Source organism: Streptomyces sp. NPDC090106, from assembly GCF_044747265.1.
Taxonomy (GTDB): Bacteria; Actinomycetota; Actinomycetes; order Streptomycetales; family Streptomycetaceae; genus Streptomyces.
Window position 1 is genome coordinate 851,611 of record NZ_JBIVDS010000002.1, and the last position, 114,849, is coordinate 966,459.

Sequence of the window (114,849 nt, forward strand, 5' to 3'; positions counted from 1 at the left end):
GATGCTGTATGCGATGGAGGCCCGCGCGTACGCCAACATGGGCCAGCCCGGCAAGTGCAAGCGGGCCGTGCGGATGGCCGAGGACACCTTCTCCGACTCCGACGAGTGGGACGAGCCGGACCCCGACTGGATCCGCTTCTTCTCCGAGGCCGAACTGCACGGAGAGAACTCCCACTCCTTCCGTGACCTCGCCTACGTCGCCGGCCGCAGCCCGGCCTACGCCTCCCTGGCCCAGCCCGTGATGGAACGGGCGGTGGAGCTCTTCGCCGAGGACGACGAGCACCAGCGGTCGTACGCGCTGAACCTGATCGGCATGGCCACCGTGCATCTGCTGCGGCGGGAGCCCGAGCAGAGCGCCGGTTTCGTCGAAGAGGCCATGGCCGTCGCCAAGAAGGTCCGGTCCGAGCGTGTGAACACTCGTATCCGAAAGACGGTCGACACGGCCGTACGCGATTTCGGTGATCTCGCCGAGGTCGTCGATCTCACCGAGAAACTCGCCGTCGAACTCCCGGAGACGGCCGAAGCCGTCTGAATACCGGTGCCTCACCGGCGCCGATCCCGTAACCCCGGCCGTGGCCGGCCCTCCCGAACTGCCCGACTCGGCTCCCCCATTGCCAGGTCGTCGGAGGCCGGTCGCGGCCGGATCTTTTCCCCCGGGGAAGGTTGCGCCACGATAACGATCCACTCGGCGCACATCCGGCAGTTCATCGACGCGTAACACGCATGGCGCCTTCGTCACGGCGGCGAAACAACGAGGGGCTTCCACCGAAACCGCGCTGCGCCAATCTCATGGCGCATAACCGGCCCACCCCTCATTTCCGCTCTCAGGCTTCGCCCGCACGGGGCCGTACTACGACGAGGAGACGCCGATGGCCCCAGCCATCACGCTCGCCGCGGACAAGCTGTCCGTGGCCAACACAGGCTTCATGCTCATCTGTTCCGCTCTGGTGCTGATCATGACCCCGGGCCTCGCCTTCTTCTACGGAGGCATGGTCCGCGTCAAGAGCACCCTCAACATGCTGATGATGAGCTTCATCAGCATGGGCATCGTCACCATCCTGTGGGTGCTGTACGGCTTCTCCATGGCGTTCGGCACGGACCACGGCTCGCTGGTCGGCTGGGAGAACGACTTCTTCGGCTGGACCGGCATCGACAAGGGCGACATCTGGTCCGGGTACACGATCCCGGTCTTCGCCTTCGCGGTCTTCCAGATGATGTTCGCCATCATCACGCCCGCCCTCATAAGCGGCGCCCTCGCCGACCGCGTGAAGTTCTCCGCCTGGGCCCTGTTCGTGGTCCTGTGGGCCACGGTCGTGTACTTCCCCGTCGCCCACTGGGTCTGGGGCACCGGCGGCTGGGCCTTCGAGCTCGGCGTGATCGACTTCGCCGGTGGTACCGCGGTCCACATCAACGCCGGTGCCGCGGCGCTCGGCGTCATCCTGGTCATCGGCAAGCGCGTCGGCTTCAAGAAGGACCCGATGCGCCCGCACAGCCTCCCGCTGGTCATGCTCGGCGCGGGCCTCCTGTGGTTCGGCTGGTTCGGCTTCAACGCCGGTTCCTGGCTCGGCAACGACGACGGCGTCGGCTCGCTGATGTTCGTCAACACGCAGATCGCCACCGCCGCCGCCATGCTCGGCTGGCTGATCTACGAGAAGATCCGCCACGGCGCGTTCACCACGCTGGGCGCCGCCTCCGGCGCGGTCGCCGGTCTGGTCGCCATCACCCCCTCGGGTGGTGCGGTCACCCCGATCGGCGCGATCTGCGTCGGCGTCATCGCCGGTGTCCTGTGCGCCATGGCCGTCGGCCTGAAGTACAAGTTCGGCTACGACGACTCGCTCGACGTCGTCGGTGTCCACCTCGTCGGCGGTGTGATCGGCTCCCTGCTCATCGGCTTCTTCGCCAGCGGCAAGGGCCAGTCCGACGTCGAGGGCCTCTTCTACGGCGGCGGCCTGGACCAGTTCTGGAAGCAGTGCGCCGGTGTCTTCGGTGTCCTCGCCTACTCCCTGGTCGCGTCCGCGATCCTCGCCTTCCTCCTCGACAAGACCATCGGTATGCGGGTCGACGAGGACGAGGAGATCTCGGGCATCGACCAGGCCGAGCACGCCGAGACCGCATACGACTTCAGCGGCGCAGGCGGCGGTTCCGCCAAGGCCGCCGTCGCCGCCCCGGCCGCCGCGACCAAGAAGGTGGACGCATGAAGCTCATCACCGCAGTCGTCAAGCCGCACCGGCTCGACGAGATCAAGGAAGCCCTCCAGGCCTTCGGCGTCCACGGTCTGACGGTCACCGAGGCCAGCGGTTACGGTCGTCAGCGGGGCCACACCGAGGTCTACCGCGGTGCCGAGTACACCGTGGACCTGGTCCCGAAGATCCGTATCGAGGTCCTGGCCGAGGACGACGACGCCGAGCAGCTCATCGACGTCATCGTCAAGGCCGCCCGAACCGGCAAGATCGGTGACGGCAAGGTCTGGTCCCTGCCGGTCGAGACGGCCGTACGGGTCCGCACCGGCGAGCGCGGCCCGGACGCGCTCTGATCGACTGAAGCGAAGACGGGAGTCGCTGGGTGACGAGTACGGACGTGCGAGACGAAGCAGAGGACTCGGGACCCAGCGGCTACGCGGCGGCCCGGCTGCGCCTCCTCACCGAGGGGGCGCGGTCCGGGCCGCCGCGCCGTACCGCCCTCGCCGAACTGACGGACGACTGGCTGTCCGGGCTGTTCGACGCGGGCGCCCCAGGACTGCGCGGTGTCTCCCTCGTCGCCGTCGGCGGCTACGGCCGCGGCGAGCTCTCCCCGCGCAGCGACCTCGACCTGCTTCTCCTGCACGACGGCAGCGACTCCGACGCGGTCGCCTCCCTCGCCGACCGGATCTGGTACCCGGTGTGGGACCTGGGCCTCGCCCTCGACCACTCCGTGCGCACCCCGGCCGAGGCCCGCAAGACCGCGGGCGAGGACCTGAAGGTCCAGCTCGGTCTCCTCGACGCCCGGCACATCGCCGGCGACCTGGGCCTGACGGCCGGACTGCGCACCGCGGTCCTCGCCGACTGGCGCAACCAGGCCCCCAAACGCCTCCCCGAGCTCCAGGAGCTCTGCCTCGAACGCGCGGAGCGCCAGGGGGAGCTCCAGTACCTCCTGGAACCCGACCTGAAGGAGGCCCGCGGCGGTCTGCGCGACGCCACCGCCCTGCGCGCCGTCGCCGCCTCCTGGCTCGCCGACGCCCCGCGCGAGGGCCTCGACGACGCCCGGCGCCGCCTCCTCGACGTACGCGACGCGCTCCACCTCACGACCGGGCGCGCCACCGACCGGCTCGCGCTCCAGGAGCAGGACCAGGTCGCCGCCGAACTGGGCCTGCTCGACGCGGACACCCTGCTGCGGCAGGTCTACGAGGCCGCGCGGGTCATTTCCTACGCCAGTGACGTCACCTGGCGCGAGGTGGGGCGCGTCCTGCGCTCGCGCGCCGTGCGGCCCCGGCTGCGCGCCATGCTGGGCGGCGGCAAGCCCGTCACCGAGCGGTCGCCGCTGGCGGAGGGCGTGGTGGAACAGGACGGCGAGGTGGTGCTGGCCCGCGCCGCGCGCCCCGAACGCGACCCCGTGCTCCCCCTGCGCGCCGCGGCAGCCGCCGCCCAGGCCGGACTGCCCCTGTCCCTGCACGCGGTACGGCGGCTCGCGGCCACCACGCGCGCGTTGCCGACGCCCTGGCCCGCCGAGGCCCGGGAACAGCTCGTCACCCTGCTCGGCTCGGGCGCGCCCACCATCGACGTGTGGGAGGCGCTGGAGGCGGAGGGCCTGATCACCCGGCTGCTGCCGGACTGGGAGCGGGTGCGCTGCCGCCCGCAGCGCAACGCCGTCCACATCTGGACCGTCGACCGCCATCTGATCGAGACGGCCGTCCGCGCCTCGGAGTTCACCCGCCGCGTCCACCGCCCCGACCTCCTGCTCGTCGCCGCCCTGCTGCACGACATCGGCAAGGGCTGGCCCGGCGACCACTCCGTGGCCGGCGAGATCATCGCCCGCGACGTCGCCGCACGCATCGGCTTCGACCGCGAGGACGTCACCGTCCTGTCCGCCCTCGTACGCCATCACCTCCTCCTCGTCGACACGGCCACCCGGCGCGACCTGGAGGACCCCGAGACGGTCCGCACGGTCGCCGAGGCGGTCGGCACCCAGTCCACACTGGAGCTGCTGCACGCGCTGACCGAGGCGGACGCGCTGGCCACCGGGCCGGCCGCCTGGTCGTCCTGGCGCGGCTCCCTGGTGGCCGACCTGGTCAAGCGGGTCGCCGCGGTCCTCGCCGGGGACGAGCCGGACGAGCCGCTGACCGCCGCGCCCACCGCCGAGCAGGAGCGGCTCGCCATCGAGGCGGTCGCCACCGGCAGCCCCGTGCTGTCGCTGCGGGCCCAGACGGAGCCCGTCCCGGACGAGACGGAGACGCCCGGCGAGCCCGAACCGCTCGGCGTCGAGCTGCTGATCGCCGTACCGGACCAGCCGGGCGTGCTGCCCGCGGTGGCCGGTGTCCTCGCCATGCACCGGCTGACGGTCCGCCAGGCCGAGCTGAGCGCCCTGGACCTGCCCGACGGCGTCGAGGGCGCCGTGCTGCTGCTGAACTGGCGGGTCGCCGCCGAGTACGGCTCCCTGCCGCAGGCGGCCCGGCTCCGGGCGGACCTGGTGCGCGCCCTGGACGGCTCCCTGGACATCGCGGGCCGCCTCGCCGAACGCGACGCGGCCTACCCGCGCCGCCGGGGCGTTCTCGCCCCGCCCCCGCGCGTGACGGTCGCCTCGGCCGCCTCCCGGCTGGCCACGGTCATCGAGGTCCGCGCCCAGGACGCCCCCGGGCTGCTCTTCCGGATCGGCCGGGCCCTGGAGGACGCGAGCGTCCGCGTGCGGTCCGCGCACGTCTCGACGCTCGGCGCGAACGCCGTCGACGCGTTCTACGTGACCGGGCCCGAGGGGGCGCCGCTGCCGGGCGAGGAGGCGACCTCGGTGGCGCGGAAGCTGGAGGAGACATTGAGGAGCTGACGCGGGATCCCGGTGTCGTGCCACACCGGGATACCCTGGAGGGCGATTCGTCAGCAGCCACCGACCCCGAGGACCGCGAGCGCCGTGTTCGATACTCTCTCCGATCGCCTCTCAGCGACTTTCAAGAACCTGCGCGGCAAAGGACGGCTCTCCGAGGCGGACATCGACGCCACCGCGCGCGAGATCCGCATCGCACTCCTCGAAGCGGACGTGGCTCTGCCGGTCGTCCGGACGTTCATCAAGAACGTCAAGGAGCGCGCGCTCGGCGCCGATGTCTCCCGCGCGCTGAACCCCGCCCAGCAGGTCCTGAAGATCGTCAACGACGAGCTCGTGACGATCCTCGGCGGCGAGACCCGCCGCCTGCGCTTCGCCAAGCAGCCGCCGACCGTCATCATGCTGGCCGGTCTCCAGGGTGCCGGTAAGACGACCCTGGCGGGCAAGCTCGGTCACTGGCTCAAGGGCCAGGGCCACTCGCCGCTGCTGGTCGCCGCCGACCTCCAGCGCCCGAACGCCGTGAACCAGCTCAGCGTCGTCGCCGAGCGCGCCGGCGTCGCGGTCTACGCGCCCGAGCCGGGCAACGGCGTCGGTGACCCGGTCAAGGTCGCCCAGGACTCCATCGAGTTCGCGAAGTCGAAGGTCCACGACATCGTGATCGTCGACACCGCCGGCCGCCTGGGCATCGACCAGGAGATGATGCAGCAGGCCGCGGACATCCGCGACGCCGTCTCTCCCGACGAGATCCTCTTCGTCGTCGACGCGATGATCGGCCAGGACGCGGTCAACACCGCCGAGGCCTTCCGCGACGGCGTCGGCTTCGACGGTGTCGTGCTCTCCAAGCTCGACGGTGACGCCCGCGGTGGTGCCGCGCTGTCGATCCGGCAGATCACCGGCAAGCCGATCATGTTCGCCTCCAACGGCGAGAAGCTGGACGACTTCGACGCCTTCCACCCGGACCGGATGGCCTCCCGCATCCTCGACATGGGTGACCTGCTCACCCTGATCGAGCAGGCGGAGAAGACCTTCGACCAGGCCGAAGCCCAGAAGATGGCCGAGAAGCTGGCCTCCAAGAAGGGCCAGGACTTCACCCTCGACGACTTCCTGGCCCAGATGGAGCAGGTCAGGAAGATGGGCTCCATCTCCAAGCTGCTCGGGATGCTGCCGGGCATGGGGCAGATCAAGGACCAGATCAACAACCTCGACGAGCGGGACGTCGACCGCACGGCCGCGATCATCAAGTCGATGACCCCGGCCGAGCGCCAGGAGCCGACGATCATCAACGGCTCGCGCCGTGCCCGTATCGCCAAGGGCTCCGGTGTCGAGGTCAGCGCGGTCAAGAACCTCGTCGAGCGGTTCTTCGAGGCCCGCAAGATGATGTCCCGCATGGCCCAGGGCGGCGGGATGCCGGGCATGCCGGGGATGCCGGGCATGGGCGGAGGCCCCGGCCGCACCAAGAAGCAGCCCAAGCAGGCCAAGGGCAAGCAGCGCTCGGGCAACCCGATGAAGCGCAAGCAGCAGGAGCAGGAGGAGGCCGCCCGCCGGGCCGCCGCCGCCCAGGGCGGTGCCTTCGGCCTCCCGGGCCAGCAGCCCGCGCAGGACTTCGAGCTGCCGGACGAGTTCAAGAAGTTCATGGGCTGACCCCGCACCTCTGCCGCGCCACCTCGCTCACGACGCCGGGGGCACCCCTTCCACCAGGGGTGCCCCCGGCGTCGTAAGCGGGCATGCCCATGCGGCTTTCCTGTCGTAACGTCCGGATATGAGCAATCCCACGCCGCCCCGTAAGTCCCCGGACAGGCTCTGGCGCACCGAGGGCACCCCGGAGGAGCCGCAGAAGTCCTCGCCGGGCGGGCGGCGCCGCGGCGGCTGGTGGAGCCTGATCGTCACCGCGCTGGTCGTGTACCTGATCGCCAACCTGGTGCTGTCGTTCTTCAACGAGGGCGACGAGCCGACGATCTCGTACACGGAGTTCAGCAAGCAGGTCGACGCCGGCAACGTCAGCAAGATCTACGCCAAGGGCGACGCGATCCAGGGGCAGCTCAAGAAGGCGCAGGACAACCCCGACGGCGACGGCACGTACACCAAGTTCAACACCGAGCGGCCGACCTTCGCGGACGACCAGCTCTGGGACGACCTGACCAAGCACAACGTCACGGTCACCGCCGAACCGGTCGTCCAGCACCGCAGCTTCCTGGCCAACCTGCTCATCTCGCTCGCCCCGATGCTGCTCCTCATCGTCCTGTGGATCTTCATCGCGCGGCGGATGAGCGCGGGCATGGGCGGCGCGGGCGGGATGCTCGGCCGCAAGACCCCGCCCAAGCCGATCGAGGCGGGGGAGAAGCGGACGACGTTCGAGGACGTGGCCGGCATCGACGAGGTCGAGGGCGAGCTGAACGACGTCGTCGACTTCCTCAAGCACCCCGACGCGTACCGGAAGATGGGCGCCAAGATGCCGCGCGGCGTGCTGCTCGCGGGTCCCCCCGGCACCGGCAAGACGCTCCTCGCGCGGGCCGTCGCCGGGGAGGCGGACGTGCCGTTCTTCTCGGCCTCGGCGTCGGAGTTCATCGAGATGATCGTGGGCGTCGGCGCCTCACGCGTGCGCGAACTGTTCACGGAGGCCCGCAAGGTGGCGCCGTCGATCATCTTCATCGACGAGATCGACACCATCGGGCGGGCCCGCGGCGGCGGCGCGGGGGTCGGCGGGCACGACGAGCGCGAACAGACCCTCAACCAGATCCTCACCGAGATGGACGGCTTCTCCGGCTCGGAGGGCGTCATCGTCATCGCCGCCACCAACCGCGCCGACGTCCTCGACCCGGCGCTCACCCGCCCGGGCCGCTTCGACCGGGTCGTCAACGTCTCCCCGCCGGACCGCGGCGGCCGGGAGGCCATCCTGGAGATCCACACCCGGGAGATCCCGCTGGCCGACGGCGTCGACCTCACCCAGGTCGCCCGTACCACCCCGGGCATGACCGGCGCCGAACTCGCCAACCTCGCCAACGAGGCCGCGCTGCTCGCCGTGAAGCGGGGGCAGGAGCGGGTGACGCAGAGCGACCTGTCGGAGGCGCTGGAGAAGGTCCAGCTGGGTGCCGAACGCCCTCTGGTGATGCCGGAGGAGGAGCGCCGGCGCACCGCGTACCACGAGAGCGGCCACGCGCTGCTGGGCATGCTCCAGCCCGGCGCCGACCCCGTCCGTAAGATCACCATCGTCCCGCGCGGACGCGCGCTCGGCGTGACGCTGTCGACGCCGGACGCGGACAAGTACGCGTACACCGAGGAGTACCTGCGCGGCCGGATCATCGGCGCCCTCGGCGGCATGGCGGCGGAACAGGTCGTCTACGGCGTCATCACGACCGGTGCGGAGAGCGACCTGGAGCAGGTCACGAGCCTCGCGCGCGGGATGGTCGCCCGCTGGGGCATGAGCGAGCGCGTGGGCCGCCTGTCGGCGCTGCCGGGCGACGCGCAGCAGGCGTACGGCCTGGCCGCCGCCCCGCAGACCCTCGACGCCATCGACGGCGAGATGCGCCGCATCGTCGACGAGTGCTACGACGAGGCGTGCCGCAAGCTCCGCGACCACCGCGGGCAGTTGGACGCCCTCGCCGAAGCCCTCCTGGAGAACGAGACGCTGGAGGAGCAGCAGGCGTACCGCATCGCCGGGGTCACCCGGCTGACGAAGGACGACTGACGCCGGCCCTCCCTTTGCCGGAGCCGGTTCAGGCCATGGTCACGGCACGCGCGCGATGAGGTACCGGAACACGTTCGGCATCCACACCGTCCCGTCCCGGCGGCGGTAGGGGTGCAGGGCCTCGCCGACCTCCTTGTCGACCTGGGACCGGTCCGTCGCGGCGATCGCCGCGTCGAAGAGGCCCGTCGACAGCAGCCCCCGCACGGCGCTGTCCATGTCGGCGTAGCCGAACGGGCAGGCCACCCGCCCGGACCCGTCGGGGACGAGACCGGCGCGGCCCGCGACCTCCTCCAGGTCGTCGCGAAGGGCGGGGCGCCAACCGCCCGTGCCGCGCAGCGGATCGGCCAGCTCGGTGGCCACCCGCAGCACGGACGACGTGGCGCAGCGCTCCGGCGGACCCCAGCCGGCGAGCACCACGGGCGCCCCGTGCCCGGCGAGCGGCGTCGCCGCCCGCAGCAGCCCGCCGAGCCCCTCCGAGTCGCCCGCGAGACACCCGATGGGCTCGAAAGCGGTCACCAGGGTGTACGCGGGCGTCTCCGCGTCGGCCGCGTCCTGGGGGTGACCGTCGACGAGCCGTGTGTCCCCGCGCCGGGCGCGTGTGTCCCAGGACTCGGGCAGGAGCCGTTCACGGGCGAGGGCGAGGAGTTCGGGCCGGCCGGAGTCGACCCCGGTGACCGAGGCCCCTCTCGCCGCGGCCATCAGCAGGGCCAGCCCGCTGCCGCAGCCGAGGCCCAGCAGCCGGGTGCCCGCGCCCACTTCGAGTCGCTCGTAGACGGCCTCGTAGAGCGGGACCAGCATCCGCTCCTGGATCTCGGACCAGTCACGCGCGCGTGCGCCGACATCCACCGCGGGTGGGTCGTCCGGGTGGGTCCGGTGCTGCCGCACGAGCGTAGGTGTCATCTAAAGCGCCCCAATCCGCCGAGAGTTGCCGCTGTGCCGGTTGTCGCCGTGCCGGTGTTCCAGGCCCCCGTGATGTGCGCTCGTACTTCCCCGCACTGCCAGGTAACTCCGCACTCGACCCCGCGTCCAGGGGTCGTGGGGCCCCGCTTGTGGGTTCGCTGTGGGAGTGGCGAGATTTCACATTCCGGTAATCGGGACCCGTACGATCCCGCAACGTCCCGGCCGCGCGAGATCGCCGCGACCGTACGGCGTCTGGTCACCGGGGACGGCCCGGTGCCGGACCGGGACGGGGAACCCGGTAACGTCGCGGGCGTCGCGCGCGCATACTGAAGCGGCACCCTGATGCGGGAGAGCGGCCGAAAGGCCTCTTGCGCATCCGCGGACCACAGCCGCACCGGCGTGCGGACGGCGTCTACAGGTCGGTGCGTATATCGGACTACGTAACGCCTTGGTAGGAGCTGTGAGGCTTCTCCGCAGATCAGCGCACCCGCCCTCGTCAGGACGCATCAGCGGCAACTGACTGGTACGTGCAAATTATTTGGGATGGCCCGGAATCGGAACACAGGGGCACTCCGGCTCGTTGTCATTACGTGAGCACGACACAGACACCACCTGTTCTCGCCGCCGAGCTGGCGCAGGCGTGGGCCGACATTCAGCGGTACCACCCCGAGCTGCCGGACCTCGCCGCGCCAGAATCCCTGATCGGAGAGTCGTCGTCCGCGTGCGGACACGAACTCTCCTTCGAGCGACTGCTTCATGAGGCAGTCCATGGGATCGCCGCCGCCCGCGGCGTCCGCGACACCTCCCGCGCCGGTCGGTACCACAACCGCAGATTCCTCGCGATCGCCGAGGAACTGGGCCTGGACCACCCCGACGAGCCGCACCCGAGCAGCGGCTTCTCGCTGGTCACCCTCAACCCCGAGGCCAAGCGCCGCTACCGCCCGACCATCGAGCGGCTCCAGCGCGCCCTGAAGGCCCACACCGCGGCCACCTCCGCCGACACCTCCCGTACCTTCCGCGGCCCGGCCGCGCGGCACGGGTCGTCCGGCGGCGGTGTCCGCGTCAAGGCCGTCTGCGACTGCGGTCGCAACGTGCGCGTCGTCCCCTCGGTCCTCGCCCAGGCGCCGATCGTGTGCGGCGGGTGCGGCAAGCCGTTCCGGATCCCCGAGGTGGCGGGCGCGGCGTAGAAGGCGCCGGGTACCGGCATCTCGTGGCTGTCGGTGCGGTGAGGCGTCTGGGGAGCGGCACCCCGCGGTGCGCCGGGTGCCGCTCCGGCCTGCCTCACCACACCCTTCGGTCCGACGGGGTCCGAGGGGTGTGGCACAATGGCTAGCTGTACTCGACAGCCGCACAGGACCCCTCTCTCCTCCGGCTGACGCGTCCATCGGGCACTCGGGTACCGCAACCCCACGCGGCTCACTCGCCGTGCCCAACCACGTCAAAATCAGGAGAGTCCACTCCCGTGGCAGTCAAGATCAAGCTGAAGCGTCTGGGCAAGATCCGTTCGCCTCACTACCGCATCGTCGTCGCCGACTCCCGCACCCGCCGTGACGGCCGTGCGATCGAGGAGATCGGCAAGTACCACCCGACCTACAACCCGTCGGTCATCGAGGTGGACGGCGACCGCGTCGCGTACTGGCTGGGTGTCGGCGCGCAGCCGACCGAGCCCGTCCTCGCCATCCTGAAGAAGACCGGCGACTGGCAGAAGTTCAAGGGCGAGCCCGCCCCGGCTCCGCTGCTCGTGGCCGCGCCCAAGAAGGCGCGCCCCTCGTTCGAGGCCCTGGGCGGCGACGACGAGGGCAAGGGTGAGGCGATCACCCAGAAGAAGAAGGCCGACAAGAAGGACGAGGCTGCCGCCGAGTCCGAGTCGACCGAGGCCTGAGCATGCTCGAGGAGGCTCTCGAGCACCTCGTGAAGGGCATCGTCGACAACCCTGACGATGTGCAGGTCGCGTCCCGCAACCTGCGCCGTGGGCGCGTGCTGGAGGTCCGGGTGCACCCCGACGACCTCGGCAAGGTGATCGGCCGCAACGGCCGCACCGCGCGCGCTCTGCGCACCGTCGTGGGCGCCATCGGCGGCCGCGGTGTCCGCGTCGACCTCGTCGACGTGGACCACGTCCGCTGACGCCGAACGCAGCACCGGCTCGGGCCGGGGAGGGCCACTGGGCCGTCCCCGGCCCGTAGTCGTATCCACAGGAGATCAAGGACAGTGCAGCTCGTAGTCGCCCGTATCGGCCGCGCCCATGGCATCAAGGGCGAGGTCAGCGTCGAGGTCCGTACCGACGAGCCGGAGCTGAGGCTCGCGCCCGGCGCCGTGCTCGCCACCGACCCCGCCGCCACCGGCCCCCTCACCATCGAGACCGGCCGCGTCCACAGCGGGCGCCTGATCCTGCGCTTCGAGGGCGTCAAGGACCGCAACGGCGCCGAGGCCCTCCGCAACACCCTCCTGATCGCCGAGGTCGATCCGGAGGAGCTGCCGGAGGAGGAGGACGAGTACTACGACCACCAGCTCATGGACCTCGACGTGGTCACCGTCGACGGCGTGGAGGTCGGCCGGATCACCGAGATCTCGCACCTGCCCTCGCAGGACCTCTTCATCGTGGAGCGCCCCGACGGCAGCGAGGTGATGATCCCGTTCGTCGAGGCGATCGTCACCGAGATCGACCTGGAGGAGCAGCGGGCGGTCATCGCGCCCCCGCCCGGCCTCATCGACGACCAGGCGGAGATCGACTCCACGCGCGACGCCGGGGACGCATGATGCGCCTCGACGTCGTCACGATCTTCCCCGAGTACCTCGAACCCCTGAACGTCTCCCTCGTCGGCAAGGCACGCGCGCGCGGACAGCTCGACGTCCATGTGCACGACCTGCGCGAGTGGACCTACGACCGGCACAACACCGTCGACGACACCCCCTACGGCGGCGGACCCGGCATGGTCATGAAGACCGGTCCGTGGGGCGACGCCCTGGACACCGTCCTCGCCGACGGCTTCGAGACGGGCTCCCGGGAGCCCGCCCTCATCGTCCCCACGCCCAGCGGCCGGCCCTTCACCCAGGAACTCGCCGTGGAACTGTCCGAGCGGCCCTGGCTGGTCTTCACGCCCGCCCGCTACGAGGGCATCGACCGCCGCGTCATCGACGAGTACGCGACCCGGATGCCCGTGTACGAGGTGTCCATCGGCGACTACGTCCTCGCCGGCGGCGAGGCGGCCGTCCTCGTCGTCACCGAGGCCGTCGCGCGGCTGCTGCCCGGCGTCCTCGGCAACGCCGAGTCGCACCGGGACGACTCCTTCGCGCCCGGCGCGATGGCGAACCTCCTGGAGGGCCCCGTCTACACCAAGCCGCCCGCTTGGCGCGGCCGGGAGATCCCGGACACCCTGATCAGCGGCCACCACGGCAGGATCGCCCGCTGGCGGCGCGACGAGGCACTGCGGCGCACCACCGCCAACCGGCCCGACCTGATCGAGCGGTGCGCACCGGCGGCCTTCGACAAGAAGGACCGCGAGATGCTCTCGATCCTGGGCTGGGCGCCCGACCCCGCGGGGGAGCCCTACGGCCGATTTTGGCGTCGGGTCGAGAGCGTGGAAGAATAGACCGCTGTTGTGCGTCTCCGGCGCGCGCCCCTGCCACAGGGGGACACGACGCCCGCCCCGACACGGACAGCAAACCTCCGGAAAATCTAGTTGCCGCCTATGACCTGTGGCATGGGCGAAGAAAGCAGACCACATGTCTCACCTGCTCGACTCCGTCGACGCCGCGTCGCTGCGCAGCGACGTCCCGGCCTTCCGCCCGGGTGACACCGTCAACGTCCACGTCCGCGTCATCGAGGGCAACCGCTCCCGTGTGCAGCAGTTCAAGGGCGTAGTCATCCGCCGCCAGGGCTCTGGCGTCCGCGAGACCTTCACGGTCCGCAAGGTCTCCTTCTCCGTGGGCGTCGAGCGCACCTTCCCGGTGCACACCCCGATCGTCGAGAAGATCGAGCTCGTCACCCGCGGTGACGTGCGTCGCGCCAAGCTGTACTACCTGCGCGAGCTGCGCGGTAAGGCCGCGAAGATCAAGGAGAAGCGCGACAACTGAGCGCTTCACGGGTGCACAGAGGGGCCGGATAGCATCGGGCCCTGATGAACACCGAAGCACAGCAGCGCGACCGCTCCTCCCGCCCCGAACCGGTGGCCGTGGAGGAACGGTCGCGTTTCGCGTTGGTGGTGTGGATCACCCGGTGGCTGCCCGGTGGCCGGATCACTCTGGCTCTGCTGCTCTGCCTGCTGTTTTTGCTGTTCCTCAACGTTTTCATGGTCCAACCGTTCCAGATTCCCAGCGGATCCATGGAGAACGGATTGAGGATCGGGGACCGCGTTCTCGTAAATAAGTTGGCGTACCGTTTCGGTGCCGAGCCGCGGCGCGGGGATGTGGTGGTGTTCGACGGAAGTGGGTATTTCGGGGACGCGGACTACGTCAAGCGCGTTGTGGGTGTGGGGGGAGACCATGTGGTCTGCTGCGACCAGAAGGGGAGGATCGAGGTGAACGGCCGGTCGGTGGACGAGTCGACGTTCCTTTACCCCGGTGACAGCCCGTCGTCCGTGCCCTTCGACGTGGTCGTGCCGGAGGGGACGCTCTTCGTCCTCGGGGACCACCGCAGCCGCTCCAGCGACTCGCGGGACCATCTGGGCTCGCCCGGCGGCGGCATGATCCCGGTCGGCCAGGTCATCGGCCGGGCCGACTGGATCGTCTGGCCGACCGACCACCGGACCCGGCTCGAGCGGCCCGACGCCTACGCGCGCGTGCCCGGACCGGACGGTGCGCATGGGTAACCGCGGCAAGCCGCGCGGAGTGCCGAGCAGCGCCGCGGACAACCTTCTGCCCACCGGCGCCCGGCGCGCGTCCGGCTCCTCGGGCGGACGCTCGCGGGCCGAGCGGCGCAACCTCCAGCGCAAGGTGAAGCGACGACGCAGGCGTTCCGCCGTCAAGGAGATACCGCTCCTCGTCGGGGTCGCCGTGCTCATAGCCCTGGTGCTGAAAACCTTCCTCCTCCAGGCCTTCGTGATCCCCTCGGGTTCCATGGAGCAGACCATCCGCATCGGCGACCGCGTCCTGGTCGACAAGTTCACCCCGTGGTTCGGCTCCAAGCCGCAGCGCGGTGACGTCGTCGTCTTCAAGGACCCCGGCGGCTGGCTCCAGGACGAGCAGACGACGGCCAAGAAGGATGACCCGGTCGTCGTCAAGCAGGTCAAGGAAGGGCTCACCTTCATCGGTCTGCTGCCGTCCGACAACGAGAAGGACCTCATCAAGCGGGTCGTCGGCGTGGGCGGCGACCGCGTCAAGTGCTGTGACACCCAGGGACGGGTCACCGTCAACGGCGTCCCGCTGACCGAGGGGGAGTACCTCTACCCCGGCAACGCCCCGTCGACCTCGCAGTTCGACATCACCGTCCCCCAGGGGCGGTTGTGGGTGATGGGCGATCACCGGGCCAACTCCGCGGACTCCCGCGCGCACCAGGACACCGACTACGGCGGCACGGTCTCCGAGGACTCCGTGGTGGGCCGCGCGATGGTCATCGCCTGGCCGCTCGGCCACTGGAACACCCTCGACGAACCTAAAACCTTCGCAACCGTCACCGACGCGGCGACGGGGACGACCGCGGCCGAGCGGCTGTCGCATAGGGTTGCCTCCGACGATCCGAATGGACCTGTCCAACTCCCGACCCCTGCGGAACTCCCGCTCGTTATGGGAGTGGTGGGCCTGCACCGTGCATGGGGCAGGCGGCGGCACGGAGTAAGGAGTTGGCGTGGGGGATGTGGCGGTTGGCGCACGGTCCGGTCACGACGGCGAGGAGCACGGCGGACGCCCCGCGCAGGGTCCGGTCCCGGCCGCGGACGACGCCGTGACCTCGCAGAACGGTTCCGATGGCGCCGGGGACGCGGCGAGCGCGGACCAGGACCAGGGCGACGCGAAGCCCGCGCCGAAGAAACAGCAGCGTTCCTTCTGGAAGGAACTGCCCATCCTGATCGGTATCGCGCTGGTGCTGGCGCTGCTGATCAAGACGTTCCTGGTGCAGGCGTTCTCGATCCCGTCGGACTCGATGCAGAACACCCTCCAGCAGGGTGACCGGGTCCTGGTCGACAAGCTGACCCCCTGGTTCGGCTCCGAGCCCGAGCGTGGCGAGGTGGTGGTCTTCCACGACCCCGCCGAGTGGCTGGCGGGCGAGCCGACGGCCGACCCGAACGCCTTCCAGACCTTCCTGAGCTGGATCGGCCTGATGCCGTCCGCGGAGGAGAAGGACCTCATCAAGCGGGTCATCGGCGTCGGCGGCGACACCGTCTCCTGTGAGGGCACGGGCCCGCTGAAGGTCAACGGCAAGGCGCTCAACGAGCCGTACGTGTACCCGGGCAACACCCCGTGCACCGACGACGACCAGGGCGGCCAGTTCTCGGTGAAGGTCCCCAAGGGCTTCATCTGGGTCATGGGCGACCACCGGCAGAACTCCCGTGACTCCCGCTACAACCAGAGCGACAAGAACCACGGCATGGTCCCGGTCGACGAGGTCGTCGGACGCGCCATCGTCAAGGCCTGGCCGATCAACCGCTGGGGCACCCTGCCGGTGCCGGACACCTTCGACCAGGACGGGCTGAACACCCAGTCGTCCGCGTCCGCCGCGCTGACGGTGGCCCCGCACGGGCTGGCGCTGGTCGGCGTGGCGCCGGTCGTGTGGTGGCGCCGCCGCCGGATCGCGCCGGCCGAGACCCGCTGACCCGCGGATCGACGTGACGGATCGACGGACCCGCGGATGTGCGCATCCGCGGATGTGCGGATCTGGGGAAACCTTTACGGAGGCGGTGCCTGAGGCGGTCCGACGGGGGCTGACCGGGCCAGGTACCGCCGGGTAGGGTGCGGACCCATGGGTGGCGAGAGCACGACACGTACGGCCCCGCAGCGCGGTGGCACCTACACGGGCCCGGTGGGCAGCCGGACCGGACAGCGACTGTCCGGCCTGGCCGTCGCACTGGGCCTCGTGCTGTTCCTGGGCGGATTCGCCTGGGGCGCGGTGGTGTACCGCCCGTACACCGTGCCCACCAGTTCGATGGCGCCCACCATCGACGCCGGTGACCGGGTGCTGGCGCAGCGCATCGACAGCGGCGACATCCACCGCGGCGACGTCGTCGTCTTCACCGACAAGACCTGGGTGACCAACGCGCCCGTCGTCAAGCGCGTGGTCGCGGTCGGCGGGGACACCGTGTCCTGCTGCACCGAGGGCAAGCTGAAGGTCAACGGCAAGCAGATCGACGAGCCGTATCTGCCCGCGGACAGCCTCGCCGAGTGGAAGAACATCCCCGAGGTGACCGTCCCCAAGGGGCGTCTGTTCCTCCTCGGCGACGAGCGCCAGGGCTCCCTGGACTCCTCCGCGCACCTCACCGACGCCGCGAGCGGCACGGTGGCGGCGAGCGCCGTGACGGCCCGCGTGGACGCCGTCGTCTGGCCGATGGACGGCATGCTGAAGCAGCCGACCGGCTTCGAGACCCTGGGCGCGCTGTCGTCGCCGGGCCCGCTCAGGCTGATCACCGCCCTGATCGTGGCCGGCGCGGTGCTGGTCCTCGGCGGCGGTGCCTACGGGCCGGTGGCCAAGCGGCTGGGCGGCCGTCGGACCCGGACGGGCGAGGGGTCCGCGGGTGTCCGCTGACGCCGAGCCCGCGGACCACCCGCGCAAGGTGGCCCGGGTCGTCCTGCTCGACCCCGACGACCGCATCCTGCTGCTGTACGGCCATGAGCCCGACGACCCCGACGACAACTGGTGGTTCACGCCGGGCGGGGGCCTGGAGGGCGAGGAGACCCGGGAGGAGGCGGCCCTGCGGGAGCTGGTCGAGGAGACCGGGATCACCGACGTGGAACTCGGTCCCGTGCTGTGGCGGCGCAGGTGCTCCTTCCCCTTCGCGGGACGGCGCTGGGACCAGGACGAGTGGTACTACCTGGCCCGTACGCGCTCGACGGCCGTGGCCCCCCGGGCGCTGACGGAGCTGGAGCGGCGCAGCGTCGCCGGAGCGCGCTGGTGGACCTGTGCGGAACTGACCCGGGCTCATGAGACGGTGTATCCGACCAGACTCGCCGAGCTGCTCCGCAGGCTGCTCGACGAAGGTCCCCCGGCCGGGCCCGTGACCCTTGACACCGAAATCGTCTAGGGGCGGACGGGACTGGCGCACAATGGTGGGATCGCACGGCTGAAGGGGAACATGCCATGAGCGCCGAGGACCTCGAGAAGTACGAGACCGAGATGGAGCTCAAGCTCTATCGCGAGTACCGCGATGTCGTCGGTCTGTTCAAGTACGTGATCGAGACCGAGCGGCGTTTCTACCTGACCAACGACTACGAGATGCAGGTGCACTCGGTCCAGGGTGAGGTGTTCTTCGAGGTCTCGATGGCCGACGCATGGGTCTGGGACATGTACCGGCCGGCCCGGTTCGTCAAGCAGGTGCGGGTACTCACGTTCAAGGACGTGAACATCGAGGAGCTGAACAAGAGCGACCTGGAGCTCCCGGGCGGCTGATGCCCGGAGGGCTGATACCCGGGGGCGCTCACCCCCGAGGGTGACGGGGTTGTCCACAACCGCCGAGCAGTCCACCAAGATCCACTAGGCGGGCGGATCCGCGTGATCGTCGGTGCCGGAGGTGGTGCCGACATGAACACGAACCTGGCACGCAACGCACTCGGCAAGTACGGCGAGACCCTGGCCGCCCGGCGGCTGGAGCAGACCGGGATGACGGTCCTGGAGCGCAACTGGCGCTGCGGCAGGACCGGAGAGATCGACATCGTGGCGCGGGACGGGGACGTCCTGGTCGTCTGCGAGGTCAAGACCCGGCGGACGGGTGCCTTCGAGCACCCCATGGCCGCCGTGACCCCCGAGAAGGCCGAGCGGCTGCGGAGCCTGGCCGCGTCCTGGATCCACGCCCACGGGGGAGCACCACCCGGAGGCGTCCGCATCGACCTCGTCGGGGTGCTGCTGCCCGAGCGCGGCGCCCCCCTCGTCGAGCACGCGCGAGGGGTGGCCTGACATGGGATTCGCCCGTACGTGCTCGGTCGCGCTGGTCGGCGTCGAAGGCGTGGTCGTCGAGGTCCAGGCCGACCTGGAGCCCGGGGTCGCGGCCTTCACGCTGGTGGGGCTGCCCGACAAGAGCCTGACCGAGAGCAAGGACCGGGTCCGCGCCGCCGTCGTCAACTCCGGTGCGGCCTGGCCCGCGAAGAAACTGACCGTGGGGCTGAGCCCCGCCTCCGTGCCGAAGAGCGGAAGCGGCTTCGACCTCGCCGTCGCGGCGGCCGTGCTCGGCGCCTGCGAACGCGTCGACCCCCGCGTCCTCACCGACATCGTGATGATCGGCGAGCTGGGCCTCGACGGCCGGGTGCGCCCGGTGCGCGGCATCCTGCCGGGCGTGCTGGCCGCCGCCGACGCGGGCTTCGAGCAGGTCGTCGTACCCGAGTGCGCCGCCGCCGAGGCGTCCCTGGTGCCCGGGGTGTCGGTCCTCGGCGTGCGCAGCCTGCGGCAGCTCATCGCGATCCTGGCCGACGAACCCGTACCCGACGAGGAACCCGACGACGACGGCCGCCCCGACCCGCTGCTCGCCGGACTGAGGATGCCCGGGACGGGCGCGGCCACCGGCATGCACAGCGCGGGCGCCGCCGGGCACGACGTCGGCCACGACCTGGCCGACGTCGTGGGCCAGCACTCGGCGCGCACCGCGGTCGAGGTCGCGGCGGCCGGCGGTCATCACCTGTTCCTGGAAGGACCGCCCGGCGCGGGCAAGACCATGCTCGCCGAGCGGCTGCCCGCCGTCCTGCCCCGGCTGACCCGCGAGGAGTCGCTCCAGGTCACCGCCGTGCACTCGATCGCGGGCCTGCTCCCGCCCGGCAAGCCGCTGATCGACACCGCCCCCTACTGCGCCCCGCACCACTCGGCCACCATGCAGTCCCTGGTCGGCGGCGGCCCCGGGATCGCCCGCCCCGGCGCGGTCTCCCTGTCCCACCGGGGCGTCCTGTTCCTGGACGAGACCCCGGAGTTCGGCAGCCACGCCCTCGACGCGCTCCGCCAGCCCCTGGAGGCCGGCCACGTCGTGATCGCCCGCAGCGCGGGGGTGGTCCGGTTCCCGGCCAAGTTCCTGATGGTGCTCGCCGCCAACCCCTGCCCCTGCGGACGCTTCTCCCTCACCGACGACTTCTGCGAATGCGCCCCGGCCGCGATCCGCCGCTACCAGGCCCGGCTCTCCGGCCCCCTGCTCGACCGCGTCGACCTGCGCGTCGAGGTCGACCGCGTCACCCGCGCCCAGCTCACCGACCGGGACGCCCGGGGCGAGTCGACCGAGGTGGTGGCCGGGCGCGTCCGGGCGGCCAGGGAACGCACGGCGGCCCGTCTCGCCGGCACCCCCTGGCACACCAACAGCGAGGTGCCGGGACGCGAGCTGCGCAGCCGCTGGCACGCGCGCCCCGGGGCGATGGACGAGGCCGAACGCTGCCTCGAACGCGGCGTCCTGACGGCCCGTGGCCTGGACCGGGTGCTCCGGGTCGCGTGGACCGTCGCCGACCTGCTCGGCCACGACCGGCCCGACGCCACCGACGTCGCCCTCGCCCTGCAACTGCGCACCGGGGTCCCCAGGGGCGTCCCGATGGCCATCGGAGCGCTCACATGAACGCCCCGGACACCGATCCGGGCCGTGAGCTGCTCGCGCGGGTCTTCCTCACCCGTGTCCTGGAACCCGGGGACGAGACCGCCGGGCGCTGGCTGCGCGAGCACGGCGCGTGCGAGGTGGCGCGCCGACTGCGGGGCGGGCGCGAACCCCTCCCCGGGGTGAGCGGGAAGCGCTGGGCCGGGCTCGTGGCCCGCGCCGGGAAGGCCGAGCCGCTCGGCGATCTCCGGGTCGCGCGGGAGGCCGGGGTGCGGTTCGTGGCGCCCGGCGACACCGAGTGGCCCGGACAGCTCGACGACCTCGGCGACGCCCGGCCGGTCGGGCTGTGGGTGCGGGGGCGGGCCGACCTGCGGATGTGGGCCCTGCGGTCCGTGGCCGTGGTCGGTGCCCGCGCCTGCACCGAGTACGGGGCGCACATGGCGGCCACCCTGTCCGGCGGGCTCGCCGAACGGGGCTGGGTCGTCGTCTCCGGGGGCGCCTACGGCGTCGACGGCGCCGCCCACCGCGGGGCGCTCGCGGCCGGCGGGGCGACCGTCGCGGTGCTGGCCTGCGGGGTCGACCGGCCCTATCCGCCCGGCCACAGCCAGTTGATCGACCGGATCGCCGAACAGGGTCTCGTGGTGGGGGAGTTGCCGCCGGGCGACCATCCCACGCCCAGCCGGTTCGTGCTGCGCAACCGGGTGATCGCCGCGCTGACCCGGGGCACCGTCGTCGTCGAGGCCGCCTACCGCAGCGGCTCGCTGGTCACCGCGCGGGCGGCCCAGCGGCTCGGCCGGCACACCATGGGCGTGCCCGGCCCCGTGACCAGCGGACTCTCCGCCGGGGTGCACGAACTGCTGCGCGGCGAGGCGGCGCTGGTGACCGACGCCGCGGAAGTCGTCGAACTCGTCGGCGACATGGGGGAGCTGGCCCCCGAGCGGCGCGGCCCCGTGCTGCCGCTCGACCTGCTCGCGCCCGGCGCCCGCACCGTCCTCGCCGCGCTGCCGTCACGCGGCGCCGCCACGGCGGCCGAGGTCGGACGGGGTGCCCAGACGACCGAGGACGAGGCGATCGCGAGGCTGTACGAGCTTCGGTCACTTGGTTACGTCGAACGACACGGCGACGGCTGGAAGTTGACACGCCATGCAGTGATCTCGGTCCGGGCCGGTCGGAGTCGCTGCTGACCGAGCGTGTTCGGCCGTCCGGGGGAACGCCGAAAGCCTTGGGAATTCCCGCAGTTGACGTCTCGCCGTGATCACGGAGCGTGGTTGCCGTGACACGGTGGGGCGGTAAAAGGAACGTATCTGCGCACGCCTCCGGGCCCGTCCTTCGCGCACCGCGACACTCCAGTCACGCTACGCTCACGTGGATTCCGGACAGACCGGCACCTCGACACCAGACCTACCGCATGGCCGACAGCTCACCCATGCAGTCCCACTTCACGGCAGAACGACACAAGGCGACGAATGCCCCAGCACACCTCCGGGTCCGACCGGGCGGCCTTCCCCCCACCCGCCCGCGACGGTGGCAGCGTGCGGCCGCCCGCTCCCTCGACGCTCGACGAGCTGTGGCGCTCGTACAAGGCGACGGCCGACGAGCGGCTGCGGGAGCAGCTCATCCTGCACTACTCGCCACTGGTGAAGTACGTGGCGGGACGCGTGAGCGTGGGACTGCCGCCCAACGTGGAGCAGGCCGACTTCGTCTCCTCCGGGGTGTTCGGGCTGATCGACGCGATCGAGAAGTTCGACATCGAGCGCGAGATCAAGTTCGAGACCTACGCCATCACCCGGATCCGCGGCGCGATGATCGACGAGCTGCGCGCCCTCGACTGGATCCCCCGGTCGGTGCGGCAGAAGGCGCGCAACGTGGAGCGGGCCTACGCGACCCTCGAGGCCCGCCTGCGGCGCACGCCCTCGGAGACCGAGGTGGCCGGCGAGATGGGTATCGCCGTCGACGAACTCCACGCCGTCTTCAGCCAGTTGTCGCTGGCCAACGTGGTGGCGCTGGAGGAGCTGCTGCACGTCGGGGCCGAGGGCAGCGACGGCCTGAGCTTCATGGACACCCTGGAGGACACCGCCGCGGACAACCCCGTGGAGGTGGCCGAGGACCGGGAGCTGCGCCGGTTCCTGGCGCGGGCGATCAACACCCTGCCCGACCGGGAGAAGACCGTCGTCACGCTCTATTACTACGAGGGCCTCACCCTGGCCGAGATCGGCAACGTCCTGGGCGTCACCGAGAGCCGGGTCAGCCAGATCCACACCAAGTCGGTCCTGCAATTGCGGGCGAAACTGGCCAGCTTCGGTCGTTGACCTGGCCGAATGCGGAGACCTCGGGGCGGGTGACTCCCGTCCGGGGTGACGCGTCCGTAGAGTGGTTGACGTGCCAAGGATTCGAGCGGCCTCCGTGGCCGAGCACCGGTCGATGCAGCGAGCCGCCCTGCTGGACGCGGCTCGGTCGTTGCTGTCCGAGGGCGGGACGGAGGCGCTGACCTTCCCGGCCCTCGCCGAGCGGACGGGCCTTGCGCGGTCCTCCGTGTACGAGTACTTCCGGTCCCGGGCCGCGGTGGTCGAGGAACTGTGCGAGGTCGACTTCCCCGTCTGGGCCGCCGAGGTCTCGGCCGCGATGGGCCTGGCCGAGGGGCCGGAGGCCAAGGTCGAGGCGTATGTGCGCCGGCAGCTGGCCCTGGTGGGGGACCGGCGGCACCGGGCCGTCGTCGCCATCTCCGCGAGCGAGCTGGACGCCGGGGCCCGGGAGAAGATCCGGGCCGCGCACGGCGGGCTGGTCGCGATGATCGTCGAGGCGCTGGCCGAGATGGGGCACGAACAGCCGCGGATGGCGGCGATGCTGCTCCAGGGCGTCGTGGACGCGGCGGTGCGGCGGATCGAGCTGGGGGCGGCCGAGGAGCCGTCGGTGATCACCGAGGCGGCTGTGGCGATGGCGCTGCGGGGCGTGCGGGGCTGACGGTGGTGGGCCCCGGAGCGGGGGCCGCCTGCCGCGCGGGGCGGGTGCCGCCCGCGCCCACCCCACGACTGCCCGCGGGCCGGGTGCGCTCAGGCGGGCAGGGGCACGCCCAGGACCGGTAGCAGCATCGGTGGGGTGCTGTGCAGGAGCCATGGGGGCAGCAGTGTGAGCGGGTCCAGGTAGGTCCTGCCTCTGCGCAGGCCCCAGTGGACGCACGGGGCGGTGCAGTGGGAGCCCGCCGGCTCGACCCTGCCGACCGTCTCGCCCGGGGCCACCTCCGCGCCGCGGGGCACCGTCGCCCGTACGGGTTCGTACGTCGTGCGCAGGTCCGTGCCCGCCAGGTCGATCGAGAGCACCCACTTTCCGGCCACCTGGCCCGCGAAGGCCACCCGGCCGGCCGCCACCGCGCGCACCGGGGCGCCCGGAGCCGCCGACAGGTCCACTCCCCGGTGGCCGCGGCCGTAGACGGTCGCCGGGGGCTCCCAGCCGCGCAGGACCGGCGGACGTACCCCCACCGGCCAGGCGCGGGCCACGGCCGGTGCCGGCGGGGGCGGCGGAGGCGCGGGCGGGGCGCCGGTCACCGGGGGTGCCGGCAGCAGGGCCAGAGCCAGGGCCAGGAGACAGGTCAGGGCGGGTCCGAGGGGCTGTCGCATGGCGCAAGCGTCCCGGGCGGACGCCGATCATGGCCGGGACCTGTGGACCGCAGGCCGCATGTGGACAGCGGCGTCACCCGGTACCTCGCGGGTCCCGTACACTTCTTCTGGCGATCCGGGTCACCGGGTCGACTTCGCACGCCCCGACACGGCGGCCGGCAACGGTCCCTGTCAGCGCCCCTCGGTCCTTAGCGGCACGGCGCACGCGGGCGTCAGGACATAACCGAGAACACCAAGGAGAACGGCCATGGCCGTCGTCACGATGCGGGAGCTGCTGGAAAGCGGCGTCCACTTCGGTCACCAGACCCGTCGTTGGAACCCGAAGATGAAGCGGTTCATCTTCACGGAGCGCAACGGCATCTACATCATCGACCTGCTCCAGTCGCTGTCGTACATCGACCGCGCCTACGAGTTCGTCAAGGAGACCGTCGCCCACGGCGGCACGGTCATGTTCGTCGGCACGAAGAAGCAGGCGCAGGAGGCCATCGCCGAGCAGGCCACCCGCGTCGGCATGCCCTACGTCAACCAGCGCTGGCTGGGCGGCATGCTCACCAACTTCTCCACCGTCTACAAGCGTCTGCAGCGCCTCAAGGAGCTCGAGCAGATCGACTTCGAGGACGTCGCCGCTTCCGGTCTCACCAAGAAGGAGCTTCTCGTGCTCTCGCGCGAGAAGGCCAAGCTGGAGAAGACCCTCGGTGGTATCCGCGAGATGCAGAAGGTGCCCAGCGCCGTCTGGATCGTGGACACCAAGAAGGAGCACATCGCGGTCGGCGAGGCCCGGAAGCTCAACATCCCGGTCGTCGCCATCCTCGACACCAACTGCGACCCCGACGAGGTCGACTACAAGATCCCGGGCAACGACGACGCGATCCGCTCCGTCACCCTGCTCACCCGTGTGATCGCCGACGCCGTCGCCGAGGGCCTCATCAGCCGCTCGCGCGTCGCCACCGGTGACAAGGGCGAGAAGGCCGCGGGCGAGCCGCTCGCCGAGTGGGAGCGCGACCTGCTCGAGGGCGAGAAGAAGGCTGACGAGGCTCCGGCCGCTGAGGCCGAGGCCGCCCCCGCCGCTGAGGCCGAGGCCGCTCCGGTCGCCGAGGCCCCCGCCGAAGAGGCTCCGGCCGCCGAGGCCGAGCAGGCCTGACCCCTCACCCCTTCGGGTCTACTGACGGCGGGGGCCCACCAGCCCCCGCCGTTCGGCCCGTAGATCTTCAGACTTCGAGAGAGATTCCAGGAATCATGGCGAACTACACCGCCGCCGACGTCAAGAAGCTCCGCGAGCTCACCGGCGCCGGCATGATGGACTGCAAGAAGGCCCTGGACGAGGCCGAGGGCGATGTCGACAAGGCCGTAGAGGCCCTGCGCATCAAGGGCCAGAAGGGCGTCGCCAAGCGCGAGGGCCGCTCCGCCGAGAACGGCGCCGTGGTCTCCCTCATCGCCGACGACAACACCTCCGGTGTCCTGGTCGAGCTGAAGTGCGAGACGGACTTCGTCGCCAAGGGCGAGAAGTTCCAGGCCGTCGCCCAGCAGATCGCCGAGCACGTCGCCGCGACCTCCCCGGCCGACATCGCCGCCCTGCTCGCCTCCGAGATCGAGGCCGGCAAGACCGTCCAGGCGTTCGTGGACGAGGCCAACGCCAACCTCGGCGAGAAGATCGTCCTGGACCGCTTCGCGCAGTTCGCCGACGGTTTCGTCTTCTCCTACATGCACCGCACCATGCCCGACCTGCCCCCGCAGATCGGTGTCCTGGTCGAGCTGGACAAGGCCGACGCCGACCTGGCCAAGGGCATCGCCCAGCACATCGCCGCCTTCGCGCCGAAGTACCTGGCCAAGGAGGACGTGCCGGCCGACGTCGTCGAGTCCGAGCGCCGCGTCGCCGAGGAGACCACCCGCGCCGAGGGCAAGCCCGAGGCCGCCCTGCCGAAGATCGTCGAGGGTCGCCTCAACGGCTTCTTCAAGGACGCCACGCTGCTCGGCCAGCCGTACGCGCTGGACAACAAGAAGTCCGTCCAGAAGGTCCTGGACGAGGCCGGTGTCACCCTGAAGCGCTTCACGCGCATCAAGGTCGGCATCTGAGTCCGTACCGCGATCGACGCGCGAGGCCGATAGGGTCGACCGCAGTCGTCCGGTACGCCGCCACGCACGCGCGTGGCGGACGACAGCAGATCTGACGAGGAGGCCATTGCCGCGCATGGGACACGAACCAGTTCCCACCGGCAATGGCCTTCTTGCATGTGCACCATGAGGAGAATCCGATGACCACCAAGGCCACCAAGAGCGACGACGGCAAAGTACGCGGCCGGTTTCTGCTGAAGCTGTCCGGAGAGGCCTTCTCCGGCGGTGGGGGCCTGGGTGTGGACCCGGACGTGGTGCACAAGATCGCCCGGGAGATCGCGGCCGTGGTCCGTGACGGCGCGGAGATCGCGGTCGTCATCGGCGGCGGCAACTTCTTCCGCGGCGCGGAGCTCCAGCAGCGCGGCATGGACCGCGCCCGCTCCGACTACATGGGCATGCTCGGCACCGTGATGAACTGCCTCGCCCTCCAGGACTTCCTGGAGAAGGAGGGCATCGACAGCCGCGTGCAGACCGCCATCACCATGGGCCAGGTCGCCGAGCCGTACATCCCGCTGCGTGCCGTGCGCCACCTGGAGAAGGGCCGCGTGGTCATCTTCGGCGCCGGTATGGGCATGCCGTACTTCTCCACCGACACCACCGCCGCCCAGCGCGCCCTGGAGATCGACGCCGAGGCGCTGCTGATGGGCAAGAACGGCGTGGACGGGGTCTACGACTCCGACCCCAAGCGCAACCCCGACGCGGTCAAGTTCGACTCGCTCGGCTACGGCGAGGTCATCACCCGCGACCTCAAGGTCGCCGACGCCACCGCGATCACCCTGTGCCGCGACAACAAGCTCCCGATCCTCGTCTTCGAGCTTCTGGCGGAGGGCAATATCGCGCGCGCCGTCAAGGGTGAGAAGATCGGCACGCTTGTGGGTGACCAAGTCAGCCAGGGCTGACGACATCGGCCGGGACCGGGACAACGGCTCGTGCCGATGACCCTGACCGGGGGATGGACAATGTCCTGCCGGTCGGGAACCGTGCAGGAAGAAGACGCGACGCAGCCGGCCGCCGCCACCGTCAAGGAACCGCAGCCGGGCCTACTCAAGACACGCAGGAGCAAGTGGTGATCGAAGAGACCCTCCTCGAAGCCGAGGAGAAGATGGAGAAGGCCGTCGTGGTCGCCAAGGAGGACTTCGCCGCGATCCGCACGGGCCGTGCGCACCCGGCGATGTTCAACAAGATCGTCGCCGACTACTACGGTGCGCCGACGCCGATCAACCAGCTGGCCTCGTTCTCCGTGCCGGAGCCGCGCATGGCCGTCGTGACCCCGTTCGACAAGACCGCGCTGCGCAACATCGAGCAGGCGATCCGAGACTCCGACCTGGGCGTCAACCCCAGCAACGACGGCAACATCATCCGAGTGGTGTTCCCCGAGCTGACGGAGGAGCGCCGCCGCGACTACATCAAGGTCGCCAAGGGCAAGGCGGAGGACTCGCGTGTGTCCATCCGCTCGGTCCGCCGCAAGGCCAAGGACGCGATCGACAAGCTCGTCAAGGACGGCGAGGTCGGCGAGGACGAGGGCCGCCGTGCGGAGAAGGAGCTCGACGACGCGACGCACAAGTACGTCGCCCAGGTGGACGAGCTCCTGAAGCACAAGGAAGCGGAGCTTCTCGAAGTCTGATGAACGACTCTTCCTGGGGGGCGTCGCCTCACGCCGGGTACTGGGGGCCGACCGACCAGGGGCCTGTCCAGGGGGCTGCCCCGGCGGGTCCCGCGTACGATGCGCCCAAGGCGCAGCAGACTCGCCCCATGCCCATCGTGCCCGACGTACCCGCGTATGGCGGGGACCAGGATGACGACCGGGGGGCCGCTCGGCTGAGTGGCCCCTTGTTCCGCGACGAGAGCCCGCAGACGCCGACCTCAGGGACGGTGCAGCAGAATCCGGAGCCCATGCCCGACCCCTCGCAGCCGGCTCCCGCGCCGCAGAAGAAGAGCGCGGGGCGTGATCTGGGTGCGGCCATAGGAGTCGGCGTCGGGCTCGGTGCGGTCATCATCGCGTCGCTGTTCGTCGTCAAGGCCGTCTTCGTCGGTGTGGTCGCGGTCGCGGTCGTCGTCGGGTTGTGGGAGCTGACGTCCCGGCTCTCCGAACGCAAGGGGATCAAGGCGCCGCTGGTGCCGCTCGCGGTCGGCGGTGCCGCCATGGTGGTCGCCGGCTACGTCCGCGGCGCCGAGGGGGCCTGGCTCGCCATGGCGCTCACCGCGCTGGCGGTGCTCGTCTGGCGGATGACGGAACCGCCCGAGGGGTACCTCAAGGACGTCACGGCGGGTGTCTTCGCGGCGTTCTACGTCCCGTTCCTCGCCACGTTCGTGTCGATGATGCTGACGGCCGAGGACGGCCCGCAGCGCGTCGTCACGTTCCTGCTCCTCACGGTCGTCAGCGACACCGGGGCGTACGCCGTCGGCTGGCGCTTCGGCAAGCACAAGCTCGCCCCGCGCATCAGCCCCGGCAAGACCCGCGAGGGCCTGCTCGGCGCGGTGTCCTTCGCCATGGTCGCGGGCGCCCTGTGCATGCAGTTCCTCATCGACGACGGCACCTGGTGGATGGGCCTCCTGCTCGGCCTCGCCGTCGCCGCGAGCGCCACGCTGGGCGATCTCGGCGAGTCGATGATCAAGCGTGACCTCGGCATCAAGGACATGGGCACCCTGCTCCCGGGCCACGGCGGCATCATGGACCGCCTGGACTCCCTGCTTCCGACGGCGCCGGTGGTGTGGTTGCTGCTGGTGCTGTTCGTGGGCAGTGGCTGAGGTTCTGGTTCTGGTTCTGTTCTTCTCGGTTCACCCCTTCTGTGCGCGGTGCTGGCGCGGGAGGGGTGAGTCGTTTGTCGGGTGGGGGCAGGGGGCCATGGCGCCGCGCCGCGTTAGCGGCACATGGATACGGCATGGACCGCCTGGACTCCCTGCTCCCGACGGCGCCGGTGGTGTGGTTGCTGCTGGTGCTGTTCGTGGGCAGTGGCTGAGGGCCTGGTTTTCTGTTCTCTCCGGCTCACCCCTTCCGTGCGTACGATCGGCGCGGGAGGGGTGAGGCGTGTGTGGGGTGACGAGGCGGGGCTGACGGCGTGGCTGCGGGGGCAGGGCGTCGGGTGTGACGGGTGGGGCGCCCGGGGCGTGAAGTCCGTGTCGGATCTGCTGGCGGAGGTCCGGGCGGGGGAGTCGACGCTGCTGGACGGGCCGGTGCGGCGGGTCGAGGTCGTGTCCCTGCGGGTGCGGCGCGGCGGGCTGTGGCTCACCGAGGTCCGGCAGGTGCTGCGCGACGGGAGCGAGCGGACGCGTGCCGCGCCGCCCTCCGAGAAGAGGAAACCCGGCGAGACGGTGGCCGAGACCGCCGCGCGCTGCGTGCGCGAGGAGCTGGGACGCGAGGCAACCGCGGTGGACGCGGCGAGCGTCTCGACCCGGGAGAAGCACGAGGTCTCGCCGTCCTACCCGGGCCTGCCCTCCCACTACCGGCTGCACACGGTCGACGTGGAGGTGCCGGACCTGCCCGACGGGGCCTTCTCGACGGAGGAGACGGGCGACAGCGCGGTCGTCGTGCACGTGTGGGAGTGGCGGAAGCCGTAGGGGGAGCACATGGCGCGGGCGCGTCTGGAGGACGACGGCACCTACAGCGGCGATCTGCCGTGCGGCTGGTGCGACGCTCTCCTCAGCCAGGACGGCCGCCGCAGGCCCCGCCGGTACTGCGGTCTCTGGCACCGGACGAAGTCCTACGGCAGCAACGCCGTCGTGGTGATCCTCGGCCTGTTCTGAGCCGAACGGGGCACCTCCGGCGATCTGCGACACTGGTACAGCCATGCCTAAGCCCGGAGAACTTACTTTCGTAGCGCCGCGCGGAGCCAAGAAGCCGCCGCGGCATCTCGCCGATCTCACGCCCGCCGAGCGCAAGGAGGCGGTCGCGGAGATCGGGGAGAAGCCGTTTCGTGCGAAGCAGCTGTCCCAGCACTACTTCGCGCGGTACGCGCACGACCCCGCGGAGTGGACGGACATTCCCGCCGCGGCCCGTCCCAGGCTCCAGGAGGCGCTGCTTCCGGAGCTGATGACCGTCGTGCGGCATCTGTCGACGGACCAGGGGACCACGCGCAAGACGCTGTGGCGGCTGTTCGACGGGACGCTCGTCGAGTCGGTGCTGATGCGGTACCCGGACCGGGTCACCATGTGCATCAGCTCGCAGGCCGGCTGCGGAATGAACTGCCCGTTCTGCGCGACCGGGCAGGCCGGGCTGGACCGGAACCTGTCCACCGCCGAGATCGTGCATCAGATCGTCGACGGGATGCGGGCGCTGCGCGACGGCGAGGTGCCGGGCGGGCCGGCCCGGCTGTCGAACATCGTCTTCATGGGCATGGGCGAGCCCCTCGCCAACTACAAGCGGGTCGCGCAGTCGATCCGCGCGCTCACCGACCCCAACCCCGACGGCCTCGGGCTCTCGCAGCGCGGCATCACCGTGTCGACGGTCGGGCTCGTGCCCGCCATCCACCGGTTCGCCGACGAGGGCTTCAAGTGCCGCCTGGCGATCTCCCTGCACGCGCCGGACGACGAGCTGCGCGACACCCTCGTCCCCGTCAACACGCGCTGGAAGGTCCGCGAGGTCCTCGACGCGGGCTTCGAGTACGTGGCGAAGAGCGGCCGGCGGCTGTCCATCGAGTACGCGCTCATCCGGGACATCAACGACCAGGCCTGGCGCGGCGACCGTCTCGGACGGCTCCTGCGCGGCAAGCCCGTGCACGTCAACCTCATCCCGCTGAACCCGACCCCGGGTTCCAAGTGGACCGCCTCGCGGCCCGAGGACGAGAAGGCGTTCGTCGAGGCCATCGCGGCCCACGGGGTGCCGGTGACCGTCCGGGACACCCGGGGGCAGGAGATCGACGGGGCCTGCGGTCAGCTCGCGGCCACCGAGCGGTAACCTGGGCTCGCACACCGTTGTAGTACGACATTTTCATATCCGACAGGGGAGCGCTCCAGCGCTGAGAGTGCGGCACCAGGCCGCAGACCCTCTGAACCTCGCCCAGGTCATTCTGGGTAGGAAGTTCGGTCATCACCGTGAACACCAAGAAGTATTGGGCTGTCCTCGTCGGCCTCGGTCTCGTCTCGCTGTCCGCGTGCGGGTCCGGGGCGTCGGACTCCGCAGGCTCCGGCTCCAAGACCGTCACCCTCGTCAGCCATGACTCCTGGGCCGTCTCCAAGGACGTCCTCGCCGCCTTCGAGAAGAAGTCCGGCTACAAGGTCAGGGTCCTGGAGGACGGCGACGCCGGGCAGGCCGTCAACAAGGCGATCCTCACCAAGGACAACCCGCAGGGCGACGTCTTCTTCGGCGTCGACAACACCCTGCTGTCCCGGGCGCTCGACAACGGCCTCTTCCAGTCGTACGAGGTGAAGGGCGCCGACACCATCGAGGCGGAGTACCGCGTCGACGGCGACCGGCACCGCGTCACCCCCATCGACGCCGGCGACATCTGCGTCAACTACGACAAGGCGTACTTCAGCGAGCACGACCTGGCGCCTCCGACGTCCTTCGACGACCTGATCAAGCCCGCGTACAAGGACCTCCTCGTCACGGAGAACGCCTCCACGTCCTCCCCGGGGCTCGGGTTCCTGCTCGGCACCGCCGCGAAGTACGGAGACGACGGCTGGCAGGCGTACTGGACGAAGCTCAAGGCCAACGGCGTGAAGGTCGTCGACGGCTGGGAGCAGGCGTACAACGAGGAGTTCTCCGGGTCGGCCGGCGGGAAGAAGGCCAAGGCCGACCGGCCGCTCGTCGTCTCCTACGCCTCCTCGCCGCCCGCCGAGGTCATCTACGCCGACCCCCGGCCCAGCACCGCCCCCACCGGCGTCGCGACCGGCACCTGCTTCCGCCAGGTCGAGTACGCGGGCCTGCTGAGCAACGCGGAGAACAGCGCGGGCGGCAAGGCGCTGCTGGACTTCCTGGTGAGCAGGACGTTCCAGGAGGACATGCCGCTCAACATGTTCGTCTACCCGGTGGTCCAGGGCGCGGCCGTACCCGAGGAGTTCACTCAGTACGGTCCGCAGGCCGAGGACCCCGAGACCATGGAACCGGCGAAGATCGCCGGCAACCGTGACGACTGGGTCAAGTCGTGGACGTCGCTCGTACTGAAGTAGCCCCCCGCGCGCCCCGCGCGACCCCGCGGTGGAAGGGGAACGCGGCGCGGCTCGGGCTGATGGCCCTGCCCGTCGCGTTCTTCGGCGTCTTCTTCGCCTATCCCGTCGCCGCGATCCTCGCGCGCGGGCTGAAGGCCGACGGGGTCTGGCGGTTCGGGCGGATCGCCGAGGTCCTCGGGCAGTCCGACATCCGGCACGTGCTGTGGTTCACCACCTGGCAGGCGCTCGCCTCCACCGCGCTCACGCTCGCGGTCGCCCTGCCGGGCGCCTATGTGTTCGCCCGCTACGAATTCCCCGGCAAACAGGTCCTGCGGGCGATCGTCACCGTCCCCTTCGTGCTGCCGACCGTCGTCGTCGGTACGGCGTTCCTGGCGCTGGTCGGGCGGGGCGGGCTCCTCGACGCACTGTGGGGGCTGCGGCTGGACACGACCGTGTGGGCGATCCTGCTCGCGCACGTCTTCTTCAACTACGCCGTCGTCGTCCGGACCGTCGGCGGACTCTGGGCGCAGCTCGACCCACGGCAGGAGGAGGCCGCGCGGATGCTGGGCGCCTCGCCGTGGCGGGCCTGGCGGCGGGTCACCCTGCCCGCGCTGGCGCCCGCCGTGGCCGCCGCGGCCCTCATGGTCTTCCTGTTCACCTTCACCTCCTTCGGTGTCGTGCAGATCCTCGGCGGACCGGCCTTCTCCACTCTGGAGGTGGAGATCTACCGGCAGACCTCGGAGATCTTCGACCTCGCCACGGCCGCTGTTCTCACGATCGTCCAGTTCGCCGCCGTCGGCGCGATCCTCGCCCTGCACGCCTGGACCGTACGGCGGCGGGAGAGCGCGCTGCGGCTCGTCTCGCCCGAGGTGACATCGCGGCGCCCGCGCGGGGCCCGGCAGTGGGCGCTGCTGGGCGGCGTCCTCGTCACGATCGCCGTGCTGCTGGTGCTGCCCCTGGCCGTGCTCGTGCAACGGTCGCTGGACACGCCCGACTTCGGCTACTACCGGGCGCTCACCGAGTCCGACGGGGGTGTCTTCCTCGTGCCGCCCATCGAGGCGATCGGCAACTCGCTGGAGTACGCCGTCGTCGCCACCGTCATCGCGGTCGTCGTCGGCGGGCTCGCCGCCGCCGCGCTGACCCGGCGGGACGCGGGACGGTTCGTGCGGGGCTTCGACGCGCTGCTGATGCTGCCGCTCGGGGTGTCGGCGGTGACCGTCGGGTTCGGGTTCCTGATCGCGCTGGACGAGCCGCCGCTGGATCTGCGGGCCAGCTGGATCCTGGTGCCGCTCGCGCAGGCGCTGGTGGGGGTGCCGTTCGTGGTGCGGACCATGCTGCCGGTGCTGCGGGCCGTGGACCGGCGGCTGCGGGAGGCCACCGCCGTGCTCGGCGCCTCGCCCTGGCGGGTGTGGCGGGAGGTCGATCTGCCGCTGGTGCGGCGGGCGTTGCTGATCGCGGCCGGGTTCGCCTTCGCGGTGTCGCTGGGCGAGTTCGGGGCGACGGTGTTCATCGCGCGGCCCGACAACCCGACGCTGCCGGTCGCCGTGGCCCGGCTGCTGGGCCGGGCCGGGGACCTCAACTACGGCCAGGCCATGGCTCTTTCGACGATTCTGATGGTGGTGTGCGCGGCGGCCCTGCTGGTGCTGGAGCGGCTGCGGACCGATCGGACGGGTGAGTTCTGATGTCGCTGCTGAAGCTGGAGCGCGCGACCGTACGGTTCGGCGGCCGGGCCGTCCTGGACGCGGTGGACCTCGGGGTCGAGGAGCACGGGATCGTGTGCGTGCTCGGGCCCAGCGGCAGCGGGAAGTCGACGCTGCTGCGGGCGGTCGCCGGACTTCAGCATCTCGACGAGGGGCGGGTGCTGCTCGACGGGCGGGACCAGGCGCGGGTGCCCGCGCACCGGCGGGAGATCGGCCTGATGTTCCAGGACCATCAGCTCTTCCCGCAGCGGGACGTCGGCGGGAACGTCGCCTTCGGGCTGCGCATGCACGGGGTGGCCAGGGCGGAACAGGGCGGCCGGGTGCGCGAGTTGCTGGAGCTGGTGGGGCTGCCGGGGGCGGCCGGGCGGGCCGTCGCCTCCCTCTCCGGTGGTGAACAGCAGCGGGTGGCGCTCGCGCGGGCGCTCGCGCCCCGGCCGCGCCTGCTCATGCTCGACGAGCCCCTCGGACAGCTCGACCGTTCGCTGCGCGAACGCCTGGTCGTCGAACTCCGCGAACTGTTCGGCAAGCTGGGCACCACGGTGCTCGCCGTCACGCACGACCAGGGCGAGGCCTTCGCGCTCGCCGACCGGGTCGTCGTCATGCGGGACGGGCGGATCGCCCAGTCCGGTACGCCTCTTGAGGTCTGGCAGCGGCCCGCCGACGAGTTCGTCGCGCGGTTCCTCGGCTTCGAGAACGTCGTCGAGGCCACCGTCGCGGGCGGGAGCGCCGACACCCCCTGGGGGAGGCTCCCGGTCCCCGCAGGGGCCCCGGAGGGCGTGCGGGGCCTGCTCGTCCGGCCCGCGGGCGTACGGCTCGCGGACACGGGGCTGCCGTGCACCGTCACCGCCCGCACCTTCAAGGGCACCCATGTCGCCGTGCGGCTCCAGCCTCAGGGCGGTGCGCCGCGTCTGGAGGCGGCGTGCGCGCTGCGCCGGGCGCCGGCGGTCGGGGACGCGGTGCGGGTGGAGTTCGACGCGGACGACACCGTCGTACTCGGCTGACACCGCTTCGGACGTGACTGTGGCCCGCCCCCTGACCGAGGGCGGGCCACAGCGGCTTGCGGTACCGACTAGCGGGTGCCCGCTCCACGACGGCGGAGGCCGAAGAACACCGCGCCGCCACCGAGGGCGACCAAGGCGACCGCGATGCCCGCGATCACGCCGGTGTTGGAGTTGGCGCCGGTCTCGGCGAGGTTGGACTCACCGGCCGCCGGGGTCGGGACGTTGCTGGAGGTCTCCGCGGGAGCGGTGCTGCTCTCGGAGGCCGACGGGGTCGGGCTGTCGGACTCCTCCTCGGCCGGGGTGGACTCGGACTCCGACGGCGACGGCGTGGCCGTCGGGGTCGGGGTCTCGTCCTCGCCCTTGCAGGCGGTGGCCGGGGTCGTCACGTTCGGGCTGATGTCGTCACCCTTGATGTAGGGCAGGGCGACCACGTGGACGCGGTACTCCGCGTTGGGCTGCCAGGCCTCCTCGAAGGTGATGGTCGTGCCCTCCTTGGAGCCCTTGACCGTCTGCTCGCCGACCTTGCGGACGTCGGCGTTGTTCTCCACGAGGTACACGGAGACGGTGGCCTCGACGCCGGCCTTGTCGACGTCGGTGACGGTGATGACGCCCTGGGTGCCATCGCACTTGGCCTCGGCGGAGAACTCGCCGATGTTGCAGGCCAGCGCGGTGCCGGAAGCGCTGAGCGCGAGCGCGGCCGAGGCGGAGGCGACCCCGAGGGCGCGAGCGGAACGGGCGATGGTGCGGCGGGATATGGACAGAACTGCCACGTTTGTCCTTTACAGAATGCGCAATTGCGGGGGGTGGACGGGGTGATGATGTGACATCAACATTCCCAACAGACTCACAGGTTTATAAGCGTGGCGTAAGAAGTGTCAACGTGTAGGCGGGTTACAAGTGTTGACTTTGCCTCGTTATTAACCGGCGAGACGTTTCAACGCCTCGGGAGCCTGCTCGATTCGGTCAACCAGGGCGATTCGCGACTCCATCGAACGTTCCCGGGCGAGTGACTGCAGGAGCGGCCAGGCGGGCAGCCGTTCCGTCCAGTGCGCGCGGTCCACGAGCACCATCGGCGTCGGTTCGCCGCGCGACTCGTAGTAGTTGGGCGTCGCGTTGTCGAAGATCTCCTGCACGGTGCCGGCGGCGCCCGGCAGGAACACCACACCCGCGTTCGAACGGGCCAACAGGCCGTCCTCGCGTGTGGCGTTGGCGAAGTACTTCGCGATGTGCGAGGCGAACGGGTTCGGCGGCTCGTGGCCGTAGAACCAGGTCGGGATGCCGACCGAGGTGCCGCCGCGGGGCCACCGGCCGCGCACCTCGAAGGCGGCCCGCGCCCAGTCGGTGACCGACGGGGTGAACGTCGGTGCCTTGCCGAGGAGTCGCAGTGCCTCCGTCAGCGTCTCGTCGTCGAACGGGGCCGTGTACGCGCCCAGGTTGGCCGCCTCCATGGCGCCCGGGCCACCGCCGGTGGCGACCGTGAAGCCCGAGCGGCTCAGCTCACGCCCCAGGCGCGCGGCCCCGGCGTACGCGTCCGTGCCGCGTGCCATCGCGTGGCCGCCCATCACGCCCACCACCCGGCACTCGCGCAGGAGTTCGTCCAGGGCGTCGGAGACCGCGTCGTCGTGGATCGAGCGCAGCATCGACGCGAGTATGTCGCCGTCGGCCCTGGTCCGCCGGAACCAGGTGTACGCCAGGGCGTCGGGGGTCCGCTCGTAGCCCTCGTCGAGCCCGGCGAACAACTCGTCGGGCGCGTAGGTCAGTCCGCGGTAGGGATCGAACGGCAGATCCGGGACCGGCGGGAAGATCAGCGCGCCGTCCGCGCGGACCTTGGCGGCGGCCTCCTCACGCATCCGGCAGCCGAGGAACACCGCCCCCGCGGTCTGCGTGGCGAGCAACTCCCGCGTGCGGTCGGTCAGATCGACGGCCTGGACGCGGAACCCGGCGAGGGTGCCGCGGGCCGAGACCGTCGCGTCGAACTCTTCGAGACTCTCTATCTCACGGTCGCCGTGGTGGGCCGCATGGGCGGGCATCGTCATCACCCGCCCATGGTAGGCACGCCCTCTTCTGACGCCGGATCAGCCCTCGACGGCCGACGGGTCCATCCACACGACCTCCCAGGTGTGGCCGTCCAGGTCGTCGAAGGCGCGGCCGTACATGAAGCCCATGTCCTGGATCTTCGGGGAGGCGGTGCCGCCGGCCGCGACCGCCTTCTCCACCAGCTCGTCCACCTTCGCGCGGCTCTCGGCGCTCAGGCAGATCAGCACCTCGCTGGAGCTGGAGGCGTCCACGATCTCCTTGTCGGTGAAGGTGGCGTAGAACGGCTTGGTCAGGAGCATCGCGACGATGGTGTCGCTGATGACGACGCTGGCCGCGTTGTCGTCGCTGAACTGGGGGTTGATCGAGTACCCGAGCTCCGTGAAGAACTTCTTCGCGGCGTCCAGGTCGTTCACCGGCAGGTTGACGAAGATCATCTGCTGGTACGTGCTCATCGTGGTCTCTCCCGTCGGGGTGTGTGCTGTTCGGTGGGTAGACCGCGGACGGATCCGGAACTCATCGGTCGGAGACGAGCGGAAGTGCCGCGAGTTCGGCCACGATCAGGGTGAGCGGGCCGAAGAGCACGAGGACCGCTCCCGCCCGCAGGGCCGCCGCGCTGCGCAGCGTCGTCGAGGGGGCGCCCAGGCGCAGCAGCGCGGCCGTGGTGTCGGCGCGCGCGTGCTTGGCCTCCACGGCCGCGGTCAGCAGCGTGGCGATCGTGCAGCCCGTGACCAGGAGCAGGCCGAGGGCGGTGAGCGGGCCCACGTCCGGGGTGTCCGGGCCGTACAGGCTCGTCATCGCGTACGTCCCCGACGCGACCGCGCAGACCACGCCCAGAGGGCGGCCGATCCTGGTCGCCTCGGCCATCAGGACGCGGCCGGCGAGGAGGCGGAGGGCGCCGGGGCGGGCCGACTGGAGCAGCCGGCCGCACAGGTGGGTCAGGCCCGGGCCGGCGACGGCCAGGCCCACGGCGGTGAGGAGCCAGCCGAGGAGGATGTCGGGGGCGCCGGTGAGGCCGGTGGGCAGGGGGGTGTCGCCGGCGGGGGTGCGGGCGGCGTAGGCCTCGGCGGCCAGGCCCGCGGCGAGGATCGCGATGCCCCAGGGGAGGCCCTTGGGGGGTTCCGCGGGGAGCGGGGGGAGGTCCGTGGACGGGTGGCCGTCGGTGGGGGGTGCGGCGGGGGCGGGGTCGGCCTGCCGCACCTCGCGGGTGCCGTCTGCGCCCGCCTGTGCCGCCCCGGCGGCACGACTGCCCGAGGGCTCGGCGGGCTCGGCGGGGTCGGTGGGTTCGGCGGGCTGGGCGGGCTGGGCGGTCTTGAGGCGGGCGCCGAATCGGGCGTAGGCGCCGAAGGACTCCGGACGCGTACTGGTCCCGTACGCGCCGAACCTGCCGTAGGCGCGGGGCGTGGCCTTCGGGCGGTCGTCACGGGGGCGCAGACAGAGGGCGACCGTGGTGGAGGCGAGGACGGGGACCAGGGCCAGCAGGGTGAGGGCGGCGGGGAGGGGGAGCGGACGGTCCGGGGAGAGGAACTCCGCGCCCGTTCCGTCGAAGGGCATGCCCGTCAGGTCGCCGCGCAGGTGGAGGAAGAGGAGGAGGGCCAGCATCGAGCCCAGGAGGGTCGACAGGGCGGTGGTCGCCGCCGAGACGGCCATCAGCCGGGCCGGGCCCAGGCCGATCGCGGCGAGGCCCGGGCGGGGCCGGGTGCCGGGATCGGTGCGGGCCACGGCGAGCGCGAAGTAGACCGTCGCGGCGAGCGGGGTCAGACACCAGGCCAGACGCAGCCCGGAGCCGGCCGGGTCGTCCTGGTGGCCGAGAGCGTGGCCGAGGGTGCACAGGAGGAGGAAGCCGGTGCCCGCGGAGGCCACCGAGACCAGCAGACGGCGTACCTGGACGGCCGGGCGGGCGCCGCGGCTCAGACGGAGAGCGAGCACGCGGCCCCCCGGGCTGCCGGCTGCGACTCCTGGACCGGCGGGAGATGGACGGTGTTGACGCGCCGCCCGTCCAGCAGGGACACCGTGCGGTCGGCGAGCGCGGCCGTGTCGGCGTCCGCCGTCGCGAGGACCACCGTGATGCCGTGCGAGCGGGCCGCGGTGGTCAGGGTGCGCAGGACGTGGGCGCGGTCCTGGCGGTGCAGCGGGGCCGTCGGCTCGTCCGCGAACAGGACCGTCGGGGACGGGGCCAGCGCCCGTGCGATGCACACCCGCTGGCGTTCCGGGTGGGTGAGCTCGTGGGGGCGTCTGCGGGAGCGGTCGCCGACGTCGAGGCGTTCCAGCCACTCCAGGGCGGCGACCTTGGCGCGGCGGCGGCCGGTGCCGCGGAGCATGAGCGGCAGGGCGGCGTTCTCCCAGACGTTCAGCTCGGGTACGAGGACCGGGGCCGGGTCGATCCAGCCGAAGCGGTCGCGCCGCAGCCGCTCACGGGCCGTCGGGCCCATGGTGTGCACCGGGGCGCTGTTGAACCAGACCTCGCCGCGCTGCGCGGGCAGCAGCCCCGACAGACAGTGCAGCAGGGTCGTCTTGCCGCTGCCGCGCGGGCCGCCGACCGCGAGGATCTCGCCCTCCTGCACGCCGAGCGAGACACCGCTGAGCGCGGGCGAGCCGTCGCGGTGGGTGTAGTGCAGGGCGCGGGCCCAGAGCACGTCGTTGTCGGGCGGGGCCTCCATGGGCGTACACCTCGTATCTGATCCGTTTTTCCTGTGGTCCGTCCCCCGAGCGGGGGAACGAAGACAGGGCCGATCGGTTACCAGGCACGCTAGGGAGCCGGGGCGTGAACCCCGGACAGCACGCGGCCCGGGGTGCGTGCCGTCACTCGGACGGGCGCATCCCGGGCCGCGTTCGTGAAGCTCTAGAGCTTCGTCCACGCCTCCGTGAGCGTGGCGCGCAGGATCTGCTCGATCTCGTCGAAGGTCTCCTGGTTGGAGATCAGCGGCGGGGCGAGCTGGACGACCGGGTCACCGCGGTCGTCGGCGCGGCAGTACAGGCCGTTCTCGAAGAGGGCCTTGGACAGGAAGCCGTACAGGACGCGCTCGGTCTCCTCGTCGTTGAACGACTCCTTGGTCGCCTTGTCCTTGACCAGCTCGATGCCGTAGAAGAAGCCGTTGCCGCGGACGTCGCCGACGATCGGCAGGTCGTGCAGCTTCTCCAGGGTCGCGCGGAACGCGCCCTCGTTGTCGAGGACGTGCTGGTTGAGGCCCTCGCGCTCGAACAGGTCGAGGTTGGCGAGGCCGACCGCGGCGGAGACCGGGTGGCCGCCGAAGGTGTAGCCGTGCAGGAAGGTGTTGTCGCCCTTGTAGAACGGCTCGGCCAGGCGGTCGGAGATGATGCAGGCGCCGATCGGGGAGTAACCCGAGGTCATGCCCTTGGCGCAGGTGATCATGTCCGGTACGTAGTCGAACTTGTCGCAGGCGAACATCGTGCCGAGGCGGCCGAAGGCACAGATGACCTCGTCGGAGACGAGCAGCACGTCGTACTGGTCGCAGATCTCGCGCACCCGCTGGAAGTAGCCGGGCGGGGGCGGGAAGCAGCCGCCCGCGTTCTGGACCGGCTCCAGGAACACGGCCGCGACGGTCTCGGGGCCCTCGAAGAGGATCTGCTGCTCGATCTGGTCGGCGGCCCAGCGGCCGTACGCCTCGGGGTCGTCGCCGTGGATCGGGGCGCGGTAGATGTTGGTGTTCGGCACCTTGTGCGCGCCGGGGACCAGCGGCTCGAACGGGGCCTTGAGGGCCGGCAGGCCGGTGATGGACAGGGCGCCCTGCGGGGTGCCGTGGTAGGCGACCGCGCGGGAGATGACCTTGTACTTGGTCGGCTTGCCGGTGAGCTTGAAGTACTGCTTGGCCAGCTTCCAGGCGGTCTCGACGGCCTCGCCGCCACCGGTGGTGAAGAAGACCTTGTTGAGGTCGCCGGGCGCGTGGTGCGCGAGGCGCTCGGCCAGCTCGACGGCCTTGGGGTGGGCGTACGACCACACGGGGAAGAACGCGAGCTCCTGCGCCTGCTTGAAGGCGGTCTCGGCGAGCTCGACGCGGCCGTGGCCGGCCTGGACCACGAACAGGCCCGCGAGGCCGTCGAGGTAGCGCCTGCCCTTGTCGTCGTAGATGTGGGTGCCCTCGCCCCGGACGATGGTGGGGACAGGCGACTTCTCGTACGACGACATGCGGGTGAAGTGCATCCACAGGTGGTCGTACGCGGTCTGGCTGAGGTCCTTGGTGCTCACGGTTATCGGGTCCTCACGGTTATCGGGTTCCCCACATGTAGGTCTGCTTCTTGAGCTTCAGGTAAACGAAGCTCTCGGTGGAGCGCACGCCGGGGATGGCGCGGATACGGCGGTTGATGACCTCCAGGAGGTGGTCGTCGTCCTCGCAGACGATCTCCACCATCAGGTCGAAGGAGCCCGCGGTCATCACCACGTACTCGCACTCGGCCATGGAGGACAGGGCGTCGGCCACGGACTCCACGTCGCCCTCGACGTGGATGCCGACCATCGCCTGGCGCCGGAAGCCCACGGTGAGCGGGTCCGTGACGGCGACGATCTGCATCACGCCCTGGTCGAGCAGCTTCTGGACGCGCTGGCGCACGGCCGCCTCGGAGAGGCCGACGGCCTTGCCGATCGCCGCGTACGGCCGGCGGCCGTCCTCCTGGAGCTGTTCGATGATGGCGAGGGAGACGGCATCCAGATGAGGGGTGCCGTTCCTGGAATCACGGGAGTCCCGGGAGTCCCTGGGGTCTGCGCTTCGACTGGCCACGGCCTCACTCTGCACGACGTCTCGTCGCTTTAGCAAGGCCGTAGCGATGAAATTCGTTGTTTGAGTGAGTTACATCTGCGGATTTCGCAGAACTGGTGCCGTTGGGGGTGTTGAAAACGCGGGCCGGGTGATTAGGGTGGGTGTCTCAAGGTATGGACAGTTCTCGCATTCAGGGAGGCCGGCAGTGAGCAGCGAGCTGCGTCGTCTGCGCAACTACATCGACGGGGAGTTCCGGGACGCCGCCGACGGGCGCACCACCGAGGTCGTCAACCCCGCGACGGGCGAGGCCTACGCGACCGCGCCGCTGTCCGGGCAGGCGGACGTCGACGCCGCGATGGCCGCTGCCGCCGCCGCGTTCCCCGGCTGGCGCGACACCACGCCCGCCGAACGGCAGCGGGCCCTGCTGAAGATCGCGGACGCGTTCGAGGAGCGCGCCGAGGACCTCATCGCCGCCGAGGTCGAGAACACCGGCAAGCCCATCGGACTGACCCGGTCCGAGGAGATCCCGCCGATGGTCGACCAGATCCGGTTCTTCGCCGGAGCGGCGCGGATGCTGGAGGGGCGCAGCGCCGGCGAGTACATGGAGGGCCTGACGTCGATCGTCCGCCGTGAGCCGGTGGGTGTCTGCGCGCAGGTCGCGCCCTGGAACTACCCGATGATGATGGCCGTCTGGAAGTTCGCCCCGGCCATCGCGGCGGGCAACACGGTCGTGCTGAAGCCGTCGGACACGACGCCCGCGTCGACCGTCCTCATCGCCGACATCATCGGCGCGATCCTGCCCAAGGGCGTCTTCAACGTCGTCTGCGGCGACCGCGACACCGGCCGCACGATGGTCGAGCACCCGACCCCGGCGATGGCCTCCATCACCGGTTCCGTCCGGGCCGGGATGTCCGTCGCCGAGTCCGCCTCCAAGGACCTCAAGCGGGTCCACCTGGAGCTGGGCGGCAAGGCGCCGGTCGTCGTCTTCGAGGACACCGACATCGCCAAGGCCGTCGAGGACATCTCGGTGGCGGGCTTCTTCAACGCCGGCCAGGACTGTACGGCCGCCACCCGCGTCCTCGTCCAGGAGTCCGTCCACGACGAGTTCGTCGCGGCCCTCGCCAAGGCCGCCGCCGAGACGAAGACGGGCCAGCCGGACGACGAGGACGTGCTCTACGGCCCGCTCAACAACCCCAACCAGCTCCAGCAGGTCTCCGGGTTCATCGAGCGGCTCCCCGCCCACGCCAAGGTCGAGGCCGGCGGCCAACGGGTCGGCGACAAGGGCTACTTCTACGCCCCGACCGTCGTCTCCGGGCTCAAGCAGGACGACGAGATCATCCAGAACGAGGTCTTCGGACCGGTCATCACCGTCCAGTCCTTCTCGGACGAGGACCAGGCCGTCGAGTGGGCCAACGGCGTCGAGTACGCGCTGGCCTCCTCCGTGTGGACGAAGGACCACGGACGCGCCATGCGGATGTCCAAGAAGCTGGACTTCGGGTGCGTGTGGATCAACACCCACATCCCGCTCGTCGCGGAGATGCCGCACGGCGGGTTCAAGAAGTCCGGCTACGGCAAGGACCTCTCGGGGTACGGGTTCGAGGACTACACCCGGATCAAGCACGTCATGACGTCCTTGGACGGCTGATCACCTCCTCGGGATCACCTTCTCGCGGAGTGCGGCGCGCGGCGCGGCGCGCGCCGCGCGAGGCGGCCCCGGACGGGTAAGTACCGTCCGGGGCCGCCCCGTTCCCCCTCCTCGGCGGGACGTCAGGCGTGCTTGCTCAGCGACGGTGCGCCGCTGTCCTCCTTGCCGCTGCTCGTGCCCGGACCGCCGTCGTCGTGGCCGTGGCCCGGTGCCTGCAGCGGCGGCAGTCCGGAGGCGTCGGTCGAGAGTGTGAGGCCGACCTCCTCGAGGATCGGCGCGCAGTGCTTGAGGGCTTTCCGGAACTTCTTCGGCGACGGGGCCGTCCCCTCCTTCTCGGCGCCGCCCTGAACCCGGAGGGTCACCCTGCCGTCCGCGTCCTTGGTGGCGTGGAAGACGGGGACCGTCGCCACCCCGTACCGGCTCATGCAGGCGGCGAAGTCGTCGTTGACGGCGTTGACGTCGTCGGGGGCGTTCCCGGTCGGCTCGTAGGACACCGCGAGAGCGGAACCGCCCCTGCCCGGGTGACCGCCGCCGGAGCCGCTCCCCGTGGACGAGGGCGACGGCGAGGGCGACTGGGCCGCCGAGGCGCTGACCGTGCCGAGCGCGGCGGCGGACAAGGCGGCGAGGGCGACCGCCAGACGCCGTGGCCGGGTCGTCAGTGCGCGCATGGGTTCCTCCGTTGTCGTCGTGCGGATGTCGTGCTGACGGACCCAGCCAACCGTCGGGGCGGTTACCGCACGGGAACGGCCGGGCTTATCGCGCTGTAACCCCGGCCCCGCCACACTGACCCGCATGCGTGTGCTGGTGGTCGAGGACCATGAGGAGCTCGCCGAGACCGTGGCCGGGGGGCTGCGCCGGGAGGGCATGGCGGTGGACCTCGCCTTCGACGGGGCGACCGCGCTGGAGCGTGCCGGGATCAACGGCTACGACGTCGTCGTGCTCGACCGCGATCTGCCCGGGCTGCACGGCGACCGGGTGTGCCGGGCCCTCGCCGAGGGCGGCAGCCGGGTGCGGGTGCTGATGCTGACGGCGTCCGGGACGGTGGCCGACCGGGTCTCGGGTCTCGGACTCGGCGCGGACGACTATCTGCCGAAGCCGTTCGCGTTCGCCGAACTCGTCGCGCGGATCAGAGCGTTGGCGCGGCGTGCGCAGCCCGCGCTGCCGCCGGTGCTGGTCCGGGGCGAGCTGCGGCTCGATCCCGCGCGGCGCGAGGCGACCCGGGGCGGACTCCGACTGGCGCTCAGCCCCAAGGAGTTCGCCGTGCTGGAACTGCTGCTCGGGGCGCAGGGGGCCGTCGTGTCGACGGAGGAACTGCTGGAACGGGCGTGGGACGAGGCCGCCGATCCGTTCAGCCAGACCGTGAAGGTGACGGTGAGCAGGCTGCGGCGCAAGCTGGGGGCTCCACGGCTGATCGAGACGGTGGAGCGGGCGGGGTACCGGATCCCGTGAGACGCTTCCCGGCCCTGTCGTCGCCGAAGGTGGTGCCGCGCAGTATCCGGTTGCGGCTGACGCTGCTCTACAGCGTGCTGTTCGTGGTGGCCGGAGCGCTGCTGCTCGGCATCACCTACTTCCTCGCGGCGAGTTCGCGGGGCGGCAGGACGTACACGTCGGGCGGCGGGAGCCTCGACGCCCCCGCGCCGGGTCAGGAGGCCCCGGTCGCCACGACGCTCGATCCGCCGTCGGTCAGCGCGGTCGCCGAGGCCGTCCGCCAGGACCAGTTGCGGGATCTGGTCATCGAGGCCGGGATCGCGCTCGCCGTGATGGCCGTCCTGTCGGTCGCCCTCGGCTGGCTGATGGCCGGACGGGTGCTCGCGCCCCTGCGCACGATGACCACGTCCGCCCGCCGCATCTCCGCCGACAACCTCCACGAGCGGCTGGCCGTCGCCGGACCGGAGGACGAGCTGAAGGCCATGGCGGACACCTTCGACGACGTACTCGCCCGGCTGGAGGGCGCGTTCGAGGCGCAGAAGCGGTTCGTGGCCAACGCCTCGCACGAACTGCGCACCCCGCTCACCCTTCAGCAGGCCGTCGTCGACGTCACCCTCGCCGACCCGGACGCCACCGCCGACGCCCTGCGCGCCGCGCTGGTACGGGTCCGGGCCGCCGGGCGGGAGCAGGAGCGTCTGATCGACGCGCTGTTGACGCTGGCCCGCAGCCAACGGGGCCTGGAGCGGCGCGAGTCGGTGGACCTCGCGGAGGTCGTACGGGAGCGGCTGCCGGGGGAGGGCGTGCGGGTCGTCGCGCGGCTCGAACCGGCGGCCGTGCACGGGGACCCGCAGCTCATCGAGCGGCTCGTCGTCAACCTCACCGACAACGCCGTGCGGCACAACCTCCGTGAGGGGGAGGGGAGTTGGGTGAGCGTCTGGACGGGGGTGGACGCGGCGGGGCGGGCCGGGCTGCGGATCGAGAACAGCGGGCCGGTGATCCCGGCGGACCAGGCGGAGGGACTGTTCCAGCCGTTCCGGCGCCTCGGCGGACCGGAGCGGGTGCGACGGCGCGACGGCCTGGGCCTCGGCCTGTCGATCGTCGCGGCGGTGGTCGCCGCGCACGGCGGGAGGGTGCTGGCCCGCACGCGGGCGGAGGGAGGACTGGTGGTGGAGGTGGTGCTGCCGGGGGCGCCGGGCGGGAAGGACGGGACGGGCGGGGCGGGGTGACGGGCGTGGCGTGCGCGGACGGGCGTGCGGTTGCCGTGTGTCGCCGTCCGGTGCCGGCCCGGTCCGGGATCGACGCTGCGTCCAGCGGGCGAAGGTGTATCAGACACCTTGTCGATTGTTCGCCCACCGGTCGGGGCGGCATGCTGCCGTCATGGCGTTCATATCTGAGGCACCCGCGCGGTCCCGGCTCTCCCGGCGCGGTCTGCTGCGCGCGATCGGCGGTGGCGTGGTGCTCGGCGGGCTCGCCGGGTGCGGGGTGCCGGCCGCGTACGTGGCGCCCGGGGACCGGGCCGCGGCCGATCTGTCCGCCACCGACAAGCGGCTGACCTGGTCGAACTGGCCGCTGTACATCGACACGGACGACGACGACTCGACGAAGCGGCCCACGCTGGACGCGTTCGAGAAGGAGACCGGGATCGCCGTCGACTACGTCGAGGAGATCAACGACAACGACGAGTTCTTCGGCAAGATCAGTCCGGCGCTGATGAACCACCAGTCCACCGACCGCGACCTGATCGTCATCAGCGACTGGATGTGCGCCCGGTTCGTCCGGCTCGGCTGGGTCCAGGAGATGGACCGTGCCCGGCAGCCCAACGTCACGAAGTACCTGGACCCGCAACTGCGTTCCCCGGCCTTCGACCCCGGCCGCAAGTACACGGTGCCGTGGCAGTCGGGGATCACCGGGATCGCGTACGACCGGCGCCGGCTCGGCCGGGAGATCCGGCAGGTCGGCGACCTGTGGGCCGACGACCTCAAGGGCCGGGTGACCCTGCTGTCCGGGCTCGACGAGGCGTTCGCGCTGCTGATGCAGGGCAACGGCGTGGACATCACGAAGTGGACCGCCGACGACTTCCACCAGGTCTGCGACCAGGTCGAGAAGCAGGTCGGCGCCGGCCGGATCCGCCGGTTCACCGGCAACGACTACACCAAGGACCTGGTCAGCGGCGACGTCCTCGCCTGCCAGGCCTACTCCGGCGATGTCATCCAGCTCCAGGCCGACAACCCCGACATCCGGTTCGTCGTCCCCGAGGAGGGCGCCGAGCTGTGGGCCGAGTCCCTGATGATCCCCGACCGGGCGGCCCACAAGGCCAACGCCGAGAAGCTGATCGACCACTACTACGACCCCGAGGTCGCCGCCGAACTCGCCGCCTGGGTCAACTACGTGTGCCCGGTCCCGGCCGCCCAGGACGTCCTCGCCTCCTCCGACGACGAGGAGACCGCCGCCCTCGCCGAGAACCCGCTGATCTTCCCGGACTCCGGGATGCGCGAACGGCTCGCCGTCGCCCGGGACATCACCTCGACGGAGCGCGTCGACTTCGCCAAGCGGTGGAACGCGATCGTCGGACTGTGACCGGTCCCGCATCCGGGCGATTTTTTTGAACACGTTCAAATACAGGCGTACGCTCCTCCCATGAGCGACAGAGCCGCCCTGCTCAAGGGCATTCGCGTCTGGTTGGTTCTCTTCGTCGTCTGCCTGGTGCTCAGTGGCGCCACGGCCTTCCCGCTCGTCCACGAACTGCGCTGGACCGAGGAGTTGCTCAGGCACCTGCCCGCCCCGGACGCGCTGTCGGAGTGGATCACCCGGGTCCGCCAGGGCCTGGACACCGCCGACGCCGACTACCCCTTCCTCCTCTACGGCACCGACTGGCTGGCCTTCGCGCACCTCGTCATCGCGGTCGCCTTCATCGGCCCCTACCGCGACCCGGTGCGCAACATCTGGGTCGTCGAGTTCGGCATGATCGCCTGCGCCGGGATCATCCCGCTCGCGCTGATCTGCGGACCGGTGCGCGGCATCCCCTTCTGGTGGAGCGTGATCGACATGTCGTTCGGGGTGTTCGGGGTGATCCCGCTGTACGTCGTGCGACGGAGGATCAAGCGGCTGGAGCGGCTCACGGCGGCGACTCCCGCCCCGGTGCTCGCTATTTGAGCGCGGCGGCGACGATCCGGTCGATCACGGGGTTGGACGACTCGTCCTTCGCGTCCGTGTCCCCGACCGAGTAGACGACGGTACGGCTCAGATCCCGGGTCGCGGCGAGCGCGGCGCTGTAGCCGTACCGCGCCCCGGTCTTGAACCAGTAGACCTGCGTCCCCACCTCCATCCGCTGGAGCCCGGCGCTGAAGGTCGCGCCCGGGACGTCCGCCGGGACCGTGAACATCTCCTCCAACTGCGGTCCCGGCACGATCCGTTCGCGGAACAGCGCGTGCAGCAGCCGCTCCAGGTCGGCGGTGGTCGAGATCATGTCCCCGGCCGCCCGGCGGTCCGCCTGGTTCCACTCGGTGACGTCGACGAGCGTCGTCGTCCCGTCCGTGCCCGTCATCGTCTGGTAACCGCGGTTGTGCGGGCCGCGGATGCGCGGATCGGTGCCCGGGAAGTACGTGTCCCGCATGCCCGCCGGACGCAGCACCCGCCGGGTGGCCTCGGCGGCGTACGCGTGCCCCGTCACCTTCTCTGTCAGCAGACCCAGCACCGTGTAGCCGATGTTGAGGTACTGCTGCCGGGAACCCGGCGTGAACGCGGGCCCCTTGGCGACCGCCGACGCCACCACCCGCTCCGGCGGCAGGGTGTCGAAGCGGTGGGCGTACGGGTCGTCGAAGCCGTCACCCGCCTTGATTCCGCTCGTGTGGTTCAGCAACTGCCGTACGGAGATGGGCGCGAAGTCCGGTGTGAACAGGCCGGGCAGATAGCGCTGGACCGGTGTGCCGAGGTCGAGGCGGCCCTCGGCGGCCAGGTGCAGGACGGTCGCCGCGGTGACGACCTTCGTCGTCGAACCGGCGCGGAAACGGGCCCTCGGGTCGGCGGCCCGCCCGCTCTCCAGGTCGTGCACCCCGGAGCTGCCCCGCCAGCTCCCGTCCGTGCCGCCGATCCGGACGAGCGCGGCGGTCGCGTCGGCGTCCGGCAGCCCGGCGATGGCGGCGCGCAGCGCCTCCGCGTCGGGGGCGGTGGCGCTCCGCGCGGCGGCGGACCCGGGGGTGGCGGTCAGGGCGCCGGCGCTCAGGGCGAGGGCGGCGGTGAGGAGGGTTCTACGGGGGAGAGACATGAGGGCGAGCGTGTCAGGAATGCACGCCGTTTCGACCAACAAGGCCTGTGAATAGGGGAGTTGAGGGGGATTTCCCCTAGGGGGCAGGTGGCGGGCGAACGGTGTCGTCGCGGGCGCCCGGGCCCGTCCCCCTCCGGGAGTCCCCTCCCGCGCCCGGGCCTGCCGACTGTTCTCCCCGCGGTGGCTGGAGGGGCCTCGTCCGCGGCCGGCCCGCGTTGAGCACGCCTTCGCCCGCATGAAGTACTACAAGATCCTCCGTGACTGCCGCCAGCGCGGCAACGGCCTCCACCACGCAGTGCAAGCCGTCGCCCACATGCACAACCTCGCACTCGCAGCGTGATCGGACCACTCCCGGAGCGGCCCTGACCTGCCCGGACACGACCTTCTGCAACGCGCCTTAGTTCTCCCTCGTGCGCAGTGCGCACAGGGCGTCGACGCGGTTGGTGGTGATCGAGTCGGCGCCCGCCGCGATGAGGCGGCGCATCGAGCGGACCGTGTCCGGGGTCCAGACGGAGACGAGGAAGCCGTCGCGGTGGATGCGTGTGGCGAGGTCCTTGTCGAGCAGGCCGAAGCGGTAGTTCAGCCAGCGCGGGCGCACCGCGGCGAGCAGTGCCGGCCGCGGCGGGGCCAGGGACGTGCAGGTCAGGGCGATCTCGGCGGCCGGGTCGACGGCCCGCACGGCGAGCATGGCGCGGGCGTCGGCGGTGTAGTAGACCCGCTCCTCGGCCCCGGCCTCCCGGACCGCGTCCACGATCCGGCGCACCGCGGGCACGTCCGGGGCGCCGGGCAGATCCAGCATGATCCGTCCGGCGCCGTCGGCCGCCGCGAGCGCTTCCACGAGCGTCGGCACACCGCCGTCGGTGACGCCCCGCACCTCGGCCGCCGACAGGGACCGGAGCGGACGGTCGTGCTCCCACAGCCGTTTCAGGGTCGCGTCGTGCAGCAGCACGGGAACGCCGTCCCGTGTCAGCCGTACGTCGACCTCGACCGCGTCCGCGCCCTGGGCGAACGCGGAACGCAGCGAGTCGAGGGTGTTCTCGCGGGCCCGGTAGGGGTCGCCGCGGTGGGCGACTGCCATGACGTTCTGCATGGCCGCCATTGTGTCCGGATCAGGGCGCGAGCCAACCGGCGGTGTACGTGTCGATCTCGTCCTTGATCCGGTTCTTGCCGGCCGCGTCGAGGAACGACGCGTCGACCGCGTTCTTCGCCAGCTCTGCCAGGCCCCGCTCGTCGAGGTCCAGGAGCCGGGCGGCGACCGCGTACTCGTTGTTGAGGTCGGTGCCGAACATGGGCGGGTCGTCGGAGTTGATCGTGACCAGCACGCCGGCCTTCACGAACTCCCTGACCGGGTGCTCGTCCAGCGTGCGGACCGCGCGGGTGGCGATGTTCGACGTCGGGCACACCTCCAGCGGGATGCGCTCCTCGGCGAGATGGGTGAGCAGCTTCGGGTCCCGGAAGGAGTTCGTGCCGTGCCCGATGCGCTCGGCGCGCAGATGGGTCAGGGCGTCCCACACCGTCTCGGGGCCGGTCGTCTCGCCCGCGTGCGGCACCGAGCGCAGCCCGGCCGAGATCGCCCGGTCGAAGTACGGCTTGAACTGCGGACGGGGGACCCCGATCTCGGGCCCGCCCAGCCCGAAGGAGACCAGCCCCTCGGGGCGCAGCCGGTCGTCGGTGGCGAGCCGGGTCGTCTCCTCGGCGGCTTCGAGCCCCGCCTCGCCGGGAATGTCGAAGCACCAGCGCAGCACGGTCCCGAAGTCGGCCTCCGCGGCCTTGCGGGCGTCCTCGATGGCCTCCATGAACGCCCGCTCGTCGATCCCGCGCCGGGTCGAGGAGAACGGGGTGATGGTCAGCTCCGCGTACCGCACCTGCTGCCGGGACAGGTCCCGGGCCACCTCGTACGTCAGCAGCCGGACGTCCTCCGGGGTGCGGATGAGGTCGACGACGGACAGGTACACCTCGATGAAGTGCGCGAAGTCCGTGAACGTGAAGTAGTCCGCGAGCGCCTCGGGGTCCGTGGGCACCCGGGAGTCGGAGTGCCGGGCGGCCAGCTCCGAGACGATCCGCGGGGAGGCGGAGCCCACGTGGTGCACATGCAGTTCGGCCTTGGGCAGCGAGGCGATGAACGCGTGCGGGTCCTGCGGGACGCGGGCGTCGACGGGACGGTCGGTCATGGGGTCCTCCCCGGGACGGCACCCCGGCGGCCGGGGAACCGGCGGCGGACGGGGCGCGGGTGATCGGCTGATCGGTGACTCGGGATCATCGTAGGCCGCCGCCACGGGGCCCGTGGCTCTGGCCGTAGCATGACGGGACGTACGACAGAGGGGGCTCAGGCATGTCCGACGAGGCGCAGACCCGGGACACCGGGGGACCGACTCCGCCGTCGGCCTCGCAGGCGGACCCGCGGACGGCTCCGAAGGTCGGGCTCGGCAAACGCGAGCGCGAGCAGGAACCGCCGGCCGTGCGTGATCCCTGGGCGCCGCCCGTCGCGGACGCCACGCCCACGCCGGCCGCCTCCGCCGAGGACGTGCCCCTCGCTCCCTCCGGGGACGCCACGCCCTTCACGACACCGGGGGACACGCCGACGCTGTCCGTGCCCACGGGGGAAGGCCCCGGCGCCACCCTCGTCCCGGGCACCCTCGTCCCGGGCGACCCGCTGTCCTGGCCGCCGCCCTCCGTGCACGACCAGGTGACGGTCGTCGATGCCACCCCGGCCGCGCAGCCGTGGGCCGGCCCGGGCCCCGCGACCCCGGCGGGTCCCGCGGCCGACCCCTTCGCGGCGCCGGGCGCGGGCGCTCCGCGCAACCCCTTCGCGCCGCCCGGCGCGGCCACGCCCCCGAATCCGTTCGCGGCCCCCGGTGCCGCCACCCCGCCGAACCCTTTCGCGGCGCCCACGGGAGCGGTGCCCCCGCCGCCGATCGCCCCCGACGGCCCCGGCCGGATGCCGTACGCGGGCTACGCCGCCCCCGGGGCCCCCGCCCAGGGGTACGGCTACCCCGGCGGTCCCCAGACCGGCTACTACGGCTGGCCCGGACAGGCCATGCCGGAGAACGGGATGGGCACCGCGGGTCTGGTGCTCGGGGTCCTGTCGGCGATCGTCTTCTGCCTGTGGCCGCTCGCGATCGTCCTCGGCGTCCTGGGCGTGATCTTCGGCGCCGTCGGCCGCGGCAAGGCCAAGCGGGGCGTCTCCACCAACGCCGGTCAGGCGCTGGCCGGGATCATCTGCGGGGCGGTGGGCATCGTGCTGGGCGTCGGCATGGGCCTCCTGATCATCCTGACCTGAGCCGCGGTGCCCGGTGTCGCCGGTGAGCGGGGGTCTGGTGCGCGCGGCTCGGATGCGGGGCGGAGAAACCGAGGCGTAGAAGGCGCGGCGTAGAAGGCGTGGCCGCTCAGCCGCTTCCGTGGCGGGCGATGCGGGCCCCGCTCCCGCGGCGTGATCCGTCGGTCAGGCCCCAGGGCCTGCCAGCCGCTCCCGCGCCTCCATCAGCGCGAACCCCAGCAGGTTCGGGCCCCGCCAGCGCTCCGGATCGGACGCCCCCTCGTCCGTCGCCGCGAGCCCGATCCCCCAGATCCGGTCCACCGGGCTGGCCTCCACCAGCACCCGGTCACCGGTGTGCAGCAGGAAGCGGCGCAGCGCGTCGTCCGCGGCGAACTTGTGGACGCTGCCCTCGACGACGATCCCGAAGCGCTCACGCGTCCAGGTCTCCTCGTCGAACCCCCTGACCAGCCGTCCCTCCTTCTTCGCCGCCGCCGGATGCCCGGCGGCCAGCACGCGCCGCTCCGCCTCCGCGTCCCCGAACAGCCGCGCCTTGCCCGCCATCATCCAGTGCTCGGCGGTCGCATACGTCACTCCCGCCACCACGAACGGTGACGGCCACCACTGGCTCAGGCAGCTCGCCACGATCCGGCCGTCGTCCGAGGGACGGTGCCCCCAGAAGTGCAGATACTTGACTCGTGTACCCGATCGGACCGCTCTGACCAGGGCGTCCCGCGAATCGATCTTCCCCATGCATGCGAGTCTGGCAGGCACCACTGACATTCCGTCCCCCCTTTTCCATCCGCACTCGACACCTGGTCGACAGATTCCGTTGCGTAACTAAAAGGCAACAACGGAATCCCTTGTCGGTCGTCCCTTGCTCTGTCAGGATCGGCACTCAAATCGAGCTGGAGCTACGCCCACCGCCTGCGAACGCGGGCCGGCGGCGGAGGAGAGCGACATGCACATCCCGGACACCGCGGACAGCACCGGCGCCGTGAAAGGCACGGACGGCACGGACGGCGCGCACGGCACGGACGGCGCGGAGACCTCCCAGCGGTTCCCCGCGCAGGAACGCTTCGCCGAAGGCGCGCAGTTCATCGCGGGCCGCCTCACCCGCGGCACCTCGGGCCGTACGCACGCGGTCGTCGATCCCGCGACCGGCGAGGAGGTGTACGTCTACGAGCTGGCCGGCACCGCCGACGTGGACGCGGCCGTCGCCGCCGCCCGCGCGGCGTTCCCCGGCTGGTCGGGCGCCACCCCCGGCGAGCGCTCGGACGCCCTGCACCGGTTCGCCGCGCTGCTCGCCGAGCGCGCCGAGGACTTCGCCCGCGCGGAGTCGCTCCAGTGCGGCAAGCCGCTCAAGCTGACGCGTGAGTTCGACGTCCCCGGGACCGTCGACAACACGGCCTTCTTCGCCGGCGCGGCCCGTCACCTCCAGGGACAGTCCGCGGGCGAGTACTCCGGCGACCACACCTCGTACGTCCGCCGTGAGCCCATCGGGGTCGTCGGGTCCATCGCGCCCTGGAACTACCCGCTCCAGATGGCCGCCTGGAAGATCCTTCCGGCCATCGCCGCGGGCAACACGATCGTCCTCAAGCCCGCCGAGCTGACCCCGCTGACCTCGCTGCTGTTCGCCCAGGCGGCCACGGACGCGGGCATCCCCGCCGGGGTCGTCAACATCGTCACCGGGACGGGCAAGGAGGCCGGTGAGCATCTCGTCGGGCATCCCGACGTCGCCATGACCTCGTTCACCGGGTCCACCGCGGTCGGCAAGCGGGTCGCCGAGGTCGCCACCGCCACCGTCAAGCGCATCCACCTGGAGCTCGGAGGCAAGGCGCCCTTCGTGGTCTTCGACGACGCCGATCTCGACGCGGCCGTCAACGGCGCCGTCGCGGGCTCCCTCATCAACACCGGCCAGGACTGCACGGCCGCCACGCGCGCGTACGTGCAGCGGCCCCTCTACGACGCGTTCGTCGAGCGGACCGCCGCCCTCATGGAGACGGTCCGCGTCGGCGACCCCTTCGCCCCCGGCACCGACCTCGGTCCGCTCATCTCGCACGTCCAGCGCGACCGGGTCGCCGGCTTCGTCGAGCGGGCGCGCGGCTACGCGCGCGTGGTGACCGGTGGCGAAGCCCCTCTGGGCGATCTCAAGAACGGCGCGTACTATCTCCCCACCCTGGTCGCGGACGCCGCCCAGGACAGCGAGATCGTCCAGTCCGAGCTGTTCGGACCGGTCCTCGTGGTGCTGCCCTTCGACAGTGACGACGAAGGCATCGCACTCGCCAACGACACCCCCTACGGACTCGCGGCCTCCGCCTGGAGCCGGGACGTCTACCGGGCGAACCGTGCCACCCGTGAGATCAAGGCGGGCTGCGTGTGGATCAACGACCACATCCCGATCATCAGCGAGATGCCGCACGGCGGGTACAAGGCGTCCGGCTTCGGCAAGGACATGTCCGCGTACTCGTTCGAGGAGTACACGCAGATCAAGCACGTCATGTTCGACAACACCGCGGTCGCCGAGAAGGACTGGCACCGCACGATCTTCGGGGACCGACCGTAGCCGTCTCCGGCTGCCGCCGGGCGTAGAAGCAGGCCGCCGGACCAGCGGCCGACCCTCCGAAAGGGCACCACGCGCATGGAGCAGTACGAGCCCGACCGCCTGAGCCCGGCCCAAGTGGCCGCCATGCGGCGCAGCTTCCGCAACGGCCGAGCGGCCATGACCCGGCGGTCCCTGCTGCGCGCCTCCGCCGGCGGCGCGCTCGCGGTCGGCGGCCTCGGGGCGCTGACCGGCTGCGGCATCCCCGCGGCCGGCAACACCCAGGGCGGCGTCTCCGCGGAGGACCACTCGGCCGACGAGAAGACCGTGAACTTCTCCAACTGGACCGAGTACATCGACGTGGACGACAGCGAGAAGCGTCACCCCACGCTCGACCAGTTCAGGCAGCGGACCGGCATCACGGTCAAGTACACCGAGGACATCAACGACAACGTCGAGTTCTTCGGCAAGATCAAGCCGCAGCTCGCCGCGGGCCAGGACACCGGGCGCGACATCGTCGTCCTCACCGACTGGCTGGCCGCCCGGCTGATCCGCCTCGGGTGGGTCCAGAAACTGGACGCGTCCAACCTGCCGCACGCCTACACCAATCTGTCGGCGCAGTTCCGCGACCCCGACTGGGACCCGGGCCGTGCCCACTCCTATGTGTGGCAGGGCATCTCCACCGTCATCGCCTACAACAAGAAGGCGCTCGACGGCGTCGAGGTGAAGTCGGTGTCCGACCTCCTCGACAACGCCAAGCTCAAGGGCCGGGTCGGGTTCCTGTCGGAGATGCGCGACAGCATCGGCATGACCCTCCTCGACATGGGCAAGGACCCGGCGAAGTTCACCGCCGACGACTACGACGCGGCCGTCGCCCGGATCCAGAAGGCCGTCGACAAGGGCCAGATCCGCCGCTTCACCGGCAACGACTACACCTCGGACCTGACCAGCGGCGACTTCGCGGCCTGTATCGCCTGGGCCGGTGACGTCGTCCAGCTGAAGGCGGACAGCCCGGACATCGACTTCATCATCCCCGACAGCGGGTACATGACGTCGACCGACAACTTCCTGATCCCCAACAAGGCCCGGCACAAGACGAACGCCGAGCGGCTCATCGACTTCTACTACGAGCCGAAGCCGGCCGCCGAACTCGCCGCGTACATCAACTACGTGTCGCCCGTCGACGGGGTGAAGGCGGAGCTGGAGAAGCTCGACCCGGATGCGGCGAACAACCCGCTGATCATCCCGGACAAGGCCATGGCCGCGAAGTCCCACGCCTTCCGCTCGCTGAGCTCGAAGGAAGAGACCGAGTTCGAAGAGAAGTTCGCGAAGCTGACTGGGGCGTGACCACCATCATGAGCAACAACGACAACACCGGCGACGTCCGCCTCTCGGGCATCAGCAAGACCTACGACAACGGCTTCACCGCCGTGCAGCCGCTGGACCTCACCGTTCCGCAGGGCTCCTTCTTCGCCCTGCTCGGCGCCTCCGGCTGCGGCAAGACCACCACCCTCAGGATGATCGCCGGACTGGAGGAGCCGACCACCGGCACCGTCTCGCTCGGCGAGCAGGACGTGACGAACCTGCCGCCCTACAAGCGGCCGGTGAACACCGTCTTCCAGTCCTACGCCCTCTTCCCGCACCTCGACATCTTCGAGAACGTCGCCTTCGGTCTGCGCCGGCGCGGCATCAAGAGCGTGAAGAAGCAGGTCGAGGACATGCTCGACCTCGTCCAGCTCGGCGAGCAGGCCCGCAAGAAGCCGCACCAGCTCTCCGGCGGCCAGCAGCAGCGCGTCGCCGTGGCCCGCGCCCTGATCAACACCCCCAAGGTGCTCCTGCTCGACGAGCCCCTCGGCGCCCTCGACCTCAAGCTGCGCCGCCAGATGCAGCTGGAGCTCAAGCGCATCCAGACCGAGGTCGGCATCACCTTCGTGCACGTCACGCACGACCAGGAGGAGGCCATGACCATGGCCGACACGGTCGCCGTGATGAACGCGGGCCGCGTCGAGCAGCTCGGCTCGCCGACCGACCTCTACGAGAACCCGCAGACCACGTTCGTCGCCAACTTCCTCGGCACCTCGAACCTGATCGAGGCCGAGGTCGACACGAAGAACGGCGACGACATCGTCCTGAAGGCGGGCGGCGGCAAGCTCGTCCTGCCCGAGGCGCGATGTTCCGCCCCGACCGCCACCGGCGGCAAGGTCCTCGTCGGCGTCCGCCCGGAGAAGATCTCCCTCACCCACGCCGACGACGCCGGCGACATCCCCGAGGGCCGCAACCGCATCACCGGCACGATCGCCAACGGCAGCTTCATCGGGGTCTCCACCCAATACGTCATCGACAGCGCCGTCTGCCCCGAGTTCGAGGTCTACGTCCAGAACATCGAGCGCGACTCCCGGCTCGTGCCCGGTGCCGACGTCGTCCTGCACTGGAGTCCCGCGCACACGTTTGGGCTCGACGCGGCCCAGGACATCGACGCCGGTGTCGAGGAAGGGGCGGCGGCCTGATGGCGACGCTCACCGAGGCGCCCCCGCCTCTCGCCCCGGCCGAGCCGGAGAAGAAGCCGCCGCGCAGGCGGGGCCGTCTCGTGCCGTACTGGCTGCTGCTGCCCGGCATCCTGTGGCTGCTGGTCTTCTTCGCGCTGCCGATGGTCTACCAGGCCTCCACGTCCGTGCAGACGGGCTCGCTGGAGGAGGGCTACAAGGTCACCTGGCACTTCGCGACCTACTGGGACGCCCTGGCCGACTACTGGCCGCAGTTCCTGCGCTCGATCCTCTACGCGGGCTCGGCGACGGTCCTGTGCCTGATCCTCGGCTACCCGCTCGCGTACCTCATCGCCTTCCGGGCGGGCCGCTGGCGGAACCTGATCATGATCCTGGTGATCGCGCCGTTCTTCACCAGCTTCCTGATCCGCACCCTCGCCTGGAAGACGATCCTCTCCGACAGCGGCCCGGTCGTCAGCGTCCTGAACTCCCTGCACGTCCTGGACGTGACGAGCTGGCTCGGCTGGACCACCGGCGACCGTGTGCTGGCCACGCCGATGGCGGTGGTGTGCGGTCTGACGTACAACTTCCTGCCGTTCATGATCCTGCCGCTCTACACCTCCCTGGAGCGCATCGACGGCCGGCTCCACGAGGCGGCGGGCGACCTGTACGCGCGCCCCGTCACCACCTTCCGCAAGGTCACCTTCCCGCTGTCGATGCCCGGTGTCGTCTCCGGCACCCTGCTGACCTTCATCCCGGCGGCCGGTGACTACGTCAACGCGGACCTGCTCGGCTCGACCGACACCCGCATGGTCGGAAACGTCATCCAGACCCAGTTCCTGCGGATCCTCGACTATCCGACGGCCGCCGCGCTCTCGTTCATCCTGATGGCCGGAATTCTCGCCATGGTGACCATCTACATCCGCAAGTCCGGGACGGAGGATCTGGTTTAAATGGCCTTCGTCAACTGGCTCAAGCGTCATTTCGTCGTCATCGCGGGACTGTGCACCCTCGGATACCTCCTGCTGCCGAACGTCGTCGTCACGGTGTTCTCCTTCAACAATCCGAAGGGCCGCTTCAACTACGAGTGGCAGCAGTTCTCCCTGGACGCCTGGAAGGACCCGTGCGGCGTCGCCGACATGTGCGGCTCGCTGTCGCTCAGCCTCCAGATCGCGTTCTGGGCGACGATCGGCGCCACCGTCCTCGGCACGATGATCGCCTTCGCGCTGGTGCGGTACCGCTTCCGCGCGCGCGGCGCCATCAACTCGCTGATCTTCCTGCCCATGGCGATGCCCGAGGTCGTCATGGCGGCCTCGCTGCTCACCCTGTTCCTCAACATGGGCGCCCAGCTGGGCTTCTGGACGATCCTCATCGCCCACATCATGTTCTGCCTCAGCTTCGTCGTGACGGCCGTCAAGGCCCGTGTCATGTCGATGGACCCGAGGCTGGAGCAGGCCGCGCAGGACCTCTACGCCGGCCCGTTCCAGACCTTCGTGCGGGTCACCCTGCCGATCGCTGCACCCGGGATCGCCGCGGGCGCGATGCTCGCCTTCGCGCTCTCCTTCGACGATTTCATCATCACCAACTTCAACGCGGGCTCGACCGTCACCTTCCCCATGTTCGTGTGGGGCTCGGCGCAGCGCGGTACGCCTGTGCAGATCAATGTCATCGGTACGGCCATGTTCCTGGTCGCCGTACTGCTCGTCCTGACCTCCATGGTCATCAGCAACCGCCGCAACAGGCAGAAGGCGTGAGCCTTCTGCTGAACGCCCTGTAGGGAGTTGAAATCATGGCCCCTGGCGCCATGAGCCGTCTGACAAAGGCAACACAGGCACTTTCCGAAGCCCAGCCGGTCCCGTACTGGCTGGAGGATCCCGGCAAGCCCCACCCCGAGCCCGCGCTCACCGCCGCCGAGACCTGCGACCTGCTGGTCGTGGGCGGCGGTTACAGCGGACTGTGGACCGCGCTCCTGGCCAAGGAGCGCGACCCGCAGCGGGATGTCGTCCTGCTGGAGGGCCGTGAGGTGGGCTGGGCCGCCTCCGGCCGCAACGGCGGTTTCTGCGCCGCCTCCCTCACCCACGGTCTGGCCAACGGGCTGACCCGCTGGCCGGACGAGATCCACAAGCTTCAGGAGCTGGGCGCCCGCAACCTCGACGAGATCGAGAAGGCGGTCGCCCGCCACGGCCTGGACTGCGAGTTCGAGCGCACCGGCGAGATCGACGTGGCGACCGAGACGTACCAGGCACGTGAACTGCGCGACTGGTACGAGCAGATGGAGCGCGAGGGCCTCGCCGACGGCGTCGAGTTCCTGGACGCCGACGCGGTGCGGCAGCAGGTCGACTCACCCACCTTCCAGGCGGGCCTGTACGACCGCCGGGGCGTCGCGATGGTCCACCCCGCCAAGCTGGCCTGGGGGTTGAAGCGGGCGTGCCGTGAACTGGGCGTGCGCGTCTACGAGCACACCCCGGCCCTGACGCTGAAGCAGTACGGCGCGGGCATGGCCGTACGCACCCCCTACGGGTCCGTCCGGGCCCGCAAGATCGCGCTCGGCACCAACATCTTCCCCAACCTGGTCAAGCGGGTGAGGGCGTACACCGTCCCGGTCTACGACTACGCGCTGATGACCGAGCCGCTCGACGCCGGGCAGCTCGCGTCGATCGGCTGGAAGAACCGGCAGGGCCTCGGCGACAGCGCCAACCAGTTCCACTACTTCCGGCTCTCCGCCGACAACCGGATCCTGTGGGGCGGTTACGACGCCGTCCACCACTACGGCGGCCGGGTGCGCGCCGAGTACGACGACCGGCCGGAGACGTACGCGAAGCTCGCCGACCACTTCTTCACCTGCTTCCCGCAGCTGGAGGGCGTCCGCTTCACGCATGCCTGGGGCGGCGCGATCGACACCTGCTCGCGCTTCTCGGCGTTCTTCGGCACCGCCCACCAGGGTGACGTGGCCTACGCGGCCGGGTACACGGGGCTCGGCGTCGGGGCGACCCGGTTCGGCGCCGACGTGATGCTGGACCTCCTGGACGGCGAGACGACCGAGCGGACGTCCCTGGAGATGGTCCGCAGGAAGCCGCTGCCGTTCCCGCCGGAGCCGTTCGCCTGGACGGGGATCGCGCTGACCAAGTGGTCGCTGGCCCGGGCGGACTCGCACGGCGGCCGGCGCAATCTGTGGCTGAAGACGATGGACCGGCTGGGCCTCGGCTTCGACAGCTGACCTTCCCCGGGCCGTGTGATCCAGTTCACTCCAAAAGGGTTCCTGAACCCGCGTAATGCCGGCGGGCCGACCTCCCTCTCTCTCGTGACGCGCTCGGCGTCCACGTAGGAAAGGGAGGTCTCCTCATGACTGGGGCGAAAACGGCGGTCGAGTGGCTGGCGTCCGTGGCTCCGAACCCCGAGGCCTGCCGCTGGGAGTGGGAACGCAACCCCCTCGGGGTCGCCCTGCTGCCCGCCGGCAAGGCCTGGGACGTGCTCATCCTGCCGGGTGAGCTCGGTTATCCCACGCTCGACGTCCTGACCAGGATCATCGACCAGCCGGGTCCGGTCCTGGTCGACTTCGGCGACGCCCGGATGGGCTTCTTCGTGCCGCCCGGCACGGCGGCCCGCTGGCTCGGCACCGGCATCCGTACGGCGGGTGCGGGCACCTGGATCGTCGTGCCGTACCCGGGCAGGTCCACGGGAGGTGTCCGCTGGCTGGTCCCCCCGGACGGATCGGGCACCCTCACCGACCCGGCGCTGCTGGAGCTGGCCATGCACGAGGCCGCCGCCGGCCTGGCGACGGAGGGCGATCGCTAGGGCCCCGACGGCCGGTGGCGGTGCGGAAGGTACCGGCCGGAGGGGTTGACAACTGAATTGGTCTGGACCAAGTTGGGCGCGCTCCACCTCCCCGAAATCCCCCGTTCCCGGAGGCACTTGTGAGTCGCCCCAGCCGCAACAGACCGATCACCGCCGTCCTCACGGCCGCCCTGCTGGCCGTGTCCGGCATCACCGCGCTCTCGTCGGCCGCCCGTGCGGCCGACGCGGACCTGGCACAGAACGGAGGCTTCGAGACGGGCCTCTCCCCCTGGACGTGCACGGCCGCGACGACCGTCGCCGCCCCGGTGCACAGCGGCGGCTCCGCGCTGCAGGCGACCCCGGCCGGCAGCGACAACGCCCGGTGCGCCCAGACGGTGACCGTGAAACCGGACGCGCAGTACACCCTGTCCGGATACGTCCGCGGCTCCTACGTCTACCTCGGCGCGAGCGGCACCGGCACCACCGACGTCTCCACGTGGACCCAGTCCGCCCCCGACTGGCAGCGGCTCTCGACGACGTTCAGGACGGGCGCGTCCACCACCAGCGTGACGATCTACACCCACGGCTGGTACGGCACCGGCGCCTACTACGCCGACGACATGTCCCTGATCGGCCCCGGCGTCGACGCGGGCCAGCCGCCCGCGGCGCCCACCGGTCTGACGGCCGGCGCGATCACCTCCTCCGGCGTCGCCCTGTCCTGGTCGGCGGTGGCCGGAGCGACGGGCTACGCCGTCTACCGCGACGGGGTGAAGGTCCAGACGGCCACCGGCACCTCGGCCACCGTGAGCGGCCTCGCCGCCTCGACCGCGTACGCCTTCCAGGTCGCCGCCGTGAACGCGGCGGGGGAGTCCGCGAAGTCGGCCACGGTCACCGCGACCACCACGTCCACCGGCTCGGGCGGGGGCGGCGGTTCGTCCGGCCTGCCCGAGCACGCCCTGGTCGGCTATCTGCACGCGAGCTTCGCCAACGGCTCCGGCTACACCCGGCTCGCCGACGTCCCCGACAGCTGGGACGTCATCGACCTGGCCTTCGGCGAACCCACCACGGCCACCTCGGGCGACATCCGCTTCAACCGCTGCCCCGCCACCGAGTGCCCGAACGTCGAGTCCGACGCCGAGTTCAAGGCCGCGATCAAGGCCAAGCAGGCAGCCGGCAAGAAGGTGCTGATCTCCATCGGCGGCGCCAACGGCCAGGTCCAGCTCACCACCACGGCGGCCCGTGACGCCTTCGTCTCCTCGGTCTCCGGCATCATCGACACCTACGGCCTCGACGGCCTCGACATCGACTTCGAGGGCCACTCCCTCTCCCTCGACGCGGGGGACACCGACTTCAAGAACCCGACGACCCCGGTGATCGTCAACCTGATCTCCGCCCTGAAGACCCTCAAGGCCCGGTACGGCGACGACTTCGTCCTCAGCATGGCCCCGGAGACCTTCTTCGTGCAGATGGGCTACCAGTACTACGGCTCGGGCAAGTGGGGCGGCCAGGACCCGCGCTGCGGCGCCTACCTGCCCGTGATCCACGCGATGCGCGACGACCTGACGCTGCTGCACGTCCAGGACTACAACTCGGGCCCGATCATGGGCCTCGACAACCAGTACCACTCCATGGGCGGCGCCGACTTCCACATCGCCATGACGGACATGCTGCTCACCGGCTTCCCGGTCGCGGGCGACGCGAACAACGTCTTCCCGCCGCTGCGCCCGGACCAGATCGCCATCGGCATGCCGGCGTCCGTGAACGCGGGCAACGGCCACGTCGCCCCCGCCGAGGTCACCAAGGCCCTGGACTGCCTGACCAGGAGGACCGGCTGCGGCTCGTACGCCACCCACGGCACCTGGCCCGCCCTGCGCGGCCTGATGACCTGGTCGGTCAACTGGGACCGGTTCTCGAACTGGGAGTTCCAGAAGACGTTCGACGGCTACTTCGGCTGACCCCGGTCAGCAGGACGTACCCCGTCAGCAGCACCGTCGACAGACACCAGCTCGCCACGACGTCCAGGGGCCAGTGGTAGCCCCGCCGCACCAGCCCGTACGACACACCGAGGACCAGCGCCGCCCACAGCACCACCACCGCACGGCGGGCCCGCAGCGTGCGGAGCCACGGCAGCACGAGCAGCGCCGCGGCTCCGTAGGCGACGGCCGCCGTGGCGGTGTGTCCGGAGGGGTAGTAGCCGGTGGCGGGCGGCACGGCCGGGGTGCCGGGGCGGTCGGTCCACTCCTTGACCGGCACGATCAGCGCCGGGACCAGCGCCATCAGCAGCGCCGCCCCGGCGGCCGGCCACCACCACCGGTCTGTACCGGTGCGGCGGGAGCGCCACACCGTGTATCCGATGGCCAGGGCGAGCACGGGGACCGCGACCTGGACGTTGCCGAGGTCGGCGAGGAGTTCGGAGGCGCGGTCGGGGTGGACGAGGGCCTTGCTGAGACGTTCGTCCACGCGCAGCAGGGGGCCGTCGGCCACGACCTGCCAGGTGATCAGCGCGAACAGAAGGGCGGGAAGCCCGAGAAGAAAGAAGGAGGTCGGCCGCCCCGGAACAGGGGGGGTGGTTCCGGGGCGGCCGTCCGGATCGGCGTGCCGCGCGCCCCGGGGGGTTTGGGGCGCGTGACCGTCCGATCGGTGAGGAGATCCGGAGCCGGAGGCCCCGGTTGTGTGCGCGAGGGCACGACCAGGTCGAAGCTGGGGAGGCCCCGGCCTGATGTCGCCCACAGTCCCCTGTGGGCGGGGTGTATCTCTCATCTGGGTAGAACCTACGGCAGCGCGTCGGGGTTCGACAGCCGGATTCGACTCCTCCCATGCACCCCGCACACCTTCTTCACACCCTCTGCCGTCGGCCGCCGCACACCCGGAATCCCTTGTGAACTCCGGGCTGTGACGGCTGTGACACACGTGACGCCCGCCCATGGGCCCGCTGTGTCCCCGGACCCGGGCGCCGCCGCGTCAGATGGCGGTGAAGGCCTGCTCGATGATGTCGAGACCCTCGTTCAGGAGGTCCTCGCCGATGACCAGCGGGGGCAGGAAGCGGAGCACGTTGCCGTAGGTGCCACAGGTCAGGACCAGCAGGCCCTCGGCGTGGCAGGCCTTGGCGAGCGCGCCGGTCGCCTCCGGGTTCGGCTCCTTGGTGGCGCGGTCCTTGACCAGTTCGATGGCGATCATCGCGCCACGGCCCCGGATGTCGCCGATGACGTCGAACTTCTCGGCCATCGCGGTGAGGCGGGCCTTCATGATCGACTCGATGTTCTTCGCCCTGGCGTTGAGGTCCAGCTCCTTCATCGTCTCGATGGAGCCGAGCGCACCGGCGCAGGCCACCGGGTTGCCGCCGTACGTGCCGCCCAGGCCGCCGGAGTGCGCGGCGTCCATGATCTCGGCGCGGCCGGTCACCGCGGCCAGCGGCAGACCGCCCGCGATGCCCTTGGCGGTGGTGATCAGGTCCGGGACGATGCCCTCGTCCTCGCACGCGAACCACTGGCCGGTCCGGCAGAAGCCGGACTGGATCTCGTCGGCGACGAAGACGATGCCGTTGTCGGCGGCGAACTGGCGGATCGCGGGCAGGAAGCCCTTGGCGGGCTCGATGAAGCCGCCCTCGCCGAGCACCGGCTCGATGATGATCGCGGCCACGTTGTCCGCGCCGACCTGCTTGGCGATCTGGTCGATCGCCTGCGCGGCGGCCTCCGGACCGGCGTTCTCCGCACCGGTCGGCCAGCGGTAGCCGTACGCCACCGGCACGCGGTACACCTCGGGCGCGAACGGACCGAAACCGTGCTTGTACGGCATGTTCTTCGCGGTCAGCGCCATCGTCAGGTTGGTACGGCCGTGGTAGCCGTGGTCGAAGACGACGACCGCCTGCCGCTTGGTGTACGCGCGGGCGATCTTGACGGCGTTCTCGACGGCTTCGGCACCGCTGTTGAACAGCGCGGACTTCTTGGCGTGGTCACCCGGCGTGAGCTCGGCGAGCGCCTCGGCGACCTCGACGTAGCCCTCGTACGGCGTGACCATGAAACAGGTGTGGGTGAAGTCGGCGAGCTGGGCGCTCGCGCGGCGTACGACGGCCTCGGCGGAGGCGCCGACGCTGGTCACGGCGATGCCGGAGCCGAAGTCGATCAGCCGGTTGCCGTCGACGTCCTCGATGATGCCGCCGCCCGCCCGCGCGGTGAACACGGGCAGCACCGAGCCCACGCCCTGCGCGACCGCTTCGAGGCGGCGGGCCTGAAGCTCCTGCGACTTCGGGCCGGGGATGGCGGTGACGATCCGGCGCTCCTGCGGAAGTGCGGTCATGAGGGGCTCCTGGGGGGATGGTGCGGACGCTTGTCTTCTTTTCTCGCAGGCTAGGGCGGGCGATGGGGGGTGGGCATGCTCCATGTGGGCGTTGTCCGGGGCCCGGGTTGTCCGTGATGGACATAGCGCCCCCGGCCCCCCGCTCACGGCCCTGGCCGCGTAAGCGGTGAACTCCCCTTGCGCGCGCGTTAGATTGACCGCTGACGGTGCACGGAACGGCTGGTCAGGGAGCAGGGGCGATGGACGGCGACGGGACGCAGGACGCGCGGGGCACGCACGCGAACCCGGTACCGCGCCCAGCGGGACCTCCGGACACCACACGGGTACCGCCACCGCCGGGCCACAGCCCCGGCGCCCGGGTCGCGGACTGGTTCAACGAACGCAGGCCCGAGGCCGAACCCGGCATCTGGCGCTTCGGCTACCGCCGCCCCAAGGCGGCCCGCAAGGCCGAGCGGCTCGCCCCGCTGACCATCGCGGGCATGCTGATCCCGCTGGTCCTCGGCATCATCGTGTGGTCCTTCTGGCGCCGCGGCGAGGTCCCCTACGAGTTCACCCTGCTGCGCCTGTTCACCCCGGACGACTGGTGGTGGGGCGGCACGCTCGCCACCCCCAAGGAACTGACGGGACGGCCGGTGCCGTACCCCGGTGTGGAGGCCCTGGAGGTCTACGCCGGGCTGTCCTTCGCGCTGCTCGTCTACCTCGTCACCCGGCTCGGCGGCTGGGGCACCGTCGTCCGCCACTACATCGGCCGCAAGGCGCAGCCCGCCCGGGCCCTGATCGCCGCCCTCGGCGCGCTGATCGCCCTCAGCTTCGTCTTCCCGGACTCCTTTCCCGTCGTCGGCTGGGACGCGGTCCCGGTGGTCACCCCGCTGTTCTCGCTGATCGTGCTGATCGGCGACGGGTACGGCGTCTACTCCTCGCCCTCCAAGGAACTGCTGGACACGCTCGTCACCCTGCTCGTGCTGTGGCCCTTCGCCCGGCTCGGCGGCTGGTGGCCGCTGCTGCGCGCCCGGCTCGCCGCCCGGCGCGGCGCCGACGGCTCGGACGCCCTCCCGGCGGCCGAGCAGCCCCGCGCGGGCTGGCCCGAGCTGCGCGAGGCCGGCCAGCACCGGGTCGCCGACGTGCTCACCGCCGAGGTCCTCGCCGGGCGGATGAACGACGTGGACTGCGCCCGCGTCACCCGCGGCTGGAGCCGCGCCCGCGGCCAGGGCCGCCTCGCCGACTTCACGGACACCGTGCTGCGCCAGGGCGCCGCCGCCTTCACCCACCCCTCCGGCGCCCGCGACCTGCCCCACCGCGCCGCCCGCCACGACCTGCTCACCGGACAGGTGCGCATCGGCCGCTGGGCCGAGGCCGAACGCACCCCCCTCGCCTACGGCGGCGTCGGCGCGGCCCTCGGCGCGCAGACCCTGCGGACCTCGCTGCTGGTCGTCGGACCGTCCGGCGCGGGCAAGACCCGGCAGGTCCTCGCCCCGGTCGCTGAGACCCTGGCGCTCCAGGCCCTCACCGGCGCCTGCGCCGTCGTCGTGGTCGGCGGCCCGGGCGGCGAACTCGGACCCGACACGGCGTACGACGTGGTGGTGCGCGTCGGCGACCCCGCCTCCGTCCACGACCTCGACCCGTACGCGGAGACCGGCGACCCCGACGAGGCGGCGGCGATCCTCGCCGAGGCGCTCGCCGGGGACCTCGACACGGTGGGCGCCGAGCGCGCGGCCCGCCCGCTGGCCCAGCTCCTCGGCCCCTACCGGGCCGCCCACGGCCGCTTCCCCGCCCTGCCCGTGCTGCGCGAGCTCCTCGACGGCGACCGGGCCGCCCTCACCGACCTGCGCGCCCGGCTCACCGACGACCGGCACGCGGCGATGCGCCGGGAACTCGACGCCCGCGTCCGGCAGACCGGCGCCGCCGGCGACCCCGGCCCCGTGCTCGCCGACCGGCTCGCCCTGCTGGACCGGCCGGCCTTCGCGGACTTCTTCGGCGCGGGCGGCGCGGACGGCTCGGGCGGTGCGGACGGCTCGGGCGGTTCCGGTGGCGGGGCGATCCGGCCGTTCTCGCTCCGGGCCATCGCCCACCACCCGCTGCGCGTCCGCGTCGACCTGCCCCAGCACGGGCACGAGGAGGCCGCGCGGCTGATCGCCCGGCTGGTCCTCGCCCAGTTCACCGCGGTCGCCCGCGAAGGCGCCCGCGACCACTTCCTCAGCCTCGTCCTCGACGACGCCACCGGCACCGTCACCCCCGGCTCGGTCCGCCGCGTCCAGCGGCTGCGCTCGCAGAACGCCGGGGTCGTCCTCGCGCTGCGCAGCGTCTCCGACGTCCCAGAGGCCCTGCACGGGCCGCTGTACGGGGCCGTCGGCTGCCGGATGGCGCTCGCCGGGGTGACGACCTGGGACGGCTCGCGCTTCGCCGACGCCTGGGGCACCGAGTGGGTGGAGACCAAGGACGTCGCCCAGCACGCCGTCTTCGCCGACCAGCCCATGACCCGGGCCATGCACGCCCTGCGCAAGCTGGTCACCGGCAAGGCCGTCACCACCGAGGCCGTCACCGTCCGCCAGATCGAGCGGGAGCGCTGGTCGGCGTCCGAGCTGGCGCACCAGGTGCCGCCGGGGCACGCCGTGCTCTCCCTCACCACCGTGACGGGCGAACACGCGCCCCCGCTGCTCCTCGACCTGCGGGCGTGAGGTGCTGCGGGGACCGTACGGTGAGGCAGAATCGGTATGAGCCGTTCATACACGGCGGCCAACTGATCGCCACGGTCACCCGCCTCCGAACGCTGTGAAGGCCCCATGCCCCCCACCCTCGCCTCGCTCGTCCACCACTCCGCGCTCAAGCTGACCGTGCGCGCGGGCGAGGACCGGCTCGACGTGCCCGTCCGCTGGGCCCACGTCAGCGAGCTGGCCGACCCCGTGCCGTACATGGAGGGCGGCGAGCTGCTGCTGATCACCGCGCTGAAGCTGGACGCGGAGGACCCGGCGGCGATGCGGCGCTATGTGAAGCGGCTGGCGGGCGCCGGGGTGGTCGGGCTCGGGTTCGCCGTCGGCGTCAACTACGAGGACATCCCCGACGCGCTCGTCCGCGCCGCCCGCGCCGAGGGGCTGCCCCTGCTCGAAGTGCCCCGCCGCACGCCGTTCCTCGCCATCAGCAAGGCCGTCTCCGCCGCCATCGCCGCCGACCAGTACCGGGCCGTCACCGCCGGGTTCGCCGCCCAGCGGGAGCTGACCCGGCAGGCACTCGCCGAGGGGCCCGAGGGACTCCTCGCCGCGCTCGCCTCCCAGGTCGACGGCTGGGCCGCGCTCTACGACGCGTCCGGCGCCGTCGTCGCCACCGCGCCCGAGTGGGCGGGCCGTCGCGCGGCCCGGCTCACCGCCGACGTGGAGCGGCTGCGCGACCGGCCCGCACCGGCCTCCTCGGTGGCCGGCGGCCCCGACACCGAGGACCGCGTCGAACTGCACTCCCTGGGCACCGGACGCCGCCCCCGCGCCGCGCTCGCCGTGGGCACCGCCGCCGCGCTCGGCACCGCGGAACGGTACGCCGTGCACTCGGCGATCGCCCTGCTCACCCTCACCACCGAACGCTCCCGCTCCCTGCACGCCGCCGAGCAGCGCATCGGCGCCGCCGTGCTGCGGATGCTGCTCGCCGGGGAACCGGACCACGCGCGCGCCGTCGCCGGGGGCCTGTACGGGTCGCTGCTGGACGCGCCGTTCCGCCTGATCGTCGCCGAGGCGGCGGGTCCCGGCGGCGCGGAGCCGTTGGCCGCGCTCACCGAGGCCGTCGAGTCGGCGGCGGCCCGCGCGGGGGAGGCCGTGCTCGTCGTCCCGGACGCGCAGGCCGACGCGGAGCGGCTGATCGTGCTGGCCGCGGACGACGGCGCGTCGGTGGCCGCGTGCGCGGAGCACGCCGCCGCGCTGGAGGCCGCACGCGGGCGGGACCGGGCCGCCGAGGAGCCCGAGCTGGTCGTCGGGGTGTCCGCGCCGGTCGGCCCGGTCGCGGTGGCCGCCGCGTACCGGCAGGCCGAGCAGGCGCTGTCGGTGGCCCGGCGGCGCGGCCGGATCCATGTCGAGCACGAGCAGCTCGCCGCCGGGTCCGTGGTGTCGCTGCTCGCCGACGACGCCGTGAAGGGCTTCGCCGACGGACTGCTGCGACCCCTGTACGAGCACGACGCGACCGGCCGCGGCGACCTCGTCGCCTCGCTGCGCGCCTGGCTCTCCCGCCACGGCCAGTGGGACGCCGCCGCGGCGGACCTCGGCGTCCACCGCCACACCCTGCGCTACCGGATGCGACGCGTGGAGGAGATCCTCGGCCGCTCCCTGGACGACCCGGACACCCGGATGGAGCTGTGGCTGGCCCTGAAGGCTACGTCGGCGGAGTGAGCCACGGGGGCTTCGCGGGAGGGCCGGCGGTGCCCGGGTGATCGCGGGACGGCCGGGGGAGTGGCACGCGGGCGGGCGGGTGTCCACGGGACGCCCGACGGCATCCTCCACGCCAGGGGCGGCGGCGTGCCTGCGGAGGGGTTGGTGGTGCGCCTGCGGAGTTGCCCGGTGGTGGCCCGGGCAGTGGTGCGCCTGCGGAGTTGCCCGGTGGTGGCCCGGGCAGTGGTCGGGGCGGGTCCGTCGGAGGGTCTGTGGTGGTCCAGGCCGTGGCTGACGGTGTGCCTGTGGAATGGCCGGCGTTGCGCCTGCGGAGTCGTCGGTGGCGGTCGGGGGGAGGCCGATGCCGGGCTCGCGGAGCGGTCGGGGGTGTGCCTGGCGGAGGGGCAGGTGGTGGCCCAGCGGGCGGCTGGCGTGTGTCCGTGGAATGGCGGGCGTTGCGTCCGCGGAGTTGATGGTGGCGGTCCGCGGAGGGGCCGATGCCCTGCCGCGGAGCGGTCGGCGGAGTGCACGCCGGACGCCTGCTGCCGCGCCGACTGCCGTGCCCGCTGGACGGCCGTTGCCCCGGACGGCTGATGCCGCGTCCGTCGGATGGGTGGTGCGGTGTCTGCCGGGGCCGAGCTGGCTGCCGCGTCCGCTGGACGGCCGATGTTGCGCTCACCGGACGGTTGGCGCCTCGTCCGTCGGATGGTTGGCGCCTCGTGCGTCGGATGGGTGGTGCGGTGTCTGCCGGGGCCGAGCTGGCTGCCGTGTCCGCTGGACGGTCGGCGTCGCGCTCACCGGATGGTCGGTGCCTCGTGCGTCGGATGGGTGGTGCGGTGTCTGCCGGGGCCGAGTTCGCTGCCGTGTCCGCTGGACGGTCGATGTTGCGCTCGTCGGATGGTCGGTGCCTCGTGCGTCGGATGGGTGGTGCCGTGTCTGCCGGGGCCGAGCTGGCTGCCGTGCCCGCCGGACGGTCGACGCCGCGTCTGCCGGACAGCCGGCGCCCCGCCCGTCAGACGGCCGTTGCCCGCCCGCCGGACAGCCCGTGCCCCGGCCGCGCGCCGGCTGGGCAGCTGTCCGGCGGGTCGGCGTACGACAAAGAGGCGTAAGCCGGGGGCGCATCACTACGGCTCGGACAAACGTCTCCGTCCCGTGGCCGTCCTACCGTGGGAGCCGCACACCACCCCCAACGCGGAAGGGCCGGACCCGCTCATGACCTCCACCACCGCCTTCTGGCTCGCCGGCCGCCAGGTCTCCGGCGCGGACACCTTCGACGTCACCTCGCCGTGGGACGGCCGGGTCGTCGGCAAGGTCGCCGTGCCCGACGACGCGCAGATCGAGGAGGCCGTCGCCGCCGCGTACGCCGTCCGCGACGAGTTCGCCGCGACGCCCGCGCACGTCCGGGCCGCCGCCCTCGACCACGTCAGCCGCCGGCTCGTCGAGCGCACCGAGGAGATCGCGCTGCTGATCTCCGCCGAGAACGGCAAGCCGATCAAGTGGGCGCGCGGCGAGGTCGGCCGGGCCGTGTCCGTGTTCCGGTTCGCGGCCGAGGAGGCCCGCCGGTTCAACGGCGGCGAGGCCCAGCGCCTGGACACCGACCTCGGCGGCCAGGGCCGGCTCGCGCTGACCCGCCGCTTCCCGAAGGGCGTCGTGCTCGGCATCGCGCCGTTCAACTTCCCGCTGAACCTGTGCGCCCACAAGATCGCCCCGGCCATCGCCGCCGGTGCGCCGATCATCCTCAAGCCGGCGCCCGCGACCCCGCTCTCCGGTCTGGTCATCGGTGAGCTGCTCGCCGAGACCGAGCTGCCCGCCGGTTCCTGGAGCATCCTCCCGGTGCCCAACGACCGGATGCCCGCCCTCGTCCAGGACGAGCGCCTCCCGGTCATCTCCTTCACGGGCTCCGAGACGGTCGGCTACGCGATCATGGACTCGGTGCCGCGCAAGCACTGCACGCTGGAGCTCGGCGGCAACGGCGCGGCGGTCGTCCTGGGCGACTACGCCTCCGACGCCGACCTCGACTGGGCCGCGACCCGGATCGCCACCTTCTCCAACTACCAGGGCGGCCAGTCCTGCATCTCGGTGCAGCGGGTCATCGCCGACGCCTCCGTCTACGACCGGCTGGTGCCGCGGATCGTCGCCGCCGTCGAGGCCCAGGTCACCGGTGACCCCTCCGACGACAAGACCGACGTCGGCCCGCTGGTGAGCGAGGCCGCCGCCGAGCGCGTCGAGTCCTGGGTCGAGGAGGCCGTCGAGGCGGGCGCGATCCTGCTCGCCGGCGGCTCGCGCGACGGCGCCTCGTACGAGCCGACCGTCCTGGCCGAGGTGCCGGCCACGGCGACGCTCGCCTGCGAGGAGGTCTTCGGACCGGTCCTGACCGTGCGGAAGGTCGACGGCGAGGCCGAGGCCTTCGCCGCCGTCAACGACTCCAAGTACGGCCTCCAGGCAGGGGTGTTCACCCACGACCTGCAGGCCGCCTTCCGCGCCCACCGCGCCCTTGAGGTCGGCGGTGTCGTGATCGGCGACGTCCCGTCCTACCGTGCCGACCAGATGCCGTACGGCGGTGCCAAGCAGTCCGGTGTGGGCCGCGAGGGCGTGAAGTTCGCGATGGACGACTACACCTACGAGCGGGTGCTCGTCCTGACGGGCATCGCCCTGTAGGTCACGCCTCCCCGAGGCCGACGGCCGGAGCCCGCTGTGCGGGGGCTCCGGCCGTCGGCACGTCGTCGGCTTCTCCGGACCCTCAACCGGGGAAGCCGACGTGCGCGAGCCGCAGCGGGCCGCGCAGCCTGAGACGGACGTCGTGCACCCCGGACGCCGTGAGCGGCGCGGCGAGGGTGCGGTAGGTGTACCGGTCGGTGGCCGGGGAGAGGGTGAGCGCGGCCTGCACGGGGCCGCCGTCCAGGGACAGTTCCACCGTGCCCTCGCCCGCCACGGTCACCGTCACCTCCGTGACGCCCGGCGCCTGCCCGAAGTCGCAGGCCCGGTAGAGGAGTTCGCCGCAGCGGTCCGCCGCCGGGGTCACCGACTCGCCCGTCGTGCGGGACCGGTCGACGATCGCGACGCCGCTCTGCTCGTCGAAGTCGGCGCCGTTCAGGCCGCGTTCGGCGACCGGCCGGGGGCGGGCCGGCTCGCCCTCCAGGACGACCGTGGTCCGCAGCCGGACGTCCTCGCTGGACGCGCCCGCCAGCAGCTCGTACGGACCAGGTTCCAGCCGTCGGCCGCCGTGCGCCACGTCCCAGAACTCCAGTGCGGACAGCGGCACTTCGAACTCCAGGTCGGCCCGCCCGCCCGGCGCGAGCGTCACCCGGCGGTGGCCCACCAGCTCCCGGCGCGGGCGCGGCACGGAGGGGTCCGCGGCCCGGACGTAGAGCTGGGCGACCTCGTCGGCCGTCCGGTCGGCTTTGTTGGTGACCGAGAACGAGACCCGCAGCACCCCGTCCGCCACCTCGGACGTGAGGTCCCCGTAGGCGAAGGACGCGTACGACAGCCCGTGGCCGAAGGGGAAGAGCGGGACGCCCTCGTAGTACAGATACGTCTGCCGGCCGCCGATCACGTCGTAGTCGAGCAGGTCCGGCAGGTCGGCGTCGTCGGCGTACCAGGTCTGCGGGAGCCGGCCGGCGGGGGAGACGTCACCGGCCAGCACCCGGGCGAGCGCGGTGCCGGCGGCCTGGCCGCCGTGCGCGGTCCACAGCGCGGCGCGCAGCGGGCCCGGCTCGAACGCGTAGGGGTAGGCCGAGGTGAGGACCAGGACCGTGTCCGGGTTGGCGGCGCGGGCCGCGCGCAGCAGGCGCTCCTGGTGGGCGGGGAGGGCGAGCGTCGTGCGGTCCTCGGTCTCGCGGCCGTTGATGTGCGGGTCGTTGCCCGCGACGACCAGGACGACGTCCGCGCCGGCGGCGGCCCGGGTCACGGCGTCCTCGCCGCGCTCGACGACGACCACCTCGAAGACCTCGGGGCTCTCCGCGGTCGCGGAGGTCTCCTGCGCCGGGTCGGCAACCTTCAGCCCGTCGGCGGCGACAACGAGGTGGCGATCCGTGCCCAGATGCCTGAGGAGGTGCCCGTTCGCGTGGGGTTCGAGCCGGAACGTCTCCTGGACGACCCACCCTCCGGGCTGGTCGGCGGAGGCGCGGACCCGCCCGTCCTCGGCGACCGAGAGGTAGCGGCCGTCGGGCGCGCGCAGGGTCAGCACGCCCTCGCCCCAGTCGACGAGCGCGAGTTCGGTGCCCCGCGCGCCGACCGTCAGCGGGGGCAGGTCCGTGCGGCCCGCCAGCAGCGCCGGGTCGAGGGCTCCCTCGGCACCGCGCGCCTCGTCACCGGTCTCCGTGTCCGCCTCCGGGACGTGCACGTACCGTCCCGCGGAGGTGCGCAGCAGGATGCGGTCCACGCCCTCCGCGAACTCCACGCGCTCGGCGCCGAACCGCTCGTACAGGCCCTCCAGCGGGGTCGAGCGGTGCAGGAGGGTGCCGCTGTACCAGTCGAGCTTGCACTCGTCGGCGAGCAGTCCGACCACGGCGAGGCGGGTGCCGGGCGCCAGCGGCAGGACGCCGTCGTTGCGCAGCAGGACGATCGCCTGCTCGGCCGCCTCCCGCGCGAGGGCGCGGTGCTCGGCGGTGTCGTACGCGCCGGGTTCGTCGTGGTCGTCGAACTCGCCGAGGCGGAAGCGGACCGAGAGCTGGCGGCGGACCGCCGTGTCGATGTCGGCCTGCGCCAACAGCCCTTGTTCGTAGGCCCTTTTGAGGCGTCCGACGATCGGGGCGCTGTCCGTGCCGTGGTCGGTGAAGCTGTCGACGCCGGCGACGAGGGAGGCCGCGGTGGCCTCCTCGTGGGTGTCGAAGTAGTGCTCGTGGTCGACGAGGTTGGTGGGCGCGCCCGCGTCCGAGCAGACCAGCAGGTCCTGTCTGGTCCAGGCGCGGAGCTGCTCGCGCAGATGCGGGGAGACGTGGTTGGGGCGGCCGTTGACCAGGTTGTACGCGGGCATCACCCCGGCCACCGCGCCCGCCTCGACGGTCGCGCGGAAGGCGCGCAGGTCGTACTCGTGCAGCACGCGCGGGCGCACCGAGCTGGACGAAGTGGCCCGGTCCGTCTCGTTGTTGTGGGCCAGCCAGTGCTTGAGGACGGGTGCGGTGCGCCAGTACGCGGGGTGGTCGCCGCGCAGCCCGCGGGTGTAGGCGGTGGCGATCGCGGAGGTGAGTTCCGGGTCCTCGGAGTAGCCCTCCTCGTTGCGGCCCCACAGGGGGTGGCGCAGCAGGTTCACCGTGGGGGACCAGACGTTGAGGCCGACGCGGTCGTCCTTGGCGCGCATCGCGCGCACCTCTTGGGACACGGCCTCGCCGATCCGCCGTACGAGGTCGGTGTTCCAGGTCGCGCCGAGCCCCACGGCCTGCGGGAAGACGGTCGCCGGGCCCATCCAGGCCACCCCGTGCAGGGCCTCCTGGCCGGTGCGGAACGCGGCGACGCCGAGGCGCTCGACGGCGGGAGCGAACTGGTGCAGGAAGGCGATCCGCTCGTCGGGCGTGAGGCGCGACAGCAGGTCGTCGACGCGCTTCGCGAGGGGCAGCCGCGGATCGCGGAAGGGTGGCATGGGCGGCGTGTGTGCGGTCACGTGCGGATCCCCTTGGCGTGGAACGAGGCGACTCTTTCGAAGCGCTTCGATGCTGGTTCGACACCCGGGCGGGTGTCAAGGGACAGGAGTCGCGTTTTCAAGCGGTGCATAAGAAAAGGTCACCTCCCGCGCCTCCGAGGAATCTTGGGAACGACCCTTGTGCACCCACAGGGCTTCACTTAACCTCACAGCAACATCGAAGCGCTTCGACTGGATGGCGACCGTAGAAGTCGTAAGAAGTCGTGAGAAGTCGAAGGAGCGCTTCAGCTCAGCCAGATCCACTCAAGACACCGCAGCCGACGGCTCCACCGCCGGGTGTCCTGGTGCGCCATGAAGGGTTGACGCAATGACGCCGAACGCCTCCGCCCCCTCCGCGGGCCCCTCCGGCCCGAGCCGGAGAAGTTTCCTCGCCTCCACGGCGGTCGCCACCGCCGCGGTCGCGGGCGGGATGCCGCTGCTCGCCGCCTGCGGCGGTTCGGACAGCGGCTCGCGGGACGGGACCACGTCGGGCAAGGACGCCAAGAAGATCCTCCCGGCGTACGTGGCCGGCAACGTGGTGACGCCGGACATCCCCGCGAAGAACGGCTCCGCGGCCGGCGTCACGAGCAAGCTCGACCTCGCCACGCTCAAGACCTCGGTCCCCGAGAAGCTCGGCAAGGGCGGCAAGGTCACCGTCATGTCGCCGTTCTGGGGCTCCCCGCCCAAGAGCGACAACGCCTACTACACGGCGATGAACGACCTGATCGGCGTCGACGTCACCTGGCAGAACCAGGACGGCAACACCTACGAGCAGAAGCTCGGCGCGGTCCTCGCCTCCAGCGAGGTGCCCGACGTGGTCGTGGTGCCCGGCTGGAACATGAACGGCAAGATCCCCAGCGCCATCATGAGCAAGTTCGCCGACCTCGGTCCCTATCTCTCCGGCGACGGGGCCAAGGACTACCCGAACCTGGCCGCGATCCCCACCGACGCCTGGCAGCGCTCCATCTTCGGCGGCAAGCTGCTCGGACTGCCGATGCCCTCGCCGTACGTCACCAACATCGTGCCCTTCTACCGCCAGGACATCTTCGACAAGGAGGGGTACGACATACCCACGTCCGGCGACGAGTTCCTGGCCCTGGCCAAGGAGATCACCAACGCCAAGGCCAAGCGCTGGGCGTGCATGGACATGAAGTGGACCGCCTTCCAGGCCTTCGGTGTGCTCTCCGGCGCGGAGAAGCCCCTCGGCTGGAACCTGGTCGACGGCAAGCTGATCAACCGCATCGAGACCGACGAGTACCTCGAAGCGATCGAGTGGTCCCGCAAGCTCTTCGAGGCCGGTGTCGTCCACCCCGACTCCGAACTGGGCAAGAACGCCCCCGACCCGGGACCCAAGTTCGCCAAGGGCGAGTTCCTGATCTACGCCCAGGACATCTCGCAGTGGTACAGCCGCACCGCCGAACAGGCCGCCCAGAACCCGGACTTCAAGATCTGGGGCATGGACGTCTGGGGCCACGACGGCGGCAGCCCGGTGCTGTGGGCGACCCAGCCGGCGAACATCTTCTCCTTCGTCAACAAGAAGGCCTCCGAGTCGGTCGTCCGCGACGTCCTCGCCGTCGCCAACGTCACCGCGGCGCCGTACGGCACCAAGGAGTACATGCTCACCAACTACGGCGTGGAGGGCACCCACTACACCGTCAAGGACGGTGTCCCCGCCAAGACCGACCAGGGCAACATCGACGTGCTCAACGCCTACGTCATGGTCGCGAGCCCCGCCAAGACCGTCGCCTACCCCGACTTCCCCGAGGTCGCCAAGGGCACCGTCGAATGGCAGCAGCGCATGGGCGCCTTCACCAAGAAGAGCTCCTTCTACGGCATGCAGATCACCGAGCCGAGCCGCTACACCAACCTCTCCAACGACTTCGAGCAGCTGGAGGACGACATCGTCCGCGGCCGCAAGAAGATCGGCGACATGCAGCAGGCCGTCTCCGACTGGAAGAGCAAGGGCGGCGACAAGCTGCGCGACTGGTACAAGCAGATCCTCGACGAGAACGGCTCCGCGGCCAACTGACCGGGCACCGAGGCAAGGAGAACGACCGTGTCGCACAGCACGGTGCCTCGCAGCAGGGCCGAGGCGGATACGACGAAGACCCCGGTGGCGCCCGGCGGCGCCACCGGTCCGGCCGGCCGGCGGGGCGGACGGCTGAGCCTGCGGCTCAGATTCCGGCGGGACCGGGTCCTGCTCCTGATGACGCTGCCCGCGGTCGTCCTGGTGCTGCTGTTCAACTACGTGCCGATCCTCGGCAACATCGTGGCCTTCCAGGACTACGACCCGTACATCAGCGACAACGGCATCGTGTCCATGCTGCACAGCCCCTGGGTGGGGATCGAGAACTTCCAGCGGATCTTCGAGGACTCCTCCTTCTGGCAGGCCGTCCAGAACACCCTGGTGCTGTTCTTCCTCCAGCTCCTGCTGTTCTTCCCCATCCCGATCCTGCTCGCGCTCCTCATCAACAGCGTGGTCAGGCCGCGGGTCCGGGCCATCGCGCAGGCCGTGCTCTATCTGCCGCACTTCTTCTCATGGGTGCTGGTCATCTCCGTCTTCCAGCAACTGCTGGGCGGGGCGGGCCTGTTGTCGCAGCTGCTGCGCCAGCACGGCTACGACGGCCTCGACATCATGACCGACCCGAACACCTTCAAGTTCCTCGTCACCGCGCAGACGGTCTGGAAGGACGCCGGCTGGGGGATCATCGTCTTCCTCGCCGCGCTCGCCTCCGTCAGCCCCGATCTGTACGAGGCCGCCGCGATGGACGGCGCGAGCCGCTGGCGCCGCATGTGGCACGTCACCCTGCCCGCGCTGCGGCCGGTCATCGCGCTGCTGCTGGTGCTGCGGGTGGGCGACGCGCTCACCGTCGGCTTCGAGCAGATCCTGCTCCAGCGGGACGCGGTGGGGCCGGGCGCCGCGGAGGTCCTCGACACCTTCGTGTGGTGGAACGGCGTCCGCAACCAGGACTTCGGCTACGCGGCCGCCGCCGGACTGGTCAAGGGCGTCATCAGCATCGGACTCGTCCTCGCCGCGAACAAGGTGGCCCATCTCATGGGCGAGCAGGGGGTGTACAAGAAATGACCGCAGTCGTCGACGAGACGTCCCGAGGGCCCGCCCGCCGGGCCCCGCGCGAACCAGGACCCTGGGCCGCGCCGCCCCGGCCCGTGTGGGAGGAGCCGCCCTCCAGGTCGGGCCTCGCGGGCAAGGCGCTGGTCCTCGGCATCGCCTGCCTCGCGATCCTCTTCCCGCTGTGGATCGTCGTCGTCACCAGCCTCTCCACCCGCAGGACCATCGACGAGGCCGGCGGACTGGTCATGGTGCCCAAGGACATCACCTTCGTCGCCTACCAGGAACTGCTCAGCGGCGGCCAGGTGACCCGGGCCGCGGTCATCAGCGTGCTGGTGACCCTCGTCGGCACGGTGTTCTCGATGACCGTCTCGGTGCTGTGCGCCTACGGCCTGTCGCGGTCCGGTTCGCTCGCGCACCGGTGGATCCTGATGATCCTGCTGGCCACCATGTTCTTCAGCGCCGGACTCATCCCGACGTACCTGCTGGTGCAGACCCTCGGACTCACCGACTCCTACCTGGCGTTGATCCTGCCCAGCGCCATCAGCGTCTTCAACATCCTCGTGCTGCGCGGGTTCTTCATGGGCATCTCGTCCGAACTCACCGACAGCGCGCGGATCGACGGGGCCGGAGACTTCCGCATCCTGTGGCAGATCGTCATGCCGCTGTCGCGGGCCGTGATCGCCGTGATCACCCTCTTCTACGCGGTCGGGTACTGGAGCGCGTGGTTCAACGCGTCCCTGTACCTCAACGACCAGGACATGATGCCGCTCCAGAACGTCATGATCCAGCTCGTGCAGAAGCAGGAGGCCCCGGTGGGGCTGGGGCAGGCGATCAAGACGGGGCAGCTGTCGGGGCTCGCCGTCCAGATGGCCGTGATGGTGATGGCCCTGCTGCCGGTGGCCGTGCTGTCCCCGTTCGTCCAACGGCACTTCAAGAAGGGCATGTTGACGGGCGCGGTCAAGGGATGAGCGGCGCCCGCTGAGCGGGGCGGCGGAGGGACGGACGGCTGCCGCGGGCCGTCCGCACGGTTCCCCGCGCCCCTGGCGTGCAGCCCTTCGTCCCCCTCGTCCGAGCCACGTACGGATCCCACCCCTTCCACAGAGCGAGGTATGTCATGCGCACGTCCCGCCCCAGCAGGCGAAGCGTTCTTGCGGGCACCGCGGCGGCTGCCGCTCTCGCCACCGTTCCGCTGCTTCCCGGGCGGGCGCACGCCGCCGACGGCACCCCCTCCGGCGCCACCCCCGGTGACGGCACCCCCGCCTACCGCTGGCGCAACGCCGTCATCGGCGGCACCGGGTTCATCACCGGCCTCCTCTTCCACCCCTCGGTACGCGGGCTCGCCTACGCCCGTACCGACATCGGCGGGGCCTACCGCTGGGACGACCGGGCCGCGCGCTGGACACCGCTCGTCGACCATCTGGGCTGGGACGACTGGAACCTGCTCGGCGTCGAGGCGATGGCCGTCGACCCCGCCCACCCCGACCGGCTGTACCTCGCCCTCGGCACCTACGCCCAGTCCTGGGCGTCCGACGGCGCCCTGCTGCGCTCCGACGACCGGGGCGCCACCTGGACCCGCAGCGACCTCGGCGTGAAGCTCGGGGCCAACGAGGACGGGCGCGGGACGGGGGAGCGGCTGCTCGTCGACCCCCGTGACAGCGACACCCTCTGGCTCGGGACCCGCCACGACGGACTGCTCAAGTCCACCGACAGAGGCACCACTTGGGTCCCTGCCGACGCCTTCCCCGGCGCCCCGAGCCCCTCCGGGCAGGGCGTCACCCTGCTCGTCGCCGCCGGACGGACCGTGTACGCCGGCTGGGGCGACTCCGGCGGCGCCACCCTGTTCCGCACCGCCGACGGCACCACCTGGGAGGCCGTCCCCGGACAGCCCGGCGGCACGTCCGCCAAGGTGCCGATCCGCGCCGCGTACGACCGCCACGCGCGCGAGCTGTACCTGACGTACGCCGACGCGCCAGGGCCCAACGGTCAGTCCGACGGCAGCGTCCACAAGCTGGCCGTCACCACCGGCACCTGGACGGACGTGACGCCCGTGGCGCCGGGCGGCAGCGACCTGTTCGGCTACGGCGGGGTCGCCGTCGACGCCCGCCGCCCCGGCACCGCCGTCGTCTCCACCAACAACCGCTGGGCCGCCGTCGACACCGTGTACCGCACCACCGACGGCGGTCGCACCTGGACCTCGCTGAAGGACACCGCCGTCCTCGACGTCTCCGAGACCCCGTACCTCAAGTGGGGAGCGCAGGAACCGAAGTTCGGCTGGTGGATCCAGGCCCTCGCCCTCGACCCGTTCGACTCCCGCCACGTCCTCTACGGCACCGGCGCCACCGTCTACGGCACCCGCGACCTGACGCACTGGGCCCCCAGGGTGCGGGGCCTGGAGGAGGCGTCGGTCGTCCAGCTGGTGTCGCCCCCCGTCGGCGAGGCGCATCTGCTGAGCGGCTCCCGGGACATCGGCGTCATGTACCACGAGCGGCTCACCGCCTCCCCCTCGCGCGGCATGGCCACCAACCCGGTCACCGGGTCCGCGACGGGACTCGCGCAGGCCGCGGGAAGACCCGCGTACGTCGTGCGCACCGGGTGGGGCGACCACGGCAACGGGGCCCACTCGCAGGACGGCGGGCGCACCTGGGCCCCCTTCGCGGCCCAGCCCGACCTCGCCCCGAGCGCCCCCGGGCCGATCGCCGTCAACGCCGACGGCAGCGTCCTGCTGTGGGTCTTCGTCCACTGGGACGGCACCAGGTACCCGGCCCACCGCTCCGCCGACAACGGCGCCACCTGGACGGAGATCCCCACCTTCCCCAAGGGCGCCACACCGGTCGCCGACCCGGCCGACCCGACGCGCTTCTACACCTTCGACACCGACACCGGAACGCTGTACGCCAGCACCGACAGCGGCCTCACCTTCACCGCCCGCGCCACCGGACTGCCCTCCGGGGACAGCCAGTTCAAGCTCGCCGCCGCCCCCGGCCGCTCCGGCGACCTGTGGCTCAGCGCCAAGTGGAACGGGCTCCACCGGTCCACCGACGGAGGCGCCTCCTTCACCCAGGCCGACAGCTGCTGGGCCTCGTACACCCTCGGCTTCGGCAAGGCCGCCGACGGCGCCGGCTACCCGGCGATCTACCAGGTCGGCTCGACCGAGGCCCTCACCGGCGTCTACCGCTCCGACGACGCGGCGCGGACCTGGACCCGGATCAACGACGACGGACACCAATGGGGCTGGACCGGCGAGACCATCACCGGCGACCCGAGGGTGTACGGCCGTGTGTACCTCGCCACCAACGGGCGCGGCATCCAGTACGGGGAGCCCGTCTGATGCCCGGCCTGCACGACGCCACCCGGGGCCGCATCCTCTTCGGCGGCGACTACAACCCCGAGCAGTGGCCCGAGGAGACCTGGTCCGACGACGTCCGGCTGATGAAGGACGCCGGCGTCAACTCCGTCACCGTCGGCGTCTTCTCCTGGGCCCGGCTCGAACCCCGCCCGGGGGAACGGGACTTCGGCTGGCTGGACCGGCTGATGGACCTCCTCCACGCGCACGGCGTCGGGGTCGTCCTCGCCACCCCGACCTCCTCGCCGCCGCCCTGGATGGGCCGGCTCCACCCCGACACCCTCCCCGTCGACCAGGACGGCCGCACCGAGTGGTGGGGCGGACGGCAGCACTTCTCGCACTCCAGCGCCGTCTACCGCCGCCACGCCGCCGCGATCACCGAGGACCTCGCCGCCCGCTACGGCGACCACCCGGCGCTCACCATGTGGCACATCAACAACGAGTACTGCACCTACGACTGGAGCGACCAGGCCGCCGCCCGCTTCCGCGACTGGCTCCGGAACCGCTACGGCACGCTCGACGCCCTCAACACCGCCTGGGGAACGGCCTTCTGGAGCCAGGGCTACGGCGACTGGGAGGAGATCCACACCCCCCGCCGCGCCCACTACCTGAAGAACCCCACCCAGGTGCTGGACTTCAAGCGGTTCACCTCCGACATGCTCCTGGAGTGCTGCACCGCCGAACGCGACATCGTGCGACGGCACACCCCGCACCTCCCGGTCACCACCAACTTCATGGCCCTGTGGGACGGGCTGGACGCCTGGCGCTGGGCGGCGGAGGAGGACGTCGTCTCCGTCGACCTCTACCCCGACCCGCGCGACCCGCTCGCCGCCCAGTACGGCGCCCTCGTCCACGACCTGACCCGCTCGCAGGCCCGCGGCCCCTGGATGCTCATGGAACAGGCGGCCGGCCCGGTCAACTGGCGGGAGGTCAACCACCCCAAGCCGCGTGGCCTCAACCGCCTCTGGTCCCTCCAGGCCGTCGCCCGGGGCGCCGACGCCGTCTGCTACTTCCAGTGGCGCCAGTCCCGCCAGGGCGCGGAGAAGTTCCACTCCGGCATGGTCGGCCACGCGGGGGAGCGGGGCCGCACGTATCAGGAGATCAAGCAGCTGGGCGCCGAACTCGCCCGGATCGCACCGGCCGTGACGGGCCGTCATACCCCCGGTGAGATCGCCGTCCTGCTCGACTGGCACTCCTGGTGGGCCGGCGCCCACGAGGGACGGCTGTCGGGGCGGGTCGACCTCCCCCGCGTCCTCACCGCCTGGCACCGCGCCCTGTGGGAGTCCCACCTCGCCACGGACTTCGCCCACCCCGAACACGACCTCACCGCCTACGGACTCGTGGTCGTGCCCCAGCTCTACGCCCTCACCGACGCGGCGATCGACAACCTCCTCGCCTACGTGGAGCAGGGCGGCACACTCGTCTCCGGCTTCCTCACCGGCGTCGCCGACCAGGACGACCGGGTGCGCGAGGGCGGCATGGACGCACGGCTGCGCGACCTGTTCGGCATCCGCACCCTGCACGAGTGGTGGCCGCTGGAGGCGGAGGACACCGCCGACTGCGGCGCCTTCCGCGGGACCCTGTGGTCCGAGGAGATCGAGCGGGAGGAGGACGCGACGGTCGACGCCGTCTTCAAGGGCGGTGAACTCGACGGCCTGCCCGCCGTGCTGGGCCGGGACCGGGGCAGCGGAAGAGCCCGCTACCTCGCCACCCTCCCCGAGCCCGACGCGCTCCGCGCGCTCCTCGCCGGGTACGCCGCCGGTGCCGGGGTCCGCCCGGTCCTCGACGGCCTCCCGGCGGGCGTCGAGGCGGTACGGCGCGGCGAATCGCTGTTCCTGCTCAACCACGGGCGCGACACGGTGCGCGTCCAGGTCCCCGGCACCCACCGCGATCTGCTGACCGGCGAGACCGTCACCGGCGAACTCGCCCTCGGCCGCCACGGAGCGGCGGTGCTCCAGCCATGAACACCCCGGAACGTCCCGCCCACCCCGTCCACGGCACCTGGGAACCCCGTCCCGCCCTGCGCTGGGAGGACGGGTATCTCAGCGGCAACGGCCATCACGGCGCCCTGCTGTTCGGGGAACCGAACGACGAGCGGCTCGTCGTCACGCATCACACCCTGGTCCGGCCCAACGGCGCCGACCGGGCCCGCCCGCCCGAACTCGCCGCCGAACTCCCCGCCCTCCAGGACCGGTTGCTCGCCGGAGAGACACACGCGGCGGAGAGCTTCACCGACGGGCGCCCCCTTCAGTGGGTGCAGCCCTTCCACCCGGCGTTCCACATCCGGCTGCACCGGCGCGGCACCCGCCCGCGCGGCTACCGCAGGTCCGTCGACTTCACCACCGGCGTCATCCACAGCGCGTACGCCGGCCACGACAGCCGCCTGTTCGTGTCCCGCGCCGACGACGTCGTCGTCCAGTCGCTCACCGCCCCCGACCTCACCATCGGCCTCGACCACCGCCTCCCGGGAGCCCCGAACGACCTCGGCGTCGGCCAGGGGGCCGTCCTCACCCCCGACGGCGCCCTGCTCACCCTGCGCGTGCGCTACCCCGGCACCGACCGCGCCTACACCGGTGTCACCCTCGCCCGGGTCACCGGCGGCACCACCACGCTCACCCCGCCCGGCCTGCGGATCACGGGCGCCGAGTCCGTGCTGCTGCTCACCCGGGTCCTGCGGCACACCGGCGAGCTGGACGCCCTGGCGGAGGCCGACCGGCTGCGCGCCCTGCCCGCCGACGCCGCCGACCTGCTCGCCCGCCACACCGCGCTCCACCGCACCGCCTACGAACGCGTCACCCTCGACCTCGACGCAGACCCCGCCGAACGGGCCCTGTCCGGCTCGGAGCTGCTCGGCCGGCCCGACAGCCCCGCCCTCCTGGAGCGCCTCTTCGCCGCCGGCCGCTACCACCTGCTCTCCGCCAGCGGCCTCTTCCCGCCCCGCCTCACCGGACTGTGGACCGGCGACTGGGACACCGCCTGGGCGGGCGCCTTCACCAACGACGCCAACGTCAACCTCCAGACCGCCTCCGCCGCCGCGGCGGCCCTCCCCGAAGTCACCGAGGCGCACGCCCGCCTCGTCCACGGCCAGCTCGACGACTGGCGGGACAACGCCCGCGCGATCTTCGGCGCCCGAGGCGTCGTCGCCCCGCCCCACAGCGACGGCGAGTCGGGACTGACGTACCACTTCAGCCGGGAGTACCCGCTGCACCTGTGGACGGCCGGCGCCGACTGGCTGCTCAAGCCACTCGTCGACCACGACGAGACCCAGGGCGCACCCGACCCGCGCACCGCCGCCGCGCTCGCCGAAGTCGCCCTGTTCTACGAGGACTTCCTCACCCGCACGGACGACGCGGGGCACCTGGTCGTCGTCCCCTCCTACTCGCCGGAGAACCGGCCCGCCAACGCGAGCTGGGGCGCGCTCAACGCCGCGATGGACCTCTCGGCGGCCCGGCACGCCCTCCTCACCGCCGCCGCCCACCACCCCGACCGGGCCGCACGCTGGACGGCCCTCGCCGACCGCCTCCCACCGCACCGGATCAACGACGACGGTGCCCTCGCCGAATGGGCGTGGCCCGGCCTGGCCGACACCTACGACCACCGGCACCTCAGCCACCTCTACGGCGTCTGGCCCCTCGACGAGATCAACCCCTACGACACCCCCGGCCTGGCCACCGCCGCCCACCGCGCGCTCCAACTGCGCGGCGCCGAGAACGACTCGGCCCACGGACACCTCCACCACGCCCTGGTCGCCGCCCGGCTGCGCGACGCGGACCGGGTCGCGCACGCGCTCGGCCAGGTGCTCAAGGGCGACTTCTTCCACACCTCCCTGATGAGCGCGCACTACCCGGACCGGGACGTCTACAACGCGGACGCCGCGCACACCCTGCCCGCCGTGCTCGTCGAGATGCTCGTCCAGTCGACCCCGGACCGTCTCGTCCTGCTCCCCGCGCTCCCGGCGGCCCACCCGACGGGACGTGTCACCGGCCTGCGCACCCGGTTCGGCGCGGAACTCGACCTGACCTGGACCCCGCACCGAGCGACCGCGGTGCTGCGCCCCACCCGCACGCACCGCGTCGAACTCCGGACTTCCACCGGCGCGCGACCGCTCGACCTCGTCGCCGGAGAAGACCACGTCCTCAGCCTGGGGACGTGGTAGCTCCCCGCACCTCCCCCCACCCATGGAAGGGACACCATGGAACAGCCGAAGAAGAAGCGCAGGCCCCTGCGCAGGCTCACCCTGGCCGTACTGGCCCCCGCGATGGCCCTCGGCGCCACCGTCGGTCTCGCCTCCGCGCCGGCCTCCGCCGCCGTCTGGAGCTCCTGCGACCAGTGGGGCAACACGACCCTGAACGGCTACACGCTCTACAACAACATCTGGGGCTCCGGCGCCGGAAGCCAGTGCGTCTGGGCCAACTCCGGCACCAACTGGGGGGTCTGGGCCAACCACCCCAACACCGGCGGCATCAAGTCGTACCCGAACGCGAAGAAGGTGGTCAACAAGACCATCGCGTCCCTGGGCTCGCTCACCAGCAGCTACAACGTCACCGTCCCGTCGTCCGGCGCGTACAACACGTCGTACGACATCTGGGACACCGACTACGACTACGAGATCATGCTGTGGGTCAACTACAACGGAGCCGTCGGCCCGCTCGGCACCTCGCAGGGCAACCTCACCCTCGGCAGCCACACCTGGACCGTCTACAAGGGCAGCAACGGCTCCAACGAGGTGTTCTCGTTCCTGCGCACCTCGGACTCCTCGTCGGGCACCGTGGACATCAAGTCGATCCTCAACTGGATCGCCAACACCAAGGGCTGGATGTCCAGCAGCGAGACCATCGGTGACGTCCAGTTCGGCTACGAGATCACCAGCTCGTCCGGCGGCCTGGACTTCCAGACCAACAACCTGACCGTCAGCAGCAGTTGACCGGACCGGGTTGAAGTGCGGCCGGTCCCTCCCCTATCCGGGGACCGGCCGCACGGCCAGATGCGGCTACTCCGCCACGGGCAGCCGCGCCCCGTCCCGCAGGAACAGCGGGATGCGGTCCAGCGGGGCGTCGACGGTCACCGTCACCCCGCCCGCGTACGTCCGCCCGGTCCACGCGTCGGTCCAGTCGGCGCCCGCCGGGAGATACGTCGTACGGGCCGTGGCGCCCGCCGTGAGCACCGGGGCGACCAGCAGGTCCCGGCCCAGGAGGTAGGCGTCGTCGACCGGCCAGGCCGCCTGGTCCTCGGGGAACTCCAGGAACAGCGGACGCATCGGCGGCAGCCCCTCCTCGTGCGCCTGGCGCATCACGTCCAGCACGTAGGGCCGCAGGCGCTCGCGCAGCCGCAGGTACCGCTCCAGGATCTCCCCGGCCTCCTCGCCGTACGACCAGACCTCGTTGGGCCCGCCGGTCATCTCCGGGCCCAGCGGCATCCCCGGGTCGCGGAAGCCGTGCAGCCGCATCAGCGGGGAGAGCGCGCCGAACTGGAACCAGCGGACCATGACCTCGCGGTACGCCGGGTCGTCCGGGTCACCGCCGTGGAAGCCGCCGATGTCCGTGTTCCACCAGGGGATGCCGGACAGCGCGGTGTTGAGGCCGGCGGCGATCTGCCGGCGCAGCGTCGGGAAGTCGGTGCCGATGTCACCGGACCACAGGGCCGCCCCGTACCGCTGACTGCCCGCCCACGCCGACCGGTTGAGGGTGATGACCTCCTCGCCCTCGGCCCTCAGCCCTTCGTGGAACGTCCGGGAGTTCTCCGCCGGGTACAGGTTGCCGACCTCCAGGCCCGGGCCCGCCCAGTAGCGCAGGTTCTCCTGGAACCCGGGCTTCAGCTCGGGCTCGCAGGCGTCCAGCCAGAACGCCGTGATGCCGTACGGGTCGAGGTAGTTGGCCTTGACGCGGGACCACACGAACTCCCGGGCGTCCGGGTTCGTGGCGTCGTAGAAGGCGACCTGGACCGTCGAGGCGACCTCCTTGTCGGGCCAGTCGGCGTGCGCCGTCGGACCGTACTGGGTGCCGATGAAGTGTCCGGCCTGCTCCAGCACCGGATGGTTCTCGCTCAGCGGTGACACCGACGGCCACACGCTCACCACCAACTTGACGCCCATCTCCGCCAGTTCGGCGACCATCGCCGCCGGGTCGGGCCACTCCGCCGGGTCGAACTTCCAGTCGCCCAGATGCGTCCAGTGGAAGAAGTCGCACACGATCGCCGACAGCGGCAGCCCCCGGCGCTTGTACTCCCGCGCCACGGCGAGGAGTTCGTCCTGGGTGCGGTAGCGCAGCTTGCACTGCCAGAAGCCCGCCGCCCACTCCGGCAGCATCGGCGTACGGCCGCTGACCGCGCTGTAGCGGCGCTGGCCGTCGGCCGGGGTGCCCGCCGTGATCCAGTAGTCGATCTGCCGGGCCGAGTCCGCCACCCAGCGCGTCCCGTTGACCGCCAGCTCGACGCGCCCGATCGCCGGGTTGTTCCATAGCAGGGTGTAGCCGCGGCTGGACGACAGCACCGGGATGGTGACCTCGGCGTTGCGCTGCACCAGGTCGAGGACCAGGCCCTTCTGGTCGAAGCGGCCGTGCTGGTGCTGGCCCAGCCCGTACAGGCGCTCGTCGTCGTAGGCGGCGAACCGCTGCTCCAGCCGGTGGTGGCCGCCTCCGACCGCCGTGTACAGACGTGAGCCCGGCCACCAGAAGTGGGCCCGCTCCTCGGCGAGCACCTCGGTCCGGTCCTCCGTCCGCAGGAACCGCACCAGACCCTCGCCGCTCACCTCGACGGTGAGCCCGCCGACGGTCAACTGCCCCTGCCCGGCCTCGATCTTGACCGTGCTCCCGGTCGCCGGCGGCTCATCCAGCAGCGCCCCCGGCAGCCCGTCGAGGATCGGACCGCCGAGCCGCGCCCGGACCCGGACCGCGTCCGGACCCCACGGCTCGATCCGCAGCGTCTCCTGACGGCCGCTCCACTCCAGCGCGCCGTCCCGCTCCCGGAACGTGCCGACGGTCGGGGACGACTGCGCGAGACTCACCGCACCGGCCGGGGCGCCGGAGACGGGCTGGTTGACGGCAGGCTGATGCACGAGAGGGCCTCCTGGGCTCCGGCGCACCGGCGTTCCGGTGCGCCTGTACTGCGGGGGAGTGCAGACATGGGGGTGCCCCGGCGGGGGCGGACGCGTGAACGTGATGCTGTGGGGGAGCGGTGGAGCGTACGGCTTCGGTCAGGCGGGGGCCGGGCCCGAGCTGGCCCGTACCGTCAACTCGGGTGCGATGAGGGCGACTTCGTCACTGCCGCGCCCCTCCAGCTTGGCCACGAGGCGCTCCACGGCGCTGCGGCCCATCTCCTGTGCGGGGATCGCGACGGACGTGAGCCGCACCGAGGCCTGGGTGGCCACCTGGTCGGGGCAGACCGCGACGACCGACACGTCCTCGGGGACGGCGCGCCCCTGCTGGCGCAGCAGCGCGAGCAGCGGTTCCACCGCCGACTCGTTCTGCACCACGAACCCGGTCGTCCCCGGCCGTTCGTCGAGGACCCGCGCGAGGGTGACGGCCATCGCGTCGTACCCGCCCTCGCACGGGCGGTGCAGCAGCCGTACGCCCAGCTCCTGGGCGCGGGTGCGCAGTCCGTCCAGGGTCCGTTCGGCGAAGCCGGTGTGGCGTTCGTAGACGGCCGGGGCCTCGCCGATGACAGCGATGTCGCGGTGACCGAGCATCGCGAGATGCTCGACGCACAGCGCGCCCGTCGCCCGGAAGTCGAGATCCACGCAGGTCAGTCCGGAGGTGTCGGCGGGCAGCCCGATGAGCACGGAGGGCTGGTCGGTGCCGCGCAGCAACGGCAGCCGCTCGTCGTCGAGTTCGACGTCCATGAGGATCATCGCGTCGGCGAGCCCGCTCCCGGTGACCCGGCGGACCGCGTCGGGACCCTCCTCGCCGGTGAGCAGCAGCACGTCGTACCCGTGGAGCCGGGCCGTCGTCGCCACGGCGATGGCGATCTCCATCATCACCGGGACGTACATGTCGGTGCGCAGCGGCACCATCAGCGCGATGATGTTCGACCTGCTGCTGGCCAGGGCCCGGGCGCCCGCGTTCGGGTGGTAGCCCAGTTCGCGGATGCTCTGCTCGACCCGCTGCCGGGTGGTCGTGGAGATGGACCGCTTGCCACTGAGGACATAGCTCACCGTGCTCGCCGAGACTCCGGCGTGCTGGGCGACCTCGGCGAGGGTGACCATCCAGCTCTCCAAGCTTTGTGAAGCGCTTCGACAGTGCGCAGTGCGAATAACGGCGGGTGAGGGTGGTTCGACAGTAGCCGTACCGAGGGTGGGTGTCCATAGGTTGTCGAAGCGCTTCGACATCGACTTCGACCAGGCCGTCAGGAACCTCCCTACCATGGCCGATTCTCGCCGCCCGCGGAACGTTTTCGCGCTCTTCGCCCACGGCGGCCGACGGCGCACCGCAACGGCCGACGACGACCTCCGGAGGGCTGGAACGTCGACCCGGCCGCCACCGGCCTGCCCCTGCGGGGCGGCGAGCGCACGCCCGTCAGGACCGCCTGGGACGTCACCGTCAGCTCCGCCCCCGGCACCATGAACGTCGCCGGCGACCCGTGGTCGCACGCCAGGGGCGACGCCGACCGGCAGGGCGCCGGACGCCTTTACACCGAGGCCTGTTCCGTCGGTGTCGGCTGAGCGGGTGCGTCGCCGGGGTGGTGGCCCGGCCCGGGATCGGGTACATACGATCGAGTAGCACCGGTCGGTAACGAAAACGGTCCATGATCCCGATTCGCGGCGAGGTGAGCCTCATGTCCGCACCATCCAGCAAACCCACCGTCTCCGAACGTGAGGCCCGCGAGGTCGCGGAGGCGGCCCGGGAGCAGGAATGGCGAAAGCCGAGCTTCGCCAAGGAGCTGTTCCTCGGCCGCTTCCGCCTCGACCTCGTCCACCCCCACCCCCTGCCCACCGGCGAGGCGGCCCGGCGCGGCGAGGAATTCCTCGCCACACTCCGCGACTTCTGCGAGACCAAGGTCGACGGCGCCCTGATCGAACGCGAGGCCCGCATCCCCGACGAGGTGATCGCCGGCCTCAAGGAACTCGGCGCCCTCGGCATGAAGATCGACACCAAGTACGGCGGTCTCGGCCTCACCCAGGTGTACTACAACAAGGCGCTCACCCTCGCCGGCTCCGCCAGCCCCGCGATCGGCGTGCTCCTCTCCGCCCACCAGTCGATCGGCGTCCCGCAGCCGCTGAAGCTGTTCGGCACGGACGAGCAGAAGGAGGCCTTCCTCCCGCGCTGCGCCCGCACCGACATCAGCGCCTTCCTCCTCACCGAACCCGACGTCGGCTCCGACCCGGCCCGGCTCGCCACCACCGCCGTCCCCGACGGCGACGACTACGTCCTCGACGGTGTGAAGCTCTGGACGACCAACGGGGTCGTCGCCGACCTCCTCGTCGTCATGGCCCGGGTGCCGAGGTCCGAGGGGCACAAGGGCGGCATCACCGCCTTCGTCGTCGAGACCGACTCGCCCGGCGTCACCGTCGAGAACCGCAACGCGTTCATGGGCCTGCGCGGCATCGAGAACGGCGTGACCCGCTTCCACCAGGTCCGCGTCCCGGCCGCGAACCGCATCGGCCCCGAGGGCGCGGGCCTGAAGATCGCCCTCACCACCCTCAACACCGGGCGTCTCTCCCTGCCCGCCTCCTGCGTCGCCGCGGGCAAGTGGTGCCTGAAGATCGCCCGCGAGTGGTCGGCGGCCCGCGAGCAGTGGGGCAAGCCCCTCGCCGGGCACGAGGCCGTCGGCGCGAAGATCAGCTTCATCGCGGCGACCACCTTCGCCCTGGAGGCCGTGCTCGACCTGTCCTCCCAGATGGCCGACGAGGACCGCAACGACATCCGCATCGAGGGCGCCCTCGCCAAGCTCTTCGCCTCCGAGATGGGCTGGCGCATCGCCGACGAGCTCGTCCAGATCCGCGGCGGACGCGGCTTCGAGACCGCCGAGTCCCTCGCCGCCCGGGGCGAACGCGCCGTCCCCGCCGAGCAGGTACTGCGCGACCTGCGCATCAACCGCATCTTCGAGGGCTCGACCGAGATCATGCATCTGCTCATCGCGCGCGAGGCCGTCGACGCCCACCTCTCCGTCGCCGGCGCCCTCATCGACCCCGACACGTCCCTGAGCGACAAGGCGAAAGCAGGCGCGGGCGCGGGCGTCTTCTACGCCAAATGGCTCCCGAAGCTCGTCGCCGGCCAAGGGCAACTTCCCTACTCCTACGGAGAGTTCAAGCGCGAAGTAGACCTCTCCGGCCATCTTCGCTACGTCGAACGCACCTCCCGCAAGCTCGCCCGCTCCACCTTCTACGCGATGTCCCGCTGGCAGGGCCGGATGGAGACCAAGCAGGGCTTCCTCGGCCGGATCGTCGACATCGGCGCCGAACTCTTCGCGATGAGCGCGGTCTGCGTACGCGCCGAACTCCTGCGCTCCACCGAGGACCACGGCCGCCAGGCCTACCAACTCGCCGACGCCTTCTGCCGCCAGTCCCGCATCCGCGTCGAGGAACTCTTCGGCCGCCTGTGGACCAACACCGACGACGTCGACCGGAAGGTCGTCAAGGGCGTCATGTCCGGCACCTACGAGTGGCTGGAGCAGGGCGTCGTCGACCCCTCGGGCGAGGGCCCCTGGATCGCCGACGCCACCCCGGGCCCCAGCGAGAAGGCCAACGTCCACCGCCCGATCCGCTGACCGCCCCCGTGGGTGCCCCCGCACACGGGGGCACCCACGGGAGGATCGGGAACCCGCCCAGGATGATCTGAGGACCGGGGACAGTCCCGGTCGCGTCCGGATCGATCCCGCCGGGCGCGGCGCCCGCGCCACGGGCCCCGGAGACCCGCTTCCGATCGCGTCCGTCCCCGGGGCGGCCCCCGCGGACCTGGTGACCCGTCGGGCGCGGGCCCGGCCGGCCCCCGGGCGAGGCGAGTGGCCCACGTGACACCCGGCACCCCCGGGAGAGGGACGCGGTGTCCTCACACACCGTCCTTACGGCAACAATGGGAGGATGAGCGACAGCCCAGCCACCCGAGAGCCCGGCGCCCACGCCCTCGCCGATCCGCATCTGGTCTACGACCCCGTCGCGGGTGACGGCCCCAAGGACGTGGTGATCCTCGGCTCCACCGGCTCGATCGGCACCCAGGCGATCGACCTCGTCCTGCGCAACCCGGACCGCTTCCGCGTCACCGCGCTCTCCGCCAACGGCGGCCGGGTCGCCCTCCTCGCCGAGCAGGCGTACCGGCTGAAGGCGCGCACCGTCGCGGTGGCCCGGGAGGACGCCGTACCGGCCCTGCGCGAAGCGCTCCGGGCGCAGTACGGCGGCGCACCGCTCCCCGAGATCCTCGCCGGCCCCGACGCGGCCACGCAGGTCGCCGCCTCCGAGTGCCACACCGTCCTGAACGGCATCACCGGCTCCATCGGCCTCGCCCCGACCCTCGCCGCCCTGGAGGCGGGCCGTACCCTCGCGCTCGCCAACAAGGAGTCGCTCATCGTCGGCGGGCCGCTGGTCAAGGCCCTCGCCAAGCCGGGCCAGATCATCCCGGTCGACTCCGAGCACGCGGCCCTGTTCCAGGCCCTCGCCTCCGGCACCCGCGCGGATGTGCGCAAGCTGGTCGTGACGGCGTCCGGCGGTCCGTTCCGCGGCCGTACCAGGGACGACCTCGCGCACGTCACCGTCGAGGACGCCCTCGCCCACCCCACCTGGGCCATGGGCCCGGTGATCACGATCAACTCCGCGACCCTCGTCAACAAGGGCCTGGAGGTCATCGAGGCGCACCTCCTCTACGACATTTCCTTCGACCGCATTGAGGTGGTCGTGCATCCCCAGTCGTATGTCCACTCGATGGTCGAGTTCACGGACGGATCCACGATCGCCCAGGCGACGCCCCCCGACATGCGGGGGCCGATCGCCATCGGTCTCGGCTGGCCCGAGCGCGTCCCCGACGCGGCGCCCGCGTTCGACTGGAGCACCGCGTCGACGTGGGAGTTCTTCCCGCTCGACAACGACGCGTTTCCTTCGGTCAACCTTGCGAGGCACGTGGGGAAGCTCGCGGGCACGGCCCCGGCGGTGTTCAATGCCGCCAACGAGGAGTGCGTCGAGGCCTTCCGGGCCGGCGCGCTGCCGTTCAACGGGATCATGGAGACGGTGACGCGCGTGGTCGACGAGCACGGCACGCCGGTCACGGGAACCTCACTCACCGTGTCGGACGTCCTCGAAGCGGAGACCTGGGCCCGCACCCGGGCCCGGGAACTGGCGGCACAGACGGCGGAGGCCCGTGCATGACGACCCTGATGTTCATCCTCGGCATAGCGGTCTTCGCGCTCGGACTCCTCGTCTCGATCGCGTGGCACGAGCTGGGCCACCTCTCCACGGCCAAGCTCTTCGGCATCCGCGTGCCCCAGTACATGGTCGGCTTCGGCCCGACCCTCTGGTCGAGGAAGAAGGGCGACACCGAGTACGGCGTCAAGGCCATCCCGTTCGGCGGCTACATCCGCATGATCGGCATGTTCCCGCCCGGCCCGGACGGCAAGCTGACCGCCCGCTCCACCTCCCCGTGGCGCGGCATGATCGAGGACGCCCGCTCCGCCGCCTTCGAGGAACTCCAGCCGGGTGACGAGACCCGCCTCTTCTACACGCGCAAGCCGTGGAAGAGGGTCATCGTGATGTTCGCGGGCCCGTTCATGAACCTGGTCCTCGCGATCGGCCTGTTCCTGACGGTCCTCATGGGCTTCGGCATCCAGCAGCAGACCACCACCGTCTCCTCCGTCTCCCCGTGCGTGATCGCCCAGAGCGAGAACCGCGACAAGTGCCAGACCGGCGACCCCCGGTCCCCGGCCGAGGCCGCGGGCATGAAGGCCGGCGACAAGATCGTCTCCTTCGCCGGTGTCCGCACCGACGACTGGAACACCCTCTCGGACCTCATCCGTGACAGCGCGGGCAAGACGGTCCCGATCGTCGTCGACCGCGACGGCAAGGAAGTGGACCTCTCGGCGACCATCGCCACCAACAAGGTCGCCAAGAAGGACTCCAGCGGCACCTACGTCCAGGGCCAGTACGTCAAGGCCGGCTTCCTCGGCTTCAGCGCCGCCACCGGCGTCGTCAAGCAGGACTTCGGTGACTCGGTGGTGTGGATGACGGACCGGGTCGGCGACGCCGTCGACTCGCTGGCCGCCCTCCCCTCGAAGATCCCGGCCCTGTGGGACGCGGCCTTCGGCGACGGCCAGCGCGAGGCGGACAGTCCCATGGGCATCGTCGGCGCGGCCCGGGTCGGCGGCGAGATCGCCACCCTGGACATCCCCGCCTCCCAGCAGCTGGCGATGTTCGTGATGCTCCTCGCCGGCTTCAACCTCTCCCTGTTCCTGTTCAACATGCTCCCGCTCCTGCCCCTGGACGGCGGCCATGTCGCGGGCGCGCTGTGGGAGTCCCTGCGCCGGAACGTCGCCAAGGTCCTGCGCCGCCCGGACCCGGGCCCGTTCGACGTGGCGAAGCTGATGCCGGTCGCGTACGTGGTGGCCGGGATCTTCGTCTGCTTCACCGTGCTCGTCCTGATCGCGGACGTGGTCAACCCGGTGAAAATCTCCTAGCCATACCGCGTTCACGGCGGCCCGGGACCCTGTGTCCCGGGCCGCCTTCCTTTGAGTGGGTTGATCGGCGGGATGTGCTCTCGCCTGGGCTCGTGCCGTAATCTCGAAGCCTGGAGCCCGTTGTTCCGGGACCGGACCTTGATCCACGACTTGGGGTTGCACAGCAGATGACTGCGATTTCTCTCGGCATGCCGTCGGTTCCGACCAAGATCGCCGAACGGCGCAAGAGCCGGCAGATCCAGGTCGGCACGGTCGCGGTGGGCGGCGACGCCCCGGTCTCGGTCCAGTCCATGACGACGACCCGCACCTCCGACATCGGCTCCACCCTCCAGCAGATCGCCGAGCTCACCGCCTCCGGCTGCCAGATCGTGCGCGTGGCGTGCCCCACCCAGGACGACGCGGACGCCCTCGCGACGATCGCCCGCAAGTCGCAGCTCCCGGTGATCGCGGACATCCACTTCCAGCCGAAGTACGTGTTCGCCGCCATCGAGGCGGGCTGCGCCGCGGTCCGCGTCAACCCCGGCAACATCAAGCAGTTCGACGACAAGGTCAAGGAGATCGCCAAGGCGGCCCGTGACCACGGCACCCCGATCCGCATCGGTGTCAACGCCGGCTCCCTGGACCGCCGCCTGCTCCAGAAGTACGGCAAGGCGACGCCCGAAGCCCTCGTCGAGTCGGCCCTGTGGGAGGCGTCCCTCTTCGAGGAGCACGACTTCCGGGACATCAAGATCTCGGTCAAGCACAACGACCCGGTCATCATGATCGAGGCGTACAAGCAGCTCGCCGCCCAGTGCGACTACCCCCTGCACCTCGGCGTCACGGAGGCCGGCCCGGCGTTCCAGGGCACGATCAAGTCGGCCGTCGCCTTCGGCGCGCTCCTCTCCCAGGGCATCGGCGACACGATCCGTGTCTCCCTCTCCGCGCCCCCGGTGGAGGAGGTCAAGGTCGGCAACCAGATCCTCGAATCCCTCAACCTCAAGCAGCGCGGCCTGGAGATCGTCTCCTGCCCGTCCTGCGGCCGTGCCCAGGTCGACGTCTACAAGCTGGCGGAGGAGGTCACCGCGGGCCTCACCGGCATGGAGGTCCCCCTCCGCGTCGCGGTGATGGGCTGCGTCGTGAACGGCCCCGGCGAGGCCCGCGAGGCCGACCTCGGCGTCGCCTCCGGCAACGGCAAGGGCCAGATCTTCGTCAAGGGCGAGGTCATCAAGACGGTCCCGGAGTCGAAGATCGTCGAAACCCTGATCGAGGAAGCCATGAAGCTCGCCGAGCAGATGGAAGCGGCGGGAGTCGAGTCCGGCGCACCGTCGGTAGCGGTAGCAGGCTGACACCCCCCAAGACCGGCCCCGCCCCGAGAGGCCGAAGGGCCCGCAGGGGCCGTGGGCCCCAAGGGGCGCGGGGCTGTGCTGCGATGCGCGGCTCCGCCGCAGGGGCGCGACGGGAGACGGCACGGCGGCCGGTGTCCCGAGAGGCCGAAGGGCCCGCAGGGGCCGCAGGCCCCAAGGGGCGCGGGGAACTGCGCGACCAGCCCCCACCCACCCGCACCCGCCCCGACACCCCACCCACCCCACCCCTCGGGCGCGACACTCCCAGGGCCACCACGAACCAACGGCACCCCACACAGGGTCGGCACCGCTCAGCTTCCGCAGGTACAGTGCGGAGATCAGCGCAGTCCCCACCGTGAGGCCCCGCCCGTGTTGACCCAGACGACCTCCCGGGTCCTCGAACCGAGCGACCTGGACGCAGCGCTCGCCGTCCTCGACCGCGAGCCGGTCACCAACGCCTTCGTGACCTCACGCGTCCAGGTGGCCGGCCTCGACCCCTGGCGGCTCGGCGGCGAGATGTGGGGCTGGTACGAGGACGGCATGCTCACGTCCCTGTGCTACGCCGGCGCCAACCTCGTCCCGATCTGCGCGACCCCCCGAGCCGTCCGCGCCTTCGCGGACCGCGCCCGCCGGGCCGGCCGCCGCTGCTCCTCCATCGTCGGCCCCGCCGAGACCACCGCCCAGCTGTGGCGCCTGTTGGAACCGAGCTGGGGCCCGGCCCGGGACGTCCGCGCCCACCAGCCCCTGATGGTCACCGACGGCATGCCCGCCGACGTCGCCCCCGATCCGTACGTCCGTCGCATCCGCAAGGACGAGATGGAGACGATCATGCCGGCGTGCGTGGCGATGTTCACCGAGGAGGTCGGGGTCTCCCCGCTCGCCGGTGACGGCGGCCTCCTCTACCAGGCGCGGGTCGCCGAACTCGTCGGCTCCGGCCGCTCGTTCGCTCGCGTCGACGCCGACGGCAAGGTCGTCTTCAAGGCGGAGATCGGCGCCGCGACGGACCGCGCCTGCCAGATCCAGGGCGTCTGGGTCGCCCCCGAGTACCGAGGCCAGGGGCTCGCCGCGCCCGGCATGGCGGCGGTCCTGCGCTACGCCCTCGCGGACGTCGCCCCCGTGGTCAGCCTCTACGTCAACGACTTCAACACGGCGGCGCGCCGGACGTACCAGCGGGTCGGCTTCGAAGAGGTCGGCGCGTTCATGAGCGTCCTGTTCTGAACCCTCGCCCGTCGCCTGCCGCACGCGCACACCCCCTGTACTCTCCCCACATGCGATTTCCCGGTCACGGACACCGCCACCACCCCGACGACGCCGTGATCGGCCCCCTCGACCTCGCCGCCCATGTCGACGAGGCGCTCGCCGTCCAGGCCATCGCCTTCGGACTCGGCGCCGACGAAGTGGCCGTACGGCGGCAGATCGTCCTGCGGCACATGACGTACCCGGGGGCCCGAGCGCTCGGCGCGACCGCCGACGGCCATCTGGTCGGGTTCGTCTACGGCATGCCCAACGACCGCACCCACTGGTGGTCCACGGTCGTGGAGCCCTACCTGCGCGCGCAGGGCCACGAGCCGTGGCTCGACGACTCCTTCGTGATCACGGAGCTGCACGTCCACCCCCGCCACCAGAACCGGGGCGTCGGCCGCACCCTGATCACCACGATCACCGACGGCGCCACCCAGCCCCGCTCGATCCTCTCGGCCATCGACACCGACAGCCCCGCCCGCGGCCTCTACCACTCCCTCGGCTACCAGGACCTCGCCCGCCAGGTCCTCTTCCCGAGCGCCCCCAAGCCGTACGCCGTGATGGGCGCCCCCCTCCCGCTGCGCCGCCGCTGAAGCCCTTAACCGATTTCCGCCACCCCCGGCCCCCCGGCTAACCTCCTTGCCATCACCCTTTTCCGGCAGGAGTACGAGAACCATGGCCAACGCACCGGTCCAGCGCATGTCCCAGTTGATGGCGAAGACGCTGCGCGACGACCCGGCGGACGCCGAGGTCCTCAGCCACAAGCTCCTCGTCCGCGCCGGCTACGTCCGCCGCACGGCGGCCGGCATCTGGTCCTGGCTGCCGCTGGGCAAGAAGGTGCTGTCCAACGTCGAGCGGATCGTCCGTGAGGAGATGGACGCGATCGGCGCCCAGGAGGTGCTGCTCCCCGCGATCCTGCCGCGCGAGCCGTACGAGGCGACCGGCCGCTGGGAGGAGTACGGCCCCGAGCTGTTCCGCCTCCAGGACCGCAAGGGCGGCGACTACCTGCTGGGCCCGACCCACGAGGAGATCTTCACCCTGCTGGTGAAGGACCAGGCGTCCTCCTACAAGGACCTGCCGGTCATCCTCTACCAGATCCAGAACAAGTACCGCGACGAGGCCCGTCCGCGCGCGGGCGTGCTGCGCGGCCGTGAGTTCCTCATGAAGGACTCCTACTCCTTCGACACCGAGGACGAAGGGCTCGCGCAGTCCTACGCCCTGCACCGCCAGGCCTACCAGCGGGTCTTCGAGCGCCTCGGCCTCGACTACCGCATCTGCGCCGCGACCGCGGGCGCCATGGGCGGCTCGAAGTCCGAGGAGTTCCTCGCCCCGGCCGCCGCCGGCGAGGACACCTTCGCGGACTGCCCGAACTGCGACTTCGCCGCCAACACCGAGGCGATCACGTACGAGCTGAAGGCCGTCGACGCCTCCGCCGTCGCCGCCCTCGAAGAGATCCCGACCCCGGACACCCCCACCATCGAGACCCTCGCCGCCTTCCTCGGCGTCGAGGCCTCGGCCACCCTGAAGAACCTTCTCGTGAAGGTCGACGGCGAGATCGTCGCCGTCGGCGTCCCCGGTGACCGCGAGGTCGACCTGGACAAGGTCGAGGCGCACTTCGCCCCGGCCGCCGTCGAGATGGTCACCGAGGCCGACTTCGCGGGCCGCCCGGACCTGGTCCGCGGCTACGTCGGCCCGCAGGGGCTCGGCGAGAAGGTGAAGTACATCGCCGACCCGCGCGTGGCCCCCGGCACCGCCTGGATCACCGGCGCCAACAAGGCCCAGACGCACGCGCGCAACGTCGTCGCCGGGCGGGACTTCGAGGTCTCCGAGTACGTCGACGTCGTGGTCGTCCAGGACGGCGACCCGTGCCCCAAGTGCGGCACCGGCCTCGTCCTCGACCGTGCCATCGAGATCGGCCACATCTTCCAGCTCGGCCGCAAGTACGCCGACGCCCTCAAGCTCGACGTCCTCGGCCAGAACGGCAAGCCGGTCCGCGTCACCATGGGCTCCTACGGCATCGGCGTCTCCCGCGCGGTCGCCGCTCTCGCCGAGCAGACCGCCGACGAGCAGGGCCTGTGCTGGCCCGCCGAGGTCGCCCCGGCCGACGTCCATGTCGTCGCCGCGGGCAAGGCCCTGCAGACGGAGCTGGCGCTGGACGTCTCCGAGAAGCTGCGCGCCGCCGGACTGCGCGTCCTGGTCGACGACCGTGCCGGTGTCTCCCCGGGCGTGAAGTTCACCGACGCCGAGCTGATCGGCGTACCGAAGATCCTCGTCGCGGGCCGCCGCAGCGCGGAGGGCGTCCTGGAGCTGAAGGACCGCAGGACCGGTGAGCGCGAGGAGCTCACGGTGGACGAGGCGATCGCCCGCCTGAGCGCCTGAGCGCCTGAGCGCCCGAGGGCCTGAAGCGCGCCGCAGAGCGACCGTTCCCCGTCACCGATGGGGAACGGTCTCGCGCGCGATTCTGTCCGGAACCGGGTCCTCAGCCGGCTTCCGCCCCGTGCACACAGGGCAGAAGCTCAAGGGGAAGTTCCACGCGCATCCCGCAGAAGCAGCGCAGAGGTCCGCCGCGGGAAGCGGGTGCGCCCAGATCGACGATGAGGATGTCCGCGACTTCCCTCAGTACGTCACCGGTGGGCGCACCTCTGGCTACGCGGATGCTGACCTCGTCCGAATCCCAGACCGCGATGCTGGCCTGACCATCCGTCACGGCAATGTGGACGCACACAACTGTCTCCCCAGGAATGCGCTACGGCATGAGCGTTCCGCTCCGGGAGGTCAGCGGTTGACCGATGGTACCGATCGCGGTCGGGTTCCGAAGCGGTTTCGTCATATTCAACTGCCCCGGCCGCCCCATCAGTTACGACCGCCTTGCTGGGAGAGGGAAGGCCCCGTGGCCGAAACCGCGCCCCTGACCTCACATGATGCGGCTGATCTGGAGCATCGCCTCGGCGTCCTTCAGCAGGGCGCGCTGACGTGACTCCGGCAATTGCCGGTAGAGCTTCAGGAGCCGGGCCTCGCGCTCGTCGCCGCTCGGCCCCGGAACGGGGCGGCCGACCGCCTCGAAGAACTCCCGCGGCGTCGTGCGCACGCCCCAGCGCCGGAACACCTCGACCAGGCCCCGGAGTTTCTCGGGGTCGATGCGCGAGGTGCCGCGCGTGCGGTTCATCCACGCGTTGAGCGTCGGATAGGAGATGCCGGCCCCTGCCGCCAGGTCTTTCTGGGTTCTGTCCGGCACCTGTGCCAGCAGACGTTCGATCAGCGCCGCGAGGTCCTCGTCCCGGCGCTGGGGATCCTGGCCCGGTTCATCTTCTCCTGGGCCGCTCTGCTGGTTCGTCACGGAATCGAGGATCGGTCATGCGTATCTACATGCGCAAGTAGATCGCAGATCGGTGCGGGCGACTTCCGGTGCGGCACCCGTCCCTCACGGCCCGTAAGCGCCTTGACATGATATGCATCTACATGAAGACTGTAGATGCTCCGGGTCCGACGCGCGGCTCCTGTCGTGGTCCCGTCGACGTCCACCCCGAGAATCTACATCTACATGAAGATTGAAGATGAAAACGATGCCGACAGGAGTGCCCGTCGTGTCTTTACCGGACAACCTCTCCACCACCCCGGCCGGACCGGAACCCGAGCTGGTCACACGGGCCCGAGGGGGAGACCGCGAGGCGTTCGCCGCCCTGTACTTCGAGCACTACCGCGTCGTGTACGCCTACCTCCTCGTGCGGACCCGCAACAGACACCTCGCCGAGGACCTGACCCAGGAGGCGTTCATCCGCGCGCTGCGCCGCATCGACGCCTTCACCTGGCAGGGCACCGCCTTCGCCGCCTGGCTCACCACCATCGCCAAGAACCTCTGGCTCGACGAACTCGGCCGCGGCCGTACCCGGCTGGAGACCCCGGTCGCCGAGTTCGACGACCCGCGCGACGCCCGCCGCGGCACCGGAGCCCTCGTCGCGAACGAACTGGAGGCCGTCGAGACGCACGAGACGGTCCACGCCGCCCTGCACTGCCTGAACGCCCCGCAACGGCACTGCGTGGAGCTGCGGTACCTCAGCCAGCTCAGCCCGGAGGAGACCGCGCTGGCGATGGGCCGCACGGTGGGCGCGGTCAGGGCGCTCACCTACCGCGCCCTGCAGAAGCTGCGCTGGAGCGCCGGGAGGGTGTCCGAGTGAACAGCAACCTCAGGCGTGCCGTCACCGTCATCCACGCGGTCCTCGGCTCCGTCCCGCCCGAACAGGCGGCGGCCGTGGCGCACGCGCTCGACTCGGCGCACCTCCTCGTCGACCCGCGCCGCACGCCGGGCACCGTGCTGCGCCGCACCCCGGACGGCGGCTGGTCCCAGGCCGGGCGCCCGCTCACCGCCCTGGAGCACAAGGCGATGGCCTGGGACACCGCCTGCGCGCGGGCCCGGGGAGTCGCCCGCGCCGTCGAACGCCATCTGGCCGGACACATCGGCCCCACCGACGTCCGGGTGGACGGCGACCGGGTCCGGGTGGTGCTGCGCGTCGACGGTCCCGCGCGATGGACGCGCTGGCGCGCGTACTTCGGCATCACGATCGTCGGCGAGGGCAGCCGCCCTCACACGGTGGTCGGGGAGGGCGAGCTCGACGGCGTGCGCGTGACCGTCGTGGCCCACGGCGCCTCGGCCCGGCCGCCCGCCCCCACGATGTCCCGGGCGCGGCTCTTCCGGCTCGGCGGCGTCACGTACGACCTGACGCTCCCGCTGCGCGACGCGCAGGGCGACCTCTGGTACTTCCAGGGGTGCCGGCGCCAGGACGGCATGCCGCTGATGTCCGTGGACGGCCGGCCCGAACGGTGCTCCCTCGCCAACGTGGTGGCCCATCTGGGGCCGCTGACACCGGTCACGGCACCGGTCATGGCGCCGGTCACGGACGTGCCGCGGCGCGAGGAGAGCGACGCCGGAGTCCCGGCGGCGGTGCCCGTGCCGGTGCCGCGGCCCGTGCGGCATCCGGCGGGGCTGCCCTGGTGAGCCCGGACCGCGCCGAGGCCGGGGCGGACGGGGGCTCGCGGATCTGGGAGACCGGCGCCGCCTGCCGGCTGCGCGACGCCGACCTGTGGTTCACCCGGCGGTCCTGGCCCACGGCGATAGCGATCTGCGGGGCCTGCCCCGTCCTCGAACCCTGCCTCGCCGCGGTGCTGCACCGGGAGCGGAACCTGCCCCGCTGCCACCGCCAGGGCATCGTGGCCGGACTGACCGGACCCCAGCGCCACGCCCTGGAACGCGCCAGGGACCGGCGCCCCCGCCGTGAGCCCCCGCCCGCCGCCCCGCCCGAACCCGTCGCGCCCCCGCGGCCCCGCGCCCGGGTCGCGCCCTGCGGGACCCGCGCCGCCTACCAGCGGCACCTGCGCAAGGGTGAACCGGTCGACGACGAGTGCCGCAGCGCCAACGCCCGGGGCGCCGGGACCTACCGCCGTACCGGGTCCACCCGCGACCGGACCGTGCCCTGGGCCGGTGCGGCGGGCGACCCGTGCTGACCACCGTTCACCGTCACCGGAGTACCCATGCCTTCGCGCTCCCCGCGCTCCTCACCCCTGCCAGCCCTGCCGCCCCGTCTCCTGCGCCGGACCGCCGTGGCGCTGCACCGGCTCGTCCGGTCGGCCCGGCGCCCGCCGCGCGGCGAGCGGGACCTGGCCGACTGCCGCCGGCAGCGCGACCGCTGGCGGCACCACGCCGACTGCTACGAGCGGGAGCTGACCCGGGTCCGCAACGAACGGGCGCACCTGCTGGCCTGGCTCGCCGCACTCCACCCGGCGAGCGCCGTCCTCCTCGCACCCGACCCCGAGGCCGGCCCGGACGGGGGCCACCGGCTGTGCGTCGAGGCCGGCGGCCGGCGGATGTCCTGGCATCTGCGCCCCGCCGACCTCCCCCTGTTCACCCACACCCGCCACGCCCCCGCCGGCGTTCCGGCACCCGCCCACCAACTCCTGGAGCAGGCGGCCCACTTGCGCCGCCACACCCGGCTTCTGGCGTTGGAGGGGCTGCTGTCGGCGGAGAGCGCGCCGGCCTCGCCTCCCGGTGACGCCGAAGGCTCCCCGGGGCCCGCCCCGCGCACCCCGTGAGACTCCGGCCGACCGGCTCGGGAGGCACGTCGGCCGGACCCGCCACGCCCCCCTGCGGCAGCGGCAGGGGGGCGTGGCCGACCGGCGGCCTACAGCCAGCCCGCGAACTCCAACAGCAGTTCCGCGTCCTTGGGGCGGCCCACTCGCAGCGCCCGCACCCCGGACTCGACCGCGCGGAACAGGGCCCAGCCCCGCAGCCGCTCCTGGTCGACTTCGAGGGACTCCGCGAGCCGCTTCACCCGGCGTCGCGCGGTCGCCGCCCCCGACGGCTGGGCGATCAGGTCCTCCACCCGGTCCCGTACCAGCCGGGCCAGGTCGAACGCGCACTCGCCGACCACCGGGTCCGGCCCCACGGCCAGCCACGGCATCCGCTCGCCGGCCAGCACCTTGCTCTGCCGGAACGTCCCGTGCAGCAGCCTGCGCTCGGGCGGCGCGGCCACCAGCTCCGCGCGGGCCGACAGCGCCGCGTCCACGAGCGCGACCGCGTCGCCGACGGCACCGGCCCGCATCGCCTCGGCCTGCCGGCCGGTGCGCTCCTCGACCGTCTCGAACACGTACTCCCCGGGCGGCTCCACCCACAGCCGCCGCAGCGTTCCCGCCGCCTCCAGCAGCGCCTTCGCCTCCGGCAGCGACCGCACCGACACATCGGGGTGCAGCCGCTCCAGCAGCAGCACCCCCTCGGCGACCCGGGGCTCCACCGGCTGCACGGCGCCCAGCCCGCCCCAGTGCGCCAGCGCCGCCCGCTCCGCCTCGGGCCGGGAACGGGGCGGCGCCAGCTTGAGCACGGCGGGCGTGCCGTCGCCCCGCCGGACCAGCAGCACCAGGCTGCTGCGCCCGCCCGGCACCTGGACCCGCTCCACGGTCAACTCGCGTAGCCCGATGGCCTGCTCGGCCACTTCGGGCAGCTTCTCCAACCAGTCGTCACCGTCGGGTGCCGTCTCACCGAGCGCCCTCACCAGACGCGGCGGCGCTTCGAAAGCCATACGTGAGTCGTCCCCTTCCAGTACGTGTCACACCGTCGGTGAAGCGGACGGCGCGACGGTCGCCGCCCGCTCGGCGAGACCAGGGAAGGCTACGCTCTCGCCGCGCCAGCGCACCGCACGGACCGCCGCCTCCCGCAGTGCCTCCGCGGCCGTCGCCCGCTCGTCGCCCGTGGCGGCCCGCACCAGGTCGGAGTAGACCCCGGCGACCCGGTCCTCCAGCTCCGCCGCCAGCCGTACCGCCGCCTCCGAGTCGGGTACCGCGAACGGCAGCGCGTACCCGGCCGCCGCGGCCACGGGCGTGCCGCCCAGGTCCTTCACCTGCCGGGCCAGCACGTCCCGCCGGGCGCGATGGGCGTCGTAGGCCGCGCGCGCCTCGGTCCGCCGGCCCTCGCGGATGCGCCCGCCGACGACGCCGTACCCGTACACGGCCGCGTGCTCGGCGGCCAGGGCCGCCTGGAGCGCGGTCAGCTCCCGCTTCTTCGACCCGTCGCTCACTTGGCGGCCTCCGTCAGCAGATAGGCGTGCGCCGCGCCGGCCGCCGCCACCGAAGCCAGCAGCCGCGCCAGCTCACCCGGCACGTCCAGCAGCGCCTGCGTCCGCGCGTCCGCCAGCGCGCGCTCGGCGGAGGCCAGAGCGGCGAGGGCGTCCTTCTCGGTCGCGGGCGAGGCGGCGGGGGAGGGTGTCGACGCGGACGGCGAACCGGAGGCCGGGGCCGACGCGGTGGGCGAGGCCGAGGCGGCCGTGCCCCCGAACGCCTCCACGTGCCGTACCGCCTCCGCCCGCAGCGCCCCCACCCGTGCCGTCAGCGCCGGATGGGCGGCGAGGGCCGCGTCGTACCGCTCGACCAGGCCCCGGCTGTCCCGGGCGGCACGCGCGCGTACCCGCTCCACCAGCGAGGGGCTGCCCCCGGTGCTCTCCTCCGTGCCGGAGTCCGCGGACCCGGACGAGCAGCCCGCGAGCAGGGCGGCCCCGGCGGCCGACGCGAGGAGGGTTCTTCTGCGCGGACCCGAGAGGGTGCGCGGCGGTGGGGAGTACGGCACGGCAGGCGTCCTCGGGGGCTCGTACGAACACACGGGCGGGTGGTCAGTCCCGCAGGTGATCACGGTACCCGCGCGGTGGTCCGGCACCAGTCATCGGCACCGTGCCTGTCCCCGGCCGACGCACGTGGACGGCAACACACTGTGGGACCGGATACCCTTTGACCAGACACGCGACCTTCCCACAACAGCACACGCGGCCGAGGAGTCACCCGGATGAGCACGACCCAGAGCGAAAGGCTGCGCGAGCTCCTGGAACCGCTCGTCACCGCCCAGGGACTGGATCTCGAAGAGATCGAAGTGGACTCCGTGGGCCGGAAGCGTGTGCTGCGCGTCGTCGTCGACTCCGACGAGGGCGCCGATCTCGACGCCGTCGCCGATGTGAGCCGCGCGCTCTCGGCGAAGCTCGACGAGACGGACGCGATGGGCACCGGCGAGTACACCCTCGAGGTCGGCACCCCGGGCGCGGAGCGCCCCCTCCACGAGCACCGGCACTACGTGCGCGCCGTCGACCGGCTGGTCAGGTTCCAGCTCGTCGAGGGCGGCGAGCTGGTCGCCCGGATCCTGGAGGTCGACGAGGACGGGGTGGACGTCGAGGTGCCCGGGGTGAAGGGGCGCAAGGCCACCGGCCGCAGGCTCGGGTTCGGCGACATCGACAAGGCGCGTGTCCAGGTCGAGTTCAACCGCAAGGACAAGAAGGAAGAGGAGGCGTAGCCGTGGACATCGACATGAGTGCCCTGCGGGGCTTGGTGCGGGAGAAGGAGATCTCCTTCGACCTGTTGGTCGAGGCGATCGAGTCGGCCCTCCTCATCGCCTACCACCGCACCGAGGGAAGCCACCGCCACGCGCGCGTGAAGCTCGACCGGCAGACCGGTCACGTGGTCGTGTGGGCGAAGGAAGACCCCGAGGACCTCGAAGAGGGCCAGGAGCCCCGCGAGTTCGACGACACCCCGTCCGACTTCGGCCGTATCGCCGCCACCACCGCCAAGCAGGTCATCCTGCAGCGGCTGCGCGACGCCGAGGACGACGCGACGCTCGGCGAGTACGCCGGACGCGAGGGCGACATCGTCACCGGTGTGGTCCAGCAGGGCCGCGACCCGAAGAACGTGCTCGTGGACATCGGCAAGCTGGAGGCCATCCTGCCGGTGCAGGAGCAGGTCCCGGGCGAGACGTACCAGCACGGCATGCGGCTGCGGTCGTACGTCGTACGGGTGGCGAAGGGGGTGCGCGGTCCGTCCGTGACCCTCTCGCGCACGCACCCCAACCTGGTGAAGAAGCTGTTCGCGCTGGAGGTGCCGGAGATCGCCGACGGGTCCGTCGAGATCGCCGCCATCGCCCGCGAGGCCGGCCACCGCACGAAGATCGCCGTCCGGTCCACGCGCAGCGGACTGAACGCCAAGGGCGCCTGCATCGGCCCCATGGGCGGGCGCGTGCGCAACGTCATGGGCGAGCTCAACGGCGAGAAGATCGACATCGTCGACTGGTCGGACGACCCGGCCGAGATGGTGGCGAACGCGCTGTCGCCCGCCCGGGTCTCCAAGGTCGACGTCGTGGACCTCGCGGCCCGCTCGGCCCGGGTGACCGTGCCCGACTACCAGCTCTCCCTCGCCATCGGCAAGGAGGGGCAGAACGCCCGCCTCGCCGCCCGGCTGACAGGCTGGCGGATCGACATCCGCCCGGACACCGAGCAGCCTGGCGAGCAGGGCGGGGAATAGATCCAGGCCGTACCTGGCTTAGATCACGACAACAACCGTTCGATTCCTGCCCCAAAAGGGTGAGGTCGGTACGGGGAGGTAGACTTAAGAGTGTCTGGCCGGACGCGCGCCCGCGCATGCCCTGAACGCACCTGTGTGGGGTGCAGGCAGCGAGCGGCCAAGACCGATCTGCTGCGCACCGTGGTGATCAAGGACGACTGTGTCCCGGATCCACGCGGTACGCTGCCCGGCCGGGGTGCCTATGTGCACCCCACCCTGGTCTGTCTCGACCAGGCGGTACGCCGCCGGGCGTTCACGCGGGCGCTGCGCGCCCCGGGAGCGCTCGACACAAAGGCGTTGCGCCAGTACGTCGAGCGGACGGAGAGTTGCCGGGCAGCGGTCGCTGAGCAGGCAACACCGTAAGAAGCGTCGCGCGGAACCTCCGCGCGGCCCTGGTACCCCGCGAGTTGGAAGTAGGTCGAGATTGCGATGAGCACTCGATGAGCACGCGATGAGTACGCCCATGAAGTAGCGACGGTCCGGACACACCCGGACCTAAAAGGAGCGAAGTGGCTAAGGTCCGGGTATACGAACTCGCCAAGGAGTTCGGCGTGGAGAGCAAGGTCGTCATGGCCAAGCTCCAAGAACTCGGTGAATTCGTCCGTTCGGCGTCTTCGACCATCGAAGCGCCCGTTGTCCGCAAGTTGACGGACGCCCTCCAGCAGGGCAACGGCGGCGGCAAGTCCGCCCCCGCCCGCAAGGCTGCCCCGGCTCGGCCGGCAGCCCCCTCTCCGGCGCAGGGTGCCCGTCCGGGCCCGCGCCCCGCGGCCCCGGCCCCCAAGCCGGCCGTCGCCGAGAAGCCCGCGGCGGCTCCCGCCGCACCGGCCTCCTCCGGCCCCCGTCCGGGCCCGAAGCCCGCGCCGCGCCCCGCGCCGGCGTCTCCGGCTCCGACGACCCCCGAGTTCACGGCACCCCCGGCGGCCCCCGCCGCGCCGGCTCCCGCGCAGGGCTCCGGCCCGCGTCCGGGCGCCCCGCGTCCGGCCGGCCAGCAGGCGCCGCGTCCCGGCGCCCGTCCCGGCGGCCCCGCACAGGGCGGCCAGGGCCGTGGTGACCGTCCCGCCCCCGGCGCCCAGCGTCCGGGTGGCCAGGCGCCGCGTCCCGGTGCCCGTCCGGCCGGTCCCCGTCCGGGCAACAACCCCTTCACGTCCGGCGGCTCCACCGGCATGGCGCGCCCCCAGGCGCCCCGTCCCGGCGGTGCCCCGCGCCCCGGCGGCCCCGGTGCCTCCGGTGAGCGTCCCGGCGGCGCCCCGCGTCCGCAGGGCCAGGGCGGTCCCCGTCCCCAGGGTGCGGCGGGCGGTCCCCGTCCGCAGGCTCCGGGTGGCGCGCGTCCGAGCCCGGGCGGCATGCCCCGTCCCCAGGGCGGTCCCCGTCCCGGTGGCGCTCCCGGCGGCGGCCCGCGTCCGAACCCCGGCATGATGCCGCAGCGTCCTGCCGCGGGCCCCCGTCCCGGCGGTGGCGGCCCCGGTGGCCGTGGTCCCGGCGGCGGCGGTCGCCCGGGTGGCGGCGGCGGTCGTCCCGGTGGCGGCGGCGGCTTCGCCGGTCGTCCCGGCGGCGGTGGCGGCGGCTTCGCCGGTCGTCCCGGTGGTCCCGGCGGCGGTGGCGGCGGCTTCGCCGGTCGTCCCGGTGGTCCGGGTGCCGGTGCGGGCGGCGGCGGTCGTCCCGGCTTCGGCGGTCGTCCCGGCGGTCCCGGTGGCCGTGGTGGCACGCAGGGCGCCTTCGGCCGTCCCGGCGGTCCCGCGCGTCGCGGTCGCAAGTCGAAGCGGCAGAGGCGCCAGGAGTACGAGGCCATGCAGGCCCCGAGCGTCGGCGGCGTGATGCTGCCGCGCGGCAACGGCGAGGCCATCCGCCTCTCCCGCGGCGCGTCGCTCACCGACTTCGCGGAGAAGATCAACGCCAACCCGGCGTCGCTCGTCGCGGTCATGATGAACCTCGGCGAGATGGTCACGGCCACGCAGTCCGTCTCCGACGAGACGCTCCAGCTCCTCGCGGGCGAGATGAACTACACGGTTCAGATCGTCAGCCCGGAGGAGGAGGACCGCGAGCTGCTCGAGTCCTTCGACATCGAGTTCGGCGAGGACGAGGGCGGCGAGGAGGACCTCGTGGTCCGTCCGCCGGTCGTCACCGTCATGGGTCACGTCGACCACGGCAAGACCCGACTGCTCGACGCCATCCGCAAGACGAACGTCATCGCGGGCGAGGCCGGCGGCATCACCCAGCACATCGGTGCCTACCAGGTCGCGACCGAGGTCAACGACGAAGAGCGCAAGATCACCTTCATCGACACCCCGGGTCACGAGGCGTTCACCGCCATGCGTGCCCGTGGTGCCCGCTCGACGGACATCGCGATCCTGGTGGTCGCGGCCAACGACGGCGTGATGCCTCAGACCATCGAGGCGCTGAACCACGCCAAGGCGGCCGAGGTGCCGATCGTGGTCGCGGTCAACAAGATCGACGTCGAGGGCGCCGACCCGACCAAGGTGCGCGGCCAGCTCACCGAGTTCGGTCTGGTGGCCGAGGAGTACGGCGGCGACACCATGTTCGTCGACATCTCCGCCAAGCAGGGTCTGCACATCGACTCCCTGCTGGAGGCCGTGATCCTCACCGCCGACGCCTCGCTCGACCTGCGGGCCAACCCGAACCAGGACGCGCAGGGCATCTCCATCGAGTCCCGCCTCGACCGCGGTCGCGGTGCGGTCTCGACGGTCCTCGTCCAGCGAGGCACCCTGCGGGTCGGCGACACGATGGTCGTGGGCGACGCCTACGGCCGAGTGCGCGCCATGCTCGACGACAACGGCAACAACGTCGCCGAGGCCGGCCCGTCGACTCCGGTCCAGGTCCTGGGCCTGACCAACGTCCCGGGTGCGGGCGACAACTTCCTGGTGGTCGACGAGGACCGTACGGCCCGTCAGATCGCCGAGAAGCGCGCCGCCCGTGAGCGCAACGCCGCGTTCGCCAAGCGCACGCGCCGCGTCTCCCTCGAGGACCTGGACAAGGTGCTCAAGGCCGGCGAGGTCCAGCAGCTCAACCTCATCATCAAGGGTGACGCTTCCGGTTCCGTCGAGGCGCTCGAGTCGTCCCTGCTCCAGCTGGACGTCGGCGAAGAGGTCGACATCCGCGTCCTGCACCGCGGCGTCGGTGCGGTCACGGAGTCGGACATCGACCTGGCGATGGGCTCCGACGCCATCGTGATCGGCTTCAACGTCCGCGCGGCAGGCCGCGCGGCGCAGATGGCCGAGCGCGAGGGTGTGGACGTCCGGTACTACTCGGTCATCTACCAGGCGATCGAGGAGATCGAGGCGGCCCTCAAGGGCATGCTCAAGCCGGAGTACGAAGAGGTCGAGCTCGGTACGGCGGAGATCCGCGAGGTCTTCAAGTCGTCCAAGCTGGGCAACATCGCCGGTGTCCTCATCCGTTCCGGCGAGGTCAAGCGCAACACCAAGGCGCGCCTCATCCGCGACGGCAAGGTGGTCGCGGAGAGCCTCAACATCGAGGGTCTGCGTCGCTTCAAGGACGACGTCACCGAGATCCGCGAAGGCTACGAGGGTGGTATCAACCTCGGAAACTTCAACGACATCAAGGTCGACGACGTCATCGCGACGTACGAGATGCGCGAGAAGCCGCGCGTGTGACCTGACACGCGACTGGGGCCGGTCGGCGGAAGTTATTTCCGTCGATCGGCCCCGGCCGTTGCGTGTACGGTTCCTGTATCGGCGTCGAGCATGGCGCCCGTACCCCGAACCGGCGGGACATCCGGAACACACATGTATGTGGGGACTCTGTCCTTCGACCTGCTCCTCGGCGACGTCCACTCGCTCAAGGAGAAACGCTCTCTCGTCCGTCCGATCGTGGCCGAGCTCCAGCGCAAGTACGCGGTGAGCGCGGCGGAGACGGGCAGCCAGGACCTCCACCGCAGGGCCGAGATCGGGCTGGCGGTGGTCTCCGGGGACACGGGACACCTCACCGACGTACTGGACCGCTGCGAGCGGCTGGTGGCCGGACGGCCCGAGGTGGAACTGCTCTCGGTTCGACGCAGGCTCCACAGCGACGAAGACTGAAGCAAGCAGCAAGAGAAGTAACGAAGGAGACGGACCAGTGGCCGACAACGCGCGTGCCAAGAGGCTGGCGGACCTCATCCGAGAGGTGGTGGCCCAGAAGCTGCAGCGTGGGATCAAGGACCCGCGGCTCGGCTCGCACGTCACCATCACGGACACCCGGGTCACGGGTGACCTGCGGGAGGCGACCGTCTTCTACACGGTGTACGGGGACGACGAGGAGCGGGCCGCTGCCGCCGCCGGTCTGGAGAGCGCCAAGGGCGTCCTGCGGTCCGCGGTCGGTGCCGCCGCGGGCGTGAAGTTCACCCCGACGCTCACCTTCGTCGCCGACGCCCTGCCCGACAACGCCAGGACCATCGAGGACCTCCTCGACAAGGCCCGCCAGTCCGACGAGAAGGTGCGCGAGGTCTCGGCCGGCGCCGCCTACGCCGGCGAGGCCGACCCCTACCGCAAGCCGGGCGAGGACGAGGACGACACCTCCGCATGACCCAGAAGAACCAGACGCCCGACGGGCTTGTCATCGTCGACAAGCCGTCGGGCTTCACTTCGCACGACGTGGTCGCCAAGATGCGCGGGATCGCCAGGACCCGACGCGTCGGCCACGCCGGCACCCTCGACCCCATGGCGACGGGCGTGCTCGTCCTCGGCGTCGAGAAGGCCACCAAGCTCCTCGGTCACCTCGCGCTGACCGAGAAGGAGTACCTGGGCACCATCCGGCTGGGCCAGACGACCCTGACCGACGACGCGGAGGGCGAGATCACGGGGTCGGCGGACGCCTCGAAGGTCACCCGGGACGCCGTGGACGCCGGGATCGCCAAGCTGACCGGCGCCATCATGCAGGTCCCGTCCAAGGTCAGCGCCATCAAGATCGACGGGGTGCGCTCCTACAAGCGGGCGCGTGACGGCGAGGACTTCGAGATCCCCGCCCGCCCCGTCACCGTCTCCTCCTTCGGTGTGCACGACGTGCGCGACGCCGTCGCCGAGGACGGCACCCCGGTGCTCGACCTCGTCGTGTCGGTCGTCTGCTCCTCCGGCACCTACATCCGGGCGCTCGCCCGCGACCTGGGCGCCGACCTGGGCGTGGGAGGACATCTGACGGCCCTGCGCCGCACCCGGGTCGGCCCGTACAAGCTGGACGCGGCCAAGACCCTGGAGCAGCTCCAGCAGGACCTCACCGTCATGCCGGTCGCCGAGGCCGCCACCGCCGCGTTCCCCCGCTGGAACGTCGACGCCCGGCGCGCCCGGCTGCTGACCAACGGCGTACGGCTGGAGATGCCCGAGGAGTACGCGGGCGCCGGTCCGGTGGCGGTCTTCGCCCCCGAGGGCGGGCTGCTCGCGCTGGTCGAGGAGCAGAAGGGCAAGGCGAAGAGCCTGGCCGTGTTCGGCTGAGCCGGCTCACCCACGGGCTCCGCCCGTGGAGCGGCGGTCACGGAGTCGTCCGCCGCTCCACGGTCCCCCCTCGGTTCCCCCACCCCTAGGGTGTATCCACCCTCCCCGTCCCATTCACCCGTCCGGGCAGGCGCTCGGAGTGAAGCGGGGGAGCGGATGGGGGCGCGTTCGTGGCGCGATCTGTCCCGGCGATCAGCCGATGCCTACCGTCGGATGCGGAGCACGTGCGCGGCGGGGAGGTTCGACCATGGCGGGACGGGGCCGGCGACAGGCCGGCGAGGACGATCCTCCCGCGACCACCGGCCCGGACGTCCCCCTGGTGCGCATCCACGACCTGGCGGGCCGCCCCCGGGGAACCGGCTTCGTCGCCGACCACCACGGCACCGTGATCACCGGCCACGAGGTCGTCGACGGTCTGCCCCGGCTCGTCCTGCACGCCCCCGGGGACCGGCACTGCGTGGTGGGCGCCGACGCGGTGACCGTGCTGCCCGGGCGGAACCTCGCGCTGGTGCGCACCGAGGGCCTCGGCGTCGAGCCGCTGCCGGTCGGCGCGCGCGAGCGCGTCGCGATCGGCAGCTACGTCCGGATCGCCGCCGGACGCTGGCGCGAGGCCCGCGTCCTCGACTCCGCCTCGGCGACCTACACGGCCACCGACCGCTTCCATCTCGTGGACGACGTCATGGAGCTGGCGATCGGCACCGCGGGCCAGGACGCGCTGCGCCTCGGCGGCTGGGCGGCCGGGGGACCGGTCCTGGACGCCGCGACCGGCGCCGTCGTCGGCGTCCTCGGCACCGCCCTGCACAGCGGTCGCCGCGAGGTCGGCTTCGCCGTGCCCCTGCACCCGGCACCTCCCGGCCCCCTGGCCGACCTCCTCGCCGAGAACGCCGCGACCGTTCCCTCCTACGGCCCCGACCTGAACCTCGCGGGCGTCCTCGAACTGACCGCGACCTCGGTGGGACAGGACGGACCGCCGGGGCTGCTCGACGGGTTCCTCGGCGGCGGGAGCACCCCGGGAACCGTCGAGCCGGTCGAACGGACCGCCGTGGCCGCCGAGTTGGCGGCGTTCACCGAACGCACCGCCCCCCACGCGCCACCCGCCCTCGCCGTCGTCGGACCACCCGGCACCGGCCGGACGACGGAACTCGCCGCCCTCGCCGCCCGCCGCCACCGGGGCGCCCGGCCCGCCCCCACCCTGTGGCTGCGCGGCGCCGACCTGCGGGACGACGACATCGGCGTCGCGGACGCGGCCCACCGGGCGGTGACCCGGGCCGCCCGGATCGTCGCCGCCTCCCGTGACGTGAGCCCCGCCGACCTCGGCGACATCACCCCCGAGCGGCTCGCCCGGCTCGCCCTGGCCGCGGGACGGCCCCTGCTGCTCCTGCTCGACGGCCCCGAGGAGATGCCGCCCGTCCTCGCCCACCGCCTCTCCGACTGGACCGGAGGCACGGGGGAGTGGCTGCGGGAGACCGGTGCGCGGCTCGTCGTGGCGTGCCGGGAGGAGTACTGGCAGGGCGCCGGCTTCACCGCACCCCCCGCGGACGGCGCCGGATTCCCCACCTCCCCGGGCGGTTCCGCCGGGACGTCCCGTGTGCGGCTCGGCGACCTGGACGAGCCCGAGGCCCGCGAGGCACGGGCCCGCTACGGCATCCCCGAGGGCGCCCTCACCGGCCCCGACGCCCGCCACCCCCTGACCCTGCGCCTGCTGTCCGAGGTCCGCGCCGCGCTGCCCGCCGCGACCGACGCCCGGGTCGGCCGGGACGACGTCCTCGCCGCCCACCTCGATCTGATGTGCCTGCGCGTCGCCGTCCGCCTCGCCGCCGAGAACGGGCTGCGCGGCACCGCC

At 71.7% G+C, this 114,849-nt stretch carries 99 protein-coding genes, 2 pseudogenes and 1 riboswitch (2 of these 102 cut by a window edge); of the genes and pseudogenes, 78 read left to right on the plus strand and 23 right to left on the minus strand.

What is annotated here, in order from left to right; genetic code table 11:
- The 6 genes from ACIPSE_RS09395 to ftsH all read left to right on the plus strand — a co-directional run.
- Positions 1 to 532, plus strand: partial view of a hypothetical protein gene (locus ACIPSE_RS09395; RefSeq protein WP_401659424.1) — the end only. The gene continues 947 nt to the left of window position 1, outside the view; only the last 532 of its 1,479 coding nucleotides appear in the window; its start codon lies beyond the left edge, outside the window; its stop codon occupies positions 530 to 532.
- A gap of 337 nt (positions 533 to 869) precedes the next feature.
- Positions 870 to 2,198, plus strand: a complete 1,329-nt coding sequence (locus ACIPSE_RS09400) for an ammonium transporter (protein WP_401659427.1) — start codon at positions 870 to 872, stop codon at positions 2,196 to 2,198.
- Complete coding sequence (locus ACIPSE_RS09405) at positions 2,195 to 2,533, plus strand: P-II family nitrogen regulator (RefSeq protein WP_003997576.1); 339 nt, start codon at positions 2,195 to 2,197, stop codon at positions 2,531 to 2,533. The genes ACIPSE_RS09400 and ACIPSE_RS09405 overlap by 4 nt, the downstream gene beginning before the upstream one ends.
- A gap of 29 nt (positions 2,534 to 2,562) precedes the next feature.
- A complete protein-coding gene (locus ACIPSE_RS09410) occupies positions 2,563 to 5,013 on the plus strand; it encodes a [protein-PII] uridylyltransferase (RefSeq protein ID WP_401659429.1) in 2,451 nt (816 codons plus the stop codon).
- An 84-nt stretch (positions 5,014 to 5,097) separates the two neighbouring features.
- Positions 5,098 to 6,648 (plus strand): signal recognition particle protein, encoded by a 1,551-nt coding sequence (gene ffh, locus ACIPSE_RS09415; protein WP_401659432.1) that lies wholly within the window; start codon positions 5,098 to 5,100, stop codon positions 6,646 to 6,648.
- 118 nt (positions 6,649 to 6,766) lie between these two features.
- The gene (gene ftsH, locus ACIPSE_RS09420) at positions 6,767 to 8,692 is read left to right on the plus strand and encodes an ATP-dependent zinc metalloprotease FtsH (protein ID WP_401659435.1); all 1,926 of its coding nucleotides are present in this window, start codon (positions 6,767 to 6,769) and stop codon (positions 8,690 to 8,692) included.
- Between the two features lie 39 nt (positions 8,693 to 8,731).
- On the opposite strand, the gene ACIPSE_RS09425 is transcribed toward ftsH, so the two are convergent.
- Positions 8,732 to 9,592, minus strand: a complete 861-nt coding sequence (locus ACIPSE_RS09425; protein ID WP_401659437.1) for an SAM-dependent methyltransferase — start codon at positions 9,590 to 9,592, stop codon at positions 8,732 to 8,734.
- A gap of 590 nt (positions 9,593 to 10,182) precedes the next feature.
- Between ACIPSE_RS09425 and ACIPSE_RS09430 the strand changes: the two genes are divergently transcribed.
- From ACIPSE_RS09430 to ACIPSE_RS09510, 17 genes and pseudogenes are all read left to right on the plus strand, one after another.
- A complete protein-coding gene (locus tag ACIPSE_RS09430; RefSeq protein ID WP_401659440.1) occupies positions 10,183 to 10,779 on the plus strand; it encodes a hypothetical protein in 597 nt (198 codons plus the stop codon).
- A gap of 275 nt (positions 10,780 to 11,054) precedes the next feature.
- Positions 11,055 to 11,474, plus strand: a complete 420-nt coding sequence (gene rpsP / locus ACIPSE_RS09435; RefSeq protein WP_401659442.1) for a 30S ribosomal protein S16 — start codon at positions 11,055 to 11,057, stop codon at positions 11,472 to 11,474.
- A gap of 2 nt (positions 11,475 to 11,476) precedes the next feature.
- Positions 11,477 to 11,716, plus strand: a complete 240-nt coding sequence (locus tag ACIPSE_RS09440; RefSeq protein WP_003973401.1) for an RNA-binding protein — start codon at positions 11,477 to 11,479, stop codon at positions 11,714 to 11,716.
- 84 nt (positions 11,717 to 11,800) lie between these two features.
- Positions 11,801 to 12,349, plus strand: coding sequence for a ribosome maturation factor RimM (gene rimM, locus ACIPSE_RS09445; RefSeq protein WP_401659445.1), 549 nt, complete (start codon positions 11,801 to 11,803; stop codon positions 12,347 to 12,349).
- Positions 12,349 to 13,182, plus strand: coding sequence for a tRNA (guanosine(37)-N1)-methyltransferase TrmD (trmD, locus tag ACIPSE_RS09450; protein ID WP_401659786.1), 834 nt, complete (start codon positions 12,349 to 12,351; stop codon positions 13,180 to 13,182). Before rimM ends, trmD begins: the two co-directional genes overlap by 1 nt.
- A 133-nt stretch (positions 13,183 to 13,315) precedes the next feature.
- The gene (gene rplS / locus ACIPSE_RS09455) at positions 13,316 to 13,666 is read left to right on the plus strand and encodes a 50S ribosomal protein L19 (RefSeq protein WP_401659448.1); all 351 of its coding nucleotides are present in this window, start codon (positions 13,316 to 13,318) and stop codon (positions 13,664 to 13,666) included.
- A 44-nt stretch (positions 13,667 to 13,710) separates the two neighbouring features.
- A complete protein-coding gene (lepB, locus tag ACIPSE_RS09460; RefSeq protein WP_401659450.1) occupies positions 13,711 to 14,400 on the plus strand; it encodes a signal peptidase I in 690 nt (229 codons plus the stop codon).
- Positions 14,393 to 15,484, plus strand: a pseudogene (gene lepB, locus ACIPSE_RS09465) (signal peptidase I); the annotation flags it as partial. The gene lepB (ACIPSE_RS09460) and the pseudogene lepB (ACIPSE_RS09465), both read left to right, overlap by 8 nt.
- The gene (gene lepB / locus ACIPSE_RS09470; protein WP_401659456.1) at positions 15,375 to 16,337 is read left to right on the plus strand and encodes a signal peptidase I; all 963 of its coding nucleotides are present in this window, start codon (positions 15,375 to 15,377) and stop codon (positions 16,335 to 16,337) included. The pseudogene lepB (ACIPSE_RS09465) and the gene lepB (ACIPSE_RS09470), both read left to right, overlap by 110 nt.
- 147 nt (positions 16,338 to 16,484) lie before the next feature.
- Positions 16,485 to 17,264, plus strand: coding sequence for a signal peptidase I (lepB, locus tag ACIPSE_RS09475; protein ID WP_401659458.1), 780 nt, complete (start codon positions 16,485 to 16,487; stop codon positions 17,262 to 17,264).
- Positions 17,254 to 17,760, plus strand: a complete 507-nt coding sequence (locus ACIPSE_RS09480; RefSeq protein ID WP_401659460.1) for an NUDIX hydrolase — start codon at positions 17,254 to 17,256, stop codon at positions 17,758 to 17,760. Before lepB (ACIPSE_RS09475) ends, ACIPSE_RS09480 begins: the two co-directional genes overlap by 11 nt.
- 56 nt (positions 17,761 to 17,816) lie before the next feature.
- The gene (locus ACIPSE_RS09485) at positions 17,817 to 18,125 is read left to right on the plus strand and encodes a DUF2469 domain-containing protein (RefSeq protein WP_003965949.1); all 309 of its coding nucleotides are present in this window, start codon (positions 17,817 to 17,819) and stop codon (positions 18,123 to 18,125) included.
- Positions 18,126 to 18,257: 132 nt separating this feature from the next.
- Entirely contained in the window at positions 18,258 to 18,629 is a 372-nt protein-coding gene (locus tag ACIPSE_RS09490) for a YraN family protein (protein ID WP_401659462.1), read from the plus strand.
- Position 18,630: 1 nt separating this feature from the next.
- A complete protein-coding gene (locus ACIPSE_RS09495; protein WP_401659464.1) occupies positions 18,631 to 20,256 on the plus strand; it encodes a YifB family Mg chelatase-like AAA ATPase in 1,626 nt (541 codons plus the stop codon).
- A complete protein-coding gene (gene dprA / locus ACIPSE_RS09500; RefSeq protein WP_401659467.1) occupies positions 20,253 to 21,416 on the plus strand; it encodes a DNA-processing protein DprA in 1,164 nt (387 codons plus the stop codon). The genes ACIPSE_RS09495 and dprA overlap by 4 nt, the downstream gene beginning before the upstream one ends.
- A gap of 282 nt (positions 21,417 to 21,698) precedes the next feature.
- The gene (whiG, locus tag ACIPSE_RS09505) at positions 21,699 to 22,541 is read left to right on the plus strand and encodes an RNA polymerase sigma factor WhiG (RefSeq protein ID WP_401659470.1); all 843 of its coding nucleotides are present in this window, start codon (positions 21,699 to 21,701) and stop codon (positions 22,539 to 22,541) included.
- Between the two features lie 94 nt (positions 22,542 to 22,635).
- On the plus strand, positions 22,636 to 23,193 hold the full coding sequence (locus ACIPSE_RS09510; protein WP_401659789.1) for a TetR/AcrR family transcriptional regulator: 558 nt from the start codon (positions 22,636 to 22,638) through the stop codon (positions 23,191 to 23,193).
- Positions 23,194 to 23,282: 89 nt separating this feature from the next.
- Here ACIPSE_RS09510 and ACIPSE_RS09515 read toward each other — a convergent pair whose 3' ends face one another.
- On the minus strand, positions 23,283 to 23,846 hold the full coding sequence (locus ACIPSE_RS09515; RefSeq protein ID WP_401659473.1) for a peptidoglycan DD-metalloendopeptidase family protein: 564 nt from the start codon (positions 23,844 to 23,846) through the stop codon (positions 23,283 to 23,285).
- A gap of 247 nt (positions 23,847 to 24,093) precedes the next feature.
- Between ACIPSE_RS09515 and rpsB the strand changes: the two genes are divergently transcribed.
- From rpsB to ACIPSE_RS09570, 11 genes are all read left to right on the plus strand, one after another.
- Positions 24,094 to 24,987 carry a 30S ribosomal protein S2 gene (gene rpsB, locus ACIPSE_RS09520; protein ID WP_401659475.1) on the plus strand — a complete coding sequence of 298 codons (894 nt, stop codon included), beginning with the start codon at positions 24,094 to 24,096 and terminating at the stop codon, positions 24,985 to 24,987.
- A gap of 95 nt (positions 24,988 to 25,082) precedes the next feature.
- Complete coding sequence (gene tsf / locus ACIPSE_RS09525; RefSeq protein WP_401659477.1) at positions 25,083 to 25,919, plus strand: translation elongation factor Ts; 837 nt, start codon at positions 25,083 to 25,085, stop codon at positions 25,917 to 25,919.
- A 179-nt stretch (positions 25,920 to 26,098) separates the two neighbouring features.
- Positions 26,099 to 26,857 (plus strand): UMP kinase, encoded by a 759-nt coding sequence (pyrH, locus tag ACIPSE_RS09530; protein ID WP_401659480.1) that lies wholly within the window; start codon positions 26,099 to 26,101, stop codon positions 26,855 to 26,857.
- Between the two features lie 167 nt (positions 26,858 to 27,024).
- Complete coding sequence (gene frr, locus ACIPSE_RS09535; protein ID WP_046261972.1) at positions 27,025 to 27,582, plus strand: ribosome recycling factor; 558 nt, start codon at positions 27,025 to 27,027, stop codon at positions 27,580 to 27,582.
- Between the two features lie 128 nt (positions 27,583 to 27,710).
- Positions 27,711 to 28,706 (plus strand): phosphatidate cytidylyltransferase, encoded by a 996-nt coding sequence (locus ACIPSE_RS09540; protein WP_401659483.1) that lies wholly within the window; start codon positions 27,711 to 27,713, stop codon positions 28,704 to 28,706.
- Between the two features lie 360 nt (positions 28,707 to 29,066).
- Positions 29,067 to 29,516: an NUDIX domain-containing protein gene (locus tag ACIPSE_RS09545; RefSeq protein WP_401659486.1), complete on the plus strand. Its 450-nt coding sequence runs from the start codon at positions 29,067 to 29,069 to the stop codon at positions 29,514 to 29,516.
- Positions 29,517 to 29,525: 9 nt separating this feature from the next.
- Positions 29,526 to 29,702 (plus strand): hypothetical protein, encoded by a 177-nt coding sequence (locus tag ACIPSE_RS09550; protein ID WP_401659489.1) that lies wholly within the window; start codon positions 29,526 to 29,528, stop codon positions 29,700 to 29,702.
- A 43-nt stretch (positions 29,703 to 29,745) separates the two neighbouring features.
- Positions 29,746 to 30,852 carry a 23S rRNA (adenine(2503)-C(2))-methyltransferase RlmN gene (gene rlmN / locus ACIPSE_RS09555; protein WP_401659492.1) on the plus strand — a complete coding sequence of 369 codons (1,107 nt, stop codon included), beginning with the start codon at positions 29,746 to 29,748 and terminating at the stop codon, positions 30,850 to 30,852.
- Between the two features lie 34 nt (positions 30,853 to 30,886).
- Positions 30,887 to 30,993: riboswitch (TPP riboswitch) on the plus strand.
- Positions 30,990 to 32,066, plus strand: coding sequence for a thiamine ABC transporter substrate binding subunit (locus tag ACIPSE_RS09560; RefSeq protein ID WP_401659495.1), 1,077 nt, complete (start codon positions 30,990 to 30,992; stop codon positions 32,064 to 32,066). (Overlaps the previous riboswitch by 4 nt.)
- A gap of 59 nt (positions 32,067 to 32,125) precedes the next feature.
- Positions 32,126 to 33,727: an ABC transporter permease gene (locus ACIPSE_RS09565; protein WP_401659498.1), complete on the plus strand. Its 1,602-nt coding sequence runs from the start codon at positions 32,126 to 32,128 to the stop codon at positions 33,725 to 33,727.
- Positions 33,727 to 34,746 (plus strand): ABC transporter ATP-binding protein, encoded by a 1,020-nt coding sequence (locus tag ACIPSE_RS09570; RefSeq protein WP_401659500.1) that lies wholly within the window; start codon positions 33,727 to 33,729, stop codon positions 34,744 to 34,746. The genes ACIPSE_RS09565 and ACIPSE_RS09570 overlap by 1 nt, the downstream gene beginning before the upstream one ends.
- Before the next feature lie 68 nt (positions 34,747 to 34,814).
- Here ACIPSE_RS09570 and ACIPSE_RS09575 read toward each other — a convergent pair whose 3' ends face one another.
- The 7 genes from ACIPSE_RS09575 to ACIPSE_RS09605 all read right to left on the minus strand — a co-directional run bounded on the left by ACIPSE_RS09575 (position 34,815) and on the right by ACIPSE_RS09605 (position 41,531).
- Positions 34,815 to 35,516 carry an LAETG motif-containing sortase-dependent surface protein gene (locus tag ACIPSE_RS09575; RefSeq protein WP_401659503.1) on the minus strand — a complete coding sequence of 234 codons (702 nt, stop codon included), beginning with the start codon at positions 35,514 to 35,516 and terminating at the stop codon, positions 34,815 to 34,817.
- Positions 35,517 to 35,663: 147 nt separating this feature from the next.
- The gene (locus tag ACIPSE_RS09580) at positions 35,664 to 36,785 is read right to left on the minus strand and encodes an LOG family protein (protein WP_401659505.1); all 1,122 of its coding nucleotides are present in this window, start codon (positions 36,783 to 36,785) and stop codon (positions 35,664 to 35,666) included.
- Between the two features lie 36 nt (positions 36,786 to 36,821).
- Entirely contained in the window at positions 36,822 to 37,235 is a 414-nt protein-coding gene (locus ACIPSE_RS09585) for a VOC family protein (protein ID WP_401659508.1), read from the minus strand.
- Between the two features lie 61 nt (positions 37,236 to 37,296).
- Positions 37,297 to 38,709 carry a hypothetical protein gene (locus ACIPSE_RS09590; RefSeq protein ID WP_401659511.1) on the minus strand — a complete coding sequence of 471 codons (1,413 nt, stop codon included), beginning with the start codon at positions 38,707 to 38,709 and terminating at the stop codon, positions 37,297 to 37,299.
- Positions 38,691 to 39,440: an ABC transporter ATP-binding protein gene (locus tag ACIPSE_RS09595; RefSeq protein ID WP_401659514.1), complete on the minus strand. Its 750-nt coding sequence runs from the start codon at positions 39,438 to 39,440 to the stop codon at positions 38,691 to 38,693. The genes ACIPSE_RS09590 and ACIPSE_RS09595 overlap by 19 nt, the downstream gene beginning before the upstream one ends.
- Positions 39,441 to 39,622: 182 nt before the next feature.
- The gene (locus ACIPSE_RS09600) at positions 39,623 to 40,987 is read right to left on the minus strand and encodes an aspartate aminotransferase family protein (protein WP_401659517.1); all 1,365 of its coding nucleotides are present in this window, start codon (positions 40,985 to 40,987) and stop codon (positions 39,623 to 39,625) included.
- Between the two features lie 19 nt (positions 40,988 to 41,006).
- On the minus strand, positions 41,007 to 41,531 hold the full coding sequence (locus ACIPSE_RS09605; RefSeq protein ID WP_401659520.1) for an Lrp/AsnC family transcriptional regulator: 525 nt from the start codon (positions 41,529 to 41,531) through the stop codon (positions 41,007 to 41,009).
- Positions 41,532 to 41,700: 169 nt separating this feature from the next.
- On the opposite strand from ACIPSE_RS09605, the gene ACIPSE_RS09610 reads away from it, so the two are divergent.
- The gene (locus tag ACIPSE_RS09610; RefSeq protein ID WP_401659522.1) at positions 41,701 to 43,140 is read left to right on the plus strand and encodes a gamma-aminobutyraldehyde dehydrogenase; all 1,440 of its coding nucleotides are present in this window, start codon (positions 41,701 to 41,703) and stop codon (positions 43,138 to 43,140) included.
- A 122-nt stretch (positions 43,141 to 43,262) separates the two neighbouring features.
- Here ACIPSE_RS09610 and ACIPSE_RS09615 read toward each other — a convergent pair whose 3' ends face one another.
- Complete coding sequence (locus ACIPSE_RS09615; RefSeq protein WP_401659524.1) at positions 43,263 to 43,808, minus strand: hypothetical protein; 546 nt, start codon at positions 43,806 to 43,808, stop codon at positions 43,263 to 43,265.
- Between the two features lie 124 nt (positions 43,809 to 43,932).
- Between ACIPSE_RS09615 and ACIPSE_RS09620 the strand changes: the two genes are divergently transcribed.
- The 4 genes from ACIPSE_RS09620 to ACIPSE_RS09635 all read left to right on the plus strand — a co-directional run bounded on the left by ACIPSE_RS09620 (position 43,933) and on the right by ACIPSE_RS09635 (position 47,721).
- Positions 43,933 to 44,589: a response regulator transcription factor gene (locus ACIPSE_RS09620; RefSeq protein ID WP_401659526.1), complete on the plus strand. Its 657-nt coding sequence runs from the start codon at positions 43,933 to 43,935 to the stop codon at positions 44,587 to 44,589.
- Positions 44,586 to 45,794: a sensor histidine kinase gene (locus tag ACIPSE_RS09625; RefSeq protein WP_401659528.1), complete on the plus strand. Its 1,209-nt coding sequence runs from the start codon at positions 44,586 to 44,588 to the stop codon at positions 45,792 to 45,794. Before ACIPSE_RS09620 ends, ACIPSE_RS09625 begins: the two co-directional genes overlap by 4 nt.
- A 151-nt stretch (positions 45,795 to 45,945) precedes the next feature.
- Complete coding sequence (locus tag ACIPSE_RS09630) at positions 45,946 to 47,145, plus strand: spermidine/putrescine ABC transporter substrate-binding protein (protein WP_401659531.1); 1,200 nt, start codon at positions 45,946 to 45,948, stop codon at positions 47,143 to 47,145.
- Between the two features lie 60 nt (positions 47,146 to 47,205).
- Positions 47,206 to 47,721, plus strand: coding sequence for a hypothetical protein (locus ACIPSE_RS09635; protein WP_401659534.1), 516 nt, complete (start codon positions 47,206 to 47,208; stop codon positions 47,719 to 47,721).
- Here the strand turns inward: ACIPSE_RS09635 and ACIPSE_RS09640 are convergent.
- Positions 47,714 to 48,832 (minus strand): serine hydrolase domain-containing protein, encoded by a 1,119-nt coding sequence (locus ACIPSE_RS09640; RefSeq protein ID WP_401659536.1) that lies wholly within the window; start codon positions 48,830 to 48,832, stop codon positions 47,714 to 47,716. The two genes, ACIPSE_RS09635 and ACIPSE_RS09640, sit on opposite strands and share 8 nt — an antisense overlap.
- A 208-nt stretch (positions 48,833 to 49,040) precedes the next feature.
- Here ACIPSE_RS09640 and ACIPSE_RS09645 point away from each other — a divergent pair.
- Positions 49,041 to 49,172, plus strand: a pseudogene (locus ACIPSE_RS09645) (IS5/IS1182 family transposase); the annotation flags it as partial.
- Positions 49,173 to 49,229: 57 nt separating this feature from the next.
- On the opposite strand, the gene ACIPSE_RS09650 reads toward ACIPSE_RS09645, so the two are convergent.
- Both ACIPSE_RS09650 and ACIPSE_RS09655 read right to left on the minus strand, forming a co-directional pair.
- Positions 49,230 to 49,922: a glycerophosphodiester phosphodiesterase gene (locus tag ACIPSE_RS09650; protein WP_401659539.1), complete on the minus strand. Its 693-nt coding sequence runs from the start codon at positions 49,920 to 49,922 to the stop codon at positions 49,230 to 49,232.
- 19 nt (positions 49,923 to 49,941) lie between these two features.
- Complete coding sequence (locus ACIPSE_RS09655; protein WP_401659542.1) at positions 49,942 to 51,003, minus strand: adenosine deaminase; 1,062 nt, start codon at positions 51,001 to 51,003, stop codon at positions 49,942 to 49,944.
- A 161-nt stretch (positions 51,004 to 51,164) separates the two neighbouring features.
- Between ACIPSE_RS09655 and ACIPSE_RS09660 the strand changes: the two genes are divergently transcribed.
- Complete coding sequence (locus ACIPSE_RS09660; protein WP_401659545.1) at positions 51,165 to 52,112, plus strand: hypothetical protein; 948 nt, start codon at positions 51,165 to 51,167, stop codon at positions 52,110 to 52,112.
- Positions 52,113 to 52,274: 162 nt separating this feature from the next.
- On the opposite strand, the gene ACIPSE_RS09665 is transcribed toward ACIPSE_RS09660, so the two are convergent.
- Complete coding sequence (locus ACIPSE_RS09665; protein ID WP_401659547.1) at positions 52,275 to 52,838, minus strand: NADAR family protein; 564 nt, start codon at positions 52,836 to 52,838, stop codon at positions 52,275 to 52,277.
- Positions 52,839 to 53,046: 208 nt separating this feature from the next.
- On the opposite strand from ACIPSE_RS09665, the gene ACIPSE_RS09670 reads away from it, so the two are divergent.
- From ACIPSE_RS09670 to ACIPSE_RS09705, 8 genes are all read left to right on the plus strand, one after another.
- Complete coding sequence (locus ACIPSE_RS09670; RefSeq protein WP_401659550.1) at positions 53,047 to 54,651, plus strand: gamma-aminobutyraldehyde dehydrogenase; 1,605 nt, start codon at positions 53,047 to 53,049, stop codon at positions 54,649 to 54,651.
- Between the two features lie 75 nt (positions 54,652 to 54,726).
- The gene (locus ACIPSE_RS09675) at positions 54,727 to 55,974 is read left to right on the plus strand and encodes a spermidine/putrescine ABC transporter substrate-binding protein (RefSeq protein WP_401659553.1); all 1,248 of its coding nucleotides are present in this window, start codon (positions 54,727 to 54,729) and stop codon (positions 55,972 to 55,974) included.
- 8 nt (positions 55,975 to 55,982) lie between these two features.
- The gene (locus tag ACIPSE_RS09680; RefSeq protein WP_401659792.1) at positions 55,983 to 57,134 is read left to right on the plus strand and encodes an ABC transporter ATP-binding protein; all 1,152 of its coding nucleotides are present in this window, start codon (positions 55,983 to 55,985) and stop codon (positions 57,132 to 57,134) included.
- A complete protein-coding gene (locus ACIPSE_RS09685; protein WP_401659556.1) occupies positions 57,134 to 58,063 on the plus strand; it encodes an ABC transporter permease in 930 nt (309 codons plus the stop codon). Before ACIPSE_RS09680 ends, ACIPSE_RS09685 begins: the two co-directional genes overlap by 1 nt.
- The gene (locus ACIPSE_RS09690; RefSeq protein WP_401659558.1) at positions 58,064 to 58,864 is read left to right on the plus strand and encodes an ABC transporter permease; all 801 of its coding nucleotides are present in this window, start codon (positions 58,064 to 58,066) and stop codon (positions 58,862 to 58,864) included. It begins immediately after the preceding gene.
- A gap of 35 nt (positions 58,865 to 58,899) precedes the next feature.
- Positions 58,900 to 60,327 (plus strand): NAD(P)/FAD-dependent oxidoreductase, encoded by a 1,428-nt coding sequence (locus ACIPSE_RS09695; RefSeq protein ID WP_401659561.1) that lies wholly within the window; start codon positions 58,900 to 58,902, stop codon positions 60,325 to 60,327.
- Between the two features lie 125 nt (positions 60,328 to 60,452).
- A complete protein-coding gene (locus tag ACIPSE_RS09700) occupies positions 60,453 to 60,905 on the plus strand; it encodes a hypothetical protein (RefSeq protein WP_401659564.1) in 453 nt (150 codons plus the stop codon).
- Positions 60,906 to 61,024: 119 nt separating this feature from the next.
- Entirely contained in the window at positions 61,025 to 62,839 is a 1,815-nt protein-coding gene (locus ACIPSE_RS09705) for a chitinase (protein ID WP_401659566.1), read from the plus strand.
- Here the strand turns inward: ACIPSE_RS09705 and ACIPSE_RS09710 are convergent.
- The gene (locus ACIPSE_RS09710) at positions 62,778 to 63,614 is read right to left on the minus strand and encodes a phosphatase PAP2 family protein (protein WP_401659795.1); all 837 of its coding nucleotides are present in this window, start codon (positions 63,612 to 63,614) and stop codon (positions 62,778 to 62,780) included. The two genes, ACIPSE_RS09705 and ACIPSE_RS09710, sit on opposite strands and share 62 nt — an antisense overlap.
- A 231-nt stretch (positions 63,615 to 63,845) precedes the next feature.
- Positions 63,846 to 65,180 (minus strand): 4-aminobutyrate--2-oxoglutarate transaminase, encoded by a 1,335-nt coding sequence (gene gabT / locus ACIPSE_RS09715; RefSeq protein ID WP_401659568.1) that lies wholly within the window; start codon positions 65,178 to 65,180, stop codon positions 63,846 to 63,848.
- Between the two features lie 239 nt (positions 65,181 to 65,419).
- Between gabT and ACIPSE_RS09720 the strand changes: the two genes are divergently transcribed.
- From ACIPSE_RS09720 to ACIPSE_RS09730, 3 genes are all read left to right on the plus strand, one after another.
- Positions 65,420 to 67,855 carry an ATP/GTP-binding protein gene (locus ACIPSE_RS09720; RefSeq protein ID WP_401659571.1) on the plus strand — a complete coding sequence of 812 codons (2,436 nt, stop codon included), beginning with the start codon at positions 65,420 to 65,422 and terminating at the stop codon, positions 67,853 to 67,855.
- Between the two features lie 105 nt (positions 67,856 to 67,960).
- Positions 67,961 to 69,544, plus strand: a complete 1,584-nt coding sequence (locus tag ACIPSE_RS09725) for a PucR family transcriptional regulator (protein ID WP_401659574.1) — start codon at positions 67,961 to 67,963, stop codon at positions 69,542 to 69,544.
- Between the two features lie 1,191 nt (positions 69,545 to 70,735).
- Complete coding sequence (locus ACIPSE_RS09730; protein ID WP_401659577.1) at positions 70,736 to 72,181, plus strand: aldehyde dehydrogenase family protein; 1,446 nt, start codon at positions 70,736 to 70,738, stop codon at positions 72,179 to 72,181.
- A gap of 82 nt (positions 72,182 to 72,263) precedes the next feature.
- Here the strand turns inward: ACIPSE_RS09730 and ACIPSE_RS09735 are convergent, their stop codons facing one another.
- Positions 72,264 to 75,122 (minus strand): glycoside hydrolase family 3 C-terminal domain-containing protein, encoded by a 2,859-nt coding sequence (locus tag ACIPSE_RS09735; protein ID WP_401659580.1) that lies wholly within the window; start codon positions 75,120 to 75,122, stop codon positions 72,264 to 72,266.
- Between the two features lie 346 nt (positions 75,123 to 75,468).
- Here ACIPSE_RS09735 and ACIPSE_RS09740 point away from each other — a divergent pair, with 346 nt between their 5' ends.
- The 7 genes from ACIPSE_RS09740 to ACIPSE_RS09770 all read left to right on the plus strand — a co-directional run bounded on the left by ACIPSE_RS09740 (position 75,469) and on the right by ACIPSE_RS09770 (position 86,480).
- Positions 75,469 to 77,169 (plus strand): extracellular solute-binding protein, encoded by a 1,701-nt coding sequence (locus ACIPSE_RS09740; protein ID WP_401659583.1) that lies wholly within the window; start codon positions 75,469 to 75,471, stop codon positions 77,167 to 77,169.
- A 27-nt stretch (positions 77,170 to 77,196) separates the two neighbouring features.
- Complete coding sequence (locus tag ACIPSE_RS09745; protein WP_401659586.1) at positions 77,197 to 78,225, plus strand: ABC transporter permease; 1,029 nt, start codon at positions 77,197 to 77,199, stop codon at positions 78,223 to 78,225.
- Positions 78,222 to 79,181: a carbohydrate ABC transporter permease gene (locus ACIPSE_RS09750; protein WP_401659588.1), complete on the plus strand. Its 960-nt coding sequence runs from the start codon at positions 78,222 to 78,224 to the stop codon at positions 79,179 to 79,181. Before ACIPSE_RS09745 ends, ACIPSE_RS09750 begins: the two co-directional genes overlap by 4 nt.
- 146 nt (positions 79,182 to 79,327) lie before the next feature.
- On the plus strand, positions 79,328 to 81,541 hold the full coding sequence (locus ACIPSE_RS09755) for a 1,4-beta-glucanase (RefSeq protein ID WP_401659590.1): 2,214 nt from the start codon (positions 79,328 to 79,330) through the stop codon (positions 81,539 to 81,541).
- A complete protein-coding gene (locus ACIPSE_RS09760) occupies positions 81,541 to 83,520 on the plus strand; it encodes a beta-galactosidase (RefSeq protein ID WP_401659593.1) in 1,980 nt (659 codons plus the stop codon). The genes ACIPSE_RS09755 and ACIPSE_RS09760 overlap by 1 nt, the downstream gene beginning before the upstream one ends.
- Entirely contained in the window at positions 83,517 to 85,712 is a 2,196-nt protein-coding gene (locus tag ACIPSE_RS09765) for a glycosyl hydrolase family 95 catalytic domain-containing protein (protein WP_401659595.1), read from the plus strand. The genes ACIPSE_RS09760 and ACIPSE_RS09765 overlap by 4 nt, the downstream gene beginning before the upstream one ends.
- 36 nt (positions 85,713 to 85,748) lie before the next feature.
- A complete protein-coding gene (locus ACIPSE_RS09770) occupies positions 85,749 to 86,480 on the plus strand; it encodes a hypothetical protein (RefSeq protein WP_401659598.1) in 732 nt (243 codons plus the stop codon).
- A gap of 66 nt (positions 86,481 to 86,546) precedes the next feature.
- Here ACIPSE_RS09770 and ACIPSE_RS09775 read toward each other — a convergent pair whose 3' ends face one another.
- Entirely contained in the window at positions 86,547 to 88,607 is a 2,061-nt protein-coding gene (locus ACIPSE_RS09775) for a TIM-barrel domain-containing protein (protein ID WP_401659601.1), read from the minus strand.
- Between the two features lie 138 nt (positions 88,608 to 88,745).
- Positions 88,746 to 89,753, minus strand: coding sequence for a LacI family DNA-binding transcriptional regulator (locus tag ACIPSE_RS09780; RefSeq protein ID WP_401659604.1), 1,008 nt, complete (start codon positions 89,751 to 89,753; stop codon positions 88,746 to 88,748).
- 569 nt (positions 89,754 to 90,322) lie between these two features.
- On the opposite strand from ACIPSE_RS09780, the gene ACIPSE_RS09785 reads away from it, so the two are divergent.
- The 7 genes from ACIPSE_RS09785 to ACIPSE_RS09815 all read left to right on the plus strand — a co-directional run bounded on the left by ACIPSE_RS09785 (position 90,323) and on the right by ACIPSE_RS09815 (position 100,086).
- A complete protein-coding gene (locus ACIPSE_RS09785; RefSeq protein ID WP_401659607.1) occupies positions 90,323 to 92,254 on the plus strand; it encodes an acyl-CoA dehydrogenase family protein in 1,932 nt (643 codons plus the stop codon).
- 313 nt (positions 92,255 to 92,567) lie between these two features.
- Positions 92,568 to 93,842: a 1-deoxy-D-xylulose-5-phosphate reductoisomerase gene (dxr, locus tag ACIPSE_RS09790; protein ID WP_401659610.1), complete on the plus strand. Its 1,275-nt coding sequence runs from the start codon at positions 92,568 to 92,570 to the stop codon at positions 93,840 to 93,842.
- Between the two features lie 8 nt (positions 93,843 to 93,850).
- Positions 93,851 to 95,143, plus strand: a complete 1,293-nt coding sequence (locus ACIPSE_RS09795) for a M50 family metallopeptidase (RefSeq protein WP_401659798.1) — start codon at positions 93,851 to 93,853, stop codon at positions 95,141 to 95,143.
- A gap of 167 nt (positions 95,144 to 95,310) precedes the next feature.
- A complete protein-coding gene (gene ispG, locus ACIPSE_RS09800; RefSeq protein WP_401659613.1) occupies positions 95,311 to 96,468 on the plus strand; it encodes a flavodoxin-dependent (E)-4-hydroxy-3-methylbut-2-enyl-diphosphate synthase in 1,158 nt (385 codons plus the stop codon).
- 366 nt (positions 96,469 to 96,834) lie between these two features.
- Positions 96,835 to 97,683, plus strand: coding sequence for a GNAT family N-acetyltransferase (locus tag ACIPSE_RS09805; protein WP_401659616.1), 849 nt, complete (start codon positions 96,835 to 96,837; stop codon positions 97,681 to 97,683).
- A 50-nt stretch (positions 97,684 to 97,733) separates the two neighbouring features.
- A complete protein-coding gene (locus ACIPSE_RS09810; protein ID WP_401659619.1) occupies positions 97,734 to 98,300 on the plus strand; it encodes a GNAT family N-acetyltransferase in 567 nt (188 codons plus the stop codon).
- An 82-nt stretch (positions 98,301 to 98,382) separates the two neighbouring features.
- The gene (locus tag ACIPSE_RS09815) at positions 98,383 to 100,086 is read left to right on the plus strand and encodes a proline--tRNA ligase (protein ID WP_401659622.1); all 1,704 of its coding nucleotides are present in this window, start codon (positions 98,383 to 98,385) and stop codon (positions 100,084 to 100,086) included.
- A gap of 535 nt (positions 100,087 to 100,621) precedes the next feature.
- On the opposite strand, the gene ACIPSE_RS09820 is transcribed toward ACIPSE_RS09815, so the two are convergent.
- Positions 100,622 to 101,044 carry a helix-turn-helix domain-containing protein gene (locus ACIPSE_RS09820; protein WP_401659625.1) on the minus strand — a complete coding sequence of 141 codons (423 nt, stop codon included), beginning with the start codon at positions 101,042 to 101,044 and terminating at the stop codon, positions 100,622 to 100,624.
- Positions 101,045 to 101,291: 247 nt separating this feature from the next.
- Between ACIPSE_RS09820 and ACIPSE_RS09825 the strand changes: the two genes are divergently transcribed.
- Genes ACIPSE_RS09825 through ACIPSE_RS09840 form a run of 4 tightly spaced genes read left to right on the plus strand, consistent with a single transcriptional unit; the run spans position 101,292 to position 103,791 of the window.
- A complete protein-coding gene (locus ACIPSE_RS09825; RefSeq protein WP_401659628.1) occupies positions 101,292 to 101,882 on the plus strand; it encodes an RNA polymerase sigma factor in 591 nt (196 codons plus the stop codon).
- Positions 101,879 to 102,700 (plus strand): BN159_2729 family protein, encoded by an 822-nt coding sequence (locus tag ACIPSE_RS09830; protein WP_401659630.1) that lies wholly within the window; start codon positions 101,879 to 101,881, stop codon positions 102,698 to 102,700. Before ACIPSE_RS09825 ends, ACIPSE_RS09830 begins: the two co-directional genes overlap by 4 nt.
- The gene (locus tag ACIPSE_RS09835) at positions 102,697 to 103,206 is read left to right on the plus strand and encodes a WhiB family transcriptional regulator (protein ID WP_401659633.1); all 510 of its coding nucleotides are present in this window, start codon (positions 102,697 to 102,699) and stop codon (positions 103,204 to 103,206) included. Before ACIPSE_RS09830 ends, ACIPSE_RS09835 begins: the two co-directional genes overlap by 4 nt.
- Positions 103,207 to 103,233: 27 nt before the next feature.
- Entirely contained in the window at positions 103,234 to 103,791 is a 558-nt protein-coding gene (locus tag ACIPSE_RS09840) for a hypothetical protein (protein ID WP_401659635.1), read from the plus strand.
- Between the two features lie 89 nt (positions 103,792 to 103,880).
- Here the strand turns inward: ACIPSE_RS09840 and ACIPSE_RS09845 are convergent, their stop codons facing one another.
- The 3 genes from ACIPSE_RS09845 to ACIPSE_RS09855 are packed head-to-tail and all read right to left on the minus strand — an operon-like array spanning position 103,881 to position 105,814.
- A complete protein-coding gene (locus ACIPSE_RS09845; RefSeq protein WP_401659638.1) occupies positions 103,881 to 104,774 on the minus strand; it encodes an aminoglycoside phosphotransferase family protein in 894 nt (297 codons plus the stop codon).
- A 27-nt stretch (positions 104,775 to 104,801) separates the two neighbouring features.
- Positions 104,802 to 105,269 carry a ferritin-like domain-containing protein gene (locus ACIPSE_RS09850; RefSeq protein WP_401659641.1) on the minus strand — a complete coding sequence of 156 codons (468 nt, stop codon included), beginning with the start codon at positions 105,267 to 105,269 and terminating at the stop codon, positions 104,802 to 104,804.
- On the minus strand, positions 105,266 to 105,814 hold the full coding sequence (locus ACIPSE_RS09855) for a hypothetical protein (RefSeq protein ID WP_401659643.1): 549 nt from the start codon (positions 105,812 to 105,814) through the stop codon (positions 105,266 to 105,268). Before ACIPSE_RS09855 ends, ACIPSE_RS09850 begins: the two co-directional genes overlap by 4 nt.
- 213 nt (positions 105,815 to 106,027) lie before the next feature.
- Here ACIPSE_RS09855 and rimP point away from each other — a divergent pair, with 213 nt between their 5' ends.
- From rimP to ACIPSE_RS09895, 8 genes are all read left to right on the plus strand, one after another.
- A complete protein-coding gene (gene rimP, locus ACIPSE_RS09860) occupies positions 106,028 to 106,525 on the plus strand; it encodes a ribosome maturation factor RimP (RefSeq protein WP_401659645.1) in 498 nt (165 codons plus the stop codon).
- 2 nt (positions 106,526 to 106,527) lie between these two features.
- The gene (gene nusA, locus ACIPSE_RS09865) at positions 106,528 to 107,526 is read left to right on the plus strand and encodes a transcription termination factor NusA (protein WP_401659647.1); all 999 of its coding nucleotides are present in this window, start codon (positions 106,528 to 106,530) and stop codon (positions 107,524 to 107,526) included.
- A gap of 90 nt (positions 107,527 to 107,616) precedes the next feature.
- Entirely contained in the window at positions 107,617 to 107,928 is a 312-nt protein-coding gene (locus tag ACIPSE_RS09870; protein WP_401659650.1) for a YlxR family protein, read from the plus strand.
- Between the two features lie 146 nt (positions 107,929 to 108,074).
- A complete protein-coding gene (gene infB, locus ACIPSE_RS09875; RefSeq protein ID WP_401659653.1) occupies positions 108,075 to 111,194 on the plus strand; it encodes a translation initiation factor IF-2 in 3,120 nt (1,039 codons plus the stop codon).
- Between the two features lie 132 nt (positions 111,195 to 111,326).
- Entirely contained in the window at positions 111,327 to 111,620 is a 294-nt protein-coding gene (locus ACIPSE_RS09880; RefSeq protein ID WP_019074817.1) for a DUF503 domain-containing protein, read from the plus strand.
- Between the two features lie 37 nt (positions 111,621 to 111,657).
- Positions 111,658 to 112,104 carry a 30S ribosome-binding factor RbfA gene (gene rbfA / locus ACIPSE_RS09885; protein ID WP_401659657.1) on the plus strand — a complete coding sequence of 149 codons (447 nt, stop codon included), beginning with the start codon at positions 111,658 to 111,660 and terminating at the stop codon, positions 112,102 to 112,104.
- Positions 112,101 to 113,006: a tRNA pseudouridine(55) synthase TruB gene (gene truB, locus ACIPSE_RS09890; RefSeq protein ID WP_401659660.1), complete on the plus strand. Its 906-nt coding sequence runs from the start codon at positions 112,101 to 112,103 to the stop codon at positions 113,004 to 113,006. The genes rbfA and truB overlap by 4 nt, the downstream gene beginning before the upstream one ends.
- Positions 113,007 to 113,253: 247 nt before the next feature.
- Positions 113,254 to 114,849 carry the start of a trypsin-like peptidase domain-containing protein gene (locus ACIPSE_RS09895; protein ID WP_401659662.1) on the plus strand. It continues 1,884 nt past the right edge of the window, so 1,596 of the gene's 3,480 nt are visible here — the first part of the coding sequence; its start codon is at positions 113,254 to 113,256; its stop codon lies beyond the right edge, outside the window.

Excerpts from the sequence above, each read along its gene's own strand:
- ACIPSE_RS09425 (WP_401659437.1), bottom strand. The coding sequence starts at position 9,592 with ATGACACCTACGCTCGTGCGGCAGCACCGGACCCACCCGGACGACCCA.
- ACIPSE_RS09650 (WP_401659539.1), bottom strand. The coding sequence starts at position 49,922 with ATGCAGAACGTCATGGCAGTCGCCCACCGCGGCGACCCCTACCGGGCC.
- ACIPSE_RS09765 (WP_401659595.1), top strand. The coding sequence starts at position 83,517 with ATGAACACCCCGGAACGTCCCGCCCACCCCGTCCACGGCACCTGGGAA.
- ACIPSE_RS09685 (WP_401659556.1), top strand. The coding sequence starts at position 57,134 with ATGGCGACGCTCACCGAGGCGCCCCCGCCTCTCGCCCCGGCCGAGCCG.
- ACIPSE_RS09680 (WP_401659792.1), top strand. The coding sequence starts at position 55,983 with ATGAGCAACAACGACAACACCGGCGACGTCCGCCTCTCGGGCATCAGC.
- ACIPSE_RS09400 (WP_401659427.1), top strand. The coding sequence starts at position 870 with ATGGCCCCAGCCATCACGCTCGCCGCGGACAAGCTGTCCGTGGCCAAC.
- ACIPSE_RS09440 (WP_003973401.1), top strand. The coding sequence starts at position 11,477 with ATGCTCGAGGAGGCTCTCGAGCACCTCGTGAAGGGCATCGTCGACAAC.
- ispG (WP_401659613.1), top strand. The coding sequence starts at position 95,311 with ATGACTGCGATTTCTCTCGGCATGCCGTCGGTTCCGACCAAGATCGCC.
- trmD (WP_401659786.1), top strand. The coding sequence starts at position 12,349 with ATGCGCCTCGACGTCGTCACGATCTTCCCCGAGTACCTCGAACCCCTG.
- ACIPSE_RS09630 (WP_401659531.1), top strand. The coding sequence starts at position 45,946 with ATGGCGTTCATATCTGAGGCACCCGCGCGGTCCCGGCTCTCCCGGCGC.
- ACIPSE_RS09585 (WP_401659508.1), bottom strand. The coding sequence starts at position 37,235 with ATGAGCACGTACCAGCAGATGATCTTCGTCAACCTGCCGGTGAACGAC.
- ACIPSE_RS09770 (WP_401659598.1), top strand. The coding sequence starts at position 85,749 with ATGGAACAGCCGAAGAAGAAGCGCAGGCCCCTGCGCAGGCTCACCCTG.
- whiG (WP_401659470.1), top strand. The coding sequence starts at position 21,699 with ATGCCCCAGCACACCTCCGGGTCCGACCGGGCGGCCTTCCCCCCACCC.
- ACIPSE_RS09810 (WP_401659619.1), top strand. The coding sequence starts at position 97,734 with ATGCGATTTCCCGGTCACGGACACCGCCACCACCCCGACGACGCCGTG.
- ACIPSE_RS09540 (WP_401659483.1), top strand. The coding sequence starts at position 27,711 with ATGCCCATCGTGCCCGACGTACCCGCGTATGGCGGGGACCAGGATGAC.
- rlmN (WP_401659492.1), top strand. The coding sequence starts at position 29,746 with ATGCCTAAGCCCGGAGAACTTACTTTCGTAGCGCCGCGCGGAGCCAAG.
- ACIPSE_RS09515 (WP_401659473.1), bottom strand. The coding sequence starts at position 23,846 with ATGCGACAGCCCCTCGGACCCGCCCTGACCTGTCTCCTGGCCCTGGCT.
- gabT (WP_401659568.1), bottom strand. The coding sequence starts at position 65,180 with ATGACCGCACTTCCGCAGGAGCGCCGGATCGTCACCGCCATCCCCGGC.
- dprA (WP_401659467.1), top strand. The coding sequence starts at position 20,253 with ATGAACGCCCCGGACACCGATCCGGGCCGTGAGCTGCTCGCGCGGGTC.
- ACIPSE_RS09760 (WP_401659593.1), top strand. The coding sequence starts at position 81,541 with ATGCCCGGCCTGCACGACGCCACCCGGGGCCGCATCCTCTTCGGCGGC.
- ACIPSE_RS09815 (WP_401659622.1), top strand. The coding sequence starts at position 98,383 with ATGGCCAACGCACCGGTCCAGCGCATGTCCCAGTTGATGGCGAAGACG.
- rimP (WP_401659645.1), top strand. The coding sequence starts at position 106,028 with ATGAGCACGACCCAGAGCGAAAGGCTGCGCGAGCTCCTGGAACCGCTC.
- ACIPSE_RS09640 (WP_401659536.1), bottom strand. The coding sequence starts at position 48,832 with ATGTCTCTCCCCCGTAGAACCCTCCTCACCGCCGCCCTCGCCCTGAGC.
- ACIPSE_RS09755 (WP_401659590.1), top strand. The coding sequence starts at position 79,328 with ATGCGCACGTCCCGCCCCAGCAGGCGAAGCGTTCTTGCGGGCACCGCG.
- ACIPSE_RS09795 (WP_401659798.1), top strand. The coding sequence starts at position 93,851 with ATGTTCATCCTCGGCATAGCGGTCTTCGCGCTCGGACTCCTCGTCTCG.
- rplS (WP_401659448.1), top strand. The coding sequence starts at position 13,316 with ATGTCTCACCTGCTCGACTCCGTCGACGCCGCGTCGCTGCGCAGCGAC.
- truB (WP_401659660.1), top strand. The coding sequence starts at position 112,101 with ATGACCCAGAAGAACCAGACGCCCGACGGGCTTGTCATCGTCGACAAG.
- ftsH (WP_401659435.1), top strand. The coding sequence starts at position 6,767 with ATGAGCAATCCCACGCCGCCCCGTAAGTCCCCGGACAGGCTCTGGCGC.
- ACIPSE_RS09750 (WP_401659588.1), top strand. The coding sequence starts at position 78,222 with ATGACCGCAGTCGTCGACGAGACGTCCCGAGGGCCCGCCCGCCGGGCC.
- lepB (WP_401659458.1), top strand. The coding sequence starts at position 16,485 with ATGGGTGGCGAGAGCACGACACGTACGGCCCCGCAGCGCGGTGGCACC.
- ACIPSE_RS09490 (WP_401659462.1), top strand. The coding sequence starts at position 18,258 with ATGAACACGAACCTGGCACGCAACGCACTCGGCAAGTACGGCGAGACC.
- ACIPSE_RS09740 (WP_401659583.1), top strand. The coding sequence starts at position 75,469 with ATGACGCCGAACGCCTCCGCCCCCTCCGCGGGCCCCTCCGGCCCGAGC.
- lepB (WP_401659450.1), top strand. The coding sequence starts at position 13,711 with ATGAACACCGAAGCACAGCAGCGCGACCGCTCCTCCCGCCCCGAACCG.
- ACIPSE_RS09655 (WP_401659542.1), bottom strand. The coding sequence starts at position 51,003 with ATGACCGACCGTCCCGTCGACGCCCGCGTCCCGCAGGACCCGCACGCG.
- ACIPSE_RS09690 (WP_401659558.1), top strand. The coding sequence starts at position 58,064 with ATGGCCTTCGTCAACTGGCTCAAGCGTCATTTCGTCGTCATCGCGGGA.
- ACIPSE_RS09695 (WP_401659561.1), top strand. The coding sequence starts at position 58,900 with ATGGCCCCTGGCGCCATGAGCCGTCTGACAAAGGCAACACAGGCACTT.
- ACIPSE_RS09665 (WP_401659547.1), bottom strand. The coding sequence starts at position 52,838 with ATGGGGAAGATCGATTCGCGGGACGCCCTGGTCAGAGCGGTCCGATCG.
- ACIPSE_RS09730 (WP_401659577.1), top strand. The coding sequence starts at position 70,736 with ATGACCTCCACCACCGCCTTCTGGCTCGCCGGCCGCCAGGTCTCCGGC.
- ACIPSE_RS09880 (WP_019074817.1), top strand. The coding sequence starts at position 111,327 with ATGTATGTGGGGACTCTGTCCTTCGACCTGCTCCTCGGCGACGTCCAC.
- ACIPSE_RS09405 (WP_003997576.1), top strand. The coding sequence starts at position 2,195 with ATGAAGCTCATCACCGCAGTCGTCAAGCCGCACCGGCTCGACGAGATC.
- ACIPSE_RS09595 (WP_401659514.1), bottom strand. The coding sequence starts at position 39,440 with ATGGAGGCCCCGCCCGACAACGACGTGCTCTGGGCCCGCGCCCTGCAC.
- pyrH (WP_401659480.1), top strand. The coding sequence starts at position 26,099 with ATGACCACCAAGGCCACCAAGAGCGACGACGGCAAAGTACGCGGCCGG.
- ACIPSE_RS09615 (WP_401659524.1), bottom strand. The coding sequence starts at position 43,808 with ATGCGCGCACTGACGACCCGGCCACGGCGTCTGGCGGTCGCCCTCGCC.
- ACIPSE_RS09720 (WP_401659571.1), top strand. The coding sequence starts at position 65,420 with ATGGACGGCGACGGGACGCAGGACGCGCGGGGCACGCACGCGAACCCG.
- ACIPSE_RS09785 (WP_401659607.1), top strand. The coding sequence starts at position 90,323 with ATGTCCGCACCATCCAGCAAACCCACCGTCTCCGAACGTGAGGCCCGC.
- ACIPSE_RS09675 (WP_401659553.1), top strand. The coding sequence starts at position 54,727 with ATGGAGCAGTACGAGCCCGACCGCCTGAGCCCGGCCCAAGTGGCCGCC.
- ACIPSE_RS09725 (WP_401659574.1), top strand. The coding sequence starts at position 67,961 with ATGCCCCCCACCCTCGCCTCGCTCGTCCACCACTCCGCGCTCAAGCTG.
- ACIPSE_RS09570 (WP_401659500.1), top strand. The coding sequence starts at position 33,727 with ATGTCGCTGCTGAAGCTGGAGCGCGCGACCGTACGGTTCGGCGGCCGG.
- rpsB (WP_401659475.1), top strand. The coding sequence starts at position 24,094 with ATGGCCGTCGTCACGATGCGGGAGCTGCTGGAAAGCGGCGTCCACTTC.
- ACIPSE_RS09660 (WP_401659545.1), top strand. The coding sequence starts at position 51,165 with ATGTCCGACGAGGCGCAGACCCGGGACACCGGGGGACCGACTCCGCCG.
- tsf (WP_401659477.1), top strand. The coding sequence starts at position 25,083 with ATGGCGAACTACACCGCCGCCGACGTCAAGAAGCTCCGCGAGCTCACC.
- ACIPSE_RS09495 (WP_401659464.1), top strand. The coding sequence starts at position 18,631 with ATGGGATTCGCCCGTACGTGCTCGGTCGCGCTGGTCGGCGTCGAAGGC.
- ACIPSE_RS09620 (WP_401659526.1), top strand. The coding sequence starts at position 43,933 with ATGCGTGTGCTGGTGGTCGAGGACCATGAGGAGCTCGCCGAGACCGTG.
- ACIPSE_RS09635 (WP_401659534.1), top strand. The coding sequence starts at position 47,206 with ATGAGCGACAGAGCCGCCCTGCTCAAGGGCATTCGCGTCTGGTTGGTT.
- ACIPSE_RS09780 (WP_401659604.1), bottom strand. The coding sequence starts at position 89,753 with ATGGTCACCCTCGCCGAGGTCGCCCAGCACGCCGGAGTCTCGGCGAGC.
- ACIPSE_RS09485 (WP_003965949.1), top strand. The coding sequence starts at position 17,817 with ATGAGCGCCGAGGACCTCGAGAAGTACGAGACCGAGATGGAGCTCAAG.
- ACIPSE_RS09700 (WP_401659564.1), top strand. The coding sequence starts at position 60,453 with ATGACTGGGGCGAAAACGGCGGTCGAGTGGCTGGCGTCCGTGGCTCCG.
- ACIPSE_RS09845 (WP_401659638.1), bottom strand. The coding sequence starts at position 104,774 with ATGGCTTTCGAAGCGCCGCCGCGTCTGGTGAGGGCGCTCGGTGAGACG.
- dxr (WP_401659610.1), top strand. The coding sequence starts at position 92,568 with ATGAGCGACAGCCCAGCCACCCGAGAGCCCGGCGCCCACGCCCTCGCC.
- ACIPSE_RS09550 (WP_401659489.1), top strand. The coding sequence starts at position 29,526 with ATGGCGCGGGCGCGTCTGGAGGACGACGGCACCTACAGCGGCGATCTG.
- ACIPSE_RS09670 (WP_401659550.1), top strand. The coding sequence starts at position 53,047 with ATGCACATCCCGGACACCGCGGACAGCACCGGCGCCGTGAAAGGCACG.
- ACIPSE_RS09840 (WP_401659635.1), top strand. The coding sequence starts at position 103,234 with ATGCCTTCGCGCTCCCCGCGCTCCTCACCCCTGCCAGCCCTGCCGCCC.
- ACIPSE_RS09565 (WP_401659498.1), top strand. The coding sequence starts at position 32,126 with ATGGCCCTGCCCGTCGCGTTCTTCGGCGTCTTCTTCGCCTATCCCGTC.